The sequence below is a fragment of the Methanosarcina thermophila TM-1 genome (assembly GCF_000969885.1).
GTDB lineage: Archaea > Halobacteriota > Methanosarcinia > Methanosarcinales > Methanosarcinaceae > Methanosarcina > Methanosarcina thermophila.
Window position 1 is genome coordinate 403,701 of record NZ_CP009501.1, and the last position, 115,343, is coordinate 519,043.

The 115,343-nt window shown below is 42.0% G+C and carries 87 protein-coding genes and 2 pseudogenes (2 of these 89 cut by a window edge); 42 read left to right on the plus strand and 47 right to left on the minus strand.

Features of this window, described 5'->3' with window-relative positions:
- Positions 1-374, plus strand: the end of a protein-coding gene (locus MSTHT_RS01820; protein ID WP_048166316.1) for a right-handed parallel beta-helix repeat-containing protein. It extends 1,072 nt beyond the left edge of the window; only the last 374 of its 1,446 coding nucleotides appear in the window; its start codon lies beyond the left edge, outside the window; the stop codon is at positions 372-374.
- Positions 375-443: 69 nt separating this feature from the next.
- Here the strand turns inward: MSTHT_RS01820 and MSTHT_RS01825 are convergent, their stop codons facing one another.
- The 6 genes from MSTHT_RS01825 to MSTHT_RS01850 all read right to left on the minus strand — a co-directional run bounded on the left by MSTHT_RS01825 (position 444) and on the right by MSTHT_RS01850 (position 6,642).
- Entirely contained in the window at positions 444-650 is a 207-nt protein-coding gene (locus MSTHT_RS01825; RefSeq protein ID WP_052721797.1) for a heavy-metal-associated domain-containing protein, read from the minus strand.
- Between the two features lie 39 nt (positions 651-689).
- The gene (locus MSTHT_RS01830) at positions 690-3,086 is read right to left on the minus strand and encodes a heavy metal translocating P-type ATPase (RefSeq protein WP_197071757.1); all 2,397 of its coding nucleotides are present in this window, start codon (positions 3,084-3,086) and stop codon (positions 690-692) included.
- A gap of 23 nt (positions 3,087-3,109) precedes the next feature.
- Positions 3,110-3,466 (minus strand): ArsR/SmtB family transcription factor, encoded by a 357-nt coding sequence (locus MSTHT_RS01835; RefSeq protein ID WP_048166318.1) that lies wholly within the window; start codon positions 3,464-3,466, stop codon positions 3,110-3,112.
- Positions 3,467-3,869: 403 nt separating this feature from the next.
- Positions 3,870-4,814, minus strand: a complete 945-nt coding sequence (gene cysE, locus MSTHT_RS01840) for a serine O-acetyltransferase (protein ID WP_048166319.1) — start codon at positions 4,812-4,814, stop codon at positions 3,870-3,872.
- Between the two features lie 97 nt (positions 4,815-4,911).
- Entirely contained in the window at positions 4,912-5,838 is a 927-nt protein-coding gene (gene cysK, locus MSTHT_RS01845; protein WP_048166320.1) for a cysteine synthase A, read from the minus strand.
- A 390-nt stretch (positions 5,839-6,228) separates the two neighbouring features.
- Positions 6,229-6,642, minus strand: a complete 414-nt coding sequence (locus MSTHT_RS01850; protein WP_048166321.1) for a transcriptional regulator — start codon at positions 6,640-6,642, stop codon at positions 6,229-6,231.
- A 253-nt stretch (positions 6,643-6,895) separates the two neighbouring features.
- On the opposite strand from MSTHT_RS01850, the gene nifS reads away from it, so the two are divergent.
- The 5 genes from nifS (at position 6,896) to metX (ending at position 12,868) form a co-directional block, all read left to right on the plus strand.
- On the plus strand, positions 6,896-8,110 hold the full coding sequence (gene nifS / locus MSTHT_RS01855; protein WP_048166322.1) for a cysteine desulfurase NifS: 1,215 nt from the start codon (positions 6,896-6,898) through the stop codon (positions 8,108-8,110).
- Positions 8,111-8,257: 147 nt separating this feature from the next.
- Positions 8,258-8,647, plus strand: a complete 390-nt coding sequence (gene nifU, locus MSTHT_RS01860; protein WP_048166323.1) for a Fe-S cluster assembly scaffold protein NifU — start codon at positions 8,258-8,260, stop codon at positions 8,645-8,647.
- A gap of 56 nt (positions 8,648-8,703) precedes the next feature.
- Positions 8,704-9,618: a quinolinate synthase NadA gene (nadA, locus tag MSTHT_RS01865; RefSeq protein ID WP_048166324.1), complete on the plus strand. Its 915-nt coding sequence runs from the start codon at positions 8,704-8,706 to the stop codon at positions 9,616-9,618.
- A gap of 344 nt (positions 9,619-9,962) precedes the next feature.
- The gene (locus tag MSTHT_RS01870; RefSeq protein ID WP_082086719.1) at positions 9,963-11,306 is read left to right on the plus strand and encodes an O-acetylhomoserine aminocarboxypropyltransferase/cysteine synthase family protein; all 1,344 of its coding nucleotides are present in this window, start codon (positions 9,963-9,965) and stop codon (positions 11,304-11,306) included.
- A 2-nt stretch (positions 11,307-11,308) separates the two neighbouring features.
- Complete coding sequence (metX, locus tag MSTHT_RS01875; protein ID WP_048166325.1) at positions 11,309-12,868, plus strand: homoserine O-acetyltransferase MetX; 1,560 nt, start codon at positions 11,309-11,311, stop codon at positions 12,866-12,868.
- 57 nt (positions 12,869-12,925) lie between these two features.
- Here metX and MSTHT_RS01880 read toward each other — a convergent pair whose 3' ends face one another.
- The 4 genes from MSTHT_RS01880 to MSTHT_RS14255 form a co-directional block, all read right to left on the minus strand.
- The gene (locus MSTHT_RS01880) at positions 12,926-13,672 is read right to left on the minus strand and encodes an arsenite methyltransferase (protein ID WP_048166326.1); all 747 of its coding nucleotides are present in this window, start codon (positions 13,670-13,672) and stop codon (positions 12,926-12,928) included.
- Between the two features lie 137 nt (positions 13,673-13,809).
- Positions 13,810-14,874 (minus strand): ACR3 family arsenite efflux transporter, encoded by a 1,065-nt coding sequence (arsB, locus tag MSTHT_RS01885; RefSeq protein ID WP_148704315.1) that lies wholly within the window; start codon positions 14,872-14,874, stop codon positions 13,810-13,812.
- 43 nt (positions 14,875-14,917) lie between these two features.
- A complete protein-coding gene (locus tag MSTHT_RS01890) occupies positions 14,918-15,256 on the minus strand; it encodes an ArsR/SmtB family transcription factor (RefSeq protein ID WP_048166328.1) in 339 nt (112 codons plus the stop codon).
- Between the two features lie 214 nt (positions 15,257-15,470).
- Entirely contained in the window at positions 15,471-15,608 is a 138-nt protein-coding gene (locus tag MSTHT_RS14255; RefSeq protein WP_156149691.1) for a hypothetical protein, read from the minus strand.
- An 834-nt stretch (positions 15,609-16,442) separates the two neighbouring features.
- Here MSTHT_RS14255 and MSTHT_RS01895 point away from each other — a divergent pair.
- The gene (locus MSTHT_RS01895; protein WP_048166329.1) at positions 16,443-16,961 is read left to right on the plus strand and encodes a 4Fe-4S dicluster domain-containing protein; all 519 of its coding nucleotides are present in this window, start codon (positions 16,443-16,445) and stop codon (positions 16,959-16,961) included.
- A complete protein-coding gene (locus MSTHT_RS01900; RefSeq protein WP_048166330.1) occupies positions 16,958-18,721 on the plus strand; it encodes an aldehyde ferredoxin oxidoreductase family protein in 1,764 nt (587 codons plus the stop codon). Before MSTHT_RS01895 ends, MSTHT_RS01900 begins: the two co-directional genes overlap by 4 nt.
- Positions 18,722-18,825: 104 nt before the next feature.
- On the opposite strand, the gene MSTHT_RS01905 is transcribed toward MSTHT_RS01900, so the two are convergent.
- Positions 18,826-20,379 (minus strand): dicarboxylate/amino acid:cation symporter, encoded by a 1,554-nt coding sequence (locus MSTHT_RS01905; protein WP_082086722.1) that lies wholly within the window; start codon positions 20,377-20,379, stop codon positions 18,826-18,828.
- Positions 20,380-20,947: 568 nt separating this feature from the next.
- On the opposite strand from MSTHT_RS01905, the gene MSTHT_RS01910 reads away from it, so the two are divergent.
- Positions 20,948-21,466, plus strand: coding sequence for an NUDIX domain-containing protein (locus MSTHT_RS01910; RefSeq protein ID WP_048166331.1), 519 nt, complete (start codon positions 20,948-20,950; stop codon positions 21,464-21,466).
- 251 nt (positions 21,467-21,717) lie between these two features.
- On the opposite strand, the gene MSTHT_RS01915 is transcribed toward MSTHT_RS01910, so the two are convergent.
- The 6 genes from MSTHT_RS01915 to MSTHT_RS01940 form a co-directional block, all read right to left on the minus strand.
- Entirely contained in the window at positions 21,718-21,972 is a 255-nt protein-coding gene (locus MSTHT_RS01915) for a hypothetical protein (protein WP_048166332.1), read from the minus strand.
- 252 nt (positions 21,973-22,224) lie between these two features.
- Positions 22,225-23,043 carry a nitroreductase family protein gene (locus MSTHT_RS01920; RefSeq protein WP_048166333.1) on the minus strand — a complete coding sequence of 273 codons (819 nt, stop codon included), beginning with the start codon at positions 23,041-23,043 and terminating at the stop codon, positions 22,225-22,227.
- A gap of 66 nt (positions 23,044-23,109) precedes the next feature.
- Complete coding sequence (locus MSTHT_RS01925; RefSeq protein WP_048166334.1) at positions 23,110-25,290, minus strand: DEAD/DEAH box helicase; 2,181 nt, start codon at positions 25,288-25,290, stop codon at positions 23,110-23,112.
- Between the two features lie 390 nt (positions 25,291-25,680).
- Positions 25,681-27,588 (minus strand): threonine--tRNA ligase, encoded by a 1,908-nt coding sequence (locus MSTHT_RS01930; RefSeq protein ID WP_048166335.1) that lies wholly within the window; start codon positions 27,586-27,588, stop codon positions 25,681-25,683.
- Positions 27,589-27,873: 285 nt separating this feature from the next.
- On the minus strand, positions 27,874-28,980 hold the full coding sequence (locus MSTHT_RS01935; protein WP_048166336.1) for an AI-2E family transporter: 1,107 nt from the start codon (positions 28,978-28,980) through the stop codon (positions 27,874-27,876).
- Positions 28,981-29,171: 191 nt separating this feature from the next.
- Positions 29,172-31,472, minus strand: coding sequence for a phosphoadenosine phosphosulfate reductase domain-containing protein (locus tag MSTHT_RS01940; RefSeq protein ID WP_048166337.1), 2,301 nt, complete (start codon positions 31,470-31,472; stop codon positions 29,172-29,174).
- A gap of 402 nt (positions 31,473-31,874) precedes the next feature.
- On the opposite strand from MSTHT_RS01940, the gene MSTHT_RS01945 reads away from it, so the two are divergent.
- The 3 genes from MSTHT_RS01945 (at position 31,875) to MSTHT_RS01955 (ending at position 34,745) form a co-directional block, all read left to right on the plus strand.
- Entirely contained in the window at positions 31,875-33,125 is a 1,251-nt protein-coding gene (locus MSTHT_RS01945) for a geranylgeranyl reductase family protein (protein ID WP_048166338.1), read from the plus strand.
- 93 nt (positions 33,126-33,218) lie between these two features.
- Positions 33,219-34,472: a Glu/Leu/Phe/Val family dehydrogenase gene (locus tag MSTHT_RS01950; protein ID WP_048166339.1), complete on the plus strand. Its 1,254-nt coding sequence runs from the start codon at positions 33,219-33,221 to the stop codon at positions 34,470-34,472.
- 120 nt (positions 34,473-34,592) lie between these two features.
- Positions 34,593-34,745, plus strand: coding sequence for a rubredoxin (locus MSTHT_RS01955; protein ID WP_231588149.1), 153 nt, complete (start codon positions 34,593-34,595; stop codon positions 34,743-34,745).
- A 255-nt stretch (positions 34,746-35,000) separates the two neighbouring features.
- Here the strand turns inward: MSTHT_RS01955 and MSTHT_RS14730 are convergent, their stop codons facing one another.
- A complete protein-coding gene (locus tag MSTHT_RS14730; protein ID WP_181952206.1) occupies positions 35,001-35,177 on the minus strand; it encodes a hypothetical protein in 177 nt (58 codons plus the stop codon).
- 487 nt (positions 35,178-35,664) lie between these two features.
- Between MSTHT_RS14730 and MSTHT_RS01965 the strand changes: the two genes are divergently transcribed.
- From MSTHT_RS01965 to MSTHT_RS02000, 8 genes and pseudogenes are all read left to right on the plus strand, one after another.
- Positions 35,665-38,316 carry a PAS domain S-box protein gene (locus MSTHT_RS01965; RefSeq protein ID WP_231588150.1) on the plus strand — a complete coding sequence of 884 codons (2,652 nt, stop codon included), beginning with the start codon at positions 35,665-35,667 and terminating at the stop codon, positions 38,314-38,316.
- A gap of 408 nt (positions 38,317-38,724) precedes the next feature.
- Entirely contained in the window at positions 38,725-40,437 is a 1,713-nt protein-coding gene (locus tag MSTHT_RS01970) for a hydantoinase/oxoprolinase family protein (RefSeq protein WP_048166343.1), read from the plus strand.
- On the plus strand, positions 40,434-42,011 hold the full coding sequence (locus MSTHT_RS01975) for a histone deacetylase family protein (RefSeq protein WP_048166344.1): 1,578 nt from the start codon (positions 40,434-40,436) through the stop codon (positions 42,009-42,011). The genes MSTHT_RS01970 and MSTHT_RS01975 overlap by 4 nt, the downstream gene beginning before the upstream one ends.
- Before the next feature lie 969 nt (positions 42,012-42,980).
- Complete coding sequence (locus MSTHT_RS01980) at positions 42,981-45,998, plus strand: NosD domain-containing protein (protein ID WP_052721798.1); 3,018 nt, start codon at positions 42,981-42,983, stop codon at positions 45,996-45,998.
- Between the two features lie 796 nt (positions 45,999-46,794).
- On the plus strand, positions 46,795-48,894 hold the full coding sequence (locus tag MSTHT_RS01985; protein ID WP_082086724.1) for a NosD domain-containing protein: 2,100 nt from the start codon (positions 46,795-46,797) through the stop codon (positions 48,892-48,894).
- 436 nt (positions 48,895-49,330) lie between these two features.
- Positions 49,331-50,770 (plus strand): annotated as a pseudogene (locus tag MSTHT_RS15450) (NosD domain-containing protein); the annotation flags it as partial.
- Positions 50,771-50,866: 96 nt separating this feature from the next.
- Complete coding sequence (locus MSTHT_RS15455; RefSeq protein WP_231588233.1) at positions 50,867-52,876, plus strand: PGF-pre-PGF domain-containing protein; 2,010 nt, start codon at positions 50,867-50,869, stop codon at positions 52,874-52,876.
- A 45-nt stretch (positions 52,877-52,921) separates the two neighbouring features.
- Positions 52,922-53,566: a class I SAM-dependent methyltransferase gene (locus MSTHT_RS02000; RefSeq protein WP_048166346.1), complete on the plus strand. Its 645-nt coding sequence runs from the start codon at positions 52,922-52,924 to the stop codon at positions 53,564-53,566.
- A 32-nt stretch (positions 53,567-53,598) separates the two neighbouring features.
- On the opposite strand, the gene MSTHT_RS02005 is transcribed toward MSTHT_RS02000, so the two are convergent.
- The 5 genes from MSTHT_RS02005 to MSTHT_RS02025 all read right to left on the minus strand — a co-directional run bounded on the left by MSTHT_RS02005 (position 53,599) and on the right by MSTHT_RS02025 (position 56,822).
- On the minus strand, positions 53,599-53,886 hold the full coding sequence (locus MSTHT_RS02005) for a hypothetical protein (RefSeq protein WP_048166347.1): 288 nt from the start codon (positions 53,884-53,886) through the stop codon (positions 53,599-53,601).
- 153 nt (positions 53,887-54,039) lie between these two features.
- Positions 54,040-54,438 (minus strand): molybdopterin dinucleotide binding domain-containing protein, encoded by a 399-nt coding sequence (locus MSTHT_RS02010; RefSeq protein WP_048166348.1) that lies wholly within the window; start codon positions 54,436-54,438, stop codon positions 54,040-54,042.
- On the minus strand, positions 54,438-55,682 hold the full coding sequence (locus MSTHT_RS02015; protein ID WP_048166349.1) for a formylmethanofuran dehydrogenase subunit B: 1,245 nt from the start codon (positions 55,680-55,682) through the stop codon (positions 54,438-54,440). Before MSTHT_RS02015 ends, MSTHT_RS02010 begins: the two co-directional genes overlap by 1 nt.
- An 11-nt stretch (positions 55,683-55,693) precedes the next feature.
- Positions 55,694-56,158, minus strand: a complete 465-nt coding sequence (locus MSTHT_RS02020; RefSeq protein ID WP_048166350.1) for a (Fe-S)-binding protein — start codon at positions 56,156-56,158, stop codon at positions 55,694-55,696.
- Positions 56,159-56,540: 382 nt separating this feature from the next.
- Positions 56,541-56,822, minus strand: coding sequence for a ferredoxin-thioredoxin reductase catalytic domain-containing protein (locus MSTHT_RS02025; RefSeq protein ID WP_048166351.1), 282 nt, complete (start codon positions 56,820-56,822; stop codon positions 56,541-56,543).
- Between the two features lie 1,340 nt (positions 56,823-58,162).
- On the opposite strand from MSTHT_RS02025, the gene hdrA2 reads away from it, so the two are divergent.
- Together hdrA2 and MSTHT_RS02035 are read left to right on the plus strand one after the other, a co-directional pair.
- Entirely contained in the window at positions 58,163-60,559 is a 2,397-nt protein-coding gene (gene hdrA2, locus MSTHT_RS02030; protein ID WP_048166352.1) for a CoB-CoM heterodisulfide reductase HdrA2, read from the plus strand.
- Positions 60,556-62,007 (plus strand): 4Fe-4S binding protein, encoded by a 1,452-nt coding sequence (locus MSTHT_RS02035; RefSeq protein WP_048166353.1) that lies wholly within the window; start codon positions 60,556-60,558, stop codon positions 62,005-62,007. Before hdrA2 ends, MSTHT_RS02035 begins: the two co-directional genes overlap by 4 nt.
- A gap of 196 nt (positions 62,008-62,203) precedes the next feature.
- On the opposite strand, the gene MSTHT_RS02040 is transcribed toward MSTHT_RS02035, so the two are convergent.
- Positions 62,204-62,629 carry a universal stress protein gene (locus tag MSTHT_RS02040; RefSeq protein WP_082086725.1) on the minus strand — a complete coding sequence of 142 codons (426 nt, stop codon included), beginning with the start codon at positions 62,627-62,629 and terminating at the stop codon, positions 62,204-62,206.
- Positions 62,630-63,366: 737 nt separating this feature from the next.
- Positions 63,367-64,854, minus strand: coding sequence for a hypothetical protein (locus tag MSTHT_RS02045; RefSeq protein ID WP_048166355.1), 1,488 nt, complete (start codon positions 64,852-64,854; stop codon positions 63,367-63,369).
- Between the two features lie 911 nt (positions 64,855-65,765).
- On the opposite strand from MSTHT_RS02045, the gene gatE reads away from it, so the two are divergent.
- From gatE to MSTHT_RS02065, 4 genes are all read left to right on the plus strand, one after another.
- Positions 65,766-67,667 carry a Glu-tRNA(Gln) amidotransferase subunit GatE gene (gene gatE, locus MSTHT_RS02050; protein WP_048166356.1) on the plus strand — a complete coding sequence of 634 codons (1,902 nt, stop codon included), beginning with the start codon at positions 65,766-65,768 and terminating at the stop codon, positions 67,665-67,667.
- A 409-nt stretch (positions 67,668-68,076) separates the two neighbouring features.
- Positions 68,077-68,457 (plus strand): response regulator, encoded by a 381-nt coding sequence (locus MSTHT_RS02055; protein WP_048166357.1) that lies wholly within the window; start codon positions 68,077-68,079, stop codon positions 68,455-68,457.
- 246 nt (positions 68,458-68,703) lie between these two features.
- A complete protein-coding gene (locus MSTHT_RS02060; RefSeq protein WP_048166358.1) occupies positions 68,704-70,185 on the plus strand; it encodes an aldehyde dehydrogenase family protein in 1,482 nt (493 codons plus the stop codon).
- 36 nt (positions 70,186-70,221) lie between these two features.
- A complete protein-coding gene (locus tag MSTHT_RS02065) occupies positions 70,222-71,625 on the plus strand; it encodes an aspartate aminotransferase family protein (protein WP_052721904.1) in 1,404 nt (467 codons plus the stop codon).
- Between the two features lie 274 nt (positions 71,626-71,899).
- Here MSTHT_RS02065 and MSTHT_RS02070 read toward each other — a convergent pair whose 3' ends face one another.
- The 3 genes and pseudogenes from MSTHT_RS02070 to MSTHT_RS02080 all read right to left on the minus strand — a co-directional run bounded on the left by MSTHT_RS02070 (position 71,900) and on the right by MSTHT_RS02080 (position 74,487).
- Positions 71,900-72,400: a hypothetical protein gene (locus MSTHT_RS02070; protein ID WP_048166359.1), complete on the minus strand. Its 501-nt coding sequence runs from the start codon at positions 72,398-72,400 to the stop codon at positions 71,900-71,902.
- Positions 72,401-72,558: 158 nt separating this feature from the next.
- Positions 72,559-73,491, minus strand: a pseudogene (locus tag MSTHT_RS02075) (ankyrin repeat domain-containing protein); the annotation flags it as partial.
- Between the two features lie 141 nt (positions 73,492-73,632).
- Complete coding sequence (locus MSTHT_RS02080; protein ID WP_231588151.1) at positions 73,633-74,487, minus strand: tetratricopeptide repeat protein; 855 nt, start codon at positions 74,485-74,487, stop codon at positions 73,633-73,635.
- Positions 74,488-75,216: 729 nt separating this feature from the next.
- Here MSTHT_RS02080 and carA point away from each other — a divergent pair.
- From carA to MSTHT_RS02120, 8 genes are all read left to right on the plus strand, one after another.
- Positions 75,217-76,323, plus strand: coding sequence for a glutamine-hydrolyzing carbamoyl-phosphate synthase small subunit (gene carA, locus MSTHT_RS02085; RefSeq protein WP_048168307.1), 1,107 nt, complete (start codon positions 75,217-75,219; stop codon positions 76,321-76,323).
- The gene (gene carB, locus MSTHT_RS02090; protein WP_048166361.1) at positions 76,323-79,595 is read left to right on the plus strand and encodes a carbamoyl-phosphate synthase large subunit; all 3,273 of its coding nucleotides are present in this window, start codon (positions 76,323-76,325) and stop codon (positions 79,593-79,595) included. Before carA ends, carB begins: the two co-directional genes overlap by 1 nt.
- A 278-nt stretch (positions 79,596-79,873) precedes the next feature.
- Positions 79,874-81,058: an argininosuccinate synthase gene (locus MSTHT_RS02095; RefSeq protein ID WP_048166362.1), complete on the plus strand. Its 1,185-nt coding sequence runs from the start codon at positions 79,874-79,876 to the stop codon at positions 81,056-81,058.
- A gap of 321 nt (positions 81,059-81,379) precedes the next feature.
- Entirely contained in the window at positions 81,380-84,181 is a 2,802-nt protein-coding gene (locus MSTHT_RS13655) for a HEAT repeat domain-containing protein (RefSeq protein ID WP_052721801.1), read from the plus strand.
- A gap of 358 nt (positions 84,182-84,539) precedes the next feature.
- On the plus strand, positions 84,540-85,742 hold the full coding sequence (locus tag MSTHT_RS02105; protein ID WP_148704311.1) for an HD domain-containing protein: 1,203 nt from the start codon (positions 84,540-84,542) through the stop codon (positions 85,740-85,742).
- Positions 85,743-85,759: 17 nt separating this feature from the next.
- Entirely contained in the window at positions 85,760-86,389 is a 630-nt protein-coding gene (locus MSTHT_RS02110) for a hypothetical protein (protein WP_048166364.1), read from the plus strand.
- A 584-nt stretch (positions 86,390-86,973) separates the two neighbouring features.
- A complete protein-coding gene (locus tag MSTHT_RS02115) occupies positions 86,974-87,276 on the plus strand; it encodes a nucleotidyltransferase family protein (RefSeq protein ID WP_048166365.1) in 303 nt (100 codons plus the stop codon).
- Between the two features lie 54 nt (positions 87,277-87,330).
- Complete coding sequence (locus MSTHT_RS02120; RefSeq protein ID WP_048166366.1) at positions 87,331-87,624, plus strand: HepT-like ribonuclease domain-containing protein; 294 nt, start codon at positions 87,331-87,333, stop codon at positions 87,622-87,624.
- A 290-nt stretch (positions 87,625-87,914) separates the two neighbouring features.
- Here MSTHT_RS02120 and MSTHT_RS02125 read toward each other — a convergent pair whose 3' ends face one another.
- From MSTHT_RS02125 to MSTHT_RS02140, 4 genes are all read right to left on the minus strand, one after another.
- Positions 87,915-88,274, minus strand: a complete 360-nt coding sequence (locus MSTHT_RS02125; RefSeq protein ID WP_048166367.1) for a toxin-antitoxin system TumE family protein — start codon at positions 88,272-88,274, stop codon at positions 87,915-87,917.
- Positions 88,271-88,591: a hypothetical protein gene (locus tag MSTHT_RS02130; protein WP_231588152.1), complete on the minus strand. Its 321-nt coding sequence runs from the start codon at positions 88,589-88,591 to the stop codon at positions 88,271-88,273. The genes MSTHT_RS02125 and MSTHT_RS02130 overlap by 4 nt, the downstream gene beginning before the upstream one ends.
- 426 nt (positions 88,592-89,017) lie before the next feature.
- The gene (locus tag MSTHT_RS02135) at positions 89,018-90,151 is read right to left on the minus strand and encodes a hypothetical protein (RefSeq protein WP_048166369.1); all 1,134 of its coding nucleotides are present in this window, start codon (positions 90,149-90,151) and stop codon (positions 89,018-89,020) included.
- 350 nt (positions 90,152-90,501) lie between these two features.
- Positions 90,502-91,611: a hypothetical protein gene (locus tag MSTHT_RS02140; RefSeq protein ID WP_048166370.1), complete on the minus strand. Its 1,110-nt coding sequence runs from the start codon at positions 91,609-91,611 to the stop codon at positions 90,502-90,504.
- A 582-nt stretch (positions 91,612-92,193) separates the two neighbouring features.
- Between MSTHT_RS02140 and MSTHT_RS02145 the strand changes: the two genes are divergently transcribed.
- A complete protein-coding gene (locus MSTHT_RS02145; RefSeq protein ID WP_048168309.1) occupies positions 92,194-93,453 on the plus strand; it encodes a hypothetical protein in 1,260 nt (419 codons plus the stop codon).
- A 319-nt stretch (positions 93,454-93,772) separates the two neighbouring features.
- A complete protein-coding gene (locus MSTHT_RS02150) occupies positions 93,773-95,257 on the plus strand; it encodes a HEAT repeat domain-containing protein (RefSeq protein ID WP_052721802.1) in 1,485 nt (494 codons plus the stop codon).
- Positions 95,258-95,352: 95 nt separating this feature from the next.
- On the opposite strand, the gene MSTHT_RS02155 is transcribed toward MSTHT_RS02150, so the two are convergent.
- Complete coding sequence (locus MSTHT_RS02155; protein WP_048166371.1) at positions 95,353-95,715, minus strand: YbjQ family protein; 363 nt, start codon at positions 95,713-95,715, stop codon at positions 95,353-95,355.
- Positions 95,716-96,059: 344 nt separating this feature from the next.
- On the opposite strand from MSTHT_RS02155, the gene MSTHT_RS02160 reads away from it, so the two are divergent.
- Positions 96,060-97,583, plus strand: coding sequence for an aminoacyl-histidine dipeptidase (locus tag MSTHT_RS02160; RefSeq protein WP_048166372.1), 1,524 nt, complete (start codon positions 96,060-96,062; stop codon positions 97,581-97,583).
- A gap of 279 nt (positions 97,584-97,862) precedes the next feature.
- On the opposite strand, the gene MSTHT_RS02165 is transcribed toward MSTHT_RS02160, so the two are convergent.
- From MSTHT_RS02165 to MSTHT_RS15460, 13 genes are all read right to left on the minus strand, one after another.
- Positions 97,863-98,369 carry a YqhA family protein gene (locus MSTHT_RS02165; protein WP_048168311.1) on the minus strand — a complete coding sequence of 169 codons (507 nt, stop codon included), beginning with the start codon at positions 98,367-98,369 and terminating at the stop codon, positions 97,863-97,865.
- A 394-nt stretch (positions 98,370-98,763) separates the two neighbouring features.
- Positions 98,764-99,807, minus strand: coding sequence for an AI-2E family transporter (locus tag MSTHT_RS02170; RefSeq protein ID WP_048166373.1), 1,044 nt, complete (start codon positions 99,805-99,807; stop codon positions 98,764-98,766).
- Between the two features lie 117 nt (positions 99,808-99,924).
- The gene (locus MSTHT_RS13660) at positions 99,925-100,110 is read right to left on the minus strand and encodes a hypothetical protein (RefSeq protein ID WP_052721803.1); all 186 of its coding nucleotides are present in this window, start codon (positions 100,108-100,110) and stop codon (positions 99,925-99,927) included.
- Positions 100,098-100,637, minus strand: a complete 540-nt coding sequence (locus MSTHT_RS02175; RefSeq protein ID WP_197071758.1) for a bile acid:sodium symporter — start codon at positions 100,635-100,637, stop codon at positions 100,098-100,100. Before MSTHT_RS02175 ends, MSTHT_RS13660 begins: the two co-directional genes overlap by 13 nt.
- 105 nt (positions 100,638-100,742) lie before the next feature.
- Positions 100,743-101,270 carry an LURP-one-related/scramblase family protein gene (locus tag MSTHT_RS02180; protein WP_048166374.1) on the minus strand — a complete coding sequence of 176 codons (528 nt, stop codon included), beginning with the start codon at positions 101,268-101,270 and terminating at the stop codon, positions 100,743-100,745.
- A 150-nt stretch (positions 101,271-101,420) separates the two neighbouring features.
- Positions 101,421-102,389 carry an HAD family hydrolase gene (locus MSTHT_RS02185; RefSeq protein ID WP_231588153.1) on the minus strand — a complete coding sequence of 323 codons (969 nt, stop codon included), beginning with the start codon at positions 102,387-102,389 and terminating at the stop codon, positions 101,421-101,423.
- Positions 102,390-102,391: 2 nt separating this feature from the next.
- The gene (locus MSTHT_RS02190; protein WP_048168313.1) at positions 102,392-103,882 is read right to left on the minus strand and encodes an arylsulfatase; all 1,491 of its coding nucleotides are present in this window, start codon (positions 103,880-103,882) and stop codon (positions 102,392-102,394) included.
- 27 nt (positions 103,883-103,909) lie between these two features.
- Positions 103,910-105,202, minus strand: coding sequence for an anaerobic sulfatase maturase (locus MSTHT_RS02195; RefSeq protein WP_048166375.1), 1,293 nt, complete (start codon positions 105,200-105,202; stop codon positions 103,910-103,912).
- Positions 105,203-105,379: 177 nt separating this feature from the next.
- Positions 105,380-105,529, minus strand: coding sequence for a hypothetical protein (locus tag MSTHT_RS14260; protein ID WP_156149692.1), 150 nt, complete (start codon positions 105,527-105,529; stop codon positions 105,380-105,382).
- 317 nt (positions 105,530-105,846) lie between these two features.
- Complete coding sequence (locus tag MSTHT_RS02200) at positions 105,847-106,944, minus strand: AI-2E family transporter (protein WP_052721805.1); 1,098 nt, start codon at positions 106,942-106,944, stop codon at positions 105,847-105,849.
- A 62-nt stretch (positions 106,945-107,006) separates the two neighbouring features.
- Positions 107,007-107,429, minus strand: a complete 423-nt coding sequence (locus MSTHT_RS02205; protein ID WP_231588154.1) for a DUF1269 domain-containing protein — start codon at positions 107,427-107,429, stop codon at positions 107,007-107,009.
- 503 nt (positions 107,430-107,932) lie between these two features.
- Positions 107,933-109,009, minus strand: coding sequence for an AI-2E family transporter (locus MSTHT_RS02210; protein WP_048166376.1), 1,077 nt, complete (start codon positions 109,007-109,009; stop codon positions 107,933-107,935).
- Between the two features lie 517 nt (positions 109,010-109,526).
- A complete protein-coding gene (locus MSTHT_RS15460) occupies positions 109,527-109,619 on the minus strand; it encodes an SEC-C metal-binding domain-containing protein (protein WP_148704605.1) in 93 nt (30 codons plus the stop codon).
- Positions 109,620-109,853: 234 nt separating this feature from the next.
- Here MSTHT_RS15460 and MSTHT_RS02215 point away from each other — a divergent pair, with 234 nt between their 5' ends.
- The 3 genes from MSTHT_RS02215 (at position 109,854) to MSTHT_RS02225 (ending at position 113,594) form a co-directional block, all read left to right on the plus strand.
- Complete coding sequence (locus MSTHT_RS02215; protein WP_048166377.1) at positions 109,854-111,833, plus strand: amylo-alpha-1,6-glucosidase; 1,980 nt, start codon at positions 109,854-109,856, stop codon at positions 111,831-111,833.
- A 49-nt stretch (positions 111,834-111,882) separates the two neighbouring features.
- Positions 111,883-112,845, plus strand: a complete 963-nt coding sequence (locus tag MSTHT_RS02220) for a glycoside hydrolase family 130 protein (RefSeq protein WP_048166378.1) — start codon at positions 111,883-111,885, stop codon at positions 112,843-112,845.
- Positions 112,846-113,105: 260 nt separating this feature from the next.
- On the plus strand, positions 113,106-113,594 hold the full coding sequence (locus MSTHT_RS02225) for a hypothetical protein (protein WP_048166379.1): 489 nt from the start codon (positions 113,106-113,108) through the stop codon (positions 113,592-113,594).
- A gap of 97 nt (positions 113,595-113,691) precedes the next feature.
- Here the strand turns inward: MSTHT_RS02225 and MSTHT_RS15405 are convergent, their stop codons facing one another.
- Complete coding sequence (locus MSTHT_RS15405) at positions 113,692-114,384, minus strand: PKD domain-containing protein (protein WP_082086728.1); 693 nt, start codon at positions 114,382-114,384, stop codon at positions 113,692-113,694.
- Between the two features lie 372 nt (positions 114,385-114,756).
- On the opposite strand from MSTHT_RS15405, the gene MSTHT_RS14270 reads away from it, so the two are divergent.
- Positions 114,757-114,918, plus strand: coding sequence for a hypothetical protein (locus MSTHT_RS14270; RefSeq protein WP_156149693.1), 162 nt, complete (start codon positions 114,757-114,759; stop codon positions 114,916-114,918).
- 35 nt (positions 114,919-114,953) lie between these two features.
- Positions 114,954-115,343, plus strand: partial view of a hypothetical protein gene (locus MSTHT_RS02235; RefSeq protein ID WP_048166381.1) — the 5' portion only. The gene runs 96 nt beyond the window's last position; the window shows 390 of its 486 coding nt (coding positions 1-390); its start codon is at positions 114,954-114,956; its stop codon lies off the right edge, out of view.

Here is a 115,343-nt window from a genome sequence, read left to right on the forward strand (position 1 = left end):
ACATGTATCCTACCACCGCAGATGTAGACCATTCAGTTGATCTTTCACCTAAGGGAACAGGATATAAAACCATTGTCCGCAATAACATAATCCTTGCCACCCAGAAGCGCACGAAGGATCCTGATGGAACAGGATATGCAATAATTAATTATCTCCCTGAGACGCATACAATTGTGCTGGAGAATAACTGTTTATACAACAATTTGGGAGGAAATTATAAAAACGCAAGTTCAACTACAGACATCTATGAAGCCCCCCTCTTTGTAAACCGGAATAAACATGATTATCGTCTGAGACCAGAGTCTCCCTGCATTGGTGCAGGATATTCCCCAGCAGGTTCTTCTGAAAATGGTACTAATATAGGAAGATACTAATAAAAACAAATCCAATTTTTTTAATCAGTTGGAGGGTAAAAATGGGTATGTTAAAATACCAATTTTATATTATTTATCCTCTATGTCATAGCCGAAATCTTCTACTTTCTCAGTAATTTCCTGTTTACTGACCTTGTCTGGATCAAAGGTTATCACAGCGGCTTTTTCTGAAAGCCTTATGTCAAGTTTTTCTATACCATTAACACCCTCCAGGGCTTTACGCACATTCGCTGCACAGTTGCTGCAATCCACACCTAGAACCTTTAAGGTTTCCATCTCTATTACTCCTTTTTTCTTAAGTTGGTAGATTCAGGTCTAATCTTCGTGTTTCACCCTCAATAATCTCATTGCATTCAGGGTAACCAAAAGTGAGCTGCCCATATCCCCTATTACAGCCAGCCACATAGTTAGCCATCCTGGAATGACAAGCAGAAGAATTAATCCTTTTATTACCAGGGCAAAAATGATATTTTGTTTGATGATGCCCAGGGTTTTCCTGCTCAATCTAACTGTATCGGTTAGTTTTGTAAGGTCATCTGCCATCAAGGCGATATCTGCAGTTTCCAGTGCAGTATCCGTTCCTGCAGCTCCCATTGCAATACCGACTGTAGATATTGCCATAGCAGGGGCATCATTGACACCATCTCCCACCATAGCCACCTTTCCATGTTCGGCAAGTAGATCCTTAATCGCATCTACCTTGTCTTCAGGCAACAGGTCTGCCCGGAAATCGTCGACTCCTGATTTTGTAGCGATAGCACGAGCAGTGCTTTCATTGTCTCCTGTAAGCATAATGACCTTTTTAATACCGGCTTTTTTCAGCTTACTGACAGCCTGCCCTGAATTTTCTCGCAGGGTATCTGCAACAGCTATGAGCCCCAAAATGCGTTTATCGTCTCCCAGCATCATTACAGTTTTTCCTTCATTCTGGAGACGAGAAACCTCATTTTCTACAGCTTCTATATCGATTGCTTGTTCAGTAAATAATCTGGAATTCCCGATTTGATACGTCTTACCATTAACTGTTGCTTTAGCCCCTTTTCCGGGAATTGCCTCAAATGTTGATATACTGGCTAATACGCTGGATATCTCAGCCCCCTGTTCTTTTGAATATTTTACAATTGCCTCGGCAAGAGGATGTTCTGATCTACTTTCAATCGCGGATGCTATTGCCAGAAATTCTTTATCGGACAGCCCATTTATTGGGATAATATCCGTCACCTGAGGCTTTCCTTCAGTAAGAGTGCCTGTTTTATCAAAGGCAATTACTGATAAATTCCCGGCTTCTTCCAGATACATGCCACCTTTAATAAGTACGCCATTCTTCGCCGCATTACCGATTGCGGATACAATGGATACAGGTGTAGATATCACCAGAGCACAGGGACACGCTACCAGTAGTAAAGCCATGGCTTCGTAAAACCATTTTTCAAATGGCTGTTCAAAAGTCAGTGGAGGTACTGTAGCAACTAGAGCAGCCAGGATTATAACAGCAGGAGTATAATATTTCGCAAACCTATCGATAAATTGCTGAGATGGTGCACGCTGTCCCTGAGCTTCCTCTACCATGTTAATAATTCTGGATATTGTATTATCCCTGGCAAGCTTGGTGACCTCAACTTCAAGCGAACCGCGCCCATTTATGGTTCCAGCATATACCTCGTCCCCAGGCTGCTTCTCTACAGGAATAGATTCTCCTGTGATCGAAGATTCATTTACAGTAGAGTAACCAGCAGATACTTTGCCATCCATGGCAATTCTTTCTCCGGGGCGGACAATTATATGGTCGCCTGTTTTAATTTCCTCTACTGGTAACCTTATTTCGGTCTGCCCTCGCCTGACTAATGCTTCATCTGGGGTAATTTCCATTAAAGCCTGAATAGAATTCCTTGTTTTATCGAGAGTATAGCTCTGCAAAGCATTTCCAAAAGAGAATAAAAATATAACAGCTGCAGCCTCTTCAAACGAGCCGATAAAGGATGCACCGATGACTGCTATGGTCATGAGGAGATTCATGTCAAATTCCCATGCGTTAATAAGGACAGAAATGCCATTCTTGGCTGGTAGAAAACCCCCAAGAAGAATTCCGGTCAGAAATAGCCCATTAACTGCTAGTTCAGGTGCTCCAAGCTTTCCAGCAGTAAATCCCAAAATGAACATGATGAAGGAAATGATTGTGGGCTTAGCGTACTGGTTCGTTTTCCAAAAACTGACTGGCGCTTTTTTTGTCTTCAATCCAGTATCTACTTTTCCCGAATAACCCAATTTTTCAATTGTTGACAGAATTTCTGTCACTGATCCGCTATGAGTTACCGTCATTTTGGAGGAGCCGAAATTTACCTGCGTCTTTTTGACTCCAGGAATCTTCGATATGCGTTTTTCTAACTTAGCTGCACAATCGGCACAATCCATTCCTGTGATGCAAAAGTCAGTGGTTTGAAAAACTTCTGAAGTATTTTCTAATTTTTTCTCCTCTTCTCGTGCTTCATAACCTAATTTCTTAATTTTATCTATTACCTGAGTAATGCCGGTTTGTTGAGGGTCATAGTCTACGTTAAGTCTACCAGCAGGGAAAGTGATTGTAGCGTTAGTAACACCTGGTATACGTTTAACGGCTTTTTCTACTCTGGCTGCACAATCCGCACAATCCAAGCCTGTAACAAGAAATCTGGACGATATAATCGATTCCGTTATTTGTGCCTCCTGGATCACAACTTATTCTCCGTTTTTAGCTTTTATTCAGTAACATGCTCCAGCCCTTGAGCGAATAATTTCTCAATATGATCATCAGCCAGGGAATAAAACATGATTTTACCTTCTCGCCGAAACTTAACAAGGCGTAGAGTCCTGAGGGTTTTAAGCTGATGAGATACTGCTGATTCAGAAATACCAATAACAGCTGCAAGGTCGCAAACACAAAGTTCTCTGGTCATTAAGGAAAACAATATTTTCACTCTTGTAGGATCTCCCAGAGCCTTGAACAGTTCTGCCAGCGAAACAGCTATATCTTCGCTAAATAGAGCCTCTCTTACTGCTTTTACTGCTTCATCGTGTATACAATTGATTTCACACCTGTCTTCTAATTCGACCACGCTAACTCTCCAATATGGCTACTTTTAAATACTATTATATATGAACATCTGCTCAAATGTGCTTATGAATAAGTATTCAGATGTATTAATACCTTTCCTTCAATTGAAGAGTGTTCTTTAAAAGCACTTAACGTAACTCTGATAAGAATATGAAACTATCATGTTATACATTCAGAAAAAAAGCACTTAATGTAGCTCTGATACGCATATGAAATATTATGTTATACATTCAGAAAGTTAGACTTTAACATCTCAGAATAACTTAACAATTAAGAAATTAACAATTGAGAAAGAATATAACCTGAATGCTCAGTTGTTTACTCCAAACTGGCACTTTCCTGAAAACAGCCTTGATAATCATTCTGAGCTTTTAACTGACCTGCCAGAAAAATAAAGGTTTATCTTAACGTGCTGCCTGTTTTTTGAATTTATCCCAGCTCCAGGGCTCGTCGAGGATATTAACGTTAACTTTTTCTATCCCTTCAGCGCTCAGGACTTTTCGCCGGATCTGTTCCTTAAAGTACTCGATCATGGGGCAGGAGCTAGTCGTCAATACAAGGTTTACATCTACATTTGGACCATCTACGATAACTTCCTTGACCAGTCCCAGTTTTACGATATCCATGCCTACTCCAGGGTCAATCACTTCTTTTAGTAGGGAATAGATTTGCTCGTCCTTAAGTGCTGCTTCCTGTGTAGTTTTCTCCTCTCTGGAGATTGACTTCTCATGTGCTTTGAACTGGTCTTCTAATCTGCTCAACCGGTCGAGTATCTGTCCTATAACAATAAGTCCAGGATCAGGAAGCTTATCATGATCCAGCTGCCCTGCTGAAGGGGATGGACGCGGCTCCGCAATCCTTGCAGGTACTCCCACAACCGTAGCTCCGGGAGGGACTGGTCGGATAACAACCGAGCCAGCACCTATTTTTGCGCCTCTGCCAACAGTAATTGGTCCGAGCACGGTTGCTCCTGAACCGATAACCACGTCATTTTCAATAGTAGGGTGGCGTTTTTTCTTTTCCAGAGTTGTTCCGCCCAGCACAACCCCCATGTATATAAGAACATCATCTCCGACTTCAGCTGTTTCCCCGATGACTACCCCGGACCCATGATCTATAAAAACTCGCCTTCCAAGCTTTGCTCCGGGATGGATCTCAATACCTGTCAACATTCTGGAGATGTGAGAGAGCAAACGAGCCAGAAAATAGAAGTGTCTATTCCAGAGCGAGTGGGATACCCTGTGTATCCAGATAGCATGCAAGCCCGGATAACAGCAGATAACCTCAAGCGTAGACCTTGCTGCCGGGTCTTTTTTAAAAACAGTCTCTATATCTTCTCTGATTCTCATTAGTAGTCTTCCGATGTAAGTCCTCATATCAGTCAGCCAGCTGTCCGACGTATGAATAAACCCTTGCCGAGATTTCAGTTTCACAGTTGCCAGTAAATCAGTCAAACAGGTCAGTGCTCAAATAACGCTCTCCCGTATCCGGCAGAATTACAACAATCGTCTTTCCGCGCATTTCTTCTCTGGATGCGACCTGAAGTGCAGCCCAGGTAGCAGCCCCTGAAGATATCCCTGCAAGAATACCTTCTTCCTTTGCCAGCCTTCGGGCTGTGGCAGCGGCTTCATCTCCTGTAACTTTGATAATTTCATCAATCAGCTCAAGCTGGAGAACATCAGGAACAAAACCTGCACCGATTCCCTGGATCCTGTGCGGGCCAGGGCTTCCTCCGCTGAGTACAGGAGATTCGGCAGGCTCGACTGCAATCGCCTTAAAAGAAGGCTTCCGTTTTTTGATAACACTGGCAATCCCTGTAATAGTTCCGCCAGTTCCCACGCCCGCTACAATAACATCGGCTTTGCCGTCAGTATCTCTCCAGATCTCTTCGGCTGTTGTCCTTCTGTGAATCTCAGGGTTTGCGGGGTTCTGGAATTGCTGGGGTATGAAATAAAGTGCAGGATCGTCGGCAGCCATCTGTTCGGCTTTATTGACTGCCCCCCTCATTCCTTCCGCTCCCGAGGTCAGGACAAGTTCCGCTCCCAGAGCTTTAAGCAGTTTTCTTCGTTCTACAGTCATAGTTTCAGGCATAACCAGTATAAGATTGTAGCCGCGGGCAGCACAAACGCATGCAAGTGCGATGCCGGTATTGCCGCTGGTTGCTTCAATAATAGTGGTGCCTTCTTTGATTCTCCCTTCACGTTCGGCTTCTTCGATCATTGCCAGCCCTATTCTGTCCTTCACACTGCCCATGGGATTGAAGGATTCGACTTTTGCCAGCACATCCGCATGCAGTCCTTTGGTTATGCGGTTTAGCCTGACAAGAGGAGTATTGCCAATTGTCCAGGTTATATCAGAAAATATCCGACCCATACTTCTACTGTCTCCTTACCTGCCGTCTTCTGCAACTCATTTCTTCCAGATTCCATGCAGTTTTTATTCCCCTAAGGTTATATTATAAACTGCCAGTGATGTATGTTTTTTCACTCAAACCTTTTTCAGGCTTCATTACAGTCTACGCATTATACTTCATCCTGCCTGAAACTTCGAAGTTTTGAGTGCAGTGTTATTGCGGCAGCGGTTGATTCAGAATAAATTCACAATTGTGAATATATTTAATGTTAAATATAGTTATCGAGAAATTACCTTATTGAAAAGCACATTAAAAACTGGATAGAACTGGTGCCCGGATATAGAAACCGATAAAGAAACCGATGAAGAAAGCAGTGAAGAAACCAATGAAGAAACCGATAAAAACCGGCTTCATTCCTCTGAATTTTCTTTAGAATCTTCTTTATCATCTGTTTGGTTTTCTGCTTTATCGTCTGCTTTATCTTCTGCTTTATTATCTGTTTGCTCTTCGGCGCAGCCGGTATTGCACTTTTTTTCTATCCCACGGGCACTTACGCAGATTTCACAGATCCTTACTACAAAATCAGAAACCTTATTGTCGATCAGATCCTGAGCAAGCTTTTCAATTAACTCCTTCGTCTCGCCCTGAAATTCAATCCTGTATCCTCTTTTTCCTGAGATATACTGGGAAACTGCCGATGGAGCAATCCCAAGCAGCTTTGCTGCTGTTGCCTGTGATTGTCCTCTCTTTACAAGTTCGATTGCGAGACTGGCTCTTATTGCGGGAACCAGATCCCACACAATCTTCTGACACGGAGTTTCCATATTTATCATCCTTTTTTAATGTTTACAATTGAGAAGATATAGCTTAAGTACATATATTTATTATCATTATAAAAAATAATAATAAGATTACATAGATAGCGATATAGGAAGCAAAAATCCAGTCAGATGGCTCTGTTTCAAGAGTATCCAGATTACTTTCGGAAAACCTTTTAAAACCTATTAAAGGTTCTAAAACTTATTAAAGTGCCTTCTTCTCGGCATATATGATAAAACTTAAATAGTCACAATTGTTATGGCTATTCACAATTGTGAAGGTGAAAATGTGAGCACTGAAAATAAGGCAGTTTACATGGACAACTCGGCTACAACTCCTGTAAGAAAAGAGGTTGTCGAAGCGATGCTTCCTTATATGACCGAGAATTTTGGAAACCCTTCTTCAATTTATGAGATCGGAAAAACCTCAAAACATGCAATAAACTTGGCAAGGAAAAAGGTTGCTGATGCGCTCGGGGCTGAAGAAAACGAGATTTATTTCACATCCGGGGGCACGGAATCCGATAACTGGGCAATTAAGGGAATAGCCTTTGCAAACCGGGACAAAGGAAAACACATTATCACCTCTTCTATTGAACACCATGCAGTGCTGCATACCTGCGCCTGGCTGGAAGGGCAGGGCTTTGAGGTAACCTACCTGCCTGTGGACAAATACGGAATGGTGTCTCCTGACGAACTCAGAAAAGCAATTCGGGATGACACCATCCTTATTTCCATAATGTTTGCAAACAACGAAATCGGGACAATCCAGCCTATAAAGGAAATCGGAGAAATCGCTAAAGAGAATCAGATATATTTCCATACGGATGCGGTGCAGGCAATAGGTCATGTCCCTATAGATGTCAAAAAGCTCAATATTGATCTTCTTTCTCTTTCGGGACATAAGTTCGAAGGTCCAAAAGGTTGTGGAGCTCTCTACATCCGGAAAGGGGTGAAAATAGATCCTCTTCTACACGGCGGGGCACAGGAAAGAAAGCGTAGGGCAGGAACCGAAAATGTCCCTGGCATTGTTGGTCTTGGAAAAGCTATAGAGCTTGCAACGGCTGAAATCGAGGAATCAAACAGAACCCTGCTGAAACTTAGAGATCGCCTTATCGAAGGGCTTTTGAAAATCCCGAAAACCCATCTTAACGGGCATCCTACACAGAGGCTTGCAAACAACGTAAATGTCACATTCGAGTATATAGAGGGCGAATCGCTCCTGCTGCTGTTGAACGCGAAAGGAATCTATGCATCTACGGGAAGCGCATGTAATTCTTCTTCTCTTGAACCCTCGCATGTACTTACAGCCTGCGGAGTCCCGCACGAAATTATTCATGGCTCGCTAAGACTCAGTCTTGGAAGAATGAATACCAGCGAAGATGTGGACAGGGTACTTGAAGTTGTACCTGAGATTGTGCAAAAGCTCAGGAATATGTCTCCACTGACTCCGAAAGAGTACAGGACTCTTTGAGAGGCAACAGCAGCAATGCAGGTCGGCAATTGAAAAAGGAAGACCATTTTAAAGATGTTTAAATTGTTTTTTTGAACAGTCAGAAATTGAGAGAACAGAGTTGAAAAATTGAGAGAATAGAATTGAAATAACACTGGAGGACAGCAAATGGACTACAGCCTTAAAGTAATGGATCATTTCTCAAATCCGAGAAACATGGGAATCATTGAAGACAGTGATGGAGTAGGAGAGGTCGGAAACGCGAAGTGTGGAGACATAATGAAAATTTATCTCAAAGTTGAGGATAACCGGATTGTGGATGTGAAGTTCCAGACCTTCGGATGCGGAGCTGCGATTGCGTCAAGCAGTATGGCGACCGAACTTATTAAAGGAAAAACGCTGGAGGAAGCCTGGAAACTTTCAAACAAAGCTGTTGCCGAGGCTCTTGACGGACTTCCTCCAATAAAGATGCACTGTTCAATGCTTGCAGAAGAGGCGATCCACGCGGCTATTAACGATTATCTCAGGAAAAAGGGACTTGAGCCGTGGGATGACTGATTCCGGTTGTTCCTTCAGTACAGGAATGTGCTTGCAATATAGGGAATAAGATTGTTATGGAAAACGAGTTACTTATAGAAGAAATAAAAAAACTTAAAGCCGAAAGGAATGCTGTCATTCTTTCTCACTTTTACACCAGGCGTGAAGTTCAGGAAGTTGCGGACTTTGTCGGGGATTCTCTTTCCCTTTGCAAAGCCGCAGTTGATTCAAAAGCCGATATTATAGTCTTTGCAGGGGTTCACTTCATGGCAGAATCGGCATCAATAATTTCCCCTGACAAAGTGGTGCTCTTACCTGTACCCGATGCAGGCTGCCCTATGGCGGATATGATAACTGCGGAGGCTCTGCGGGATGCAAAAGAGAAACATCCCGATGCTGCAGTCGTGTGCTATGTGAACAGTTCGGCGGCAGTTAAAGCCGAATCTGATATCTGCTGCACTTCAGCAAATGCTATAAACGTGGTAAATTCACTTGAAAGCCAGGAGGTTCTTTTTGTTCCTGATAAAAACCTGGGTGTTTTCGTAGCTCTTCATACCGACAAGAAGATACATCTCTGGCCTGGATTTTGCCATGTTCACGAGAACATCAGTGATAAGGACATAGAAGAATTAAAAAAACTGCATCCAGATGCTGAATTCCTGGCACACCCTGAGTGTAGGCCTGAAGTCCTGAGCTATGCAAACGGGATTTTCAGTACTTCAGGAATTATAAAAGAGGTGGAAAGGTCAGGTTCCACGGAATTCATAATAGGAACCGAAAGGGAAATTGTTCGAAGCCTGAGAAGGAAATATCCGGATAAGAAATTCTATCCTGCATCCGAGAAAGCTTCTTGCTACAATATGAAGAAAATCACCCTCGAAACTGTCCTGAATAGTCTGCAAAACATGGAATATGTAATTCGCGTTCCGGAACACATAAGGGTGAAAGCAAGAAAAGCCCTGAACAGGATGCTTGAGATCAGCGGGAATTAAAACACTGGTAAGGGCTTACTAGCCCTCTTTCCTGACTCTATCGACGCTCTTTTCGCGAAAAGTTATTTCAACAAAATACTTCCCTCCATTCTCTAATTTGTGGTTTCTTTTTTACAGATAGCTTTTTATACTAGCATCACGATTGTGAAGATATAATCACAATTGTGAACATGTGCAAAAACCATAAGTGTCAGGATGGCAGAGTGGTTATGCTTCCGGCTGCAACCCGGAATTACGTGAGTTCGATTCTCACTCCTGACTTCTCAAAAGGCTGAAATAGAATCAAATCCAGAGACTCTGAGAATAGTCTGGCGGGATAAAGAAATATTTTGAGGTAAAATGAGATGAAGGATGAGAGCATAGACCGGATTGAAAAAGAGAGCAGGGGAAATAAGGAAAATTGGACAAAAGCCAGATCAGAAAGTCTGGGAATTTCTACCCTTGCTGTGCATGCAGGTGCAAAACCTGACCCTGTTACAGGAGCAAGAGCGGTTCCGATTTACCAGACTGTAGCATACGTATTTAAAGACACCGAGCATGCAGCCGACCTTTTCGGGCTCAGGGAAGAAGGAAATATTTATACCCGCATTATGAATCCTACAACCGATGTTTTTGAGAAAAGAATCGCTGCCCTTGAAGGAGGCATAGGGGCACTTGCGACCTCTTCAGGGATGGCTGCAATTACAACAGCACTTCTCACTTTTACAAAACCCGGAGACGAGATTGTATCAGGAGATAAGCTTTACGGGGGCACTTACGAGCTTTTCAACTATACTTTCCCAAAGCTTGGCAGAACCGTGAAATTCGTAGACGCAAATAAGCCAGAAGACTTCAAAGCCGCAATCTCCGAAAAGACAAAAGCTCTCTATGTGGAATCAATAGGAAACCCGGGGCTCGATATTCCTGATTTTGAAAAACTCGCAGAGATCGCTCATGCCGCAGGAATTCCATTTGTTGTGGACAATACGGTTTCTCCCCTGATTTTGAGACCAATTGAGCACGGAGCCGATATAGTAGTACTTTCGGCTACAAAATTCGTAGGCGGTCATGGGACATCTATAGGAGGAGTAATTGTTGATTCAGGAAATTTTGACTGGAGCCCTGAAAAGTTCCCTGAAATCTGCGAGCCCGATCCCGGATATCACGGCTTGAGATATAAGGAAGCCTTTGGAAAGGCAGCCTTTATTGCAAAAGCCAGGGTGCAGTTAATGAGAGATACCGGGGCATGCATTTCTCCTTTTAACTCATTCCTGCTAAGCCTGGGGCTTGAGACTCTACCTCTCAGGATGAAAAAACACTGTGACAACGCCCTTGAGGTTGCAAAATACCTGGAAAATCACCCTAAGGTTTCCTGGGTTTCATACCCCGGGCTAGAATCCCACAGCAGCCATGAGCTTGCAAAGAAATACTTTAAATCAGGCTATGGGGCACTGATAGGGTTTGGGGTTAAAGGCGGGATTAGTGCATGCAAAAAGTTTATTGAAAGGCTTGAGATCTTCTCCCACCTTGCAAATATCGGGGATGCAAAGAGCCTTGTAATCCATCCTGCTTCAACCACCCATGAACAGCTGTCAAAGGAAGAACAGCTTGCCTGCGGCGTAACTGAGGACTTTATCAGGCTTTCCATAGGAATTGAGGATGAAAAGGACTTGATTTTTGATATCGAGCAGGCACTCTCCGAGGTTTGATCATGGAGTTCTCAGCTCAGAATTCTTCTTATAATAACTATTTTTCTGGAAAAAAAGGCCAGAGCCTGGGAATAGTCCGTTCAATGAACTATGAAATTCCAGGGATTTTCAGGCTTGAGAGTGGAAAAACCCTGACCCATGTCAGGATTGAGTACGAGATGTACGGGAAGATGAACGAGGATAAGAGCAATGTCATCCTGATATGTCATGCCCTTACCGGGGACGCCCATGCTGCCGGATTTCATGAAGGCGACAAAAAGCCTGGCTGGTGGGATATCGTAATCGGTCCGAATAAAGCTTTTGATACTGAAAAATATTGTATTATCTGTTCAAATGTAATCGGGGGATGCAAAGGCTCTACAGGTCCTTCTTCCATTAACCCTGAGACTGGGAAACCCTACGGCATCTCTTTTCCCATAATCACCATAGCAGACATGGTAAACGCCCAGAAGAAACTTATCGAGCATCTTGGAGTAAAACAGCTTTATGCAGTTGCAGGCGGCTCAATGGGCGGCATGCAGGTGCTTCAATGGACTGTCAGCTACCCTGAAATGGTAAAGAAGGCAATAGCAATCGCAACAACCGCGTCCACGACTCCGCAGCAGATTGCGTTTGGGGCAATAGGTAGGAAAGCCATAACTGACGACCCAAAATGGAATGGGGGGGATTATTACGGAAAGGAAATTCCTGCACAGGGTCTTGCACTTGCCCGTATGATAGGCCACATCACATACTTAAGCGATGCTTCAATGCAAAAGAAGTTCGGGAGGGCTCAATTGGCTGAAACAGGTCAGGATCTATCAAAAATTTCTTCCGAAACTTCTTCTGAAACTTTCTCTGATAGCTTCTCGAATTTCCAAGTCGAGAGCTACCTGAATCATCAGGGTGATACTTTTACTAAGCGTTTTGATGCCAATTCTTATCTTTATATTACAAAAGCCGTGGATTTCTTTGACCTCTCAAAGAACGGATCCCTTATAGAGGGTCTTTCCGGGGTCAAAGCGAAATATCTCGTAATCGCCATAACCTCAGACTGGCTTTATCCCCCTTACCAGTCTCAGGAAATTGTTTCTGCTCTTACTGCAAACGGGGTTGATGCCAGATACGAGGAGATCAGGTCCCAGTACGGGCATGATGCTTTTCTGCTTGAGGAGGGGCAGCTCAACTACCTTATAAGGAGCTTTCTCTCACAGGTTCTTGTAAGTGACATTATGAGCCCGAATTTCTATTCCATTTCCAGAGATGAGACTCTGGAGAATGCCTCAATGCTCATGGTAAAAAAGAAAGTAAACCATCTGCCTGTCGTATCCGAAGACGGAAAGCTTGAAGGCATAGTAACCTCCTGGGATATCACAAAAGCCGTTGCCTGCAAGATCACGGAACTGGATGAGATAATCACTCGCGATGTAAAATATGTGTACGCAGGCGAAAAAATCGAGGTCGCCTCCTCAATAATGGAAGATTACTCGATTTCCGCGCTTCCGGTAATTGATTCAGAAAACCGGGTCATAGGCATGGTTACAAGTGAAAGCATAAGCGCCCTTATCGGAAGGTACAGTTAAACAGGAAAATTTTAATTATATTTAGTAAAGAGTATTGAAGCAAAACAAAGTTTAACCTTATTTACAGGCTTTAAATTGTAAGCTTTCTACAGGTAGCCCATTATATTTTCTTTTACTTATATCCAGATCTTCATTCAGGATTTCAACGGAAAATCCAACTTTTTTCAAAAGGGCTAGATACTCTTCTTTAAGCAAAGCACCTGCGACACAGCCTGCAAGTAAGTCTTTATTGTTTCTCAAATCCTCTGGAAGCTCAGCCAGCAGAACCGTGTCCGAAATATACATTGCACCTCCTGGCTTCAAAACCCTGAAGGCTTCCCTAAAAACTTTTTCTTTGTCTGGAGCCAGGTTAATTACACAATTGCTAATAATAACATCTACTGACTCACTCTCAACAGGCAGGTCTTCAATATCTCCAAGCCGAAACTCGACATTTGAATAACCATATTTCAGGGCATTTGCCTGCGCCTTTTCAATCATGGCCTGAGTCATATCAACTCCGATTACTTTTCCTGAGCTTCCTATTTTTTGTGCAGCAAGGAAGCAATCAAATCCTGCACCTGAGCCAAGGTCAAGAACAATATCTCCTGCTTTAAGTTCTGAAAAAGCTACGGGGTTACCACAACCAAGACCAAGATTAGCGTCCGGGACAGCTTTAAGATCATCTTCAGAATAACCAATAGATTTTGAGAGATCTATAACATCTGAATCCTCGCAGCATCTGCTAGAACAGCAGGATCCGCCTACCATTGCAATTTTCCCATATTTTTCTTTAATTACCTGCTTTTTTTCATTTGCATCCATAATTTGTCAACGCCTGAGAATTGAATATGCACCTATTGATTAGATTTGCAGTTCTTTTTAGATTGTTTATTCAGAAAATCACTCTCATCTCACTCCCATAATCAGGAGATTTGTTTCCACAGGTGGATGAGGTAAGGTTATTCTCCACACATTTTGAAGGAAACACAATATTTCTTTTTCCAGTAAAGTGCAACATTAACAAGCCCTATCATAACCGGCACTTCAATTAAAGGACCTACTACTGCTGCAAACGCCTGTCCGGAATCGATGCCGAAAACTGCTATTGCTACTGCAATTGCCAGTTCGAAATTATTGCTGGCTGCACTAAAAGAAAGAGATGTTGTCTGTCCATAATTTACCCCTATTCTCATAGCGATAAAGAAGGAGACAGTGAACATAATTATGAAATACATTAAGAGGGGAATAGCAATTCTTACTACGTCTAAAGGCAGGGTAACAATATATTCTCCTTTTAACGAGAACATAACAACAATTGTAAATAAAAGAGCGTAAAGGGAAATGGGACCTATTCTTGGAATGAATTTTTTGTCGTACCATTCAGCTCCTTTTGAGGGGCGTAAGAAATAACGAGTTAAAAAGCCAGCTGCAAAAGGAATTCCAAGATAGATAGCAACACTCTGAGCAACCTCTACTATTGATACATCTATTTCCATTCCACTTAATCCTATCCATTCAGGGAGTACAGTTATAAAAAAGTAAGCGTAAATTGAGAAAAAGACTAACTGAAAGATTGAATTGAAAGCAACAAGAGCAGCAGCGTATTCGTTGTCCCCATCTGCCAGAGTATTCCAAACAATTACCATAGCTATGCATCTGGCAAGACCAATTAGAATAACACCTACCATGTATTCAGGATAATCTCTCAAAAATACAATTGCAAGTATAAACATTAAAATAGGACCAATAATCCAATTTTGCAATAAGGACAGACCTAATACTTTGTGATTCCTGAATACCTTACCTAATTCTTCATATTTTACCCGTGCTAAAGGAGGATACATCATTACTATTAAACCAATAGCTATGGGAATCGAAGTTGCTCCTATGGATAAACTCTTCAAGAAAACTGCAAAATCAGGATAGACAAAACCAAGTCCTACACCAGCAAACATTGCAAGAAAAATCCATAAAGTCAAATAGCGATTTAAGAATGATAATCTCGATGAAACTGTGTTTTCCAAAACGATTACTCCTGTTATTTTTTAACAAACCGGTCTTTTTTATTCAATCACAGCATCTACAACTTTCCCTGAACTTTTCTAATAACTTTAAATCTTCTTTACAGATGTCGATTTTTTCTAACTCTTCATTGATAATGTTTAAAAGAAAGGGAAATTTTTGGAAAGTAGGTTCGTTAAGCCGATAATAAACCCACTGAGACTTTTTCTCAGAAGTAATGAGTCCTGCAACTTTCAGTTTATTTAAATGCCTGGATACGTTAGATTGCTTAGTACCTAAAACTGCTTCAATTTCACAGACGCATAATTCCCCGTTTCTAAGGAGATTTATCATTCTTATTCTATTTTCATCAGCAAGTGCCTTAAGTATATGAACGATATCCACTAATACCACGTCATATATGAGTATATTTGAATATACTCATATATCATTTAAATATTTAATTATCAAAAGATTGAAGGCGAAAATTTCATAAAAGCACTCTTTAGTGTTTATTTTAGATATTATACGCGATTGTGTTATAATGGAAAATTAAAGAAGAAAACATTCTGATTTAAAAAAGAAAAATAAGCCTGAAAAGCTCCTTCCAATCAAATAGTCAAATGCATGCGCTGAAATTCAGGCTGTCGGGATCAAGATCCTTTTGGGCTTTAACGGCACATTCGGTGCAGAGTTTTTGCCCTTTGACTATTAATAAATTATCAACTTCTTTTCTGCAGCTTTCACACTTTCCCATGTATCTAACCTCAAGTAGCAATATAAATTCACACAAATAGATGTTTTTAAAGGTATAACTTAATTCTGATAAAAAATAATTTTTGCCGCTGGAAGAAATAATAAAAGTAACATTCCGCAGAAAGCTCGCAGGAAAACATAAATTGCCGGTGAAAGATAACAACCCAGAAACAAACTATTAGCAAGAATAGTTAAACCTGCACTCTGGTTAAACCTGCACTCTGAGGCAAAAATTAGCTGTAAGCCAGGGAAAATCTGAGTTTTTTAAATTAAGGAGGATTTTAAAATAATTGAAGGAACCGCAAAGAAAACCTCGGTTCCGGTTGACACAACTTTCTTTGCATCTGTGCTTCACAAGAAGCCCGGTATATTCTGGAGGAAACTTTCCATTATTCGGAAAGTCAAATTGCCGCTTCCCGAAGAACCGCAATGAAGCCGGATCAGATCCAGAACAGGCTTATAAGCGTCAACAAAGTAAACAGTAAGCTGAAAGCACCAATTATCACTTTGTTTTGCTGCATCATCTTGTTTTGTTGTATAGTTTCGATCTGTTGCATACTGACCTTCCAGGCGAGAGTGTCTTAGATAGCTTTTATTTAGTTGTCTTACTGACCGGAATCCACTTTCCTATTACGCGAGTTGAGAATAAAAACATTTCGATTTACATTAAAGTAAAGCTTTCCTTAAATGTAACCCTGGATATCATATAGGAAAGCCTTGCTGCTTTTAGGAAAAGTATTCCGTAAGCCTGGGACTCGACTCGCTGTGGAATTTCAATACCAGATTATATAAATCGGAGACGCATACTTTCTAAAGGAAGAATCTGGGGGGAATTATGCCAAAAAGATTAAAGGTCGCAAATCCTGCCCGCTGCATAGGCTGCTACTCCTGTATGATGGCTTGCGCAAGAACCTGGTATGACACCATATCTTTGAAAAACAGCCGGATTGATATACAGACGCGCGGTGGTATCGAAACCCCTTATGTTCAAATCGTCTGTCATGCCTGTATAGACCCTCCGTGCATGAGGGCTTGCCCAATTGGTGCACTGTCCAAACGGAAAGGGGGCGGGGTAAACCTCAACAAAGATATTTGCGATGGCTGCGGAAACTGTATAGAAGCCTGCCTAATGGGAGCCATACATCTAGATGCGGAGAAAAAAGCCGTAATCTGCAAACACTGCGGGGTCTGCCCGAAATTCTGTCCCCATGATGTGCTGGAGATGATTGAGGTTGATGACAGCGGGGAAATAATAATTACTGATACAGGCCCGGCTCCGGATACAAGCCCGGTCAGCCCAACTGCATCCCATAAAGACCTTTACGGGGGAAAAGAGCTTGGGGAGGAAAAATGACAACTGAAAAGTACGCTATCGAGGGGCTTAGGAATATACTCTACATTGACCTGAGCAATCAGAGCTATCACGTTGAGGAAAGGCCGGACCTTTATGAGAAATATCTGGGAGGCATAGGAGTTGCCACAAACCTCATGCTTGAAGAGTATAAAGATGGTACGGAGCCGCTTGACCCGGAAATGCCGATTATCCTCAGTACAGGGCCGCTCTCGGGCGTATACCCTACCTGTACTAAAGCAGTTGCACTGTTCCGCTCCCCTCATAATGGAGAACTGGGAGAATCCTATGCAGGCGGTCATCTTGCCATGTCCATGCGCTATTCAGGGTACGAAACAATTGTTATCAAGGGAGCTTCAAAATATCCTGTCTATGTGGCAGTCCACGACGACAAAGTTTCCTTCAGGGATGCATCTTCCATATGGCACCTTTCCTCAGCAATTGATGTGGGGAAAATCTTGCGCGAGGTAGAACCCGGCGCAGGCAGGCGCAGCATTATCCGGATAGGACCTGCAGGAGAAATAGGGGTTACATATGCTGATGTTAATGTCGATACTTACCGCCACTTCGGGCGCCTCGGGCTTGGGGCAGTCTTTGGGGCAAAAAAACTTAAGGCTTTGCTCATCTCAGGAAACAGGGAACTGAAAAGCCCTAATCACAAAGCCTACCGGAAGACTTTCAGCCTGCTCTATGACTTAATTGTGAAAACCGAACTTACTGAGAAGTACCACAATCTGGGCACAAGCGAGAACATCCTGGTACTGAACGAGCTTAAAGGCCTGCCTACACGAAACCTGCAGGCAGCTTTCTTCGAAGGAGCTGAAACTATATCAGGAGAGCTTTTTGCCGAAAAGTATCTTTTGAGACGGGTTTCCTGCGCAGGCTGCCCAATCGGCTGCATCCATATAGCCATGCTAAAACGGGCTTTCTCAAAAGCTCATGAGTATGAAGCTTTAAACATTTCCTATGATTTCGAATTAATTTATGCTCTGGGCTCAAATCTAGGAATAGCCGATCCTGAAGCCGTGCTTGAGCTTATTGAAGCCTGTGAGAAGGCAGGTGTTGATATTATTAGCATGGGAGTCGTACTCGCCTGGGCTACGGAGATGCAGCAGCGTGGGAAAATTTCAACCGATGAGACTATGGGGCTTGAACTCTCCTGGGGGAATAAAGGGGCATATCTCAGGGCAATAGACCTTTTAGTCAAGGCTCCGAATGACTTTTACAGAGCTCTCGGGAAGGGAGTAGTCTATGCTTCAAAAAAGTATGGGGGAGAGGATTTTGCAGTCCAGCTCGGTGGTCTGGAAATTCCCGGCTACCATACAGGGCTTGGAAATGTATTGGGGCTTGCTGTAGGCTTCCGGCATTCCCATCTTGACAATGCGGGATACAGTGCAGATCAGAAAGCCTTTAACCATCCAATGTCGGATGAGGAAATTGTAGATGCCATAATTGAAGAAGAAGACCGCAGAAGTATCCTTAACTGTCTTATTCCCTGCCTTTTTGCGAGAAATGTTTACACATACGAAAACGTGATCCTGGCTCTTAAGTCTATAGGAATAGATCGAACCGAAGAAGAATTGAAAGCTCTGAGCAAGGACATTTTCAGGAAAAAATATGAACTCAAGAAGAAATTCGGTTTCAAATTCGAAAATCTTACCCTCCCGAAAAGGTTTTTTGAAACACCCTCGACTACAGGGATAATTGAGGAAGAAAGGATCAGGCAGGCATTAAAGATGTACAGGGAAAAGAGAGGGGTGTGAGTTAAGAAATCTTATAAAATGACTTTATTTAACCATTTATTAGGATGCCTTCGGTAAAGAAAACACAATTTATTGTGAATGGAGAGTGAGCACATGAACTGAATTCAAACGTTAGAACCTTCGGATGCTGCATGCTCACTGCTTACTGAAGCCTTTTCTTCTTTTTTGCCTTCTGAAGCCTTTTGTACCATAGCAGATGCTTCTTCTTGTGATTTTTCCGTTTTTCCTCCGAGCAGCCGGTCCATAACCTTACAGGCTACAAGGTCTCCAGCTACATTTACTGCAGTCCTGCTCATGTCAAGAATTCTGTCCACTCCAATTATGAGCGCTATCCCGCTTGCAGGGATTCCTACACTCTCAAGGATCATAGCAAGGACGACAATTCCTACGCCAGGGATAGAAGGAGTCCCTATGGAAGCCGCAACAGCCATAATAAGCACGATAAGGAGCTGGAAAGGTCTCAGGTCTATGCCGAAGACATCAGCCAGAAAAACCGTTGCTACGCCCTGATAAAGCGCAGTCCCGTTCATATTCACGGTTGCACCAAGAGGGATTACGAACTGGGAAACTGAAGGTCTTACTCCCAGCTTTTCCTCTGCGGTTTTTAGAGTGACGGGCATAACTGCTGCAGAACTTGAAGTCGAAAAGGCAAGAAGCAGGACATCACGGATAGCCTTGAGAAATTTGAGAGGATTGTACCTGGCAACAAGAGTGATGACTAGCAGATTAAGGCACATAAGGAGCAGCAGGCTTGCAAGCACTGTACCGATGTATATAGCCATCCCCATAAGGGCGTCTATTCCGAGCTTGATTGTGAACTTGGTAAGGAGCCCGAAAACGGCAATAGGAGCAAGCGACATACTCCATTTGACCACAGTCATGCAAATAGCCTGCACCGAATTCAGAAAGCTGACCATAGGGGTGGACTGGCTTTTCTCCAGAGAAACAAGGGCTATACCTATAATGGTTGCAATAATGACAACCTGAAGCATCTCTCCATTAACCATGGCTCCGAGAGGGTTTGCAGGAAGGAGCCCTCCAACAAGCGAAGAAGGGAGAGTAAGAATAGAAGCGTCAAAAGCCATATTGGTATATATCGCCTGAGTCTTTCCTCCAAGCGCACTTTCAATAAGATCTCCGCTTATGTATTTTCCGGGCTGGATGTAAAGCGCCACTCCAAGTCCTATTGCCGTTGCAATTGCTGTGGTCACTGCAAAGTAAACGGCTGTAAAGAGTCCTGTTTTTTTTAACTCGCTGAGGCTCTGGCTTGAGGCTACCCCGAGGATAATCGATGCAAAAACAAGAGGAACAACAATCATCTTCAGAAGCCCGAGAAAGATATAGCCGGGAAGAGCAATCCATTCTCCTATAATTTCCGCAGACACAGGATCGATATATCCTCCAAAGGGTCCCAAAAAAAGTCCGAAAAGCACCCCAAGTCCCATGCCTATCAGGATTTTCAGCCAGAGTCTCTTTTCAAGTAAATCAAGTAGGTTGCGGCTCAGGCTTTTAAGAGAATCATTTCTCCTCAAGTCCAGAGGATAATATATACGCGTGATCCCCTCAAGAATTTCCTGGCGGAGCTGCCTGGTTTCTTCTGTTATCTCGCTGGCAAACTCCCAGGGCTTAGGGATATAGCGGTTATTTTTATCTTTCATTGGATCACAGGGAAATGTATAATAAAGCAGTTTATACGGGGTATAAAGTTATAGATAATTTGGAATTGTCGCCTGTATTGAATTGTAGGAAATTTTAGATTGTAATGAGACTCAGGTATGCAGTTCTTTTTCGAGAATTTTAGTTACGTATATTACTTGTTCCCTGATTATATAAAAATTTAGGAGAATATATTAAAATGTTCTAACTGATCTCGTCCGGTTAATACACGGTCATCTTAATAGGTGTGGGTAAGTACCTCAAAAATCCATTCTCGTCCAGAGAAATTATTGCTAGGTCAACTGGTGGGAGAGCTGGAAACTTTATCATGACGTCAGACGCTGAATAGGAATTCAAAACGGTAAGAAGGTTTTGCTTTTTCTGAGTGAGGATACTGACCCGGTTATATAGGATATTGGTTCTGGACTAATTGTAAGATACAGATAAGCTATTTATAAGCTATTTATAGTGGTTTTATATGGTTACTGGCTGTTCTGCTTCATTTAAAACACACCATCTAGACTTATTATAAAACTGAAGACCAAAGCAGTCTGAAGAGGAAGTAGAAAATTGAGTGTTTATAGTTATGGCATTCTTTTGTTCAGGTTCAGGAATGAGAGACTCGAAGTAATGCTGGTTCATCCGGGTGGACCATTCTGGGCAAAAAAGGACGAAGGAGCGTGGTCAATACCTAAAGGGCTGCCTGAGGAGCATGAGACCCCCCTTGACACAGCAAAGAGAGAGTTTAAAGAAGAAACAGGTTTTGAGGTTGACGGCGAGTTCATTGATCTGGGAGAGTTAAAACAGCCCAGCAAGAAGATAGTGCATGTATGGGCTCTTGAAAAAGATCTGGATGTAAAAAGTGTTGTAAGTAATACATTTAAGCTTGAATGGCCAAAGAATTCCGGGAAAATACAGGAGTTTCCTGAAGTCGATAAAGCAGGCTGGTTTGATATCGAGCTGGCCAGGAAAAAAATCCGAAAAGGACAGATAGGTTTTATTGACAGACTTATGAATGCTATAGATTACTCTCCGAAGGAAGACCACCCGGACAGGAAAAAGAGATACAGGCAAACTACATTATTTTAAATATTGAGCGAATGAAACGCCATCAGTAATGTTTCCTACTAGTTTCAGTTTCCTACTAGTTTCAGTTTCCTACTAGTTTCAGTTTCCTACTAGTTTCAGTTTCCTACTAGTTTCAGTTTCATAATAGTTTCAACTTCATAATAGTTTCAACTTCATGATAGCTTCAAAATCTAATGTTAGTTTGCCGCATGTAAATTAAAATGGACTGTCGGTTGTGAATTAAAATATAGATTGAAGAGAATAAGAACAGTTTATCTACGCTTTACTGCTTTCCGTGCCGTTTTTTGTGCTGATTTCTGAGCGGCTTTCTGTGCTGCACGTTCGGCTTTGCCTTTTGGTGCCTTCTTTGCATTCTGTTCTTTTTGTGATTTAACTTTGTCAATGATTGAGGTTTTTGACGGTGAAGGTGTTTTTATTCTTTCTCTTCTTGCATCATCTCTAGCTTTTTTAGATTCCATTCTGGTTTCGGCTTCTTTTTTACCAAAGATCTTTTTCAATATGTCCATTATATGAACCTCTTTTATTTCTTTATAATATTATTTCATGTTAATTAACTCATTCCCTAAAACATAAGAAAGATAATAATAAGAAAGATAATAATAAGGAAGATAATAATAAGAAAGATAAATAATAAGAAAGATAATAAGAAAGACTAAATAGTTCCTAAAACGTTTAAAAACCCTTAAAAGCTCTTAAAAACTTTTGAAAAGCTTTTATAAATTTTTAAAACTGGTTAATTCCTCTCAAATCTAAGAATCTTACTGCCATGTAACCTTAAGAGGTTTCCTGCGTGGGATTCCATGTGTTTTGTACTTTGGGTAGCCGAACATCATTGCATAGGCAAATTTTCTTCCAGCGGGCAAGCCGAGTTCTTTCTGGAGAGGCTCATAAAAGGTGGCTGCCGCTGCGACAAAGCCAGCCCAGCACGTTCCAATTCCGAAAGCTGGCGCAGCTATATCAAAATGGGTAAGGGCGATAATGGCATCGACAGGTGCAATCGGGCTTTCCTCTGGGATATGGGCAAAAAGCAGGTGTGGGGCACCCCGGCAGATTACATCATGCCCCTGCTCCCATGCCGAAATAAGTACTGGCACGTAGCTACTCATGGGATTCGGGGTATTTTCCAGGCTCTTCATCCATTCAATGGTTAGTTCGGCGACCTTCCTGACCTTTTCCGGATCATGGATAACCAGCCATTCAACAGGCTGACTGTTGGTTCCTGATGCGGCGTAGCGGGCAATATCGAGCACCTCGAGGATTTTTTCCTTTGGCACGGGCTCTGTAGTATAATGCCGCACAGACCTGCGTTTTTTAAGATAAAATCCTATGTCTTCCGCGGAAATTATACCGGCATCGACTGGCAGGGAAACCTTCTCCTCAGGACGGAGATTCAAAGTGAGAGCCTGGGATGGGCAAAAAGCTTCACAATGCCCGCAGTACATACAGTGGGAAGCGTCTGTCTCCCGCACCTCTGGAAGATGTTCCTCATCAACCGGATCGATAATACCTGATGGGCAAATCTTTACACAAACACCGCATCGTGTGCAACTATTCTCATCTACGATAATTTGAGCCATAGATATCAAAACCTTTAAGAACGACTATTTAGACAGCCAGGACTTATTATTTTCTAAACCGTCCGATCATTTTTGCCTTATGATATTCTTGACCCGTCTGTCCCATTCCGTAGATTCGAAAAGATCCTTCAGTTCTGGAGAATCTTCGATAAAGCAGAAACCCCAGTAAACCGCAGGCAGAAGCTCCCGTTTCCACTGTTCTTTTTTCTTCTTGTCAAGGAACTGGTAAGTTTCCGAAGATGAGAGGCGGCTTACAAAACCTAGCACTTTTACAAGCTCAGGGATGGTTTTGTGAGCCGAACCGAGTTTCAGGCATTTGAGCCTGTGGCTGTCTATCTTCCGGAAGTCGGGCTCAAAGCCCAAAGTTTTTAAGATCCGGTTCTTCTCTTGCAATGAGAGGTGTTCTCCTTCATACTTAAGGGAGTTCAGAGCCTGGAGTTTAAGCAGCCATTCGACTTCACCAAAAACCTTGGGTTTGTGCTGCCTTGAAACGTCTCCAAGCCTGCGGTCTTCATAGGCTTCCCGCTTGAGCTTATTAACATTGGCAGCAAGCTTTGCTAATTCTTCTGCATCCCTGAGTTCTCTGACCCGGAATTTCAGAGCAGCCCGCATGAGTTCTCTTTTTTCTCGTTCAAAAGCCCCGACATCCTTCTCCTCTGTTAGTGCAAGCAAGCGTGAGAAATATTTTGCCCGAATGGAAGTTGGAGGAAGCTTTACAGGGACTTCTTTAATCTTAACACCTTTTCCCTTTCCACGGAGCCCGAGTTCCACCTTCTTAATCTCTATCTTCCCTTCCTCGATCGCCCTGGCTGCATCCCCTTCGGAGAAAAGTTCTTCAAGGCGGATTTCAGGCTGGAGCATCTGAACCTGGTCGACCTTTTCCCCGGAGAAAACACCTTCCCCAAAACGCTGGTAGAGAGAATCAATACTGTCCGAAATCTCAAAGATGCTGCCCTGCTGCTTTCCTGATATGGGGGAAAGCCTTGTCACCCTTCCTACCTGCTGTTCAAAGAGACGCATGCTCAGGGTGGGGCGCAGCAAAATAAGAGTTTCCAGTCCCGGGAAATCAAAACCTTCAATCAGCATGCCGACTGTACACAGTACATAAGGAGGCTTTCCCATCTCCCTGAAAGCTGCAAGAATAGCATTCTGTTCATCCTTGGGCAGCTCGGAACTTATAAAAACGGCGTCCCGGAACTTCCCTTCAGGAGTATAGTTCTTAAAATCTACAGGTAGAACAGGTTCTATATCTTTCTCGAGTTTCTTGGCTGAAATATCCCCATTGAAAATGGAGGAGGTAAGCTTTGCATGGAAAGCGTTAATTTCTTTATCGCCTCCCCCTACGCCATAGACGCGTTTCCTGACAGGGGCGCAAAAGACAAGCGTTTTTGCATGCCTTTGTTTTACCATGGAATCATACACATCTTTTGCAAGCTGGGTTCTTCGGATTACCTTTTTCAATCGGTCGGGAGTGCTGCAATCTAGGAACAGATCCTGTCTATCAAGCTCGCCAAGTCCTTTTTCAAAGTCAAATATCTCAAATATATCTTCCGAGCTCTCGGCAATCGTATATTTAAGGGGTGCAAGTTCATTGTCTAGGATGCACTCAGGAAGGGTTTTTGTGTATATTTCCCTCATGTCCCCTGCAATCTCATCTACGAATTTGACATTCCCGACAACACCCTGGAACGGGGTTGCAGTCATTCCCAGAATTTTTGTCCTTTCCCCAAACTCATTGAGAAAATCATTTCCCCGGTTATTTATGAAATTATGGATCTCATCTACAATAGCAAGATCAGTAAATTTAAGAATCAGGTCTTTGATCTCAGCACTCTGCTTCCCGAGTATAGTTTGCAGAGAGGCAAAAAGTACGAAACCTTCGCCCTTTTTCTGACCAAGGGCTCTCAAAGTAGCAGCAAGCTCTTTTCTGTCCACCCTGCGTTCGGAGTAAAGAAGGGCGCTGTTAGGAAAAAGAGGCTGATTTTTCTTTCTATTGTAATAAGCCTGGCTAAGAAGAGGGTTATTTTTCGAGACAAGGAAAAGCATAAGTTTACCCTCATCATAGTACTTTTTCATTATATGCTTCGAAAGAAAGGTCTTACCCCAGCCTGTAGGGACTTTGATATAGCCTCTCTGATTGGTTTCAAAATATCTCAGAATATCCTCGAAGATTTTCTTTTTATCTTCCCTCAGGGGTTCAAGCTCGACGCTTTCCGTACGTGCTGGAATTTCATTTAAACTTGTCATCAGTACGCTGTCCTTATACTTTTCAATGTAGAAACTTTTTAATGCTTATTCAAAACCAGAAAGTGCCTTACTAAAGGTTTCTGGGAAACTGGTATAGCCATGCAACAGGAAATGCTGCATGTATAAATAAGAAGTAACTCCCCGTAACTTACAAATATTTGGTAAAAATTTCAGTCCAGAAAACTTGAGTCAGAATCATTTTGTCCAGAAGCGAAGAAGAATAACCCTGGAACTGTTTTTATTCAAAAGGAATACCTGTTCACTAATAAGAATTACGCAAATATATATGTTATGCCGAAGAAGCCGGAAAGAAGAAGCAAATAAGGAATTTTGCTTCCTCAATGGTCTCCAGATAACTCTTTTTAGATAATTTATGGAGTTTTAAAGCATTTAGAAGAACTTCGGTCTTAAAGAGAGATACTTTGCAAGCGGCAGTTTCCGGTACGGTTTTCCTGCAATCTCGCCTCTGACCCTCATGTTGAGTTCTTCCGGAGTAATCTGCACTTTTTTCGGCTTATTCTGTTCAGACTCAGCCCGGATGGTTACATTAATGCTGCCTTCCTCGACTTCTTTATCTCCAATTACCACCACGTAAGGAATCCATTCCCTGCCTGCATCCCTGATTTTCTTGCCTACTGACAAGTCGCGGTCGTCAATATCAACCCTGCAGTCCAGTTTTTGTGAAACCTCTTCAGCAAAGGCAATGTGTTTTTCTGAAATTGGCAAAATTCTTACCTGGGTAGGAGAAAGCCAGACAGGCAACATGGGAACCTTTCCTTCTTCAGTTTCCATTGCAGCCTTTTCAAGAAGGGCGTAAATGCAGCGCTCGATTGCTCCGCTGGGGGAGCAGTGAAGCACGATGGGTCGTTCCAGCTTGCCATCCGGATTTACATAGGAAATATCGTACCTCTCTGCGTTTTCAACATCAATCTGAACCGTGGAAAGTGCACTTGCCTTTGCAAGGGCATCTACGAAGTTAAATTCGAACTTGAGCACGAAGTAGAAGAAGCGGGTATCCCACATCTCAACAAGCACGGGTTTATTGACTGTCTTTGCCATATTGACTACAAGCTCTTTATTCGACTCATAAAAGTCTCTGGTAAATCGGATAGCAACCTCGTAATCATTAATATGGATTCCAATGTTTTCAAGCACATCGATACAGAGGTCATACTGCTGCTTAAACTGGTCCACAGCCTGGTCCATATCTGCGCAGAGAGTATGCATATCAGGCATGGTGAAAGCTCGAAGCCTTCTCAAGCCCACAAGTTCTCCCCGCTGTTCCTTCCTGAAACTGTAGCGGGTCATTTCAATCATCCGAAGAGGCAGGTTCCTGTAGGAAATTGTCATGTCGTGACTCATAAGAAACTGCCCGAAACAGGCTGCAAAACGCAGAAACATTTGCCGTTTGTCGGACTCGATGGAATACTGTCTTGCGGGGAACCTGTCAAGATATTTTTTCAGGGTCGGATGGTTCATGTCGTACATGATAGGTGTTTCGACTTCCATTGCCCCGAAACAGGTTGAGACATCAAGCACATAGTTCTCAAGGAGGGATTTTACAAGCCTGCCTTTGGGATAGTAGCGCATATTTCCGGAGTCAGACCCAGGCTCGTAATCTGCAAGCTCAAGTCTCCGCATAAGCTCCACATGGGGAGGAGTACGCTCAACAGCCCTGCTCTTGGAAATTTCGTAGTTTACGAATTGCTGAAGTTTGGGGTAAGGCGTAAGGTCAAAGTTCTCAACTTCATGAAGTTCTCCATCAGGAGTGAGGATACGCCAGTAGGATTTTGCCGTACTTTCGGCTTTGAGAGCTTCGGAAACAACCTCTTCCTTTTCTCCAGTTGCTTCTACCTTGCCTGCCGGTTTTGCAGCCGCCTCAGGGCGGATACTTCTGGAAAGCTCGGAGAGCGGATGCCCTTTACAGCTTATACTGAAAGCCTTATACCAGCCGAAGGGAGCACGTTTAACCTCATACTTACCTGAGAGCGCAGCCTCGACTCCTTTAAGAACCTGTACTGCAGTCTTTGGAGAGGAAAGATCCGAGCTTAAGTGAGCATAAGGATAAAGCATTATACGGTTAGTTTTGACCTGGGCTGCTACCTTCTCGATTTCAGAAACTGTCTTTTCTATGGTCTCTTCAGGATTTGCCTCATCTACACTTTCCACAGCCATAAAAGCGGTAAGCGCTTCCTCAAGCCTGCCGGACTTTAAGGATTCTTCAATTTTTTCAGCAACTGGGGTTTGTTTTTTGGTTTCGTATTCAATATAATCAGAGTGAATGAGCAATAACTGCATTCTACCACCTGTTTTCACAATGAGATTTTATCCCGAATTAACTTCGGTCTGGAATTTTGTACCGAACTGCTTCGGCTCTGAATCAGACAATTAATTTATTCAAGACGGTTTGCAGGATGTACCCGTCAGTAGAGCTCGATACAATGGAGTAAAGAAGAATATATGACAGCCCTAATATCCTTCAACAATATAAAGCAATCCCTTTCGATCGATATTTTCATATCGTATAGACTCTTATGTCTCAGACCTTCTTCGAATTACTTACATAGTCTGATTTTCTGGAAATTACTTCTCTGAGCCAGCACTGCAATGGTGTCCAATGTTTTTAACTTCGAGGTTAGCCTCTACAAGTTCGGGATGGTTCTGTTCCTGATAAACCCTGTAAGCTGCAACCAGAGCTCCCAGAAGAATAGGAGCTGCAAAAAAACCAGCAATTCCTCCGACAAAAGCTCCGCCAAGGAAAGCAAGCATGAGCAGCATAGGATGAATCCGCGATTTCAGGCTGGTCAGGTAAGGCCTTAGGATGAGTTCCGGAGGACCGTAGATTATGATGGTGGAGACCAAAAAGAAAGTCGCTGCACTCTCAAATCCGAGCTCAAGGTACCTCATTAAAGCAAGAGGTATAAGTATCATATATCCGGCAAAAAGAGGAACTATCGAAGCTATGAAGACCAGGGTTGCAAGGGCAAGTACATGGGAAAACCCAAATGCGTAGAAAACAAAAACCGAGGTCACACTTACTATCAGGGCAGAGTAAGCATTGCCAACGAAAATTCCCTTAAGGATCATATCAAGATGACTTGCGTAACGGTTTACTATTTCCTTGTATTCTTTCGGTACCACGCCAAGAAAAGCGCAGTAAAGCCGATCTCCATCTGCAAGTATAAAATAGCAGAAAATGATCGAAATTATAAAATTGATGACAAAAAGTCCGATGCTCTGTGCATATGAAAGAAGCCCTATGCTGCCCACCGTAGGGAGCAGTGAGGTAAAGAGATCCCAGATAGTAGTATTAATTCTTATCAATATCTCTCTCGGAATATTCAGGGAATTTACAAAATTTAGGATTGCTGCCGCAACCGCTGTCTGATGCTCAATAACCCAGGAGATCTGGTTAAGAATCTCAACAATGCCTGCCCCAATAATGAATACTATAGGAATGAATATGCACAGGCTGGCTATGAGAGCCCCGACTTTTCTATGCTTTCTGAATTTTATCTGGATAGGTCTGGCAATGTAAGCAAAGACTATGCCCAATACGATTCCATCTGCGAGGGGCAGCAAGATTAGAATAGCAAAGTATAGAAGCAGGGCTACTGCCAGGGCTGCTCCAATTTTCCATTTACTGGCGATTAACTGGCTTACTCCATCCGGGGTTTGATTGAATCTCATTCTTCAATTCCTTATATAGATAAATAATAACAGTTTAGCAAATTTAAATTTAACTGGTAGAATCAAGTCAAATATATATCGCAAGTAATAAAAATATAAATACTTAAGCTAATTCGAGAATGTAATATCTAAATATAATTAGAAACTATTTAAAAATATCATAGCGATGGAAAATCCGAACTTTTAATTTTTCATATCTTTAACCTTTGATCCAGGTCAGGTACGAGTTTATCAAAGTATCGGGTAACCACACAGGATTCCGTACATTTTCCGCACCTGATACAGGCTTCGCTTACGTGTGGGATTTTTCCTTCGAGAGACACTGCTCCAACTGGACAGGCTTTTACACAGATTCCGCAGCCGGTACAGCGGGAAAGCCTTACAAACTGTCTTGCAGTTTCCTTAAAAAGCGAAACCGCCTTTTCCTTTGTTTCCGAACTTGCAAGCAGGTTTCCGTTCGAAAAAAATTTTACAGTTCCGGTTCTGGTTTTAATAAGCAGCATCCCCAGGTCTTCGGCATAAACCGTGTTCCCAAGCACGTTGACGAAACCTGCGGCTTCTTTTTCCCTTATGCCTTTTACTCCTGCTTCTATGGAATAACCGCCTGCACGACAGGGAGAAATTCCTCCCACGACTTCAATTTCAAAGTTTTCAGTGTTTTCTCCGGGCAGGACTGAGATTCCGAGCTCTTCAGCCAGCCTGAGCATTTTAGGCGGTAGTTCTTTCCAGCGCCAGAATCCATGTTCTACGAACTTTTCGGAAAGTCCCCGTTCTTTAGCCCATTTCAACAGGAAAGCGTTCCACTTTGCGTACATTTCAGGGTGCAGTTCTTTTACCATGGCATATTCCGCAGCAAGGGCAGATGGACAGAGCCAGCAGCCTACTCTTTCGAAGCCGAGGTCATAGAGAGGATTGTAGGAAAGCCCTCTCCAGTGGATATAGAGCCAAACCTCAATTGCCTTCCAGTCCCTGATAGGGAAAATATTGAGCTGGGCAGGGACAAAGGGATTGGTCTCGCTTGCTGCAATCCTTGCCCTTGAGAATGATTCGTGTTTTCGCTTACCGTCAATTGTCAGATAAGTCACATCACCGGAGCTTTTTAGAGAGAAATTCTCTTTCCCTGCATCAATAATGTCGCCTGCTGATGCCAGTTTGCAGACCTTGCAGCACCAGCGGAAGTCTTTTGCAGGTGGTCCGAATTTTCCTACCTGATCCCAGAAAGCGGAACCCGCGTTAGCTTCATTTAGAAGAATTCCTTTTTCCCGGCAAAAACTTCGTACAAATTCGACTGTTTCCGGAAATTCAATACCTGTGTTCAGGAAGAAAGCTTTAAGTTCTCTCTGCTTGAGAGATGCACGAGCTAGATCAAGTGCTACAAGGCTGTCTTTTCCGCCGCTGAAAGATACATAGACAGGCAGGTTTCGGTATTCTTTCCTGGAGATAATCCCGCGGATAGTGTTGATCGCATTTTTTCCAAGCACCTGGAGGTGCTTTTTATTGGCTTCTATGCATGCATCTAGATCCGGGGTTTCAGGATGAAGCGTGATCTCGCTGCCGTCAATCTTCTTTATCCTGAGAATTTTTGTCCCGGCTCCGGTTGAAGATTCCAGTTTATTCCTGTTCTTGGTTTCAGGCAGGGTTGTGTAATCCGAAAAGTCATTTCCATCGATTAAAGAAACCCCGTATCCTGTCAGGCTACCTGCGGTAATAAGGACGAAATCCCCTGCTTTTATATTGCTGTCAAAGGCTTCAATAGATTCCGAGGATACGCTTTTTCCACTAAGATGCCTGTTTGTTTTCTTAAGTTCTACTTTCCTGCCTTCAGCGTGTTTCAGGAGAATTTTTGTTCCCTGCAGGGTAGGTTCAAAGCTGTAATCCATTTTCGAGAGGTCAAACCTGAGAATTCCAAACACAAAGCCATCTACGATCACTTCATCGGTTTTATCCTCACCAGGGATCTTGTTAAGGAGAATTAGCCTCTTTCCCAGGGGATTGCAGCCAAAGGCTAAATAAAGCTCCCTATCCAGGACTTCCCTCTCATAAGGAGAACAAAAACGGACATCTGCAGGCTGTGAGAGCTGAAGGCTTTTCCCCCTACCTCCACATCTTCCACATTCCTCACCTATCAGGGGCAGGTTGCATTTTTTACACCAGAAAATCTGATCGTCTTCATACTCGAAACGATGGGAGCTCTTTTTCTGGTTAGCTATATCCGGACTTTTCTCAGAGCCACGGCTCTTGCTGAAAGCTTGCTTCCTCTCCGAAGCTCCTCTTTTAAAACCTGTTGACTTGTTTTCTGATTTGCCCTTCGGGGTTTGAGAACTCTTTTTATCAGGACTTCGAGAGGCTTTTTTGTCCGGATATCGAGAAACCTTATTACCTGAATTTCGAGATATTTTATTATCTGAAATCTGAAAACCTTTTCTATCCTGATTATTTCTCTCTGGTTCCAGCGAACCCGAAGCCTGGAATTTTTCTTTTTTCTGCTGCATAGAAACCCTGATTATTAGTTCGAGGAAATCGTTAAGTATTTGATTTTAGTTTATAGTTCAGTTTCACAAGGAATGCGTTTATCAATATATTAAAATTGTGAAGTTGAAAAACTCTATCTAAAATTTCGCCTGGAACATGTTGCGGTATAAAGGGACAAAGACAGGCGAACTTAAAAACTCAATAAAGAATCACCTGATTAATAATGAGAATCTCATCGAAAATCGTTATCTAAACGATAAAGGGTTATGCCGATAATTAAAATCCTGATCAGTAAAATTTACTTCTTCAGTACAAATATAACTTTATCTATATATTAAACTATTGATTTTAATTATACTTATGAATTATGGATATATTAAGCTTCCTGTTATGGCAAGGCTTACTCTCAAAGGTAATGTGTTATGAATTATGATGTTATTGTGGTCGGAGCCGGGCCTGTGGGATCCACTGCAGCTCGCTATGCAGCCCTGAACGGGGCAAAGGTTCTGCTGCTCGAAGAACATGCTTCCATAGGGTCGCCCGTTAGCTGTACCGGGCTTTTGAGCACCAGAGCGGTTGCAGAATGCGAACTCAAGCCTTCTGACGAGTTTGTGCTCAATTCCGTACGCGGGGCGATGGTGTACGCTCCTGACGGGCAGTGCCTGCCGATCGATGGAAAGCAAACAAAGGCATATGTGGTGTCGCGGAAAAACTTTGACCGCGCCCTTGCAGTGATGGCTGTGGAAGAAGGCGTAGAACTTTCACTCAGGACAAGGGCAGTGGGACTTGAGAAAACCAGTCCAGAGACCGGTAAGGGAGGAAATGAAGGCTCTCAGGTAAAACTAAGAGTAATCAGGAACGGAAAGCCAGAGACTATATGCACATCTGTCGTCATAGGGGCTGACGGCGTAAAAAGCCAGATAGCCAGCTATGTAGGGCTTAAAAAACCTGCCCGTGTGCTTCCGGGAATCCAGATTGAAGCTTCATATGTTTCTGACGACATCGATTTTGTGGAACTTTTCCCTGGCTCTTCTGCTCCCGGTTTTTTTGCCTGGACCGTACCTGTTAACGAAAAAATCTCAAGAATCGGGCTTGCCCTTGAACCCGGACTTGCCTGGAAAAACGGTCAGGAAGAAAATTCTCCCCTCGTTTACCTTGAGAAATTCCTCAGCTCCAATCCTCACGTAAAATCAAGATACTCAGGGGGCATGCTTGATTTTGTAGTCGGAGGAATCCCTATAGGTCCCCCAGAAAGAACAGTTACGGACGGGATTCTGCTTGCAGGTGATGCGGCAGGACAGACTAAACCGACTTCAGGAGGTGGAGTTTATACCGGAGCTTATGCAGCAAAAATCGCTGGAAAGGTTGCAGCTAAGGCTGCGCTTGAGGGGGATACATCGGCAGGGCGGCTCTCGGAATATGATGAGCTCTGGCGAAAGGCTCTTGGAAGAGAGCTTGAGATAGGCATGAAAATCCATGACTACATGGGAAAGCTGGAAGACAGACAGTTAAACGACCTTATAGGTTCGCTAAATACCCCTTCTATACTCAACACCATTACTGAATACGGCGATATGGATCATCCTTCTGTCCTTGTGAGAAAGCTAATGTTTTCAGGAAATTCCTTTAGACTTATGAAAGCTTTTGGGGCGTTCTTAAGAACCCTTTTTTAAATGCTGTTTTCTAATGGATTTAGTGAGTGTAAAGGGCAGGCTTCCAGCAGATATTTAAGCTCTGGAAACCCATTATTTAAAGGGGGAAGAACTATGGGTTCTCGTCGTTCCAAGCTTCTTGAAGATGTTAAGCAGCATCTGTGCACATGTGCAGAGGGTCTTAAGCTCACGCCTGAGATGGAAGCATTCCTGGAAATGCCTATGAGAGAACTCTATGTTTCCCTGCCAGTCCACATGGATGACGGTTCTATAAAGGTCTTTAGAGGCTTTCGGGTGCAGTACAATGAGGCTCTGGGTCCCACGAAAGGAGGCGTACGTTTTCATCCAGAGGATACCATAGAGACAACGAGAGCCCTTGCAGCCCTTATGACATGGAAATGTGCCCTTCATAAGCTGCCTCTGGGAGGGGCAAAAGGTGGGGTTATTTGCAACCCAAAAGAACTCTCACATAGGGAAATCGAGCGTCTGAGCAGGGCATATATCCGCGGAATTTACCAGATAATAGGTCCTGACAGGGATATTCCTGCCCCTGATGTTTATACAAATCCACAAGTCATGGCCTGGATGATGGATGAGTACTCAAAACTGGCAGGTAAGAACGTATTTGGTGCCATTACAGGCAAGCCGACAATCCTGGGAGGTTCGGCAGGCAGGTACGATGCCACAGCACGAGGCGGCTTATATACAGTCCGGGAAGCCGCAAAAAAACTTGGAATAAACCTGAAAACCGCAAGGGTTGCAGTCCATGGGTTCGGAAATGTGGGGTATCATGCTGCTTACCTGGCAAAGAAGATGTTCGGCTGTAAAGTCGTGGCTGTAAGCGACAGCAAAGGTGCGATCTTCTCAGCTGACGGGCTTGACCCTGAGGATGTTTCAGGGCATAAGCATTCAACTGGTTCGGTACTGAACTACCCGGGAGCAAAAACCCTTACCAATGAGGAATTGCTTGAGCTGGATGTCGAGATCTTGATTCCAGCTTCGCTTGAGAATGTTATAACCAAAGAGAATGCAGGAAAGGTCAAAGCCAGGATTCTTGCCGAGATGGCTAACGGCCCAACCACTATAGAAGGAGAAGCGATCCTCAATTCTAAAGGGGTTCACATCATCCCAGATATCCTCTGTAACGGAGGTGGAGTCATTGTTTCATATTTTGAGATGGTGCAGAACTATTCAGGCATGCAATGGGGAGAAGAAGAGATCAGGAGCCGTCTTGAGAGAAAGATGAAAGAAGCGTATCATTCTGTGTACAACTTTGCATCAAAAAACAATGTCACGATGCGGCAGGCTGCATATACCCTTGCTGTCGGTAGGGTGGTTGAAGCAATGCAGCTCAGGGGCTGGATATGAAAACTGAAAATATTAACAAAGAAGGTCCTAAATTAAGTGGATTTAACATGAATGGCAGAAACATAAAAATTTTGAAGCTAACTGAAGCCTATCAGTGATTTATCAAAAAGGGTGGTTCGAATGTACAGATGCAGCACCTGCGGATATCTCTACAATCCCAATCGCGGGGATTCCTCACAATCTATCCCTCCCAATACACCTTTTCAAAACCTCCCAAAATCATGGAAATGCCCCAGATGTGGAGCTCCCAAAGAAAAATTTAAAGAAGTCTGACAAAGGAAACCTGACACGATCTGTTAGATAAAATCATTGCGCTGCACCCTTTTACGAAAAGTCTTGACCGCAAACTTTTTAGAAAAAAGTTTGATCACAAGCCTTTTTAAAAAAGGCTTGAGCGAAAACAATGCTTTAACCAAAACAGCGTGGTCGGCGTAGTTAAGCGGCGCAACAGTTGTGCTTGAGCGTAAACTTTCTTCAAAAGGCTTGTGATCCAAACTTTATCCTAAGAAGTTTATAGGCTAGATTTTTTCAAGCTTCTTCTGCGTTTATCCTGTTTCTTTCAAGGTTCAGGATTCTTCTGATGATTAATTTTTTAGATCCGATCCCGATATCTTCATTTTCAGGGTAATTCTCCTTTACGTACTCATAAAGCTCATTTACGCTCATCTCATCAAGTTTTCTCTTGAGTAGATTAAGATCCTTCACAAAAAACACCTTCCTTGCATTTCAGGTTTTAATCCTGATCTCAATACTAGTTTTTATAATATTTGGATACACGTATGCCAATATTTTAATTTGAACATTTTTATTCAATTGTTTATATTGAACGTTTTATTTGTATACCCAAAAGTCGAAAATCCTTAAGAAGCAATCTTAGAATTCGCCGGAGTTGGCAAATTCCTCAATTTCAGGGTTTTTATTAATATATGCGGCTAATTATTCAGAAAGACAGAAATACACTGAAAAACTTATATAATTTATTTCGGATAAATTAACAGAATGTTAATATGTTAAAAGAATTTAATGATAACAGCTAACTAATGCTTAAAAAATTGACCTGAGTTCAGAACTCGAGCATAAATAATCTGTAAGCTTGAAAAGCAGCCTACTAAAAACGAAGAGGTAAGGATAGGATGGGGGCTCTGGAATAAATCGGAAAGATAGTATGGGTGCGGAAACTGAAGAAAACTGGATGAAATATTTTTTTATAAATAGCCCTGATCCTATTCTGAGAGTAGGAAAAGACGGAAGAATTCTTTATTCAAATAAGGCAGGAAAAATTTTACTTGAAACTCTTAAAAGCCAGGTTGGAGAAATAGCTCCTGCTGAAATTTTGAAGGCTGCCCGCCAGGTAGCACTTCGACAGACACCTGCACAAACTGAATTAAAAGCAGGCGAAAGAACTTATTCAATTACCCTTACTCCCATATTTCCCTGCGAAGGCACGATTATCTCAGCAACTGAGATTACTTCCCTTAAAAAAGCTGAAGAGGGAGCACTTTTAAGAAAAAGAGAACATGCAGTGCTTTCCAGAATTTACGAGCTTTCTCTCTCAATCCCCGATTTTCAAGCTCTGCTCAATCAGGTTCTGCCTCTAGTTTCAGATGCACTTGGCGTAGAATACTGCGGCGTCCTGAAACTCCTGCCTGATGGGAATTTTTTGTTTGAGGCAGGAGTTGGCTGGAACTCGAAAAATATAGGCAAGATAATTAAAAGAGACTCAGCCTCACGCGCAGGCTATACCGTACTCTCGAGCCAGCCTATCCTGCTAGAAGAACTGGATAGAAAAAATTCCATCAGGACAATGGGCCTTGAAGAAAACCAGGGCATAATTAGCGGGATAAGTGTGCTCATAGGAAGCATTGAAAAACCCTATGGGGTGTTGACAGCACACAGCATGAGGAAAGAGAAATTTACTGAAGAAGATGCTCGTTTCATAAAAGCGGTTGTAGTAATCCTCTCTTTTACAATTCAACAGAGAGAGACGGAAATCGCACTCAGAGACAAGGTATATTTCCTGGAAACATTGCTGGATACTATTCCGGCTCCTGTATTTTACAAGAACCGTGAGGGTGTTTATGAGGGCTGCAATGAGCTCTTTGCAAATATAATACTCGGGAGTTCAAAAGAAAAAGTGATCGGGCACACCATAGATGAGCTTTTTGATTCAATTCCTCCAGAATTCGGAGAGGTTTATAAGCAAATGGACAGACAGCTGTTCCAGAAAGGAGGAAGCCAGGTTTACGAGTCTAAAGTAATGTGCTCTGATGGGCTCAAAAGGGACTTTATTTTCAATAAAGCCGTGTACAAAAGCTCCTGCGGGAATATAGAAGGGATTATAGGAGTTATGCTTGATATCACAGGGCGAAAGAAAATGGAAGAGAGGCTGCGAAAAAGTGAAGAGCGATACCGCATTATTGCAGAACAAACAGGGCAGCTGATATATGATATTGACCTGAGAAACGGTCATGTTGAATGGGCAGGGGCAATAACTGAACTTACAGGCTACAGTAATAAAGAAATTCAGAACCTGGATTTTTACGGCTGGCTTGATCACATTCACCCTGAAGATTACAGAAGAGTTCAGCAATCATTGAAGAACTGCTGGAATACAGGCGGAAAAATTAATGAAGAATTCAGGTTCAAGCGGAAGGATGGAAGCTATTTTTATGTGAGAAATAAAGGGGTGTATTTGAGAGATGAAGATGGCTGTATATGCCGGGTTCTTGGGGTAATGGAAGACGTTACCGAGATTAAGAAGTCTTCAGAGAAATTGAAGGAAAGCGAAGAACTTTACAGGTCGTTCCTGCAAAATTTCAAAGGAATCTCTTTTAAGCTTGACAGGAACTTCAATCCTCTTTTTCTTGAGGGAGCTGTTGAAGAAATAACCGGGTATACGGAGAAAGATCTTTTTTCAGGCAAAATAGGATTCTTTGACCTTGTTGTCCAGGAAGACGTGCCGTTTCTCAAACGGAGTCGGGAAAAAATGATTTCTTCCCCGAACTCCATTATGGAGTACGAGTACAGGATCAGGCGGAAAGATGGAAACGTAAGATGGGTTCATGAGCTAATTCACAATGTCTGCGACGCCTCTGGAGAGACCATCTTTATCCAGGGGTATGCCTATGACATTACTCAGAGAAAAAAAGCCGAGGAAACCCTTGAAAAGGCAGAAAAAATAGGTATGAGAGAAATTCATCACCGGATCAAGAATAACCTTCAGATAGTTTCATCCCTTCTCAGTCTTCAGGCTGAAAAGTTCGAGGACAAAAAGGTTATTGAAGCCTTCAGGGAAAGTGAGAACCGTGTAGTTTCTATGTCCATAATCCATGAAGAGCTCTACAAATCAGAGGACGCGGCAAGCGTTGATTTTGCAGCATACCTCAGAAAATTGACTTCGGACATCCTTCACTCTTACAGGATAGGAAATGAAAAAATAAGGCTTATTCTCGAGGTTGAGAATACACCTCTTGGAATCGATACAGCAATTCCCCTGGGAATTGTGATTAATGAACTTTTCTCAAACTCTCTTAAATATGCATTTCCTAAAGGTACAGAAGGAAAGATCAGGATTTCCCTTTCCCGAGATGAACCTGAAAGGGGAAAGACAGGAGACGCTGAGGGAAAGAAACCTCCAGAGGAGCCTTCAAGGTTTACCCTCACCTATTCTGACAATGGAGCTCGTTTTCCGGAATATATCGATTTCAAGAAGCCCAAGACTTTGGGCTTGCAGCTTGTAAACGCCCTGGTTGATCAGATTAACGGAACAATAGAGCTCGAAAGAGGAAACGAGACAAAATTCACGATCAGGTTTGAAGATCGGGGATCAGCTTCAAAAATGTAAAAACGGCTGTATAAATGTAAAAGGAGCTGTATCTTCCCACCCGGTTAGCCCCACTTTCAAAACATGAAATATAGACAGTTTTCTTAACCAGACTGTCTTTCCACTTAATCCTGAGAGCAAATTTTTTGCATGAATGGGTCTTTTTAATTCAGAATCTTTTTGTCATATAAGCTTAAAAATACTGTCCTTGTACCCCAAAGGTACAGTAGAAGCAAATCACACAGGCTTCTATTAAGAACTCATCTGAAACTTGACATTTTAAATTTGATATAAATGGTATATACGATTGGTATATCAATGGTATATGACTGGCATATGACTGGTATACGAGCAGCATATGACCAATATTTATGACAATAAGAAAAAATAAAAGAATTGATACATAGAGCGAGGATAGGCGAATTGTGAATGCTAATAGGAATTGATGTCGGAGGCACTACTACGGATGCAGTGCTTATCCGGAATGGAGAAGTATGCAGTACTGCCAAGGTTCCCACTGAACCAGGGAGACTTCTGAATTCTCTGCTTGAAGCCTTTGATGCGGTCAGCAGAGGTGTTCCTCCTGAGCAGCTGGAAAGGGTTGTATTTAGTACGACGGTGATAACAAATCTAATTGCTGAAGGCAAAACTGATCGTGTAGCCCTGGTGCTGATTCCGGGACCGGGTGTTAATCCGAAAAGTTACAGCTTCCCTGACAGCTTTTATCTTAAAGGAGCTATGGATTACAGGGGAAGGGAAATCCAGCCTCTCGATGAGGCTGAAATCAGGAAAACCGTGGAATTGATCCGGGAATCAGGATTTACAAGAGCAGCCATTATAAGCAAATTTGGGCAAAGAAACCCTTCCCATGAACTGATGATAGAAAAAATCTTCAGGGAAATCTATCCCGGCTGCAAACTGGAACTCGGGCATAAGGTTTCAGGAAAACTGAATTTCCCGAGAAGGGTAGCTACTACCATGCTCACTTCTGCCACCAGGGAGTACTATCAGGAGTTTGTCGAGAAGATCATGAAAGCTCTTGAGGAGAGAAGAATTCGGGCTCCCGTATTTATCCTGAAAGCTGATGGAGGGACTCTCCCGGTTGAAAAATCAATAGAATTCCCTGTAGAAACTATATTTTCGGGTCCTGCAGCGAGTACGATTGGAGCTCTTGCCCTTACCCCGCAGGATCAGACTTCAGTTGTAGTGGACATAGGAGGGACTACGACAGATCTTGCACTAATTCTTTCAGGCAAGCCGCTTCTGGCTTCTAAAGGCGCAAAACTCGGAGGTTTCCTCACACACGTTCGGGCTTTTGCTGTCCGTTCAATAGCTGTAGGAGGAGACAGCGTCGTAAGGGTAAGGGAGTCGGATACAGGTGAAAAAATATTAACGATTGGTCCTGACAGGGCAGGTCCTGCTTGCTGCATGGGAGGAGAAGAGACCACCCCGACTGATGCTCTGAACGTACTTGGGCTTATCAATGTAGGAAACCCCGAACTTTCAAGCAAAGCTATTAAAGCCACAGCTTCTGAACTGGGAAAATCCGAAGCTGAAACTGCAGCTCTGATAGTGGATAAAGCTGCACAGATGATTGCTGATGCAGTCAATGAGATGTTTCTTGAGTGGGAACAGGAGCCTGCCTACAGGGTATGGGAAGTCCTGCAGGAGAAAAAGGCGAGACCTGAGAACGTGGTTGGAATAGGAGGAGGAGCAAAAGGTCTCATTGCCGGGATTGCGAAAAAACTCTCTGCCAAACCTGTCACCCCAGAGTATGCTGAAGTAGGAAATGCGATAGGGGCAGCTATTGCAAGGCCCACGCTTACCATAAACCTGCACATTGATACTGAGCAGCAGATATATTCAGTAGCTGAGGAAGGGGAGATAGTCAGTCTGAGTGCAGCAAACCTTGGGAATTTCAATAAAATACACCTCGAAGAAGCTGAAGCCTTTGCTGCACAGCTCCTTAGGAAACGTGCAGAAGAATTTGGAATTTCCGAGTATGCGGATGAAGCCGAGATTGTTAATAGTGAAGTTTTCAATGTCGTCAAGGGCTGGTATACCACAGGGCGGCTTTTTGACGTGAGTATGCAGATTCCTGCGGGCTTAATCCCGGGATGGAAAAGGAGGGAAAAAGCATGAAACTGGGGCTTGGAAAAATCAGGGATGTACTGAAAACTGGCTCTGGCGCAGGTATGCAGCAAGAGAAAAAAGAGCATGCAGAAGGAAGAAGCAAGGCAGAGAAAGAAGAAACCCGGATAATAGAGAGTGAAGAAAATAAGCCTGAGACAAATGAGGGAAATTTAATGGAATCCAAAAAGACAGGACAGGAGACAAAACAAGAATCTCTATCCCCGGCAGACCGTTCCAGAGCCAAAAAGACAGGTCTGGTTTTCTTCCCGGCTTTTGACTGGGCTATTTCGCCGACCCATCCGGAAAGAGAAGAACGCCTCCTCTATACCAGGGACCAGATCTTTGAAGAAGGCCTGATGGATCTGCCGGAAATAGCCGAATATAAACCCCGTCTTGCTGAGTACAGGGATATAGCCAGAGTCCACTTCTGTGTGCCTGACATAAAAACCCAGGCTACAGTTCCCCATCTTATCGCAGCAGGGAGCTGCCTTGTGCTCGGGGATGCCTTGATGAGAGGGGAAGTTAAGAATGCTTTTGCGCTTGTCCGCCCACCCGGTCACCATGCAATGACAGTAGCACACGGAAACAGAGGGTTCTGCAATATAAATAACGAAGCTATTCTTGTAGAATACCTGAGAAAAAAATATGGAATCCGCAAGATTGCAATCGTGGATACTGATGTGCATCACGGGGATGGAACTCAGGAAATCTTCTATAATGATCCGGATGTGCTTTTTATTTCTTTCCACCAGGACGGAAGGACTCTTTACCCCGGATCGGGCTTCATAAGCGAGCTTGGGGGTCCAAAAGCGCGTGGCATGACAATTAATATTCCCCTGCCGCCTGGAACCCCTGATGAGGGCATACTTTATGTGCTCGATTCTCTCGTACTTCCCATTATAAAAGATTTCAAGCCTGAACTGGTTCTGAACTCTGCTGGACAGGATAACCATTATACCGATCCACTTGCGAATATGCGCTTTTCCGCACAGGGATATGCAAAATTGAATGAGAAACTTGCCCCTGATATGGCTGTGCTTGAGGGCGGCTACGCAATCCAGACGGCACTGCCTTATGTAAACACAGGCATAATCCTTGCAATGGCAGGGCTTGATTATTCCTGCGTAAGGGAACCTGACTTCAAGCCAGGGATGTTTGTCCAGGCCTCAAGGGATAGAAAGATACTGGAAGAGACCGTTGCAGCCCAGCTCGAAAACTGGAAAAACCGGGACAGGCTTGTAGAAGCCGAAGTAGCAAAATACGGAGAATTCTACAGCCGGAGAAAGCAGATCTTTTACGACACAGATATGATTCAGGAGTTCCAGGAAGAAAGAATCCGGATGTGCCCTGACTGCCAGGGCTACAAGACCATAGATTCCCACGCTCACAGGAGCGTATACGATACCAGGATTTTTGGGGTCTCGGTTCCGATTTATGCCTGTGAGAACTGCCAGGCTGAAGCCAGGGAAGAGTACAGAAAAAGGCTTGATGATATGAAATATGACCAGATCTACCTGCAGGATAAAAAAGGGGATGAATACAGGGCATATAATACGAGAACAAAGCAAGAAACGGTTTATTGAGATGGGGAAAGAATTTGTTAAGCAGGAATAAATTTATTAAATGTTATAAGGTTTTTTCTTTTCATCCTGCTTATTTCCCTTTGTTTTTTCTAGCCCTTTAATTTTGTAATCTCTTATTTTTCTGTAATCTCTATTTTTCTGTAATCTCTATTTTTCTGTAATCTCTATTTTTCTGTAATCTCTATTTTTCTGTAATCTCTATTTTTCTGTAATCTCTATTTTTCTGTAATCTCCGAAATCTTTTTTGTTTTTCATCCAGCATATTATCGACCTGAAGCAAGTTTTTCCAGTTTCCTGCTATTTTAAAAGATTGTGGGACGTTGAGTGAACTATTTTCAGATTTTTATGTTCAAACTTTTTTATGTTCAAATTTTTTTATATTCAAATTTTTGATTCATTTTTATCAGTATCCTTTTTAAGAAGTATATGAAAAGCTGTGCATCTTCTTTAAGAAATAATTTGTGAAAAAAGCATCATTTTATAGGGAAACTTACTAAATATATTAATTTTATCCTTCAAAATCAAATAATCATGCTGTTCGCAGGTTTGTAGATAAATTAAAACCGGGATTGGATGACTGCGGGGAAGTTGAAATATTCTGATAAACGCTATCAACAGGCAGGTAAAGATAAAAAAAAGTTAAGATGTTGTCAGCGTTAACTTATTTTCAGTTTGTTATAATCGAAAAAGATGGTGGAGACTAAACGAGAAAGAAGTAGTAAGAGAATTCCAGCAAGCTGAGACGTTATTTTACGATTTTGTGTTTTTTAATAGTACCAGAAGTATATTGATAGAAACCGTTATGTTTATATTCTAGTCACGATTATTTTCTAATTAATTTAAGGGAGTGATATTTATAATTACTTTTATCTGTATGGAGGAATTAGCATAAATAGATTAAAGTTTTTACTACTAGCATCTTTTATTTTCACACTAAGTTCCTTTATCGGAGCAGCTGCGACATATACTGTGGCCGCTGACGGTACGGGAAACTATGCGACAATACAGGCTGCAGTGGATAATGCGAATTCTGGTGATACAATTATCGTATCCCCGGGAACCTATTATGAGAACATCATTATAAATAAAATCGGACTAAAGGATCTGGAGCTGAGGTCTGCATCCGGTGATCCTGCGAATACAATAATAGCCAACTCTACAGGCAGTCATGTAATCTCTATGAGTTATGGAGATAATTTAACAATTAAAGGATTTACGATCAGTGGAGCTGGAACCGGAAATGCAGGCATCAACATGGTTGGAAGTCACCATTGTACAATTGAAAATAATATATTTTCGAATAATGCCCTTGGAGTACAGCTGACTTCAAGCTCCACTTACAACACAATTCGCAACAACATATTTTCTAAAGAAACTGCTGCTGGCACAGCAATTAATATTGCGAGATCTGGATCTAACGAAATCTCGGGGAATACAATCTCAAACCACAGTTCTGGAATTCTTATTGGTGGATCTGATGGGAACAAGCTCTCAAGTAATATTGTAAGCCAGAGTATTGAAGACGGTATACTTTTGCAAGCAAATTCAAAAAATAATATTCTTGAAAACAATCTCGTAAGTACCAGCGGAAGATATGGAATCTATTGTGCAAATTCAGTCGATAATAAACTGATTAGCAATATGGTGTCCAATGGTACCAATGGGATTAATCTTGTATTTTCCCCTGGAAGCACAATCTCAGGCAATGACGTATCATTTGCCCGTGACCATGCTATCTTTCTGGATAACTCCAGTAATACTAACGTGGAAAACAATAGTGTTTCAAGCAGTCCCTACGGAATAGCTCTGAGATATTCTAACAATAGTAACGTAGTTAACAATTATGCTTACAACAATACCAGAGGCATTTATATTACCCTGTGGTCAAACAACAACATGCTTTCAGGCAATAAGGCATATTCAAATAATAACGGTATTGTTCTTGTATACAGTGCCAATAATAATATTATCGAAAACAATGAAGTAAATTCAAATAACAATTACGGCATCGTACTAGGGAATGTATTCGAAAATAAAGTGTTAAATAACAAAATATCGCAAAATGACAGGGGAATTTCCCTCGATGATTCATCCGTAAAAAATACACTCTCAGGCAATATTGTGAACTCAAATAGAGGTTATGGTATTCGTCTGGATAACTCTGACTACAATAATATTACCAGCAACATTGTCCAGTCAAATAAGAACGGAATTTACCTGGTGAATTCTAATAACAGTTACCTTATTAATAATACCGTGCCTGACAGTGAGAGAGCTATCCAACTGTGGAGCTCAAGTAATGACAAGCTTATTAACAATATTCTCTCAAATAACCGCAATTATGGAATTCTTCTGGATAATTCCAGCAATAATGAACTTTCCGGAAATACGGCTTTTAACAGCACTGTAGGCATTTCCCTGAGCTCGTCAGTAGATAACAATGTTTCAGGTAATACTATCAGTTGGAATAGCAATCATGGTATTTTCCTGTGTGCCAGAAGCCTCAATAACCTTATCTATAACAATAATTTTAACAACGCCGTAAACACCAACGTTAGAAATGATAAGTGCACCTGGAATGTAGCAAATACCAGTGGTAGAAACATTATGGGTGGTCCATACCTTGGCGGCAACTACTGGGCAAAACCTGATGGTACAGGCCATTCACAGATCACACCTGATGAAAACAATGACGGATTTGCAGATGAGCCATTTATTACGAGCAACGTTACAGACAACTTACCCCTTATAGATGTTCCTGACCCGATTGCTCCGATTGCAGATTTCAGTGCCAATCCAACTAAGGGAATTGTCCCGCTCACGGTTGAGTTTAAGGATCTCTCAAAATATGCAACCTCGATAAGCTGGGACGTTAATGGTGACGGAAAATCAGACGGTAATAATAGTACTCTTGTTTATGTGTACGATACCCCAGGGGACTATTCTGCCACTCTGACAGCGACAAATGAAAACGGCACGAGTACAAAATCTATAACAATAAATGCAGAGGAGTTTATAGTTTATCCTGTCGCCGACTTCAGTGCCAATCCCATGAGCGGTTATACTCCTCTTTCAGTCCAGTTCACTGACCTCTCACAGAATGCAATCTCAAGGAACTGGGATATTGGCATTGATGGAACTATTGAGTCTACAAATGCCAGCTTTACCTATGTGTTCTCAGTGCCTGGAAGTTATCCTGTCAGATTAACCGCCATTAATGAGAACGGCACTTCCTCAAAGGATTTGACAATAACTGCGACAAAGAAGAATTCAGGTGGTGGTGGCAGCCGTGGCGGCGGTGGCGGTGGGGGTGGTTCCCCAGAGCCTGCAAGAAATGTGGATGTAAAGGAACTTTCACAGGTACGCGTTGTAAGCGGAAATTCTGTGAAATTTGATTTCCCGAAGAATGCCACCTGTGTTGTTTATGTGAGTTTTGATGCAAAGAAGACCGCAGGCAAGACCACAACCATTGCCGAGCAGCTCAAAGCAAAATCAACCCTGACTTCAAATCTGTCCTCAGGTGAGGTTTATAAATACTTCAACCTCTGGGTCGGAAATGCAGGGTTTGCAACGGAAAAGAATATTGAAAACCCTGTAGTGTGCTTCAAGGTTGAAAAATCCTGGCTTGAGGATAAGAACATAGACCAGAATTCAATCACGCTTAACAGGTACAGCGATAAAAAATGGTCTGAACTGCCCGTAAAGCTGTTGAGAGAAGATAGCAAATATCTGTACTTCAAGGCAGACACCCCAGGCTTCACCCACTTTGCAATAACAGGGAATACCATAGAGAAACCCACGGCTGATACAAAGCCTGCGGCTGAAACTTCAGAGCCTGAGGAGAAAAACACAACAGTAAATGAAACCAAAAAGGAACAGAATTCTCAGCAGGGAACCGGGAAGGATAAAGTTACAAGCATACCCGGATTTGAAGGACTTTGTGTTGTAGCCTGCCTTATTACATTATTCCTGCATAAGAAAAAATAACAGCCAAAAAGAAAAAATAGAAACAAAGATGGGAGTAAAATCAGAAAGAGAAAGCGAAAATAAGGAAAAAATGATTAAAAAAGAAAATAGAAGACAAGAATTCGATAAGCAGAAAAGAAAATAAAATAAAAGATAAGAATTCGATAAACAGAAAATAAAATAAAAGATAGAAATTCAATAAAAAGGGCAGGATAAAGATATCAAATCTTTTCTTTATCTTGCCTTCTTTTTCTTTTTGATTTTTCTTATTTTTGTGACTTTTTATGATTCTCCCTCTTTATAATAACCTTTAATTGTTTCACCAGTTTTTTCCTGGATTTTCCGTTTTTATGAACTGCTCTCACGCTTTCCAGTATGTTATCCTTCCCAGAATATTTTATAGGAACGATATTGGGATGAACTTTTTAATGTGCAGCCGATTTTTATGCAGTCAGTTCTGGTTTATTTAGCCAGAATCCTCTTTTTCACGCTTGAGGGTTTTATTGAGCCAGAACAGTCTTTTTTACGTTTGAGGGTTAAGTTTTATTAGGACGCAGGCAGCCTGTCATGTTATAATGAAAGTTGATTCGGGACATAAGAAAAGAAGACTATCTGGTTATTTTGCTGAGTTTGCAATTGGTTGCTTCTTATCTGGATTTTTATCTCTTTATTTTGATATTATTCTGATTCAATAAATTTATATTATTTAATGTTTAAAATCTGATTTATCAATAGAAAATTAAATAATAATTTAAATAAAGCGTGGGGGATTTTAATAAACAGGTTTGTTACTCTAGCGATAGCTATATTCACTTTTATGTTTTGTTCGAGTATAGGTACAGCGGTTGAACTAACGGTCCAGCCAGGGGAGTCAATTCAGTCTGCAGTTGATAATGCAAGTTCCGGAGATGAAATAGTCATAAGTCCCGGAAACTATAGTGAGAATATCATTATAACAAAGGACAATATTGTATTAAGATCCAGCTCTGGAAATCCCGAAGACACCATAATTACAGCAAATAATAATGCTTCAAATGTATTGTCTATAGACGCGGATAATGTAACTATTATGGGACTAACCATTACAGGAGCTGGACTTGACAGGTCGGGAATCCAACTCTCCTCATCCAATTATTGTATTATAGAAAATAACAAGCTCGTTAACAATGCTCTCGGAATATACTTACAGTATTCAATGAACAACAGTATCATTAACAATACAGTGGAACAGGGCAAGAGAGCAGTTAACATTGAGAGGTCAAATTATAACACAATAATGAACAACAAGGTTTCAGGTCAGCGGTTTGGAATTTATCTCAGTGCTTCCGAAGGAAATAAACTCTCAGAAAACGAAGCAAATATGAACTCCAACCATGGTATTGTCCTGGAAAATTGTATAAATAACAGTCTCGAAAACAACACCGCGAATGCAAACGGCGGATATGGTATCCATATAGTGTTTTCAACCGGTAATGACCTGTTCGGAAACATTGCGGACTCAAACACGAATTATGGCATATCTTTTGTCGATTCCCTTAACAACAGGATTGTAAACAACACCGCGGTCAATAATGCCAGAGGTATTTTCCTGCAAAGATCCAGTGAGAGCGAGATCCTTGACAATCTGGCTTTGAACAACAATTACGGTATCCGTCTTTTCTCAGGGATGAACTGCAGTATCTCAGGAAACGAAGTCTCGAACTGTAATGCTTCAGGGATTTCTTTACTGAGCTCTGCTGACTGTTCCATCAGTGAGAATTCACTGTCAAATAACAGTCTCGGAATAGACCTGGAATTATCCAATAATACTGTAATTCTTAACAATACCATCCAGAAAGGCGGAAGGGGAATTAGCCTGCGGGATTCGAGTTATAACCTGGTGTCAAATAACATGGCTTTAAACAACAGATACGGATTTTATATATCTCGCTCTCACTGGACTACACTAATTAACAACACGGCAAGTACGAGCGTTAACCACGGAATTGTGCTGTTAAATTCCACCAATAATAACTTTACAGGCAATACTCTGAATTCAAATGGAGGGCATGGTGTTTATCTGACAAATTCGAGCACCAATACCCTGGATAGTAATACGGCTTCTGATAACAGTAGAGGCATTTACCTGATATCTTCCAGCGGGAACAATATCATAAACAATGCGGTGCTGGGTAACAGGGAATTCGGAATCCTGCTATCGTACTCCATAGACAATAACATCTCAGGAAATGAAGTTTCTAACGGCGGACGTGGAATCCACCTGAGCACCTCCCAGAGCAATACCATTTCAAGAAATATTATCGCTAGGAACAGTATCTCAGGCATTTTCATGAGCTCTACAAGCAATGATAATATCTTCTTTGATAATTATCTGAACAATGTCTTTAACTCAGACGTTAAGGACGGAAGCGCAGGAAATGTCTGGAATGTCACAAAAACTGCTGGAACCAATATTGTTGGCGGACCATTCATAGCAGGTAACTTCTGGGCAAAACCTGATGGTACCGGATTTTCCCAGACCGCAACCGATGGGGATGGAGACGGGATTGCTGATACAGCATATAAACTTCCGGGCAACAATTATTCGGACTTCCTGCCTCTGGTAGGGGGCTCTGAGCCTGAGCTATCTGTATCGCCTCCTGTAGATGTTACGATTCCCGCCTCCGGAGCAGGCATCGATGAAACGGAAATAACGACAAATGAAACTGCTGTCAACAGAACGGAAACAAATAAGATGGAAAGTGAAAATGAATTAAATAATACAGGTAATAAAACGATAGCAAATACAACAGATACAAACAAAACCAAAGTACCTGTCAACGGAAATGAAACGCAAACCAATAAAACAAAAACGGATGATGACAGCAAGGTAGAAATGGACATCGATGAGATGGAAGACGATATGAAACTTGATTGAAACAGCCTGAGCAGCCCAGAGGATTAAGCAACAGTCCAAAACTCAGGGATAAAGGTTTATCCTTTAACCCATTTTTCCTATTTTTGCTTTATCAGGCATACAGGTGTTTTTAGAGTCACCATTCTTTTTCAAAATTATATTACGGAGACAGGTAGTAATTGGGGCTGTATTTATGCTACTCAGATCTTAGTTTAAATAAGATAAACAGAATCAATAATAAAATAAAGCAATAATAAACTGAAGCAATAGTAAACTGAGGCAATAGTAAACTGAGGCAATAGTAAACTAAATCAATAATAATTGAAGCAATGCAAAATGAATCAATATATTTATATTGTTCGAACTGATTCCCTAATTTATTAAAAGAAGTTTTAATAGAATTTTACTTTTATATTGGGGAATCAAAATGAAGAAATTAATTGTCCTTCTAACAACCATGCTTATTTTTGCATTAGTCTCTGGAATCGGGGCGGCTAAGGAGATTCCTGTTAATGCGACGAATTCTATACAGGCTGCTATAAATAACGCAGCCTCAGGCGATGTAATAATTGTCAAACCCGGGATATATACCGAGAATATTAGAATCACTAAACCAGATCTCGTAATAAGGTCTGAGTCAGGGAACCCTGAAGACACTATAGTCAAAGCTAACTCAAACACAAGTGTTTTCAGCATGTCAGCAGTTAACACGACGATTAGCGGGTTTAAAATAGAATCCGCTGAGACCGGAATTTATATGGCTAACTGCATTAACTGCACGGTTACAAATAACTATCTTTCGGAAAATAAGGTGGGAATAACTCTATTTGGTTCGAATTATAATGAAATTTCGGAAAATAGAGTAAACTCAAACAGACAGCATGGGATTCAAATCTTATACTCTGAAGGAAACAAACTCTTAAATAACAGTGTAAATTGGAATGATAGAGGAATTAATCATTTATACTCAAACAAAAGCGTGATCTCAGGCAATAATGTCTCTAATAACATGAACTAAGGAATGTGGATTTCTCACTCTAACTTTAATACAATCTCCGGAAACATAGCTAACGAAACCAGCAGGGGTATCTCTCTGGATTCCTCTGCTGATAACAATTTTTCTGGAAATATTGTTGCTTTTAATAGCGTATCAGGCTTTTATGAATGTCGTGCCTGCCGCAGAAATCTCATTTTCAATAATTACGCCAATAATAGCCTTAATGCAGATATCAACACTGTGGACACCACCTGGAATATAGAAAAAACTCCAGGCACCAATATCGTCGGCGGACCTTTTTTAGGAGGCAATTTCTGGGCAAAACCTAGAGGCAATGGATTTTCACAGACTGCAACTGACAGAGACAAAGACGGGATTGCTGATTCTGCGTATACTGGCGACTTACAGAACGTTACAGATTATCTGCCTCTTGTATCAGTTTCCAACCCTGAAAAGCCAATCCCAATTCTACCTGTTGCAAACTTCAGTACCAATGTGACAGGTGGCTATGCTCCTCTTTCTGTCCAGTTCACTGATCTGTCGCAAAATGCAATTTCCTGGAGATGGGATTTTGAGAGTGACGGAAACATAGATTCAACTGACCAAAATCCGGTTCACACATATACGATCCAGGGAAACCATACCGTTAACCTAATCGCAGGCAATGAGAATGTCACAGACTCAAAAACTCAGGAGATTATCGTTCAGGAAGCACAGAACGAAGAAAAAATCCTTCCCTTTGTAGACTTCAGTGCCAATCCCATGAGTGGTTATGCTCCTCTTTCTGTCCAGTTCACTGATCTCTCAAAGAATGCAACCTCAAGGAACTGGGACTTTGGAGACGGAACAAATTCAACAGAGCAAAACCCGATGCATACTTATTCTGCACCAGGAACCTATACCGTTAACCTGACCGTCAGCAATGCAAATGACTCCACATCAAAACTGAGCACAATAAATGTTCTACAACCTTCTGTTTATGCTTATATTACTAACATGGGCAGCAACAGTGTCTCTGTAATTGACACATCTACAAACACTGTTACCGCTACTATAAATGCAGGACATTATCCATTGGGAGTTGTAATTGCCCCTGATGGAACAAAGGCATATGTGGCTAACGCGGAGGGAACCGTCTCTATAATTGATACATCCATAAACAATGTTATAGGGACGGTGGAAGTAGGAGGTTATCCTTATGGAATTGCAATAAGTCCGGATGGGAAAAAGGTATATGTGGCGTGTGACGAAGGAAGCAATAACGGATATATCTATGTAATTGACACCTCAACCAATACGGTTACAGCCGCTGTGCCTGTAGGAGATACTCATTTAGGAGTTGCAGTGACCCCTAATGGAACAAAGGTATATGTGACAAACTATTTCAGCGACAATATTTCTATAATTGACACTGCAACAAATAATGTTATAGGTACGGTAAATATAGGAGACTTTCCTGTTGCAGTTGCGGTGAATCCTGATGGGAAAAATGTATACGTGGCAAATACAAATTATCCACTCGAGGGAGGTGGAAGATTTACAGGCACCGTTTCTGTAATTGATACAACTACAAACAATGTTACAGCGGTAGTGGAGGTTGGAGCCTCTCCTTCAGGCATTGCGGTCAACCCGACAGGAACAAAAGTATACGTGGCGAACTATGTTAGCAATAACATCAGTGTAATTAACACAGCAACAAACAATGTTACAGCTTCTGTTAATTTAGGAATTCGCCCTTACGGAGTTGCAGTAAGTCCTGATGGATCAAAGGTATATGTAACTAATCAGGGCAGCAACAATGTCTCTGTAATTGATACTGCTACAAACAATGTTATAGATACAGTGAATGTAGGAAACAGTCCTGTAGCTTTTGGGCAATTTATAGGAGAAAAATCAGTAGCTCCGGTTTCAAACTTCAGCGGCAATATTATGCAGGTAGTACCAGAACTGACTGAAGCTGACAATGGGAGAAGAGTAAATTTCAAATATGGAGAGATTTTTTACCTGATTCTTCGGGAGAAACCGGGTACATCCTATGCTTTGCAACTCAAACTGAGCAATGGTCTCACCATTCTAAGTGAAAAATCAGTACTTATAAATCCTCCGGCATATTTTGAAGTTCCCGGAGGCGTTATGGGAGTGGATCATATATGGAAAATAAAAGCTAATTCGGAAGGCAACAAGCAGATTAAAGGAACTTACATACAACCTTTAACGAGAAATGTAGCAGAAACTTATACTGTTTACCTTAAGATAGGCGACGGTGGAAGTAGTGGTGGACGCGGTGGTGGTGGCAGTGGTGGCGGTTCTACTGAACCTGCAAGAAATGTGGATGTAAAGGAACTTTCACAAGTACGCGTTGTAAGCGGAAATCCAGTTAAATTTGATTTCCCGAAGAATGCCACCTGTGTTGTTTATGTGAGTTTTGATGCAAAGAAGACCGCAGGCAAGACCACAACCATTGCCGAGCAGCTCAAAGCAAAATCAACCCTGACTTCAAATCTGTCCTCAGGTGAGGTTTATAAATACTTCAACCTCTGGGTTGGAAATGCAGGTTTCGCAACAGAAAAGAACATTGAGAACCCTGTAGTGTGCTTCAAGGTCGAAAAATCCTGGCTTGAGGATAAGAACATAGACCAGAATTCAATCACGCTTAACAGGTACAGCGATAAAAAATGGTCTGAACTGCCCATAAAGCTGTTGAGAGAAGATAGCAAATATCTGTATTTTACGGCTGATACCCCAGGATTCACTTACTTTGCAATAACAGGGAAACCAGTTGAAAATGAAGCCGGAATTGAAATGAAACCTGAAACCAGCACTGCGGAGCTTGATCAGAATATAACGACATCAGAAATTGAGCAGAGCCAGAAACCTGAACAGGGGAATCTAACAGGCTCACACGAATCTAAAGAGGGGAACCTGACAAGCATGCCGGAATTCAAAACACTATATGCTATAATCTGTCTTTTTATTGCATACGCCGGCAGGAAGAGGAAAAATTAAATCAATCAGGAAAAACCAGAAGATAAGTACGGGAGTGGGGGTTCAATGGGGTCATGGAAGATTTTTGACAGGTATGCAGAGGAATATGACGCCTGGTATGAGAGTAATGAATTCGAATACAGGTCGGAACTGCTTGCCCTGAGAACTTTCCTCCCAGAAAATCTGAAGAAATTGAAAGCACTTGAAATCGGAGCCGGTACAGGCAGGTTCTCTTCAGTTCTGGGGGTCGGACTCGGGCTTGAACCATCAAGGGCTATGGCAAGACTTGCAAAGCAGCGAAGCTTGGAGGTCGTGCTTGGAGTTGCAGAGTTCCTGCCCTTTAAAAAAGAAAAATTTGATCTGGTTTTGATTATTACCTCACTTGCTTTTTTCGAGAATCCTGATCAAGCGTTCAGAGAGATCCTGAGAATTTTGAAGCCAGGTGGACAAATTATAGCCGGAATTCTTGACAGAGACAGCCCACAGGGGTGCTATATCGAATCAAAGAGCAAAAAAGGCAGGTTTTTTTCTGAGGCACACTTCTTTTCGGCAGAAGAGATCTCGGAATATCTTACAGCACTCGGGTTTGAAAGTCTTGAAACCTGCCAGACAATCTTTAAACAGCCTGAACAAATTAAAGAAATTGAGACTCCGGAAAAAGGGCATGGAAGGGGATGGTTTGCAGTACTTTCAGCCAGAAAGCCTCTTTAAAGAAGTCTTTTTAAGCTCTGTGGGCTAAAGGTTTAAAAAGAATTACGATTCCGAATTTCTCTGAGCCTTTTTTTTCCTGCATCAATAATGGACATGAGTTCGGAATAGGCACATTCTGAGAGTTCGTTTCCCTGAGCGAGTGAAAAGAGAGTTTTTCCATCCGAATAAAGAAGAATTCCGTTCCATTCTGCGAAGTGAATGCCTGAAAGATACTCACAGGGCAGTTCCCATCGGGAATCTACATTTTCAAAACCTTCAAAACGGTAGAAAACAGCCCCATTTTTCAAGACTTTTGTAAATCTTAGGAGTTTACTGACCATATTTTTTCATCCAGGTTGTGTTACCATAAAAAAGAAACAAAATGATTTCTACCATTTTTAAAGGAAATTATTAAGGGAATTTTAAAGGCTCAATGATCTTCTAAGGAAATCAGTCAGCTCTAACAAGAAAAAGAATTAAGTCAGTAGAAAAAATTAAACCATGAGCTCAGTTATTTTTTCCCCTTTTGCATTGGTAACGGTTACGGATATTTCTTTAAACTTCGGAACTCCTGTGCCGCCAGTTTCATCCGAAACAAGCATATTTGACCAGGGGCTTTTAGGCATATATGCAATGCCCCTGTGAGGAGTTTCATATCCAGATTCCTCAGCTCTGACAACAACCCGTCCAAATTCGTTTTTTAGGATGACAGTATCGCCTTTTTTTACGTTCAGCTGTTTCAAGTCTGCAGGATCCAGCTTTATGACGGCAGAAAGGTTTTTGTACTCTTCCCCAAAACGGTTTTCACGCATAGCCTTATCCTGAAAGATATCCCGATAAGTTATGATTTTAACTTTTATTTCAGGAGCCAAAAGAAAAGATCCGAAATCCATTACAGTGCCTCCATTATTTTCTTTAGGATTACTTCCTCAGATGGGTGATCTGTCTTAATTACAGGTTCAAAACTGACTTTAACCCCATCCATGCGTGTAGCACTTCCTCCTGACTCTACGCCACTTATTGTGGTATTGATGTAAACTTTTGCATGCTTTGAAGTAAGGGTTTCACAATGGTCTATTGAGATAACAGGAATCTCAAGCAGGTTTTTCACAATGGAGTGGGGAAGGATTGAAAACGGATCAGTGCCAATAATAAGGGCTGCATCCACTGTTTTCGCTTTAAGAGATTCAACAATTGAATACTCTGGCCCATGTTTTACAGTACCGTCCTCAAACTTCACGCTATTTACATACCCTGTTTCTGCAAAGAGCTTCTCGTTAAAGCCCACTATGTTACAGCTACTTACCATTGGGATCAGGTGGAAGTTGGCTTTTTCGTTAAGGACTTTCATAAGCTTGAAAAGCGGCTCAAGGTCATCAATCGAGTAGATTAGCCCGCGTCCTACGAAAATTACCCCGAACTTTGCCCCTTTAAGGATATTTGCAAGCTCAAGGATTCTCTTTGGAGGGAAATTGTAAGAGGTTTTGGGAATCTTTCCAGAAAGCCCTGCAATCAGGGCATCGATAAACTCTGCATCTCCTTTTGGAGGAATCTGGAAGAAATAATTCCCGCAGATCTTTGCAGTATGAGACTTCCGAACATCTATTGCAATTGCTGTTCTTTCTTCTTCCCAGCCCCGTTGCTTTTCGCTTCCTCTGGGGAAATAGGAATGCTTTGAAAGAAGGCGAGGATGAGAGTCCGATGGGTCTGTTCCCCAGTATATAATTACATCAGCTTTATTCCTCACGTCGTCAAGAGTGCAGGTCTTAAGCTTATTTTGAATGATAGCCTCTGACAGAGGACCCAGACAGAAGGAGGATGTATCATCAAGCGTTGCGTTGATTTTTTTTGCAAGCTCGATTGCCAGTTTCTGAGTTTCATCTGTAGAATTCCCGAGCCCGAAGATCAGGGGATTTTTTGCATTCTTGAGAATTGATACTGCCTCATTGATTGCAGTTGCCTCATCAACAGGTGTGTTATCAACACGGAAACCTACTTCGCCCCTGGTTTCCTTCATGTGGGCTACACCTACTCTGCAGGCTGTGTAAACTTTATTTACTACGTTTTTCTCGGATTCAACCTCTATATCATCGCAAAGGAGTCCACAGCCTGTGCACACATAATAGTTTTTCTCCATATCCACATTCCTCACACAAACTCAATTGCTTCTACAGGGCAGGTTACTATACAGCCATTACAGAGAATTTTATTTTTTCCGAAGCGGCGACATTCCCCTAAGTTCTGGGCTCTTACAATGCCGTCTTCTACGGTCAGAACCAGCTTATTAGCATTCCTGGGGGCGTTTCCTGAGCCAACTCCATAAGGATCATTTGCTACATTAGGAGGGCAGGCAACCACGCAATTTCCACAACCGAAGCACAAATCTTCATGCACAATGAGCCCGGTTTCGGTTGCTTCTTCGGATGGTTTGAAAATTTCACGTATTTTTTCATAGTTTTCTTTGTATTTTGGTTCTTCTTTAAGGGGCGGGCAGTCCTCGGGTGTGAGCTCGCGTGCCATAAGGGCTACTGCAAAAGCCATACATGAGGTTTTTCCGCACTTTTTGCAGTTGGTTTTTGGAAGCAGCTGATAGAGTTCCATTGCATTTGTCATTCCAGGTCACCCTTGAGTCAAGTTTTTAGAAGTAAATTTTTAATATAAGTTCTCCTTAGAGGGAATGAATAACAAAATTACGATTAAAAAGTAAAATTAAGCTTGCCACTGAAAACGCAGGTTAAAGAACCTTTAATTAAATATATGTAAGTACTCTTCCTTAAACTCTCGCTTTTTTATTTTCAGTGTTACTTTCAGCTTGAGGAGGGAATATCCGGCAAACTTCTGCGAATAAATTGAGATCTTCAAATTTTGATGCCCTTAGGTACGCAGGCTTCTATTTCTGGGATCTTTGAGGTCAAAGGCTTTTCAAATTAATTTTCCTGGTCACAGAAATAATTGATAAGCCTCTTTACAGGCAAATGAATCCAGTGAACCCAATTTAATTCGCTTTAAAGAAAAGTTCGCAGTGGCAGCTTCCATCCCTTTCGACTTCTTCTTTATGATATATGCAGGGACATACGATCTTTCTATCTTCTTTTTCATCTCCCGTAACTATTCTGCAGGGGCAGTAGCGCTTTCCGAATTTCTCAAGCTTTAATGTAAGCCCGTCAAGCACATAATCAAGAGCTTCTTTATCCGGGTTAAGCCTGTAACCTGCTTTCTCCGCATACTTCTGAGTCCATTCATACATTTTTTCCTTTAATTCATTGTGTTCAGTCATACAAAAAAACTCCTGACCCTTTAAACCGAAACAGTCCTGAACCTTTATGAGAAGAATATGTGAGTACAGTTTGAGTCATTTATAAAATGGTAGTATTAAGGTACTAATTATCCTTAATTGGTACCAAGATGTATGGCAACAATTCAGGATTTTAACATCAACTCCAGTTTGTAACGTTATAGCTCTATTTTTATTCAAGTTATTTATAGAAATACCTTATCCCTCAGGAATTATTTAATTCCTCCCATACTACCAGTTTCATCTCACTTATATCTGTATCCAATCCTGTCTCACTTATGCCCATATAACCATTTTCTGTTAAATTTTTATTGAGTCGCCCGTTTGAGACTGGTTCCTAAATTAGGAATTAAGTTCTCAAACTATAAATCAATTGGTAAGACTTTGGTGGTAAGGTAGAAGTAATGATGCTAAGGTTCTGTCCAATACTTTTCTCATATACCAGCCAAACTGCGTATCAGTCAAAGTGAATTGTCAGTCTGGAGTTCAGGTTTAAATATAAACCCGGTTAACTGGTTGGCTCAAGACAAATAAGAAAGTTAATATACCTAAAATATAAATTCTATTATATAAATAAATTCTGTTATATAAATAAACTGTTAAGCTGTATATAATAAATGGTCAAATCTGTTACAGAAGATAAACTATAGAAGAACATAGCAAAAAATAATAAAACTTAGAGTAAAAACTTAGAGTATTGGAACTTATCTAAAATAGTCTGAGATTTAAAATAATAAATTAACATTAAATAAATTTGGAAACACCATATAAAATAAAGGTTTTGATTTTATACAAAATCCTTATGCTTTTATTCAGTTTAAATGAAAAAGTATAGGGATATGTAAAGGCTACTATCTATCATTAGATTATCAGTTCAATACAAATAGCAAATTGTTAATTAAACAATAACACAATAAAAAATTGTAAATGTGAAAGAATAACAATTTCATATGAAGATGAACAATATAAAAGTAACAAATCCATGAATTTGGAATTTTAATTGTTCTCAACAAATTTGAAATCTAAAAATTCTTTAGTGAGCAGCTGTACCGGATCTGGTTTTTCTGTATGGCAAAATGCTCTTGCACGTGGTTCTGAATTATGGTCAGGAATCATAACTTTCAGTATGTAAACCTTTCAGGTTATATGCAAATCTTTCAGGTTATATGCAAATCTTTCAGATTATATACAAGTCTTTCAGGTTGTATGTAAATCTTTCAGCTTGTATGTAAATCTTTCAGGTTACATGTAAATATTAGAAGCTATAGCTTGACGAATCGTTAAGATTCGGCATTAAACACAGGTATATGGAGTCACCAATTATGCGAATCGGAGTCTATATTTGCCACTGCGGGTTGAATATTGCGGGAGTAATAGATGTACTGGCTCTGCAGGAAATGGCAGCTGAACTGGAAGATGTGGTGCTCGCCCGGGAAGTACAGTTTCTGTGTTCCGATTCCGGACAGGAAGGCATCATAAAGGATATAAAAGAAAATAAAATCGATAGGGTCGTAATAGCTGCATGCTCCCCGAGGCTGCACGAAAAGACCTTCAGGCACGTGATGGAAAAAGCCGGGCTAAACCCCTACCTAATGGAGATGGTAAATATAAGGGAGCAGTGCTCCTGGGTGCATGCCGATGACCCCCAGATGGCGACCCAGAAAGCTTTTGACCTTATAAGGATGGGAGTTGCAAAGGCAAAGTTCCTTAAGGAGCTGAGTGCAACAAATTCCAAAGCAAGCCGAAATGTGCTTATCATAGGAGGAGGAGTTGCCGGAATTGAGGCAGCCCTGAATCTTGCTGACGCCGGTTTTCCGGTCACGATGGTAGAAAAGGAATCCACTATAGGAGGCAAAATGGCTCTGATGAATGAGGTCTTCCCCACTAATGACTGCTCCATCTGTGTACTTGCCCCTAAAATGACAGAAGTCCAGAACCATCCTAATATTACTCTTTACACATATTCCGAAGTCACTGATATTTCAGGGTCAGTCGGCAAATTCCATGTAAAAGTCAAACGCAAACCGAGATTCATACTTGAAGATAAATGCAAAGGCTGTGTCGATCTCTGCGCAGAGGTCTGTCCTGTAGAAATCGAGAATCCCATGAATTACGGAATCGGAAAGACCAGAGCCATATATATGCCAATTCCTCAGGCTGTTCCGCAGGTGGTGCTTATAGATCCCGACCACTGTGTAGGCTGTGGATTATGTTCACAGGCATGCCCTGCCGATGCCGTAGACTACGAACAAAAACCTGAAGAGATTGAGTTTGAAGCCGGGGCAGTAATCGTTTCAACGGGGTACCAGCTCTTTGATGCATCTAGGAAAAAGGAGTACGGGTTCGGGAAATACCCTGATGTTATAACAAACATGCAGCTTGAGCGCATGCTTAACTCGGCAGGGCCTACAGGCGGACGGGTTATTGTGCCTTCCACAGGCAAGCCCCCGAAAAGCGTGGCTTTCATCCAGTGCGTCGGGTCAAGGGATAAAACCGTTGGGAATGAGTACTGCTCAAGGGTTTGCTGCATGGCTGCACTCAAAAATGCCCAGATGATTAAGGAACGCTACCCTGATACCGAGATCACGATCCATTACATTGACATCCGGGCTGCAGGGGAGATGTATGAAGAATACTACGCAAGGACGCAGGCTATGGGTGTTGATTTCATTCGGGGAAAGGTTGCGGAAATTTATGCAGGCGAAGACGGCAGGCCCGTACTCAGGTATGAAAACACCCTGGAGTGCCGGGTCGAAGAAGAAGCCTGCGACCTTGTAGTGCTCTCTACGGGTTACGAGCCCACCGAAGCGGCAGAAAATATAGGCAGAATGCTGAATCTTGCCCGACGGCCAGACAGGTTCTTTGCAAGCGCCCACCCAAAGATGCGCCCTGTAGATGCCCCTGTCAGCGGGGTTTTCCTTGCAGGCTGCGCCTCAGGACCCAAAGAAATTCAGGTCTCAATTGCCCAGGGCAGTGCATGTGCATCCAAGGTAATGCAGCTTCTCGGAACAGGCGAGCTTGAAGCCGATCCTATGGGAGCTCATGTTGATCCTGAAAAATGCATAGGATGCAGAACCTGTCTTGAGGTCTGCAAATTCGGGAAAATCACTATGGAAAATAAGAAAGCTTTAGTAGACGAGGTTTCATGTTATGGCTGTGGAGACTGCAGTGCAGCCTGCCCTGCTGGAGCAATCCAGATGAAGAATTTCGAAAACGAACAGATTCTAGCCCAGGTCCGGGCTGCAACTGCGTACAAATCCCAGAGTCCTTTCATAGTGGCTTTCCTCTGCAACTGGTGCAGTTATGCCTGTGCAGACCTTACCGGAATGTCGCGGCTTCATTATCCGACAAATATCCGAGTTGTGCGTACGATGTGCTCTGCAAGGGTAAGCCCCGAATTCGTACTTGAGGCTTTAAAAGGTGGAGCTGATGGAGTGCTTGTTGCAGGCTGCAGGATGGACGAGTGCCATTATATACATGGGAATTATGATGCAAAACGAAGAATGGACGTTTTAAAGGAAGTCATAAGCGATATTGGACTCGATCCCCGACGGCTGAGAACCCTGTGGATCTCTGCTGCTGAAGGAGAACGTTTCTCAAATACTATTACTGAGTTTGTAAAGGAGCTTGAAGAGATTGGCCCAATAGGCACCGAGCTCAAGATTAAGGAGACGGGAATTGGAGATACTGGAAACGAACTAGGGGAGGTGGCACAGTGAGCGAGGAGTACACAGAACGGGAAGTTCATTTATGCAGGGGATGCTGCGAAGCCGGAGAAAACGAAGTTATAGAGGCTGAAACTGAGGAGTTCGAAACCGAAGATCTCGAAGCTGAAGCACCCGAGACTGCTGAGGAAGAATCCCAGGAAAGGATTACGGTTACAACCAGCATGGATCTCCAGGGTTCCCATTTTATCTATACCCAGGCAACCGAGAAGTCTATCAAAACCCTGGATTATGACTACAAGCGCTGTAATGGCTGTGGGATCTGTGCTGAAATCTGCCCAACAAAAGCCCTTGAAATGGGTCCAATTCATGAGATTGCAACCGGGCTTGATGCACCTGCGGTAATCATGGATCTTGAGAAGTGTACTTTCTGCAGAATGTGCTCAAACCTTTGCCCTATGCATGCCATCACCTTTGAAGCTGTGGGAGAGGTTCCTGATGAGAATCAGTACCCCAAGTATGATACTTATGTTAAGATAAACGAGAAGTGCCTCCCCTGTGCGCTCTGTGAGGGAGCCTGCCCTCAGGATGCAATCGAAGTTGAGTTCACCTTCCCGAAAAAAGAAGAAATTGCGCCTTTTAAGGAAGGGGCAGAGGGAGAAATTGCAATTGACACTGAGAAATGCAATTTCTGTGGAATCTGCGCCCGGTTCTGTGACGCTTTCATCCTGCTCGAGCGCGAACCCACTCCTGAAAATCCCGTGCCTTTCGAGCAGTTGCTTGTAGATGAGGATAAATGCGATTACTGTGTGCTCTGCCAGGATATCTGCCCCGAGGAAGCAATAAAAGTTAAAGGAGAACGTCCCTGCGAGGCTCCAAAGGTCGAGGGGAAAGTCACGGTAGACGAACTGAAGTGTACGCAGTGTGCCCGCTGTAAAGCGGTCTGCCCGTATGAAGCCGTAGACCTGCAAAAGCCTATGGAAGGGCAGCTGAGCCTTATAGATAAGAATCTGAAGGAGTGTGATCCGCAGGGCTGCCGCGGCTGTTTCAACGTTTGTCCCTCGGAACTGTGGTATGTGCCTACCGATCCTGAAGACCCGCGGAAAATTGCTTTTAAAGAGGATTTCTGTATGTACTGTGGAGCCTGTGTGAAAGCCTGCCATCTTGACGCCATTAAAGTGGATAGGACAGAAATTCACCATACCGAGATTCCTGATACTCCCTGGGCTGCGCAGTGGAGGGATGCAATTGAGTCCCTGAAGACAGGAGTAAGGAAAGGCGTCGACCGTGCCGTTCCCAGGGAAACCGAGACCCTTAAAGCCCAGAAGTTCATGGGCGTTGAGCCTCCTGGAGTTGATGAAGAACTTCTTGCAGCCGTGCAGGCAAAGCTCGAAGCCCTTATGCCAGCTCTCAGGAGCGCTAAAATCAGGAAACTCTGGGAAACCGACTCTCCGAAAAATGTAGTCGCAGCCGTGAAAAAGAAAATCGAAATCGAAAGCTGAGGGCTATAAAAAGAGGAAATCGGACCTTAAATCCTCAAATTAGCTCTGAAGAAAACTGAGATAAGCTGAGAGTAAGCTGTGAAAATTCAGAGATGAGATTAAGATATAAGAATAAGATATAAAGCTCCATACATAGGGAAAGTTGCAAGCATGAAGAGAGCTTTAAGGCTTCGATTCATAGCCTGCCGTTCCCCTCTCAGGAGTCACATTTCTCTTTTACGACCATTACAGGAACTTTTGAGTGCCGTATCACTTTTTCTGCGACGCTGCCCAGGATCAGCCTGTCAAGACCTGTTCTTCCAATCATGCCCATAACAATGATATCCATTTTTTCTTCCTCTGCAAACCTGATCAGTTCATCGGCAGGATGACCTTCAAGCAGGACGGTCTCCACATTAACATTTTTCAGTTCTCCTATCTCATTTATGTAGCTTACAGCTTTGCATCCCTCCTTTCTCAGAGCTTCATACATCCGCTCGCGGTCAAAATCCACAGCCATGGAAGAAAAGTACTCTGTGGATACTACATAAACCGCGTAAACTGTTCCTCCGCTCAACCTGGCAAGTTCTATCCCTCTACTGGCAGCAATCCTTGAGCAGACCGAACCGTCAGTTGCAATCATTATTTTCTTAAAAGTAACGTCACTTATGAAAAATCACCATTTACCTATTAACCTGCACGAAATATAACAGCATCGGAGATCTAAAAGTGAAAAGCCAGGTTAACTTTTTCATGTTAGCCTGAGATGTCGATTTATACTACTGTATTATTTCCATAGTGGTTGCACCGGTTCAAAGCTATAATTCTATATATGGGAAAAAAATTATTGTATAAGCATGGCAGATCCTATTGGAAATTTTCTCTCAACTGTAAAGCAGAACATTCCATATCTAAAGGATCATGAGGTGACTCATGAGGTAGCTCTCGGAATAGTGATGCACTTATTTATTTTCATCTGTTTTATCACTCTGTTTTCCTTGTTAGTAATCAAGTTCATTTAACTCTAATAGATCGCGACTGATACTTAATAGACCGCGACTGATACAGCCCGGCTTTAGACTTACAGCATCCTGGTCAACTGGCAGCCGATCAGGAAGGCTGACACAATTCATAGATTTGTAAGATAATTTTCATGACTGAAAACTCTGAAATAAAAAAAAGAATGAAAGGGGTGAATATCAGGATATATCGTCGTTATTTAAACAATACAAATCCTGATTATCTCAGATGTATGTTATAAGCACATGACCCATGTCATAAGCACATAATGCGTGCTATAGGCGTGAGACATCTGTGATAAAATATATGCTATTATAAACACACTCAACGCTGCAAAGGCGTACATCACCCTCTAAAACTTCACGAACTTTCTATCATATCGAAAATTCTTTTGGCTTCGCTGATTATATAATGTGCATCTTCGCTTTCTATCCTGCCTTCTGCTTCCATGATTAAAACGCATTCAATGTAAAAGCCAAGCTTAACCATGGCTGTATCAGTGTCCCCGGCTTCAAGAGACTTGATCGTATACCTGAGCTTTGCATTGAGCAAATTCTTTGCAGAGGGCTCCATGTCAAGAGAATTCACATGTGCTTTGAGTTTTTTCAGCTCTTCTACGGAATTCATCTTAGACAGTTCTTTTTTATCAGTTTTTTCCTCTCCAGTTTCTTTTTTGTCAGTTTTCTCCTTTACAGCCTCTTTCTTAGCAGCTTTTTCTTCTACAGTCTCTTTCTTGACAGTTTTCTCCTCTACAGTTTCTTTTTTAGCAGCTTTTTCTTCTATAGTTTCTCCAGAAGCCCGGAGAGTGAACATGTAAATATCGTTATTTCCGTTGCGGTTATCGGTCCATACAATCCTGTCGCCGAAGATGTCATCCGCCCACTGCTCAGATTCGTTTGTCGTTATCTGCATTTCTTCGGAAGTGGAGAGGTTGTACATATAAATGTCAGGATTATCCCATCCGTTACCATTGCGATAATCCGTCCAGATTATCCTGTCTTCATAGAGAGCAGGGCGCCACTGTTCTGATTCATTGTCGGTTATCTGAACCTCGGTGGAGTTTACAAGGTCGTACATATAGATATCGGAGTTTCGATTGCGGTCATCTTCCCAGACTATTCTGTCCTTATAAATGTCAGGCCTGGCATCGGAAGAAACACCTGAGACGAGCCTGGTTTCCTGCGCTGTTGAGAGGTCATACATGTAGAGATCCCCATCAACGATCTGGTGCGAGTATAGAGGCTCGCCGTTCCGCCCGTCTACCCAGATGATTTTATCTTCATAGATTGCTGGGAAAGTCTTCCATGATTCGTTCTTGGTAATCCGGATTCCTGTGGAGGTGGAAAGGTTGTACATGAAAACATCCCAGTTTCCTTCAGGCCAGTGGTCAGCATCCAGACTTCCTCCTCCGTGGCGCCCATCCAGCCAGACCAGTTTGTCTTCATAGAGGGAAGGCGCATATTGGTCGAACTCATTTCGAGTGATCCGCGTCTCCGTGGATGTTGAAAGGTTGTAAACGTAAATATCCCAGTTCCCATTGCGGTTATCTTCCCATGCTATTATGTCTCCGTAAATGACAGGCGAGTACTTCAGGGATGTATTGTTGGTTATTCTCATTTCTTTACCAGTGGAAAGGTCGTAAGCATAGATATCTGTAGACTCGTAGCCGTCAGCATTGCGATAATCTTCCCAGACTATAATGTTCCCGAATGCCGCAGAGTTGCTCTGATCGGCTTCATTGGCGGTAATCCGAGTCTCATTTCCTTCGGCTACCGCTGCAGCTGCTATTCCTGTAAATATTAATAAAAAAATAAAAAGGCAAATTATTAACATATATTTTATTTTCATGTCATCCCCCCAAAAATAAAGATGTCTGGAAATTACTCTTCCAGACTTTAATATTTACTTTAGTATATATCAAGGAATATGAAATTCATATAAGAATTTAAGAAATTGTATTAGTAAACGTAAATTTTTGTTCTAAATCGTGTATTAAAATGAGAATTTGCCCGCTTAATTTTGTTAAATTAATATGTGTGAACGTTGCGGTGTCGAATTTACATCCGTAAGAGCTAAAATTTGAGCAGCTGGGACATGTTATATCTCCAGCTTATAGTTTCATCCAAAATGCAGTTAATAAGAATTTTTCATCTCTGAAACATAAGTTCTCGAAGGATTGCGTTTATGACTGGCTCTTGATGAAATCTACAGATCGAGATGTAAAAGAGTGAAGGCTAGAGAAATGTATGCTCCTAAATTAGATTCAAACAGAAGTTAAGATGGGGAATAAAGATCTTTACTCATTCTATTCTTTAGTAAGATATTATTTAACCTGTCAATAAGATAGCTTCACTCTTATATATAGAGATACCTTTATACCTTCTATCATACCTTTTACATTCAATTCCTTACCCAGTGATTATCAATAACAATTGACAATTAACAGTACAGCACCTAAAAGACTAAGAGAGGAATCGAGCGCAAAAAAGTTTAAAGATAAGAGAGGAAGTAACGAGCCAAGGATTTAATACTGAAGGAGAGCAAAAGGACGCAATTTAAAGGATAGGATTTAAAAGAAAATTAGAAAGGGCTGAAGGGAATATTAAAGAGAATTTAAAGAAAAACTAAAGAAATTCAGCTCGTATTCGAGGAAATTTAGTTAGTATTCAGGGAAATTCAGTAGTATTCAAAGAAATTGATAAGATTTTATGGGAGTTAAGGAGAATTAAGGCGCTTCCTGCTTAGATTCGGGTGAAAATATGGAAAAATACGATTACAGTGAACTTGGGCTGAAAGCCGGGCTTGAGATCCACCAGCAGCTGGACTCGAAGGAGAAGCTGTTCTGCAGGTGTCCAACCGTTTTAAGGGATGTAAGGGATTCAAACTTTGAGTTTTTCAGGTATCTCAGGGCTACGGAAAGTGAGATGGGAGAAATGGACAGGGCTGCGGTGGAGCAGACCAAGATCAGGAGGAAGTATATCTATAAGGCTTATGATACGACCTGCCTTGTAGAAAATGATGAGGAGCCTCCAAGAGAACTTAATAAGGAAGCCCTGGAAATTTCCCTCGAGATTGCAAAACTCTTCAACATGAAACCTGTGGATCAGATGCACGTTATGAGAAAAATCGTGGTAGATGGGTCGAATACAAGCGGGTTTCAGAGAACGGCTTTTCTTGCAAGCAACGGGTATATTGAAACCTCCGAGGGGCGTTGCGGAATTGACAGCCTCTGCGTGGAAGAAGAAGCTGCCCAGAAAATTGAGGAAATCGGAGACTCAATCGTTTATTCCCTTGACAGGCTGGGAATCCCGCTTGTAGAACTCGCCACTGCACCGGATATAAAGTCCCCTCGTCATGCCCGAGAGGTTGCCGAACAGATAGGAATGTTCCTCAGATCCACAGGGAAAGTAAAGCGCGGGCTTGGAACAATCAGGCAGGATGTGAATATCTCAATTTCCGAGGGCGCAAGAGTTGAAATAAAAGGTGTACAGGCGCTTGACCTCATAGAAGATATCGTTCGCAGGGAAGTAAAAAGGCAGTTGAATCTTCTTTTTATCCGACAGGAACTCATGGAAAGAAAAGCCTTCGTCTGCGAAGAGATTTACGACGTAACAGGGCTTTTCATAGATACAAAGTCCAAAGTCCTGCAAAAAGGCGTGAAAAAAGGCGCAGTTCTTGCCGCCCTTCTCAGGAAATTCGGCGGACTTGTAGGCAAAGAAGTGCAGCCAGGAAGAAGGCTCGGAACCGAGTTTTCGGACAGGGCAAAGACTGCTGGTGTAGGAGGGATTTTCCATACCGATGAACTTCCCAACTACGGGATTACCGATAAGGAAGTTCAGGCTGTCAGGGACGCCGTAGGTGCACATCCTGAGGATGCCGTAATAATGGTTGCAGACGAACCCGAAAAAGCCAGGCTTGCAATCGAAGCGGTTATTGCAAGGGCAAAAGAGGCAATTAAAGGAGTTCCTGAAGAAACCCGAAGAGCCCTTCCCGATGGAAATACTGCTTATATGCGCCCCCTTCCGGGAGCAGCAAGGATGTACCCTGAAACTGATGTGCCTCCGATAGAAATTTCACAGGAATACTTCGACTCAATCGAGATCCCTGAACTTCTGACCGAACGGGCGAAGCGTTTTATCTCCGAAAACGGCTTAAATAAAGAGCTTGCCGAAAAAATAGCCTATTCAAAGTATCTTCCTCTCTTTGAGAGCCTGGTCGGAACTTATAGAAAAGATGCAAACGTAAACCCAACCCTGATCGCCAGAACGCTTGTAGGAATTGTTCCGGAAATCAGGAGAAACGGGGTCGAGACCGAAAATCTTACGGATGAGCATTTCAAAGGGCTTTTTGCAGCCATCTCAAATCAGGAAATTGCAAAAGAAGCTATCCAGGATCTTCTGACAGCTCTTGCAAAAGAACCGGAGCTGAGTGTTCCTGAAGCGATTTCAAAGCTTGGGCTCAGTGCCTTTGACCCTCAGGAGGTCGAGAATTTCATCAAGAAAACAGTCAGGGAGAGAGGAGACTTTATCAAGGAAAAAGGTCCAGCAGCTCTTGGTCCCCTTATGGGCATTGTCATGAAGGAATACAGAGGCGTGGTTGATGGAAAAATCCTTAGCCAGATGCTGAAAAAAGAACTGGATGATTTTATTAACCAGGTTTAAATTACCCTTTTTCTTTTTTTATATTTTCTAATTTATTCATTTTTCTTCTTTATTACATTCTCTAATCTTTATTCATTTTTTTCATCCATTTTCCTTTCCATTTGTTTTCTTTTTCGTTCATTTTCTTTTTCACTCATTTTCATTTCTTACTCATTTTCATTTCTCATTCATTTTCATTTTTTCATTCATTCTTACTTTTCATTCTTATTTTTGGAGTACAAAGAATTTCATTTCTATGATACAAAAACTCCCGTTATATAGTACAGAAGTTAACTTTTTATATTAATTAAGACATTTATACTAATAATAAACGAGGTTGAGATTTTGTTACTTCTTACCAGAAGATGGTAAGTGGTAACTGATCCACAGGAAGGTTACAGAAAAAAATAACCTCAGGAGAAGACCCCCCGTGAAAGTACTGCTCGTAGACGATGACCCCCTATTTCTAGAGCTATCAAAGACATTTCTTGAGCTTTTCCATAATATAAAATCGGACACTGTAAACTCTGCACAGGAAGCCCTTGAGAGACTGGAAAATGAGTCTTATGATGTGGTAGTCTCCGACTATGACATGCCTATTATGGACGGCATTACATTTTTGAAAACTATCCGTGACAGAAGTATTGACATCCCCTTCATAATGTTCACTGGAGTGAGCAAGGAAGATGTCATACATAAGGCAATTGAAAATGGCGTGAATTCATTTATCCAGAAGATAGGGGATCCAAAGGCTCAGTATTCCGAATTGTCAAAAAAGATCTGGCAGGCTGTCAACAGCGGTGCAGGTTGATAATAAGAGCTGAAGACCTGAGACCTTGCAGAGGCTTTCAACCAGATCCAGAGTGTGTGGTTTAGAGTGTTCATACATCAATAGCTTTTGCTAATCCTGCTTCCGTACCTTTTTTCCTTAACAGGTTTTTACGAAACCTGATCGAATTTTTACTTGACCTGTGCAATAGAAAGTTGAGCTGCCCGTGGGCAAAAATTTATGGAATATATTTATCTTCTTTTATACTGATATTTTCGAAGGGATTGTATGGTTCAGGAATACAAGCTGTTTATTGGGGGAGAGTTTAAAGACTCGTCAACAGGAGAGGTTTTTGAAGATATAAACCCGGCTACTCTGGAAAGCGTTGCCATGATACAGGTAGCTGGAGCTGAAGATGTGGATAGGGCGGTTGAGGCTGCCGAGTCAGGTTTTAAAATATGGAGCAGAATTCCGGCTCCAAGAAGAGCTGAAATACTTTTCAGGGCAGTCCGGATTTTGCAGGAAAGAAAGGAAGAACTTGCTGTCCTTATGACACAAGAGATGGGAAAGATCCTGCCTGAAACAGGGGGGGACGTACAGGAAGCCATTGATATAACAAATTATGCTGCAGGAGAAGGGAGGCGGATGTTCGGGGAGACAACGCCCTCCGAACTCAAGCAAAAGTTTTGCATGACCGTACTGAGACCGATAGGAGTTGTTGGCGTGATTACGCCCTGGAACTTCCCTCTTGCGATTCCTGCCTGGAAGATTATGCCAGCCCTTATAGCTGGAAATGTAATCGTATTCAAACCTGCAAGTGATGCGCCCCTGCTTGCCTTCAAGCTGATAGAGGTGCTTATAGAAGCTGGTCTGCCTCCGGGAGTAATAAACCTTGTTACAGGGCCAGGAGGAACTGTCGGGAAAGCCATAGTCCAGCACCCTCGCATAAATGCCATTTCCTTTACAGGCAGCCTTGATACAGGAAAATGGATAATGGAAGAATGTTCAAAAACCATGAAACGGGTTTCTCTGGAGCTCGGAGGCAAAAACCCGGTAATTGTTATGGATGATGCTGACCTTGAACTTGCACTTGAAGGTGTGTTGTGGGGAGCTTTCGGGACGACGGGACAGCGCTGCACGGCTACGAGCAGATTGATTCTACATGAGAAAGTGAAGGATGAATTCACCAGACGGCTGATTGCGAAAGTTAAAGCTCTCAGGCTCGGCAACGGACTCCTGCCTGAAACGGATATTGGGCCTTTGATAAGTAAAGCCCAGCTTGAGAAAACGGAAAAGTATGTGAGCATAGGGATAGAAGAAGGCGCAACCCTGCTTACAGGGGGAAACCGAATAGACCCTGGGCTTCCAGGATATTTCTTCGAGCCCACAGTGTTTACGGATGTCAGGCCTGAGATGAGGATAGCACAGGAAGAGATCTTCGGGCCTGTACTCGGGATTATTACGGTTTCTGACCTGGAAGAGACAATTGAGGTTGCCAACAATACTAAGTACGGGCTTTCTTCGGCAATCTACACCGGAAATATAGGTAATGCTTTTAAAGCGATCGAGAGAATCGAAGCCGGAATTACATATATTAATGCCCCTACTATAGGAGCCGAAGTCCATCTTCCTTTCGGGGGTGTGAAAGGGACAGGGAACGGCTTCCGGGAAGCTGGGACAGATGCTATAAGGGAGTTCTCCGAGGTAAAAGCCGTATATATAGACTATAGCGGCAGGCTGCAAAAAGCTCAGATCGATCTGCCGGAATGAGATTCTGAAAGTATTGGGAAAATGGGAGGAATAATTTTGGATCAGGAGAAAATTGGGGATTTTGGAGAGGTACTGGGCATGGAAAAGCCTGAGAAGATTAAGGCGCAGGTTTCGAAGCAGGGTACTGATCTTGATGAGGAAAAAATCGGACTGCTTGATTTTGTTGGCCCAAAAGCCAGGGAGATTATCGAGCAGGACTGCAATATAATGTCAGCCTGTGCAGCTCGACCCTATCCTCTTGTTGTGGACAGTGCAAAGGGCTCAATAATAAGGGATATCGATGGAAATGAGTATATTGACCTGGTTGCCGGGATTGCTGTTATGAATGCAGGTCATTCCAATCCTGAGGTTGAGGCTGCAATCTCAGCCCAGCTTAAGAAAATGACTCACTGCGGATACGGGGACTTTTTTGCCGAGCCTCCGCTGAAGCTTGCAAAAAAGTTAGAAAAGCTTTCAGGTTATTCAAAGGTCTTCTTCTGCAATAGCGGAACTGAAGCCGTGGAAGCAGCAATCAAGCTTGCCTTCTGGAAAACAAAACGTCAGGGTCTTATCTCTTTTTATAATGCTTTTCATGGTCGCACTCTGGGTTCTCTCTCCCTGACATGCTCAAAAGTCAGGCAAAAGGAACATTTTCCTGCGTTTCGCACAGCCCATTCCCACTATGCCTATTGTTACCGCTGTCCGCTTAAACTCGAGTATCCCTCGTGCGGGATCGAATGTGCAAAAGAGCTAGAAAATCTTATTTTCAGGCGGGATTTGAGCCCGGAGGATACTGCTGCCGTTTTCGTGGAACCGGTCCAGGGAGAAGGCGGATATATCGTTCCTCCTCCTGAGTTTCATGAGGAAGTAAGGCAGATCTGTACTGACAATGATGTTCTTCTTGTATCTGACGAGGTTCAGACTGGCTGTTTCAGGACAGGTCCCTTCCTTGCCCTGGAAAACTTTGGGGTCAGAGCTGAGATTTCCTGCCTTGCAAAAGCTCTCGGAGCAGGTCTCCCTATGGGCGCAATGCTTGCAGATCGCGAGCTTATGGACTGGCCTCCAGGCGTCCATTCAAATACCTTCGGAGGAAATCTTCTTTCTTCAGCCGCATCTCTTGCTTCTCTTGAATTTCTGGAAAGGGAAAACATGGAAACTCGGGTAAAAGAACTTGGTTCCTATATGAAGCAACGCCTGTGGGAGCTTCAGGATAACTTCCCTTGCATAGGGGATGTACGCGGTCTCGGTCTTATGATCGGCTTAGAGATTGTAAAACCCGATAAATCCATAGACCCCTTGACACGGGATAAAATTATCAATGAAGCCTTTAAAGAGAAAATTCTGCTCCTTCCCTGTGGGGATTCGGTAATCCGCTTCTCTCCGCCTCTGGTAATTACAAACGAAGAGATTGACCTCGGGCTTGAGAGGTTTGAAAGGGCTTTGAAGAAAGCAACAGCTTGAGTTATTGAAGAAAATTCCAGAGATTTAATATAAAATTTAAATAGTCTTCAAATAAATTACATGAAAAACGATTTCTTTTGAAAAACGATTACTTTTTTCATTAAATAAGAACAATTTTTTTCGTTAAGTAAGAATATTTTTTTCATTAAGTAAGAGAGCTTTTCTCATCAAGTAAGATAATGTTTCCACTAAGCAAGAATAGCATTATCTGGAAACTAAGATGAAATAAAATAGTTAAATAGAGAATAGTTTCCCTATTCTCATAATTCTCTCCTTATTCCCTATCCTTCTCGTTTTCCTTCAGCCCGCCTTCGACCTGCCTGAGCGTTGCAAACCTGCTTACAAGAGGAGCAATAGGAAGATCTGCGCTGAGCGTACGAATTCCTGCTTCTATCAGCGTTTTTCCGGACAGGTCTGGCAGGATCTCAAGCCCTTTTCCTGCAGGTATCTTCAGAGTTTCGAATATGGACTCAGGAAGAGGAGCAGAACTGATTCCTGTACAGGAATTAGAAACAAGTCTCGGAAGAGGTTCAGGACTCAGACGGAGATGGCAGGAAGAAGAAAGTCCCAGATTCCTGTTAGGAGAGAGTCGATTATTGAGATCAGGCATAATGCCCATGAACTGGTCGAGCACCGGGCTTGAAAAAGCGACAGACTCGTAAATAGGAGTAATCTGTCGGACAAGACCTTTTTCATGGGCTACAAGGTCAGTTAGATAAGAAGGTAAAGCTGAGTTTTCGGATTTGCTGCTGTTCATAGCAATAAGGATTGTCACGCTGGTATATCAATTATACGAGGGCAAATAATTATATGAGGGTATATCAATTCATGCGAGGGCTTTTCCTGTTTTACTCATTGCAGTTAAAAACGTAGTAGAGAGGGCTCTTGGGCACGATCTATTAAATAATGCCATGAGATTTCCTTCCAAAGAAATCAGGGTCTGGAACCTTCATTGGCTTTAGCGAGCAAATCAACAATCTCGTTGAACCCCATTTCTGCTGCGATATCAAGAGCAGTATTGTTATTATGATCCTGAATGGTAAGGTCGGCACCAGCTTTAATAAGTAATTCAACTACATCCTTATACCCTGACTGTGCTGAAAGCATCAAAGCAGTAAGCCCGCTTTCATCCCGGATATTGAGATCGGTACCACCTTCAACAAGTATCTCTACAATATCCCTGTATCCTCGCTCTGCGGCATAAATCAGAGGCGTTTTACCGCTTTTGTCCTGAATATCAGGATCTGAGCCGGCACTAACAAGTAACTCAACAATACCCTTATGCCCGATTTTAGCTGCTGCATTCAAAGCTGTATTATGGTTTTTGTCCTGAATATTGAGGTCTGCACCGGCTTTAACGAGCTGTTCGACAAGGTCTTTATGTCCCCCGTTTGCAGCAGAAATCAAAGCAGTTTCGCCGTTCCTGTCTTGGATATTGAGATTGGCACCACTCTCGATAAGCTGCCCGGCAATCTGCCTGAACCCTACTTTTACTGCAAACTTCAGAGCAGTTTCACCGTTTCCATCCTGAATATCAAGATCGGCACCAGCTTTAATTAGCGGGTCAAGAATATCCCCTCGTTCTATCTTTGCCGCAGAAATTAGAGCAGTATCGCCATTCTCATCCTGGATATTAAGATCGGCACCGTTTTCAATAAAGAATTGTACAAGGTCTCGGTGTCCGTTGTTTGCCGCATAAATAAGCCCGGTTCTACCATATGCATCCTGGAAGTTAACCCCAATTTTTCCGCTCTTCAAGAGTTTCTCTACATTTTTTGTCTGCCCATGTTTGCAAGCTTCCAAAAAGCTCTGAGTCTTATCTTTGCCGAGTAAATTCGATATAAAGCCCATCAATGCTTTCTCCTGAATTAAAGACAATATTACTATAAAGGATCTTAAATATTTAAAGTCAGGTGAAATGAATAAAATGCAGGATTAAATTACGATTAAATTCTGATCGAATCTGAATCTTCGTAGCTTAAAACAGGCTGCTTGACAATTCTTCCTTTAACACCCATTAATTTTCGCTTCACAAAATTCTTTTCCCCTGCTGGCAGCTTCGTTTCCAGGGCTGAGCTTCAGGGCGCGTACATAGCATCTGAGAGCCTCATCGTATTCCTCAAATTTACAAAGCAAGTCTCCTCCTGTGAGGAGCGAGTCGAGGTGGTCAGGATCGCTCTCAAGAGCCATCTTGAAGGCGTTAAGGGCTTTTTCATTTTCTCCAAGTTCGAGAAATACCTTGCCTTTCCAGTACCAAGCTCCGGCATTATCAGGCTTCATAATGGGAGCTTTATTCCGGGAAAAGAAACTGAACCTGGGAATTTTGCAAGCCCAATCCGACGCTTTTTTGGGTTCGGCTGCAAGAGCACAATCGAAAGTATCAAGAGCCTTTTCCAATAGTCCCATCCTGAAATACACTATACCCATACTGGTAAGGATTTTAGGAGATTCGGGATCAAGTACAAGCGCCCTGTTAAAAGCTTCCAGGGCTTCTTCATTTCTGTTCAGGGCTGATAGCACAAAACCCCGATTGGACCACTCAACAGGGCTTTCAGGCTTAAGCTCAAGTGCAGCATCAACAATTCCCAGGGCTTCCTCGTACCTTTCAAGCTTGAAAAGCGCCATTCCGTAACACGACCTTGCATCCCAGGCTTTCTCAAGAAACGCTTTTCCGCTAGCTTTTTTCCCTATTTCGAATGATATGCTTGCTGCCCTGTTCCAGGCATCAGCCGCTTCGTTATAATCAGTAAGCGCCTCTTCAAACCTGCCTATTTGAAAAGAAATCCTGCCCTTTTTGTAAGCTTCCCCTGCCGACCTGTCGAGCTCTTTAAGTACATTTGCCATTTTTGCCATTTTTGCCATTTTTCTGCCTCAGATGTAGGTAAGTAATTAAAAACTATATTCTCAAAATTTAAACGCCATAATTCGCATTCTGGATTGGTTTATAAAAGTAGTCTGCTCTCAATCTGAAGAATTACTCTGATAAAAGATTGGCATTCTATTAATATTAAACTCCTGTGAGCATGCCTCCCGAGTACTAATTCAATAAAGAAAAAAGGTAAAAAAGTAAAGGAGGAGAATAAAAGTAAAGGAAAAACCAGGAAATAAAAGTAAAGGAAAAACCAGGAAAATAAAATCAAAAATAAAAATTCCGAGCCATAAATTTGGCATAAATGCACATGGTTTTATGATCTAAAAGTATGAAATTGGGCTTCAATTAACATAAGGAAATATTACAATTTAGTATCATTTTAAGAAATTATTGTGTTTCGGTGGTTCACTTAAGTAAACCAATATTTTTCATCAATTATTCGAGATTTTTACATTAAAAATTTTATTTTTCATTGCCCTACCCTAATAATTGTATCCCTAACAATTGTATTTCTCATGGCATGAACAAACTCTATTTTGTGTGCCTGATATGCTGGAGTAAAACCTTATTTTGCAGTATAAAGGGCGGTTTTCCGCGGGGGATATTTAATTGAAAAATTTATATATTAAAAAACTGAAAAAATATGGAAAATCCAGGAATGAGGAAATTCATCGTAACACTTATACATGTCTTATGACATTTACTCGCAGGTTCAGATGATGAAAGCAGTACTAGGCTTAGAAGACGGAACAGTTATTAAGGGCACCGGTTTTGGTGCCGAAGGCACAGCTTGCGGCGAACTTGTTTTTACCACTCAATTCACAGGATATGAGGAGGCTCTAACAGATCCTTCCTACAAGGGCCAGATTTTAATGTTTACTTATCCCCTTATCGGAAACTATGGTGTCAGCGGAGAGCGCGTCCAATCCGATAATATCCATGCAGAAGGGCTTGTTGTAAGGGAGGCCTGCAAAAAGCCTTATCATTACAAATCCACCCGTTCTATCCACAAATTTTTGGAGGATGAAGGAAAGCCAGGAATTGAAGGTGTGGATACCCGGATGCTCACCATTAAAATGAGAGAACGCGGAACCATGCGGGCAGCCCTTATTACTGGCAGTGACGATGGGGAAGAAGCTGTCAATATTGCAAGAAACCTTCCACAGATCACGGATGAGGAACTTATTTCCCTTGTGACCTGCAAAGAGCCTCGTTTCATACCCGGAGCTGAAGGCGCCTGGAAAGGCATAAGCAAACGTAAACATGCGGTTGTGGTTGACCTCGGGATAAAGCGCAGCATTATAAATAGCCTGCACAGCCGGGGAATTGACCTTACACTGGTTCCTGCAACTACAAAACCCGCAGAAATTGCAAGCTATGAACCAGATATCCTTATAATCTCAAACGGACCAGGCAACCCTGAAAAAGCAAAGGATGCGATTAACGCCGTAAAGGCTTTTGCAGGCACGATTCCGGTCTGCGGAATCTGTTTTGGGCACCAGATTATCTCGCTTGCTATGGGAGCGAGGACTTATAAATTGAAATTCGGGCACAGGGGAGGAAACCAGCCTGTAAAGGACCTTGTTGAAAACAGGATTTTCATAACTTCCCAGAACCACGGGTATGCAGTTGATGCAGATTCACTTGATGGGACAGGGCTCGATATAAAATACCTGAACGTAAACGACAAAACCGTAGAAGGGGTTACCCATAAAAACCTGGACATTTTCAGCGTGCAGTTCCACCCTGAAGCCCAGGCAGGACCATTGGATACTGAGGGAACGTTCTTTGGTAAGGTTGTGAAGGTTCTTGGAGGTGAAGTTTAATGCCTAAGCGCGAGGACATTAAGAAGGTTCTGCTTATAGGCTCAGGGCCAATTACTATAGGGCAGGCTGCAGAATTCGATTTCTCAGGCAGCCAGGCATGCAGATCCTTGAAAGAAGAAGGGATAAAGGTTGTACTTGTAAACTCAAACCCTGCAACCATAATGACCGACCCTGAAATGGCGGATTCGGTCTATATTGAGCCCCTTGATGCAAGGATAATAGAAAAGATTATAGAAAAAGAACGTCCTGACGGGATTATTGCAGGTATTGGAGGACAAACTGGCCTCAATATTACCAGTGAACTTGCAGAAATGGGTGTTCTTGAGAAATATGGAGTTAAAATTCTCGGAACCCCTATCGAAGCTATTAAAAACACGGAAGATAGGGAACTCTTCAAAGAGACCATGCTCAGGATAGGGGAAAAAGTACCCTTGAGCAGAGCAGTCCACTCCTTAAAAGAAGCTGAAGAAGTTGTTGAAGAACTCGGTCTTCCGCTCATTGTCCGCCCGGCTTATACCCTCGGCGGTGCAGGAGGCGGAATTGCCCGCACAAAAGAGGAACTGCTTGAGATTACGGAACGCGGGCTCAGACGCAGCCGGATTTCGCAGGTGCTTATTGAAGAAAGCGTGCTTGGCTGGGCAGAGATCGAGTACGAGGTCATGCGAGATGCGAACGATACCTGTATCGTAATCTGTAACATGGAAAACATTGACCCTATGGGTGTTCACACAGGCGAATCGGCAGTTGTTGCTCCTTCCCAAACCCTGAGCGATGCCGAGCACCAGATGCTCAGGAGCGCCTCAATCAAGATTATCCGTGCCCTCAAGATCGAAGGTGGGTGCAATATCCAGTATGCCTTAAAAAACGGCGATTACCGTGTTGTTGAGGTAAATCCCAGGGTGTCAAGGTCATCAGCCCTTGCATCAAAGGCAACAGGCTACCCGATTGCCCGCGTGACCGCAAAAATCGCAATCGGAATGACACTTGACGAAATCATAAATAACGTTACCAAGAGCACTCCTGCTTCTTTTGAGCCGGCTCTGGACTACGTAATCACAAAGATTCCCAGGTGGCCTTTTGATAAGTTCAAAACTGCAGACAAGACCCTGACAACAGCCATGAAAAGTACGGGTGAAGTCATGGCAATCGGCAGGACAATTGAGGAGTCCCTGCTGAAGGCTTTCAACTCTCTCGATATTGACTCTCAGTTGGGAACAAAACAATGGGAGGAGCCTGAGATCAAAACCCTTCTCAAGACCCCCACAAGCGAACGTCTTTTTGTTATCTACCATGCGCTTGAGCGGGGTATGTCGGTAAAGGAAATTGCCGAACTTTCGAGCATCAATCCTTTCTTCATCTCGAAAATGAAAGGGATCGTGGAAATGGAAAAGCGCATCAGGAAGGAAGAACTTACACCTGAACTCCTGCGCGAAGCAAAAAGAATGGGTTTCTCGGATACCCGTCTTGCTGAGCTGACCGGCAGAACAAGAGAGGAAATCAGTGACCTCAGGCATGAAGCAGGAATTCTGGCTACTTTCAAGATGGTGGATACCTGTGCAGCCGAATTCGAGGCAGCTACCCCATATTACTACTCTACTTATGAGGATACCTGCGAGGCAAACCCGACAGACAGGAAGAAAATTCTTATTCTCGGAGCAGGCCCTATCAGGATAGGACAGGGAATCGAATTCGACTACTGTACCGTCCATGCTGTCACTGCGCTTAGGGAAGAAGGCATAGAAACTCTTATCATCAACAACAATCCCGAAACTGTATCTACAGACTTCGATACCTCGGACAAGCTCTTTTTTGAGCCGCTGACTCTGGAACATGTAATGAACGTCATCGAGCGTGAAAGACCTGATGGAGTGCTTGTGCAGTTCGGAGGACAGACCTCGGTGAACCTTGCACTGCCCCTCAAGCAGGAGTTAAAGCGCAGGACAGACCTTAATACCGTAATTCTGGGCACTGATCCTGAGGACATGGATCTTGCCGAAGACAGGGAAAAGTTCTATCTCCTTATGCAGAAGCTCGGCATTCCGCAGCCTGAAGGCGGCTATGCAACTTCCCAGGAAGAGGCAATTGAGGTTGCAAAGCGGATCGGTTTCCCTGTGCTTGTGCGCCCATCTTACGTACTGGGTGGGCGGGCAATGGAAATCGTGTATGATGAGATAGACCTTGAACGCTATATGAGAGAGGCAGTAAGGGTCTCGCCCGAACACCCGATCCTTATTGACGATTTCCTTGAGGCAGCCAGCGAAATCGACGTCGATGCTGTCTGCGACCAGGAAGATGTACTTATTGGTGCAATCATGGAGCACATTGAAGAGGCAGGCGTACATTCCGGAGATTCTGCTTGTGTAATTCCTCCCCAGACCCTCTCTCCTGAGGTGCTTGCCCAGGTCAGGGATTATACACGCAAAATAGCTCTTGGTCTCAAGGTCAAAGGCCTGATCAATATCCAGATGGCAGAAAAAGACGGGAAGGTTTTTGTACTTGAAGCAAATCCCCGCTCAAGCAGGACAATTCCCTTTGTCTCAAAAGCCGTGGGAATTCCGCTTGCAAAGATCGCAGCCAAAGTTATTATAGGGCACAGCTTAAAGAGCCTGGGATACACTGACGAGCCAAAACCCAAACATGTCTCGATTAAAGAAGTCCTTCTTCCTTTCGATAAATTGCCAGGCGCAGACCCTATTCTCGGGCCAGAAATGAAAAGTACTGGCGAGGTCATGGGTATTGACTATGACTTCGGAAGGGCATACTATAAGGCTGAACTTGCAGCTGACAACCTGCTGCCCCTTACTGGAAAAGTTTTCCTATCCATAAGGAATGCTGATAAAACCGAACTCGTAGGTGTTGCAAGGAAACTGCAAGAAGCAGGGCTTGAACTTATGGGCACGGAAGGAACTGTTAATCATCTTGCAAAGCACGGGATCTTCATGGATGTGGTAAAAAAAGTCCACGACGGAAGCCCGAATGTTATAGATATGATGCGCAGGGACGAGGTTGACCTTATCATCAATACTCCGACAAGCAGACAGTCCCGGAAAGACGGCTCAAGAATCAGGCGGGCAGCTGTGGATTTCAAGGTTCCATACATCACCACAATGCAGGCAGCTATTGCTGCAGCCGATGCCATCGAGACCATGAAGAAAGGACGGGAGCTTACGATTAAATCCATTAACGAGTACCACAGCGAGATGGGACAGGCTAAAAAATCCGAACTAAATCTTGTTCAGGAAAAAGAAGCTGAATCGGCAAAGATCGAGTAAAACTGGTGAAAGCCAGAAAGAATAGTGTAAAAGCTGTCAAGAACAAAAATAATTAGGAAAATTTCCGAACCAAAGTTCTACGTAACTGCTCTGAACCAGAAAAGATGGCTGTCAGCCATCTTTATATATTTTGTTTTGACTACAGATTTATTGAATCATTGAATCTTATTCAATCTTATTAGCTCCTACTCAATTTCATTAGATCTGTTTCAGGTCGTTCATCACTCAAAGTCACTCATCACTCTTATTTGTCTAATCCATAAAGGGGTAGTAAAAGCATGGCAAAAAAAGTTGCACTTGCATATTCAGGAGGGCTTGACACCTCGGTGTGCATCCCCATCCTCAAGGAAAAGTACGGGTACGATGAAGTAATTACAGTCTCGGTAGATGTAGGGCAGCCTGAAGAGGAAATCAAAAGGGCGAATGCAAAAGCCGAGAAGATAAGCGACAAACATTACACAGTAGATGCAAAGGAAGAGTTCATAAGAGACTACATCTTCCCCTTAATCAAAGCCAACGGAAGCTACGAAGGCTATGTTATGGGCACATCGGTTGCCCGACCCCTGATTGCGAAAAAAGTAGTAGAAATTGCCAGAAAAGAAGGTGCAGTTGCCCTTGCGCATGGCTGCACGGGAAAAGGCAATGATCAGCTCCGCTTCGAAGCCGTTTTCCGCCAGACCGATATGGAAGTCATCGCCCCAATGCGGGATATGAACCTGACCCGCGAGTGGGAAATCGAGTACGCAAAAGAGCACGGAATCCCGGTGGAAGCCACAAAATCCAAACCCTGGAGCGTTGACGAAAATATCTGGAGCCGCAGCATCGAAGGCGGCAGGCTTGAAGACCCCTCCTTTGTCCCGCCAGAGGAAATCTACGAGTGGACAACCTCTCCTGAAAAAGCCCCTGACCAGCCCAGGATTATTGAGATCGGCTTTGAAGCCGGCGTTCCAGTCTCCCTTGACGGCGAAAAACTCAGCGGCTACGACCTTATAAAGAAACTGAACGCCATCGCAGGCGAAAACGGCGTCGGCAGAACCGATATGATTGAAGACCGCGTGCTGGGCTTAAAAGCCCGCGAAAACTACGAACACCCCGCTGCAACCGTCCTTCTCGCAGCCCACGCCGACCTCGAAAAACTCGTCCTGACCCGCAGCGAACTAAAATTCAAGAAGATCGTCGACGACCAGTGGTCCGAAATGGCATACGCCGGCCTTGTGGACGACCCCCTTTTTGCCGACCTCAACGCCTTTATCGACAAATCCCAGGAAAGGGTCACAGGCACAGTAAAAGTGAAGCTCTACAAAGGCGCCCTCACAATCCTTGCCCGCAGTTCGCCAAATGCCCTGTATTCCGAGGATCTGGTTTCGTTTGACAGCAAGACCATTGACCAGAAGGATGCAGAAGGGTTTGCGAAGTATCACGGGTTCCAGGCGAGGATGTACAGGAAAGTGATGGATAGGTAAATTTAGGTTTTGTCTGTTCCTTTTAGAGGAATGGACTACTCTTTTTTATTGAGTTTTTATTATCTCCAATCGTTGTTTCTTATCTTGACTGTTCGGAGAGCGCACAGTTTGATTTGCTTAATAGATAGATAACCTTTTTTTGAATCGGATTTTAGACCCCGAGTTCTCAACGGTCGACGAAGGAGACCGGCCTTTCCTGAAATAAGTTTTAAAGTTGCTAGTCTAAGGATGAAGAAACAAAAGAGAATGAACAATTTCAATAAGAATTTATATTTTTAAAAGAAAGAACATGTAAAATTCTCAAATTTCTGGTGTAAAACATTGAAAAACTTGAAAACTATTTATATACAAGCACAAGACAGAAGGCGGCGAGAGAAACTTATTAAAATTGTAGATAAGCTTAATAACAAAGATAAATCGGACAGTGATCTCCAAAACATTTGGAGGCAGTATATCGAATTAATAGCTGGTGGTAATGATACAGCTACATCATTTGCAATACTTATACTAAAGACAGTAATTTCACGTATTCCTGATAAATATCAAGCTTGGGAAGACCTTCTCAGAGTGGTCTCGAGAGCAAATAAATTTCCTATAGAATTGTCAGAACCCATTTTCTATCATATTTTTGAATATCTTCCAAATAAACAAATAGCCTGGGAAGATTTGTACAAGTTAACGAGTAATAATAAAATAAATGTGAGATTAATTGCAGCATTTGTATTAGGTGACTTATTTTCACTCGTTCCTGATAAGCAAAAAGCATGGAAAGATCTGCACAACTTAGCGTGTAGTGAAGATATTTATATTCGAAAAGGAATCGCTAAATCTATAGGTACTGTGTTCCCAAATATCTTGAATAAACAGGAAGCATGGACTGATCTTCAGAAATTGGTTTGTGATCAAAATGCTTCTGTGAGGATAAGTGCAATACATTCAGTTGATTCTGTATTTCCTTATGTTCCAGATAAACAGAAAGCGTGGGAAGATTTACAGGGATTCATAACTGATACAAATGTCCACATAAGATTTATTGCAATAGGTCTCTTAGATTCAAAGTTAATTGCTTCAAATTTTACTTATGCTCATAATAGTGAGCAAACGTGGAAAAATTTACTGAAAATAGCAACTGAAGAAGAAGAAAAAGATTGGCTAATAAAGTTTAGTGAGTCGAAAGCGCTTGCTACATTATATCTGTATATTCCAAATAAAGAACGTGCTTGGGAAGATTTACATAAGTTAGTGAACAACAAAAGTGAGCATTTAAGAGAATGTGCTGCAAAATGTACTGGTATTGCTTTTCAGTACCTTAAGGATAAAGCACAAGTTTGGGAAGATTTGTACAGATTAGTCAATGACGAAGATAGTTCTGTAAGAAGTGGTGCAGCGGCTTCTTTTGGAATTGCTTTTCAATATATTGAGAATAAGACACACGCTTGGGAAGAGCTACATAGATTAGCTAATGATGAAGATAGTTCTGTAAGAAGCAGTGCAGCAAATTCTATCGGGACTGCTTTTCAATATATTGAGAATAAAGTACAAGCGTGGGAAGATTTGCATAGATTAGTTGATGACGAAAATGATTCAGTAAGGAGTGCCGTGGCAAGTTCTTTAAGTTCTGTTTTCCGAAATATTGGAGATACGAGGCAGGCTTGGGAGGACTTACATAAGCTAGCAAACGATAAAAATGAATCTGTAAGAATAAATGCGGCAAATTCTATTGAAACTGCTTTAAAGTATATCGAAAATAAAAAACAAGCTTGTGAGACATTACATAATCTATTAGAAGATAAAAGTAAGAGGGTTAGGTTTGCTGCATTATTTACGACAGTTTTCTCTTTTTCCAATATCGCAGATCAAATTCAAGCTTGGAATGATTTGCTAAAACTCACAAATGATCAAGATTATCTTATTCGTGCTAGTGTAGCATCTTTACTTTACCTTGCTTATAATGATATGAAGGAAGATAAATCCAAGTGGGAAGACTTACACAGGTTAACATATCACCATGACATGCATGTTAGAGGAGGAACAACAAGATCAATTTGCTTTCTTTTTCCAAACCTTATCGATAAACAACAAGCTTGGGAAGATCTTCATAGACTTGTTAAAGATGAATCTAGTCTTGTTCGGGAATGGGTTGCTGAATCTTTAGAAGGTTCTTTCTCTTATTTGCCTGATCAGAAACTAGCATACGAGGATTTAATGAAACTTGCTAACGATGAAGATGCTGATGTAAGGATAAACGCAAATCATTCTCTTGGAAAAATATCTATCTTTAAGGCTTCAGAAGCAGAAACTGAAGAAAAGTATAGAGAAGAGCTAGAAAATGCGATTGAGTTCTTTGATAAATCGTCTAAAGAATCTGTTTTCCACAAAACATCACCATCTAAATTTTGTCTACCATTTTACCGCTCATTTCACACAATAATTTTTGAAAAATCAAGTGCCGACGAAGAAGTTGAGAGATATCTAACTGAGGCTAGGAAAGCAATAGAAAGATCTAAAATAAAGGAATTACTTTTTGAAGCTATTGAAAACCTCGCTAAAACTTTAAGAGAAGTTCAAGAATCTAAAAAACATGATCAAAAATTCAATAGAAGTGAAATTGATTATTATAGAAGATACTTTGATCGTGTAGAGAAGCTCATGAGAGATGCCGAAGAGTTAGCACCATTTGCTACAAAAACTGTAATAAAAGGTCTTCCCATTTTTGATCGAAAGTTAAACTCCCTTCTCGAAGAAATTCGGGAAAAAGCAAAAACTGCGTGTAGGGAATCAAAAGGTACTGATACAGAAGAAATTGCATGCGCTGTCAGTAGAGAGGTCCAGAAATGGGAAATTGGTAGTCAGGAAGAAATGAATTTGTATGTGGAAAACCTCGTTCTGGTTTTGAAATCTAAAATTCCTCATACTCCTGAAAACAGAGAAATTCTTGAGAGAATTGAGTTATTGAAAGATGAGAAAAACCTTACAAAACAATATAGTATTCTGCCTACTATTATTGGATTGATACCAACTGTAAATGTGATCCCAGAGGAAGCAGTTACTAACAGGTTTGATGACCTAAAAAGAGACATCAGTAATTTCAACGAGAAACTTGATCAAGTAATTATATCTTAAAAATCGGGAATTAGTCAGGAACTTGTTATTACTGCTGGAGGGCCGATTCCACACTTTAGTATCGATCATGTCGTTACCATTTCATTACAAGAAATATCATATCCTGAACTTGAAGAAGATCTGGAGAAAATAAAAGGAGAAACAATAGATAAACTGTCCAAACTTCCAAAAAGGTTAGGTGAAAAGATAGAAGAACATCTAATTCAAAACAGAATGTACGATGTTCTCAAAAAACTGATCTAAAATAACATATTATATTAATTATTAATGAATATATATAGAAATTACTTATAAAGTGCTACTAATTTATATACTATTTAGTGTACTTGTTTTTATGAAATTACTGTTGAATTATCACGTGCCTGGTTTGGGGAAATTAAGTGCACAATTATATGAAAATTCAAGCGCTACTTATTTGTTACTAAATTCTAATGATCACATTAAGAGAATGAGGAATATAGAACAACTCGGAGTGATCCATAATGTTTATGAAGGAGTTCATCACTCTCGTTGGGAGTATGTAATGACCCAATTGGGTCTTTTACACAGGTTATATCCTTCCGACAAAAAAGCGGGTGGGAGACCGCTAGAAGGTTGGGGTTTAAACTCAGACATCGAATTTTTAGATACAAGATTTTCAGGTACAGAAGTGATCCAAATATGGATACTTCTATCAAATGCAGGGCATCTACCAGGTACTTTTTCAAGTGAAAAAGCTCTTATGAAATACATAATTAAAGATTCTCGTATAAAGGAAATTTTAAGAAATTCATTAAAAGATGATAATGTAAAGTTGTATTTTGATTACATTTTGGAAACAGAAGATATTTATAATTTTAACAAAGTTTTATCTTTCTTTTTTTTAGAGCATTATCGAGATCAAGATCCAGAATTAGTCGATTTACTAATTGAGGTACTTAAATTCTATTGTATCGGATGTGATTCTCTTAAAAAAGAAGTAACTCCTGAAAAAATGATAAGTCTAGATAAAAAAAGATCTAATTTTTTGTTAATATTTAATAGACTGAGACAAATTTCTTATTTATATCTTGATTCTTTATATGGACCAGTGCCATTTGATTTTGATTTGCCTTCAATTTTAGTAAACTTACCAGATCATATAAACGATTTGTTTATTGGTGATGGAGATCTAGTTCAAACTCTTAACTCCTTTGATTCATTTCTTTCTAATACGATATATCAATCCGAAAAATCTTTACAGGCTCATGGCTATCATATAAAGAATGTCACGAGCAAAATAAAAAATAAATCAAAAAAAGTAAATACCGAAAAAGAATTGTATGAGTTTTTAATAGATAATTCAAACTTTGAGCCCCAATATACAAATTTACAAAAATACCAAACAATTAGATTTTTATTAGATATTATTCCAGGTTACTCAAAAATATATAAAAAGATATTTAATTTTGAGACAGAAGACTCTTTAAACAAAAAATACGGGAGTACTAAGTGTATATTTACATTAGAACCTAATATAAAAAAAGATACTTATATGATGTCTCTTTCTTTCTCTGAAAGTGTACAGATAATCAATCGTTAGTCGTTCTTGGTAAATTTATGAAGGATTTAATTGAACTAAAACAAACATTTACAAAAGAAAATCCTTTTGTTACTCTTAAACCTAATATATTTAATTTATATATAGAATCCATGTTTGATAAAATATTTTCACAGCTAATACTATTTTTCTTAAAGCAAATTATCGATAGTGATTATATATATAAATATGATAATTACGACTCGTCAAAGATATCTTGCATTGGTACTTTAGGATCGAAAAATGCAGCCATTCTATTGGAAAATTACTGCGAAAATCATGAGAATATTTCGGAATCTAGGCTTCATGAAATAAAGTCAATGGTACAAGTACTCAGTTCAATAGGCTATAAAGGGAATATCATTGTTACATGTGATAGAATAAAGATACTTGATATGGATAGAAAAATGGTAACTGATTTAGATGGATTAGCTGTAGGTTTCTCAAAGAATAAATTTTCAGTTTTATTGATAGAAGCAAAGAACCAACGAAAAAGAGGTCAGAGTGCTTCAATAAAGCAACTAAAAAGAAACATTGACAAATTAAATCTTAATACCACAATCGAGTCTAGTATCAGTTGTGTAGAAAACTATTGTGCATACTCATTTACGCAGATAGACGGGAACAAATACAGTAAAATACATAGATAATTATCTAGAGAAAGTCACCACTAAAGCGAAGTATATTTCCCATTAAGAGACTAATTATCAAATAGTCTACAAGGCTAAACTAAATATTGCGCAGCCCTGTAAAGTCCCCTTATAATGCTGCGAAAATCATGGGTTTTTGGTTCTCTTTTCTTAACATTCTCTTCACAAACGTGTTCGGGGAAAATTTCAGCAGACCGCCGGCAGGAAAAATATATTTCAACTGAACTGGAAACAGGAAGATTTCTCATTTCTTATTCGGCGGTCCAGTTTTGACAGCTTTTCTTGATCCATAATTCACTTGAAAAATATAACTTTAATCAGAAAAACCCTCCCCAAAGGAAAATATCACCTCGATCTAAAAAAGCCCTGCAAAGGGCTCCTTCTAAAGCTGCAAAATCACAGCTTTTTAATCTCACTTTGATTTAAGAACATATTCCGGGGAAATTCAAGCAGACTGCTGGCAGGAGAAATATATTAAACTGAATTGGACGTGAAAAAGATTTCACCTTTCCTTAGTAATTATAAATACTACAACCACAGAATACTATAACATATCAAAAAGAGATTAAACAGAGCCTGAAAAAATGCCGGAAAACCGAGAAGCTGAAATCTATATCCGGAAACTCCATGAAATGCTCCCTGAGCTTAAAGAAAAATATCATGTCAGTTACCTTGGGATTTTTGGGTCTTACATAAGAGGAGAACAGAAACCTGGAAGTGATCTGGATATACTTGTTGAGTTCAGCAAAACTCCTACAATTTTTAAATTTGTCAACCTTGAAAACTATCTTTCGGAAGCTCTGGGAATCAAAGTAGATCTGGTTATGAAAGACGCTTTAAAGCCGAACATAGGCAAACACATCCTGAGTGAAGTTGAAGCTGTTTGAAGAGGGATCGATATTCGCGAAGCAAAGGACTATATTCAGGATATTTATGACGCAATGGAAGCAGCAGAAGAATTTGTTAGTGGCTGGACATTTGAAGAGTTTACCGAAGACCGCAAAACACAGTTTGCAGTAATCAGAGCTCTGGAAATCATTGGCGAAGCGGCAAAGAATATCCCATATGATGTGCGTGAAAAATATCCTTTTGTTCCGTGGAAAGACCTGGCAGGGATACGAGACAAACTGATTCACGCTTATTTTGGAGTAAATCTGAAGGTAGTCTGGTTATCCGTTAAAGAGGGTATTCCAGAAGCAAAACCTTATATCAAACGCATATTGGATGAAATATGATTTAGAAAAATTCCTCTCAAGAGGAAAAAGAATCGCTTAATCTAAAGAAGCCCTGCAAAGTGCCCCTTATAAAGATACAAATCAGGGTTTTTCAATTTCTCTTTTCGTAACTTTATCTTAACAAGCGTATTCGAGGAAGATTTAAGCAGGCCGCTGGCAGGAAAATATATATTAAAACTGAACAGGTAAAATTAGTGGAATTGCTCACAAGGAAGATCAAAAAGAGGTAACTTAGACCTAGACTTTTCTAAAATAGATTTCAAATGTACACTAATGAAAAATGATGAGAATCATGGATTCGAACTCAGTAGTTTCTTCACCTCACGGAGAACATCTTCTATAAATACTTCGGGAGATTCTCTGGGTTCTGCTTCATTTCCTTTATGGATATGATAAGGGAACGTTTTTAAATTTTTCCAGTGTGGAGAATTATCCCAACGCTTTATCATTGCATCCTCTTTTTGCAGGTGATAAGAATATCGTCTGAAATCGGGTCCCACACTCTCACTAATCTCCAATAGGTAGCCATCTTTGAGAGTTGCTCTTGCTTTTAAAACCTGGACAGGAGGTTCAACTATTGCTTTGAGAACTTTTAATTCAAGTACAATCTCACTGGATGAAAGAGCAGAAACAATTTTGCTTATAGTCATAAGAACTTTTCCCAATATCGTAATGCTGTAACATAGCTTTCCCAGATTATGAAATCATCCCACTCTTCAAAGTTTTCTTCCTCTACTCTCGATTGGATTCTTTTTTCAAAAGCAGAAAAGTCCATACCGTACTTCTTCTCCATTTCAGCTACCTTTTTACCATAGTAATCGATCTTTTGTTCAGCTTGGTCATGCACAAGTTGCTTTAATGCCTCCTGTTCGTCTTTATATAGACCTACTTTCACCATGTCACTTATAGGTTCAAAGATTTTACGAGGAATTTTTACGTACTCAATAGCTTCTCCCAATAGTATCACCTAACTAGCATTTTGTCTCTCCAATCTTAAATGTATTTGTATACTCATAGAATTTGTCTTTTCCACCACATTTGCAAAAATAGTTTTAAGAGATTAAAGCAAACCTTCAGTTGGAGAAATATATTAAAACTTAGTTGAACGTGAAGAGAAATTCACTTCCAATCAGAAAAACCCTCCCCAAAGGAAAAGATCACTTCGAGCAAAAAAAAAGCCCTGCAAAGTGCCCCTTCTAAATCTGCAAAAATCACGGGTTTTCAATTTCACTTTTTTAACTTTATTTTAACAAACGTGTTCGGGGTAAATTCCAGCAGACCGCCGGCAAGAAAAAATACTTTGAGCTTTCCCAACACCAATCTTTATCCTCTGGACAATTGCGCCAAATCAGTATTTAACGTGGTTATTGTGCTGATTAACTTTGTTTTAATTTTAGTCTGCGGCTTTTATTTGTTTATTTTGATCCGCAAAAACATCCATTTCTGCCTGACTCCATATCTGCCACCGTCGGTATCTGTCATATAGAGTGACATTCAGGGTCAGGAGTAGGATGAAGAATGAAGCATCAAGAAGGTTGATCGAACCATCGAACCTTGTTATCAGGAAGTCATAGGCAAGCACGATCCCAAAGTTTACGACAGACATTACTATGAACTCCTGAATTATTGATTTCCAGTGAGTTCCTCGCCTGGCAAACCACTGACTGAGTTCGGTATTTATTATAATAAGAATCGATAAGCCGATTGCAACCTGAAAACTGCTTGCACGGACTTCTGGAAGGATCTGAGCAAAAATTGTGCTTAACAGGGAAACAAGTACAATTTTTTCGATCAACTCATAATGCAGGAAGTCATCGAAAAATCTTTGGCTTGTATAATTGTCCCTAATGTTCCTTGCATGCAGGCTGTAAAACGGGAAATGCTTGTAACTGGCTGCAATTATTAAGCCGGGCCGCATAGGGGGCAAGTCTCGTAAAAGCCACCAGCCCAGGAAGATAAGGAGAGCAGCCCAGGCGATCAGGACTATTACATTTGAGGGGTTTGCCCGAATCCAGTCAGTCGTGTCCATCTGAGCAATGTGAATCCAGTATTCCTGAGGCAATTTGGCGAAGACCCAGATAAAAGCCGTAGCGGTGATCAACCTGTCTTTTGTAAGTACCTTAGGGTCCCATTTCAGGCGGACAAGCTCATAGAAAATGAAGAAATATTCAAAGACATTGGAAAAAATAAGCAATAGCAGACGCAGGTGTGTTATCTCAAAAATGGCTACGCCTATCAGCCTGTAGTAAAAAAGGAAACGCCCTGCTTCAAAGGCAAAGAAGTTTGACCAGTTTCTAAGAGTTGAAAGATAGGTAATTGCAAGATAATAAATATCCAGAGCCTTGTCATATTCCTGGTAATCTACCAGAGGCAGGTTAGTAAACTCCTGAAACAATGTCTGGTCTACCATGTCAAGGACTAAGGAAAGTATAATGCCTGGAAGCGGATAGCTGGGAATGGTAAGCGGTATCAAAAAACGAGCCGCGACTACAGCCCAGAATATAAACAGATCCGATGTCTCCGGCATTATGAGTCTTCCTCCTTTCCCGGCACTCAACCGGATCAGATATAATCACATCTTATCCGGCTTGAAAACCTACTTTCAAAATATACCTGAGAACTGTTACCCAATTTATATCATTCGGTATCTGTAGGAAAAGCGTAAAATCCTGAATCTTTAGCTCAGTAATGCGGAGCTGGTAAATCTTAGCTTAGCGGTAGTTCACATTTCTCATTTCTGATAGCTCTCATTTCTGATAGCTCTCATTTCTATTTCTCACTCTATTTCTCACTCTATTTCTCACTCTATTTCTCACTCTATTTCTCACTCTATTTCTCACTCTATTTCTCACTCTATTTCTCACGAAACCTCTCAAATTATTTTACTTTTCCTGAATCAACTGCTTCCTGGCTCCTTACATGCATTGTTCGATACCTGTCATAGAGCGTCACATTAAGTGTCAGGAGGAGGACGAAAAAGAGTGTGCTAAAAAGGTTGATTGAACCGTCGTATCTGGGCAGCAGGAAATCGAATAAAAGAATTATGCCGAGGTTCACCATGGACATGACTACAAATTCCTGGATAATAGACTTCCAGTGAGTTCCATGCTTTGCAAGCCAGTGGCTTAGTGCCGTGTTTATTACTATCAGGATGGCCATACCTATCGCAAGCTGAAGATTTGTTGACCTCACCCCGGGAAGTATTTGGGCAAAAATTATGCTGAGGAGTGATACCAGCATTATTTTCTCAAACAGAGCATTATCAAAGAATTTTTTTGAGGAATTAACCGCTGGAAAACTGATTTTTATTCCCTGTTCAGACCTTTCCCTCTGGATTACAGGAACAGGATCGGCTGCAAATGAGAGCCCTGATTTCATGGGAGGCAGGTCTCGCAGCAGCCACCATGCCATGCCAAGCAAGAATAAAGCCCATCCAAGAAGAATTAATGCGTTTGAGGGGTTTGCCCGAATCCAGTCCGTCGTATCCAGCTGAGCGATATGGATCCAGTATTCCTGCGGCAGTTTGATAAAGATCCAGATAAGTGCCGTAGCAGTGATCAGTTTATTTTTTGTAAGCACCATCGGATTCCATTTCAGACGAATTGCCTCGTAGAAGATAAAGAAGTATTCGAAAGTGTTTGGGAAGATAAATAATAGCTCCCGCAAATGCGTCAGCTCGAAAAGAGCTGCACCAACCAGCCTGTAATAGAAAAGGAAACGGCTTATCTTAAAAGCGAAGAGATTTGACCAGTTTCGCAGGGTTGAAAGGTAGGTTATAGCCAGGTAATAATTGTCAAGAGCCTTATCATAGCTCTGGTAGCCTTCAAGGGGCAGGCTAGTGAAAAGCTGGAAGATCGTCTGGTCTACCATATCAAGAATAAGGCAAGATATTACTGCTGGAAGAGGGTATATTGGAATAAAGAGCGGAATAAAGAAACGCAGCATAACTACAGACCAGAAAATCAACATATCCGAAGTATCCGGCATCCTGAATTTACCCCCTGCCCCTCAGATTTATTTTGCCAGGTTTCCTACCTGAAAAAGCTTACGATTATAACTGCCAGGCTGGAATCATTTTTACAGGCTAAAACTAATACTTAACAGGCTAAAACTAATACTTAACAGGCTAAAACTAATACTTATATTATGTATTCTTAGTTAAGCTGAGATTAATGCTCAATATTATATGCCCTTCTTTATTGTATTGATGTTATTAATGTTAGAGTTTTCGACTGCTTCAACCCTTATTTTTATATTGAATCTAATTCTCTTATTTCAAACTTTATATATGATTAGTTTTTATATATGACAGGTTTATAAATACCTATTATTATAAATTAAAAAAGGAAATTAAAAATGAAAAATTAGCTGCAAGCCATCCGGTCTGCAGCCTGGTCATTAAAGCTTAAGGGGATACATTGCAGATACGTGGGGTATTCTGCTAAAAAGATATCTATTGCAAAAATGAACAGGCAGGCTCTTTGTATTATACTGCATTGGGCAGCCGGAATTGTTTTTGATTTTGAATATGTAAAGGGCAGAAACTGTTAAAACATGGGGGAAATAGTAATGGCACAATTTAGACCTTTTGAGATGGATAGTATTCCAATAGAAGAGCAGTTCATGAACTGGAAGGAAATAGTTCAACCTTCTTATGATAAGAAATCGGTCGATGCGTACACCCGAACCCGGGTAATTCTAATGAATGGGATTGAGAGTGCTTCAATCCTTATGTCTCATGCGATGGAGCGCATGATTGAAGAGCCGGAAATTAAACGCAAGATGGCAGCAATTAGGCGTGTTGACTCCATGCAGCAGCAGACGGTTGACTGGTTAAATCCGGCTAATCAGAGTGTTATAGAGACTACACTTGGCTATGAACAGGTAGCCGTTGATCTTACTGCAAACCTTGCTAAAAACGAGCCTGATCCATATGTAAAGCAAACTCTGGACTTCGCCCTGCTTGAAGACTTCGACCATCTTTACCGCTACAGCTGCCTTTATGATTATCTGGAAGGCGGCGACCCTGAGTTTATTGTTCAGGGCAAGACCGAGGTAAAACCTGGAAGACCGACAGTTGGTCACCACCGCCATCCTGACGACAACATGCGCAAGCATTATGACAAAGACACAGCCGACATTAAAACCAAAATGAATTATCTCACCATAGTTGCAGGCGAGCAGCAGACCGAGCTTTTCTATAAAACTCACGGGAACATGTATTCAGATGAACTCGCAAGGCAGCTTTACTCCGAGATTGCCGATGTTGAAGAAGAGCATGTGACCCAGTACGGGCTGCTTGGAGACCCACGAGAAACAATGCTCGAGAAAGCTGCACTCATGCAGCTCTGTGAAGCCTATATTTATTTCTCCTGCGCACAGACTGAAACCGATCCAAGGATAAAAGCTATCTGGGAAAATTTTGCAAAAATGGAAATTGCACACTTTGAAGGCTGCGCTCACCTCATTGAAAAGTACGAGGGCAGAGATATCAGGGATGTTGTAAAGGCTGATGTTATCGAACCTCTGGTCGTTTTCGAGCCGAATAAAGAATACGTAAACAAGGTAATTGATGAACAGCTTGACATCATGCCAGATGGCATGGAATACAAGCGGCTCAGCGAAATGGCTGATACCTGGTCCAGCTTTAAGTTCCAGTGGAAGGTGAACAGCGCTGGCGTACCGAGCGAAGAAGTAGTCGGCAAAGCAAGCAGCGAACTGGCTCAGCGGGATCAGGCAAAAAATATCCAGCAGTTTAAGAATCAGCTATCTGAGCGCACAGAGAGCATAATGTCTTCACAAAGAGGAAGGGCGATGCCACCTCTCTGATATAATCTTTCAGGGTGTTTTGTAAGACGTTTTTAATTTCAGATACAGGAAAGCCGTTTTTTCTGGAATAAAGGGCGTTATTCTACGCCCATTCTTTAATTTAAATTAATTAAAGCATATATTTTTCAATTTAAGTGATTATTTAACCTTTTATAACTTAGTTTACTTAATAAAATATTCTGAGACTATTTCTGCCTAATAACTTTCAAATTTATACATTCCTGTTTTAAAGCAAAATAATCTGCGTTATCTATTCTCGCAAAACAAAAAGAAAGTTTTTTAAATAGCGGTTTTTATAGAATTTTGTGGCGTTTGGCAGTTGGTCGACCAAGAGAAAATTCACAATCAATGTCTAAGCAAGGATCCAAAAGAGCGCATACATGCGTTAGAGCAGTTAGAGAATTTTTTCTCATTGATACCAGATAAGCAACAGGCATGGGATGATTTACATAGACTGACTAGCGATGAAGACAGTGATGTGAGATTCAGTGCTGCTAAAGCTCTTGGTTCTGCTTTTTCTCAAGTGCCAGATAAGCAACAGGCATGGGAGGATTTACATAGACTGACTAGTGATGAAGACACTCTTGTAAGGCGTTGGGCTGCTGAAGCTCTTGGTTCTGCCTTTTCTCATGTGCCAGATAAGCAGCAGGCATGGGATGATTTACATAGATTGACTAGTGATGAAGACAGTGATGTGAGATCCTACTCAAATTATTCTCTTGCGAGAGTTTCAATATTTATGGCATCACAGGCAGAAACAGATGAAGATTACAAGAAAGAATTAGAAAAGGCAATCGAATTTTTCGAAATTGCAGCAAAGGAAGCATATTACTTCTATAATCCTGCTCAATTTTGTCTTCCTTTTTATCGCTCATTTCATACAATAATTTTCAAAAAACAGGAAGCTAGAGAAGAAGTGAACAGATATCTGGAAGAAGCTAAATCTGCAATTAAAGGCTCAGAGAGCAAAAAACTACTCTTTGAAGCTGTTCAAAACCTTGCAGAAGCATTAAAAGAAGTTCACAATCTAGAAAACTTGGATTTAGAGGCAAAAAAAGGAGAGCTTAATTTTTATAGGAAATACTGTGATCGCGCTGCAGAACTAATGAGATACACTGACGATAAAGCGCCATTTGCGACAAAAGTTCTGAGAAAAGGGCTGCCCTTTTTGGACAGGAATCTAAAAAAGATCCTTGAAGGAATTCAAAAGAAAGCAAAGATTGCGTGCAAGGAATCGAAAGGTACTGCTACAGAAGAAATTGCATGCACTATTAATAGCGAAATCCAAAGATGGGAAATCAGCAGCCAAGAAGAACTGGCTTTTAATCTTGAAAACTTGATTTTCACTTTAGAGGCTAATACTCCACGTAGTCCTCAAAGTAACTTAATTCTAGATAGAATTAAACAAATTCCTAAGCAAAAAGATGTGGCAAAACAATATGGGATGTTAAATTCTGTATTTACACTTATCATCAAGTTATCCAAAGAACAAAAATTACAAGAGATAGAAGAGAAAGTTGACAAGATAAGCAGCAAACTTGAGGAAATGACAATTTCCCTTAAGCCTGGAATCAGTGAAGAACTTATTATACATTTTGGTCCTATTACTCAATGGGGGGGAATTGAATACACTATGAATATACCTTTACAGGATATTTCTTATCCTGAGCTAAAGGAGGATCTTCAAAAGGCAGTTGGGAAAAAAATAGACAAATTATCCAAGCTTCCTGAAAAATTAGCTCGAAAAGTAAAAGGTTACTTATTACTGAAAGGCAGAGAAGACATTATTAAGCAGTTAACTTAAAGTGGGTTATCTCTAGATCAGTTAATGATAATAAAATCTCTGTAGCTCGTACAATTAATAATCCAGATCAGAGCTGATATAACTACTATTTTCCTTCAACTGAGCCGCACCGGATTTGCTTGAGTTTCCTCCTTCTCAACCACGACCGCTGTACCATATGCGAGCAGCTCGGTCATTGCCTGACCCATCTCTGAAGAATCAAACTGTACGTTTATTACTGCGTTTGCCCCAAGGGCTTTTGCATGTTCCTTTAATCGTTCAAGTGCCTGTTCACGGGACTGGTTCAGGAGTTCCGTATACTCATGGATCTCTCCGCCGATAATTGACCTTAGTCCAGCAGTTATGTTTCGCCCGAGCCCACGGCTCCTCACGATTAAACCCCACGTAAATCCAATGGTTTTTGTGATTTTATAACCTGGCAAGTACGGCGTACTTACAATAATGATATCGCTGGTCATGGTATCCCCAGTATATTGGTTAATTTTGGATTTTTGCAAAGGACTTATTCAACTCTTCAATTAAGAAACTATCTGAAAAGTGTTAAGCTGGATAAAGATTCGGGCAGTTTCAGGTTTACGCCCCTCAACAGCCTCAAAATGAACAGAATAACCCAATAGAATTCTGAAAACCAGATAGATAATATAGCTCTGAGATATATAGCTCTGAAATATCGTTCAAACTTATTCAAGCTTCATGACAGATTTCAATAAATTATAAAAATATGTGATGCAGTAAACTAAACTGATAACTGCTTCTAACTACCGCTGAAAGACAACCCGAAAATGAAATAAAATTGATCCCTATGCACCCGAAAACTAAACAGATACTTGAAGTCTTTGAAGAAATCAATAAAATCCCGAGGTGTTCAAAGCACGAAGCACAGATTTCCCTCTGGCTGCAGGAATGGGGAAGGTCAAGAGGCTTTGAGGTAAAAGCCGATTCTTTAAACAATGTGCTTATAAAAGTCCCTGCAACGTCAGGATATGAGAATTCTCCCACAATCACTCTGCAGGGGCATATGGATATGGTCTGCGAAAAATTAAGGGATAGCAAGCACGACTTTTCAAAAGACCCTATCAAATGCGTTTACGATGGAGACTGGCTGCGAGGAGACGGGACTTCCATAGGCGCAGATAATGGGATTGCACTTGCTATCGGGCTGGTGCTGGCAGAGGCAGGGAAGAAAGGAGAAATTGGACATCCGCCGCTTGAGCTGCTTTTTACGGTAGACGAGGAGACGGGGTTGACTGGCGCGAAAGGGCTTGAGGCTTCTTTCTTTGAAGGAAAGATACTTCTGAACCTTGACTCCGATGGTGAAGGCGTTTTCGTAATCGGGTGTGCAGGAGGACAGAATTCATTGATTACACTCCCTGTAGAGTGGGAGCTTCTTGACTTTAAAGAGGAAAGTTCATTCGAGCTTTTCAGGCTCTTGGTTGAAGGGCTGGAAGGCGGGCATTCTGGGGTTGCGATCGATAAGCAGCGTGCAAATGGTATACAATTACTCTCTCAGGCACTGGCAGAGCTCAGGAACAGGCTGGGAACAGAAAATTTAAAGCTTATTCTGATAAACGGCGGCAGTGTCCATAACGCAATCCCCAGCACTGCCGAAGCTTTTATCGCACTCCGCAGAGATAAGCTCGAACAGGCAGAGGAAGTTGTTTCAGTTCTGAAAAAGGCATTCCAGGCTGAATATGCAAAGACCGATCCAAGACTTATCCTGAGCCTTGAAAAAATTGGCAGGGAAATAATTTTTGAAGTTGCATGGGGTAAGAGACCTGAAGAGGAAGCACCCCATATTTGGGTCCTGTCAGCAGGTACTGAAGAAAAGCTGATACAACTGCTCCTGGGATTGCCGCATGGGGTTTACAGGATGTCGGAGAATATCCCGGGGCTTGTCGAAACCTCAAACAACCTCGCAACGGTACGGACAGCTGGAAATAAAATAACGATAGTATCAAGCCAGCGAAGTTCCAGCAATTTCAGGCTGGCTGAAATTACCGGAAAGGTGGAAGCTGTGGCAAAGCTCGCAGGCGCCAGGATTGAACATGAGCCCGGATATCCCCCATGGGAGCCCGATTTTGAATCCGAACTGCTCATGAAATGCAAACAGGTTTATAGCAGAGTTTTTGGGAAAGAACCTGAAGTTAAAGTGATTCATGCAGGGCTTGAGTGTGGAATAATTGGTTCGATACATGAAGGGATAGAGATGGTTTCTTTCGGACCAACGATTAAAGACCCTCATTGCCCTTCAGAAAGAATCTTCATCCCTTCTATAGAAAATGTCTGGATTTTCCTGGAGAACCTTCTAAGCAGTTACCGTTGTTAAATCCTCATTCAGTTCTAAGCTGTTCTCTCACCCTCAACTCGGTTTCACGACCAACATTTGCTATTCTCTGATCATTTAAAAAAGCCATACTGAAAGCTATACTGAAAAAGAGAATCGAACTGTTTTTCTGCAAAAGAAGGCTTACACTCCTTTAATTAGAAAGGTTATTTGTAAGTAATTTATATGTAAGAAATTTATTAAAGTTTACTGAAAATTTACCCGCCAGAGAAATAAGCAGCAAAAATAGAAGCAAATTATAGTTTTCAGGCATTCCTCTTCTTAGCTAGTCTGCTCAGCTGCGTCTGAACGCACTTTCATGAAATAAGCCAGAGCTGCAATGAGCAGGGCATAGCCTAGCCCGTATACAGCAAGGTTACTATCATTTTTATCAAACATAACACTTAAGAAATTTACTGCGATCGCGGCAATGGTGAGCCCTACAAGGTTTAACTCCAGTTCTTCAATGTTATGCGTTTGCAGCCATGGAGATAAAGCAAGAGGCTGAATAAGTAATTCATAAAACCCAAGTGATGTGATAAAAAGCACTGTACCTACCAGAAAGAGATGAACAATCTCCACAATTTCAACAATGATACTTCCCTCTATTTCTGTTCTCTCTATTCCGTAAATCAATTCGTTTATGAAATAGAAGAGTTCTATGCTGCCTTTAACAAACAGCACAACAGCCGCGATAGCCAGTCCGATTATCGGAACAAGTACGAAGAACCGCATCCCAGCAATAAATTTACCTATTTTTTCTGCAGCACGCTTAATTGGTTTGACCATAATCCCTCACTCCTTATTTTTACTTAATAAGTAAATCTATTGCTTACGGATCGCAGTCGGAAATGTGAATCCGATTGCTTTATTCAGTCCTTCGTTTCTATCTTTATATCAAGAATCATTGTTTTCCTGTTTGACTGACAGTTTTGTGACTGCCAGTTTATGACTACTTTATTATAATTATCTTGTTTATACAATTAACCATTTTATTATAATTATATTGTTTATATATTTTACTATTACAACGCCGTCTCACGGCGATTAACTTTGAAAAAATTAAGTTGTGCTCGGAGAGCGGACTCTCTGGTAAACCTGATTTTATCATTATCAGGATCTACAGCTCTTTAAGGTCGCTTCCCATAATTTAAAAAGCGCTCCTGTCTGTTTTTTCCTGGTTTTATTCCTTACTTTCACCCGATTCCATCAGTTCTGCCATCCAGAGTGTATTATCGTAACTTTCAAGGATCATTTTAACAACCATGGTAAGAGGTACGGCTATAAGTGCACCTGGAGGACCCAGCACAAAAGACCAGTACAGTAAAGAGAGAAACACGATCGATGTAGATAAATTAAGGCTCTTTCCTGCAAATGATGGAAACACTACACTTTCTACGAGCTCGTTTATAAGCCAGATTCCTGCGAGGATTATAAGCGCCCCAAGAAGCCCGTATTTGAATAGCGCAAGCAGTACAGGAGGAAAAGCCGCCAGAATAAAACCAAGAAATGGAATATAACCAAACAGGAAGGTCAGAAAACCCCAGAGAACTGCAAAATCAATTCTTCCAATAAGGAGAAGTATGGTCGTTCCAATGCCTGCAATAAGATTGATTTCAGTTCTGATAAGAATATAATTTACTACTTCTTTGCCAAGTTTGATAACCCGTAAAATCAGGATTTGTTGAGTTACAGCTCTCCTCTGTATCCTTCTCAGAGCGCCTGCAGCATCCAGAAGTAAAAATGTTGTGGTAATGATAATGAGAGATGTTGTTGTGCCAGCATTCAGAGCACCCGTAAGAATTCCTGCACTCAGACCAAGCAAAAATACTGCTATATCACGCAGAATTTCTTCAAAGGATGACTGATCGGATACAGGCATATAGGGTTCAAAACCCTGAATGAAATTCAGAAATTGGGTTTGATAGTCTGGAAACTGCTCGCTGAGCTGAAGCAGGGACCCTGCAACAAGAAGAACTGTGCTTGTAGCAATAATAATAAAGAATGCAATCACCAGACCTATACTTATTGGGCCAGGCACATTCCTTCTCTCGAACCAGTTGACAAGAGGAGCAAAGATCAGAAAGGCAAAAATTGAGAAAAAAATAGGCACAAGTATACCTGAAATCTCCCTCATCCCGATTGTCAGGATAACCACTGCTGTGCTATAAAGCAGAATTCTGGCAGGCAATGGGTAATTATCCATACTGGTTTTATCCGTATTCATTTACGCCCCCGAATATTTTCATATCCATTAATAGCATTCGGTTAATACTATAAAAAATATTCCAAAAGTTTGAATTTTCTTATTCCATCCAAGTTAGGTGATCGGTTTTTTAGCTTTCTACATCTCCTCCAGGATCATGACCATTACGTTCGGGTCTGTGAAATTGAGCGTGGCAATTGCCAGGGCTGCCGAAAGGTTGCGCTGGGCAGTCCCGAGGGCGAGCACTCTCCTTATAGGCTTTCTGGATCTTCCGAGGAAGTAGCCTATAACAAATGAAACAAGCACAAAAACTACCGCCGCCATAATGCAGTGCTGCCGATAACACCTATAAGTTCAGAGAAGTAGACCACGAAAAAAGCCACGAAAAGGACAAGCAGGGAAAGGTTGGTAGCCTGGGTCATCAGGGGTAGAAGTCCGTTAGCCACCTCTTCATACCTTGTCCTGATGAACAGGGCAGTTGCAAGTGGGAGCAGCATCAGCAGGATAAGGGACTTTGCTATATCCCAGGGATTGATTGTAACCCCTGAGAGCAAAAGTGGCAGGACTATCGGAACGTAAATAATAGTCACTACCATCAGGAGTACCATCAGTCCAACTGCAAAAGAGGCGTCACCCTGTGCCACCTGTGCAAGTTTCGGAAGGAATGGGGCTCCAGCGGAAGTGCCAAGAAGGAAAAGTCCGATGGAAAGCCCTTCGGAAAGCGGGAAAATAAAGAGTACTCCAAGAGCGAGCAGCGGGACGAGTAAAAAATTGGCTGCCAGCGGGAAGATAACCAGCTTCCTGTTTTTCAATGGGACGAGTATCTGCTGAACTGTAAGGGAGAATCTCATGCCAAGCATGCTGGAGAGAACAAAGATCAGAGTCGCAAGGACACCAAGAGTTTGAAGGAAGTTAAAAAGGAAACGGTCTCAACCATTCTTCTCTCCCATCTCTTTTCAGTCATGCACCATCTGGTCAAGTGCCGCAGTAATTGCCAGGATCAGAGCAGCGTCCTGTCCAGGAGAAACCTCAACTCCATAAGTATCTCTTATCCGGAACCATTTTTTCGAAATCTCTGCAACTTTTTCCCTCCCTTCCTTGATCTCATACTCGTGATCTAGGATATTTCCCTGAATATCCAATTCAGGTCCATTTGAGACTTCAACTTTAAATCGGTCTCGGAGAGGCGAAATCAGGGCTTTTTTAATTGTTGCGACTGTTTTTCCATCCCTATCCTCTATCTCCATCGTATCCTTTATCCTGAGAAGCTTCTCCTTGAGTTTATACACTTCATTTCCCTGCACATCTTTGAGGATCAGAGTGTCGCGAATCCTGAGAGCTTTACCATCAACATAAAATACCCGCTCTCCAGCTTCATTTTCTATCCAGTAGTCGTCTCCGATGGTAACAAGTTTTTCGTGCATTTTGTAGCGTTGTATGCTTTCTTCCCCACGGTCCCTGAGACCGCCCATGATTCTCCTCATCAAAATCACTCCCTTTGTTTACTAAATTCACTTACCTACCTTGCAGTTCTATTTATTTCGTTATAGACCAGAGAAGGACTGTAGTCCCTTTCATCCTGTTTCCTGTGATTTTCATGCCTTGCGCCTTCTTGAGCATTGAAATGAAATATCTCAGAACACAGTCTTCCAATCATCCTTCATGCTGACCACAACCCAGCCCCGTTCCTTTGCCATCTGTAGCGTCTTCTCGCTTCCCTCATCGTAGGCGTACTCTCGCTTTGCATCGTCATGGCGGAGCAGCAAAGATAGAGAGCGAAAACCGCTTTTCTGTGCCAGCCACAGCATGTGCAGATCTCCATCCGAATTGCCGGCAGCCAGGATGGGCTTGCGACCAATATGCAGTTCGATATTGACCGGCTTTCCTGCTCCGTCGTCGATGGGATCAACCAGACCTCTCCTGCGGAAAATCACTGGTCCCTCATCAGTCATTCGGGTCTCAAATGAGATGTTGCTGCCGATAACTCGCTCTCTTGGGATATTGTAGATCTCCTCCGAGATCACACGCATAAAGCTCATGCCGCCACCAGATGCTAGGTAAACTTTAAAGCCGCTATCGCCCAGGTAGTGCACAAGTTCAACCATAGGCTTGTACGTCAGATCTTTGTACAGCATGCCAAAACGGGGATGTTTGGCAGTCTCCAGGAACTCTTTAGCCATAAGCATGAAATCGTCCTGAGACATGCCGGCGTGAGAATCAAAGACCATCTGCATCAGCAACTTAACATCGCCGCCAGCATGGGGATCAAGCCTGAAAAAGTAAGTCAAGTCGCCCGTTGCCGCTGCCTTAAAATGTGGCTGATCCAGAAGCGCAGGGTCTGCCTCAGCCAGCTGTTTCAGCCGGTCTATGACAAAGAAAACCTGAACATAGACAGGCTTCTCCACCCACATGGTTCCATCGTTGTCCAGAATGGCAATTCTCTCGGTTTCTGGCACAAAATCAGTGCTCTCAGGATTTGTGGTGGCGTTTACATAACTGATGATTGCTTTCTTAGCTGGTGTTTCGTTCCATAATGAGAGAATTCCGGACATTATCAATTCCTCTTCTCGCTGGTAAAAGCTGAGGCTTAACCTGTCCTTCAACCTCAGGTGCTCCCGATTCCATGCAAGAGTTTTTCCATTACCCGATCAACGGTAAAGCTAGCTGCTTTCTGGCGCGGAGGGAATTCTTTAAACGTTGCCAGAAAATCACCAACGACACTCTGGGCAGGCACCAGCAGGAAGGCATGATCGAGAAGCCAGTCATAATAGGTATTTGAAGTCTGATCCGCCCTTTCATAAGGATCGGTGCGCAGGTTGAATATTTTTGGTATGCGCAGCGGGACAAAAGGTTCAGCCCAGACCTGGAGCGTGCCGATGGCGCGCTGCTCCATAAAGACCATTTTCCAGTTATCGTACCTGAGAGCTACCAGGTCTCCATCGTCGGAGAAGTAAAAGAATTCAGTCCGTGGAGATTTTTCTTCCTTCCCAGTCAGGTAGGGAAGAAGATTATAACCGTCAAGATGCACCTTGAAAGTTTTATCTCCTGCTTTGTAGCCTTTTTTGAGTTTTTCCTTAATATCCGGCTCTCCTGCTGCTGCAAGTAAAGTGGGCAGCCAATCAAGGTGGCTCACAATCTCGTTAGAAATTGTGCCTGCAGGGATCTTGCCATGCCAGCGCATTACCTCAGGAACACGGAAAGCTCCCTCCCAGCAGGAGTTTTTCTCGTTACGGAATGGGGTCATGGCTGCATCGGGCCATGAGTTCATATGTGGTCCGTTGTCCGTGCTGTAGATAACAATAGTATCATCCGCAATGCCTATTTCGTCCAGCAGGTCGAGAAGCACGCCTACCTGCCGATCGTGCTCAATCATGGCGTCATGGTACGCGGATTGCCAGCGCCCCGACTGTCCCCGTATTCTTTCCGGGATGTGAGTCCTGAAATGCATTCTTGTGGTATTGAACCATAGAAAGAACGGCTTTTCCGCTTCATGCTGACGTTTGATAAAATCGATGGCTGCATCCAGAAATTCTTGGTCTACTTCTTCCATTCTTTTTCTGGTCAATGGGCCAGTATCCTCGATGCGACCATCGGCATAGCTATGGATTACACCCCTTGGACCAAAATTCTTCCGGAAATTAGGAAAGTCTTTTTCAGGTGGATAATCGCGTAATTCAGGTTCCTCTTCAGCATTCAAATGGTAAAGGTTGCCGAAGAATTCGTCAAAACCGTGGTTGGTAGGCAAATATTCGTCCCGATCCCCGAGATGGTTCTTTCCAAACTGACCTGTGGCATAACCCAGGGGTTTCAGCAGTTCGGCGATTGTAGGGTCTTCAGGCTGAATTCCTACTTTGGCTCCTGGCATTCCCACCTTGCTCAACCCTGTACGGAAGACGCTCTGTCCTGTGATGAAAGCAGCTCTCCCGGCAGTACAGCTCTGCTCCCCGTAAGAGTCCGTAAACCTGATACCTTCGTTAGCTATCCGGTCAATATTCGGTGTTCCGTAGCCCATCAGACCGTCGCTGTAGCAACTGAGGTTGCTAATGCCAATATCATCTCCCCAGATGACCAGTATGTTTGGTTTCTTTTCTGTCATTTTCCTATTCCCCATTAAGTCTTATTTCTATCCACTTTTCCCCTGACCGTGACAGCGTTTGAACTTTTTCCCGCTTCCGCAGGGGCAGGGCTCATTGCGTCCGGTCTGCGCAAAGGCTTCTTCTAGGGCTATAACTCTCATAACTTCGGAAGCCGGATACCCCCTGCGTATCAGACCTGCCATGAGCTTCATAGGAAAATCGATATGATGGAAGAAAGCTTTCCAGCCCTTACAAAGGTAGTTCAGACCAGATTCCCCGGTAGAGGTGACAAGAAAGCGATTCTTTGGACATTCTCCCATACAGGCGAAAAGCACATCACATTCACAGCATACCTTTGGTAGGGTGTTACGTTTATTCTTTCCAAACCTGTACTGCTTTTCCGAAGCAGCAAGTTCAGAGATCTCTTTCTCCATAATATTGCCAAGCAGGTATTCAGGCTCTACAAAATGGTCGCATGAGTAAAGATCCCCATTGTGCTCCAGAACAAGCCCAGCTCCACATGTTTCTTCAAAAACACACATGCCTGAAGGCAGCCCTAGCCATCTTCGTACAGAAGCCTCAAAAGTCTGCACAAAGAGTTTTCCCACGTCATTTCTTACCCACTCGTCAAAAATGCGGCTAAGGAAGCTCCCAAACTGTTCTGGTTGCACCGAACGGTCTGAGACAGTATTCCCTTTCTGGTAAAGGGTGTATCCTTCCTCATTGATTCTCTCTACAACTGGAATAAATTGAATCCAGTCTGCTCCTGCTTCATCTCGCAGGAAGCGGTAGACCTCAAGCGGATGATCGGCATTTATCCTGTTTACTGTTGTAAGGACGTTGTATTCCACTCCGTGTTTTTGTAGGAGACGCAGCCCTCGCATGACCCGGTCAAAGCTCCCCTCCCCTTTTTTATCCACCCTGTAAATATTATGCAGTTCACGCGGACCATCTATGCTGATCCCTATGAGAAAATTGTTTTCCTTAAAAAACTGGCACCATTCATCGTCCAGCAGAGTGCCGTTGGTCTGCATTGTGTTTTCAAAATTCATGCCCGGTTTTCTGTACTTTTCCTGCAGTTCGATGGCACGCCGGTAAAAGTCTATTCCCATCAGAGTTGGCTCACCTCCCTGCCAAGCAACGGTTACCTGCGGGCTGCGGTGGGCTGTGATGAGCTGCCGGATGTAATTCTCCAGCACTTCGTCTGACATGCAGAACTTGCTACCTGGATAAAGAGCCTCTTTATCCAAAAAATAACAATAAGCACACGCCAGGTTGCAGATTGAACCGGTCGGTTTTGCCAGCACATGGATTCGAGGAGGTAGATAGTTTTGTGTCATTCCCACTCCCTTATAGGATTGTCCGCAAGCCATGTGACTATGGTTGCATCATGCAGATTAATCAAATTCTGCTTGCTCAGCTCTTGAATCATGCTCACTGCCCTTTTTAAAATCCTGAAAAACCCGGGTTATCGTGCTCTATTCTTCAACAGACTGCGCTATTCAGAGGTATGTAAATTAATCAAGCTTGTTTTTCTGGGTACTATCAGTCTCAACCTGTGTGCCGGGATTTATTAAGTGTCTTATCACAGAACCGCTTACCAGGCATCTACCGTTATATTTCTCTGTCAACCCCCAGCTGTCCTCGAGATTTCCCAGGCTTGGCATTCAATAATCCCCCTTTATATAATTATTCTTTTATATATCACCCTATTCATATTGATTAATTTTGTCGGGTCTGTTGAGGAGGATTATTCTTTTGGATTATCCATTAAAAAATCAAGAATACTTTCCTTCTCCAGTCAACCCTATTTTTCTTTCAAGACTTAACCATAAGAAAACTGCCAGTCATTGCCCTGATCAGAAAATGTAATGCGAAATCAGGAGAAGGCATTGCTTTATTTGAATTCCTCAATTATAACTGGGGATAGATCCGGCTGTAAATGCTGCTAACGGTATTTTTGGCATCGGAGGGCTTTAAAAATTCAGGGCGAACCTTCAATCCTCTCCTCATCCTGTCTCCTGTCCTCGCTTGATTCCATCAGTTTAGCCATCGGGCGTGTGCCTTCAGAACTTTCAAGAACTATCTTTACAACTATTGTAAGAGGTACAGCAATCAGAGCACCTGCTGTCCCGAGTACGTAAGACCAGTAAAATAAAGAAAGAAACACAAGCGTCGGAGATAATTTAAGGCTTTTTCCTGCAATAGACGGGAAAACGACATCTTCTACAAGCGCATTGATAATGGTGACGCCGACAAGGACACCCAGTGCTCCTATAAATCCATACTCGAACAGGGCAAGGAGCATAGGTGGAATAGTTGCCAGATAAAAGCCCAGGAAAGGGATATAACCGAACAGGAAGAACAGGAGACCCCATAGAACAGCAAAATCTATGCCTCCAAGAAGGAAAAGTATGGCAACTCCAATGCCCCCGACCAGATTGGTCTCAGTCCTCAGGAGCATATAGTTCACGACGGTCTTGCTCAGTTCGGTAAATCGCAAAATATGTGCTGGCTGATCTTCATTTTCTCCATGCACTCTTTTTGGAGCACCTGCAGCATCCAGAAGTAAAAATGTTGTTGTGATAAAGATGAGCATAAGTGTTGATCCGGCGCTTAGAGCTCCTGAAATAATGTCCGTAGAAACGCTGAAAGCAAATGCTGCAATATCCTGGAGGGCTGATTCTACCGTCACTCCCGCTTCAGGCAAGTATCTTGAGACCCTGTCCAGAATACTCTGCAGCTGACTCTCATAGCTTGGAATCCTGCTGCTTAGCTGGAGTAAAGAGTTTGCAAAGAGGATTGCAGTTCCAAAAAAAACAAAAATGAAAAGCAGGATCACAAGAAAAACACTGATCTTTCCCGGGACTCCTCTCCTCATAAGCCAGTGGACAAGGGGAGAAAAGATTAGAAAGGCAAAAAGAGAGAAAAAAACCGGCACCAATATATCTGAGATTGCCTTCATACCCAGTGTAAGGATAACTGCAGCAGTGCTGTAAATCAGAATTTTAGCCGGCGTTGAAATAGTATTTGTATTCATGTTTACATCCCCAGATCTTTCCCTGGTGCTATTTTCTTCCATAATAATTCTGAGCAAAGGTTCCTGTATCAGGTTTTTATACAGGGTTTAGAGTGGACAACTATTCAGGTTGTAGCTTTTGCTCTGGATCCCGGTCTTCTTTTCTCTTCAAACTTCACTACTTCCGCCAGTTCTTCTCCAGCTGCAGCAAGCAATTCAGGTGTGAGCATACCCTGTGCTACAAGCACTCCACCTGCATCCCTGAGCTCCTGCTTCAGGCTCTTTGCCCAGAGGTGTTCGATAATAAGAATACAGGCAGCAGTACCTTCAGGGACAGCTTTGATCATGTCCAGAATTTCTTTCCTAGTGATTCCGTAATTTTCCTGGGCTACAGCCAGGATTCCTTCTTCGGTGCCTGTTCTGGCTCCCTCTCCGCCTTCGATCGCAAACCCGATAAGCCCCCATATGACAGCTCCAAAGCGCATTCTTTCCTCTTCATCGAGCTGAGTGGCTTTAATAGATTCATGTTCCCTTCTTCGTCTTTCCATATGAACAGCAGGTCAATTAGCCTGATCAGCCCTTTATCCATTACTGATTCAAGCTCACGCCGGATCTGACCGTGAAAGTCAGGGTTCTCGAATGCGATGACAAGTAGCTGCATCGGTCCATAAGTTACATCATTCAGTTAATCTCCCCCACTAACAATTCTGCCTGCTATCCGGTTCTCATTATGCTGTCCCAGGGCGGCAGGTGTCATACAAACAATCTGCACTTTCTCAAATATCCCTGAGTTCTTCCCCTCCTAGCGAGAACCCTGCAGTTAAAGAAAACAATCTAGCATTATGCTGTAAATGATATATAAAATTAAAACACATATAAATTAACATGTGTAATATTATAATTAAGATTTTTTAAAGGAATAAAATGCATTTAACTGGCTTATTATTTGGGGGATATATCAAAGACAGGATTTATAGCTTTAAAGTTGGAAGGCAAGATTCTAAATGACTTCAAAGTGTTTCTTTTTCCTCCAACTTCCATTTTCTTATCCTCATCTGATGCTGTTTATTTCCCTATTGCCCATATATTCCACGGGTCCCATTAGTCTGGCCAGCCATTTTGTTTCCTCGAAACTCTCAAGTAAAATCTTCAAAACTAATGTAAGAGGTATAGAAAGCAGCACACCTCCGAGTCCGAATACGAAATTCCAGTAAAGAAGAGCAATGAATAAAAAAGCAGGAGATAACTGCATGCTTTTTCCCATCATTGAAGGAAAAAGGATGTTCTCCGCAAGCGCATCGACAACAAAGATGATGACAATAACCACAAGAGCTCCTAAAGGCCCATACTTGAAAAGTGCAAGCATTATAGGTGGAATAGAAGCTATGACCAGACCGATGTAAGGAATATAACTCAGCAGGAATATGAGAACTCCCCAGAGCACAGCATAATCAATGCCTACTATAAAGAGAAGGAGAGAAATTGTGAAGGCTATGACAATATTTACTTCTGCTCTTATGACAATAAATTTTACCAGTTTCTTATTAAAATTGCTGAGTCTCAACTGGAGTTCGGATTGTTTTCCAATCTCCGGATCCGTTTTTTCAGGAGCATTAGTGGCATCTATTATAAGAAACGCTGCTGTAACTGTAATGATTCCGACTGTTGTTCCGGCGTTCACAATCCCATTAATGACGCTTGTCATTAGAGAAACTGCAATTGACACTATACTGCGAGCAACTGATCGTACAGAAAAACCTTCATATGAGGGAATATAATTTGCAAGACTATTCACAAATGCAGTTAACTGGGCCTGATAGTTCGGGATCTGGGTTCCAAAGTCCTGTGCCGCTTTGATAGCTATAATCCCAAAAAACAGGATAACTACAATTAATAACAAAATTACCAGAATAACACTCAGTTCACCTGGAACTCCTTTTCTTTTTAGCCAGCGAGCAAGCGGGGTAAAAAGTACAGCGATGAATATAGAATAAATAATGGTTGTAAGTATAGGAGCTATTTCCTTCATTCCTATTGTCAGGACAACGGCAAAAGTGCTGTAGATTAAAACTTTAGCTGGAAACGAACGGTTTCTCACGTTCACGATTTTAACTCCTTTGGTTGTCATTTGCACACTGTGCAGTGAGGGGAGTTACTGTGAACTGAAGGGAGAAATAATATGCAAATATGAAATTACATTCTATCCTCCTCATAATAAGAAAATCAGTCTTAACCGCCTCTCCTCACTTTTCTATCAATCATGTGCCATCTGGTCAAGTGCAGCCGCAATCGCCAGGATGAGTGCATTATCCTGTCCGGGCTCAATTATCTTATATAAGTCATTACCTCGCAGATCTTTAAGAATCAGGATGCTTTCCGTTAAAACGGTTGTTTAGGAATTCTATTTTAGAATACAGGAAGATGGTAACATTTTGACTTCCAGCATGAGAAAGTGTAGCATTCCAGGCACTGTAATTTGTTCTCTATCACGCCAGACTGATAACTCCCCTTATCGATTCGCGCACATCCCCCTTGCAAGTATCCCTTTGCAAGAGCATCGATGCTTGATAGTATTTAATTATAATTATTCTTTTATGTATTTATCATTATAAAAGAAATGGTGCAGTAAACTGTCTGGCTGTAACTCATCTGATTTTTATCCTTTTTTCACAGCATTTCCTGTACTTCAACCCACTTCCACGGGGACAGAGCTTATTCCTGTTCCCTGATTTTTCTATTCCCCGATTTTCCTATGCTCCCATAAGTCCTTTTCTCGGCTATACTGACCTATCGGTAACACTGTTTCCTTCTTGAAATTCGGTTTCGTTATTTCTCTCTAATATAAGAATAAATTGAATAAGCTTTGCATACAGCACCATGCATAGATGAAAATAGGTGAATAACTTAAGTAGTGATCGCTTTTTTTCTAAACGTACAGGTATTTAATAAATCAACACTAATCAAATATATATATGAATGGAGGCAGGTTTGGAATAGATTTTCTCTCAACATACGAAGAGGGAACAAAAAGAGAATGGATCATAGGAAATGGGCTTGGAGGATACGCTTCCTCCACAATCATCGGAGCAGGGACAAGAACTTACCACGGGTTGCTTGTAGCAGCTCCAGAGAATTCTCCTGGGAGACTTTTAATACTTTCTTCCCTTGATGAGGAAATTTCCATTGATGGAGAACTCTATCATCTCGCGGTCCATCAGTATCCCGATAAAATTTTCCCTGAAGGTTTCAAACACCTGGTTGAGTTTAATCGTAACCCATTTCCTCTCTGGATTTACCAGGCCGGAGATTTTACTGTAAAGAAAAAAGTTTTCATGGTCCATAATAGTAATACCACTTTTGTTGTCTATGATATTACATCTCAAAGAGAAGAAGCTTTACTCAGAATTTTTCCTCTCGTAAGCTCAAGAGATTTTAACCTTACTGCCCGTTCAGGATACCTTTCTTTCTTCCAGAGACCCGGATCTACAGGGGTATATCTTGCAAGCTCTACTGGTTTCACTTTCACGATTTCGTCCAATCTCCAGTATCATCCCGAGCCAGTATGGTACTATAACCTGGAGTATGACACTGAGAAAAGACGCGGACTTAATTTCCAGGAGGATATTTTCAATCCTGGTTATTTTGAGAGCAAGCTCGAAAAGGGAACTTCCCGTTTTTTTGTAGCAGCTTCGACAGAAGATATCTCTTCTCTAACACTTGAACAGGTTGATAAACTCTACTTAAGGGAAGCAAATCGGCAGAACCTTCTGTTACTCGACTCGAAGCTTAAAGATCCCTTCGCTCTCAAGCTTCTCAAGGCAACCGACTCTTTTGTGGTAAAAAACCGTGTTACAGGTGAGAATACCGTGATTGCAGGGTATCACTGGTATTCGGACTGGGGCAGAGATGCTATGATTTCCCTGCCAGGCTTGCTTTTAATTCCTTATCGTTTCGAGGAGGCAAGGTCTACTCTTATCAATTTTGCCAAATACTGTAGGAGAGGCTTGATCCCCAATACCTTCCCGGCTTTCGGAGGGGATCCGGTTTATAATACAGTGGATGCTTCTCTCTGGTTTATTCATGCCCTTGACCGGTATTTTGCTTATACGCAGGATTTCCTTTTCCTCTCGGATGTCTGGGATACCGTAGAGGAAATTATAACCTGTTACTCTAGTGGCACAGATTTTGAAATAGGTATGGATTCTGATTACCTTATTAAGCAGGGACCTCAACTGACCTGGATGGATGCAAAAATCGGGGAATGGGCAGTGACCCCAAGAGCAGGTAAAGCCTGTGAAATCAATGCTCTCTGGTACAATGCCCTGAAGACTGCCTCCAATCTGGGCACCTTCCTCGGTGAGGATGTCTCCGAATACGAGAATCTCGCAGCCGGGGTAGCCTCAAACTATGAGAATGCTTTCTGGAACCCTGAGACTAACTGCCTCTTTGACCTTATATACTGGGACGAAGCAGGAAATGAGGTTAAAGACCCTGCAATCCGACCGAATCAAATTTTTGCTGTGTCACTTCCCTATACCATGCTTCCCCCTGAAAAAGAAAGAGCCATAGTGGACAGGGTTGAGAAGGATCTACTTACACCCTTCGGGCTAAGAACCCTTTCACGCGACCACCCCTTATATAAAGGTCAATACCGCGGGGATGCCCTTAACAGGGATACGGCTTATCATAATGGGACGGTCTGGCCCTGGCTCCTTGGAGCCTATGTGAAAGCCTATCTGAAGGTTCACGGCTATTCGAAAGACCATATCAAATCCATGAAGACCCTCCTTGAGGGTTTTGACGAGCACCTTGAAACCGCAGGCATTGGCACCATCTCTGAGGTGTTTGATGGAGATTACCCGCACTCTCCCGGAGGTACAATTTCTCAGGCATGGAGCGTTGCAGAGATTCTAAGGGCGTATGTAGAAGATGTACTTGGAATTAAGCCCTGAAAAAAAATTATGATCGGAATAACGGTCAGTAAGCGGAATGAGGAATAATATGACCTGGAAAGATCATGGGGAACTATTTATACGGCACAGGAGGAATCCTATACTTACAGTTGCAGATTGGCCTTATCGAGCCAATTCGGTATTTAATCCTGCAGCCGCGATAGTTGATGGTAAAGTCCTGCTGCTGGTCAGGGTTGAGGATCACAGAGGATTTTCTCACTTTACAGTCGCCACGAGTGAGAACGGGATTGATGGATGGGAAATCGATAGTAAGCCAACCTTCTTTCCGGATCCTGTAAATTATCCTGAGGAAATATACGGTGTTGAGGATCCGCGCATAACTTACATAGATGAACTGAAAAAGTGGGCAATAGTATATGTGGCTTTTTCAGATTCTGGTCCTTTACCCGCGATTGCATTTACCGAAGATTTCCATAATTTTGAACGAATAGGACCTGTAATGCCGCCTGATAATAAGGACGCTGCTCTTTTTCCTGTAAGATTTAATGGCAAATGGGCGATGCTGCACAGACCTGCGCCTACCATTCACACTATGAAAGCAAATATCTGGATTTCCTTTTCCCCGGATATGAAATCATGGGAAAGGCATGATGTGCTTCTTTATGCCAGAGAAGGCGGATGGTGGGATGCTTATAAGATCGGTTTGTCGCCTCCGCCCCTCTATACGCCTGAGGGCTGGTTAATCATGTACCATGGGGTACGCCAGACGACCCCGAAATTAAGCTACCGGCTCGGACTGGCTCTCCTCGATCTTGAGGATCCCACCAAAGTGCTTCGCAGGTCGGAAGGCTGGGTTTTTGGACCCAAGGAGCCGTATGAACGCAGTGGAGATGTCAACGATGTTGTTTTCCCCTGCGGATGGGTTGTGGTAGGCGACGAGCTCCGTATTTATTACGGAGCTGCCGATACTTCGGTATCAGTGGCTAGTGCAAAATTGAAAGATATAATGGAGTATATCCTCGGATGTCCTGAGGAACAGTGTCCTGATTAATATTGCAAAATGGTTTGAAGTAAATAGTGGGAAGTCTAAGGGCATGAGAAAGAAAAGCGAGTAATCAGACGAGGTGTGTAATCAGACACTCAAATAATTTTTGAAGATCTTGAAAAAGTTACTTACAGGATCTTTGACCGGGAAGTTAGTTTACTTATCGGATATGTTACTCTGAAAATAAGCTTGCAAACGCCTGATAACAGCAAGATAAGTAATTTTCTAAGAGGAGTAAATCTATCACCAGGGGAAGTAATGATACAATGGATGGGAGGAGAGCAGGAAGAGGACCTCTTCAATTGGACATTGGCATAGTTGTATCAGGTCTTGGGGGGAACTCCAGTCAGGAAAGGGATCAATTCAATGGCCTTGTTTCCGTTTTTGGTGTTGATCTAGGACTCTATATTGGACCATCGTATAATCCTTTTCAGACTATTGGGCCAAGTATAGGCATTGGCGTAGTCATAGGATCTAATGGTTTCCTGGCTGCAAAATTAGGCATACATTTCAGAAGAACATTAGGCTTGGGCATGCTATTTCCTATAGTGCCTCTTTATGGGGCTACCGGAGCGAGTCTTATAGCCGCGCTTCCTGTTCCGGAAGGGGTTAAAACTGTGGCAGCTGTGCCGTTACTCTTGATGCCGGCAGCTTTCGTATACCAGGAAAATCTCAAAGCACTATATAGGCGTGGAGCAGAAACTTTAGTGAAATTGAGATCATGCCTGCAAAGGAAAAAGAAAAATTCATATTAACTTAAATGTTAGCCTGTGCTGAAATATTTTCTGTGAACATGGTTCAGTGATGGGCGAGGCAAAATCAGATTAAAAATAGGAAAGGATTTTTCCCTTATTATTTAACAACTACTTTATTACAGACAAGTTTGTAATTGTTATTATTAGCGTATACAGTCAAGCAAACTGTATAAGTTCCTGCTTTTTTATATGTATGAGTCGGGTTCTGTGCATTTGATCGGTAGCCGTCACCGAAGTTCCAGTCCCATCTTACAGGTTTAACACCTGATGTCGTATCTTTAAAGGTTACTTTCTTTCCAGAGACTACGGATTTGAAACCTGGAACGAATTTTGCAGGGTCATTTGAAGGTGCTTTTGCAGGGTCATTTGCAGGTGCGTTTGCAGACCCTACCGTTATGGCTGCTTTTTTAACCATACTCACACAACAGTTCCCAGAACCGTATGCAGTTATCTTTACATCAAAGGTTCCAGCCTGTTTTATTATACACGAGCAGGAGCAGATCCCTTTAGTCGTGCATTTCGAACAGTAGGCGCTTGTTGAACCGACGACCTTTCCAGTTTTCGGATCGATTACCGTATACTGGACAAGTCTAACAGGACCTGATACATAGCCTGTGAACCCAATCTTAGCTGGTACGGTTTTGCTTACTGCAGAGCTTATTGTGACCTTGGTAATCTTCAGATTGCTACATGTCCCTCCTTTACATGATACACTTGGAGCGCTTGCCATTGCAGAAAATGGCATCAATACCAGTAAAGCTAGTACTAAGAAAATGGCTATTCGTCTCATCAGTTTCTATATTTAGACAAACTTGATTATATATCTTAGTAATTGGACCAAATAAGTTTAGTATGTGTATAAATATATTTAGAATCTTAGCCTGATAATATAACATTAACTTTGCGAATTAACCTGAAAAGCGGAGTATTCCGCTGCTTTTTGATTTCCTGCTTATGGAATATTTATTAAAAAGGAGAAACTTATCAGGCATGCAAGCCCTACTTTTAAGTTCTCTCAGGTTTGAGGAAAGGGTTGCTCTGATAGGAGAACCGCATTCAGACATATCAGAGAATAATAGATATGGAAAGGTTTTAATCGGAGAAATATGAGTACTAATATGTGGGTTATATATTTACAGGAAGCCCTTGATGAGATCATGAGGTGACAATCATGTGTAGTATTGGAGACTCATTTGATATCGATATGGAAGGAAAGCTGCCGGTTAAAAGTTATGAATGCAAGAGCTGTGGGAATAAGTTCAAAGGTATTGGCAAGAATGTGAAGTGTCCTTCCTGCCAGTCCAGTGATGTAGCAGAATCCTGATCATCAGTCTCATTTTTTAACTGCTAATTTTTAACATGGAAGAATCGGCATCTTCTAAAGACATTTCACTCAAGGAAAGTGAGATGCTTCTCCTGCGCGGCACGGCAGGAATAGTGGCTATTGTGAAAGCAGGTCCGAACGGACAGTTCTTTCTGGAAACCGAGAATGAAGAGATTGTACTTGGACTGGAGCCCCATGACCTGATTGTTGCCTCTGCGCTGTCTGTGGGCGAGAAGACCGAGAAAGGGCTTAAATGCGTGCTCTTCATGGTCCGGGAAATCCGGTCCCCATTAATAGTCCTTCCAAAAAACCACCCTGCATCCCCGAGGCTTCCAATCGTGGTATCAGCCGGTGGAAAGACTGTTTTGAGCTGCAATATCACACCAGGTACGCATCCCAATCAGGATGTGTTATGCGGTTCAAAT

Bases quoted from the DNA above. Each gene is read 5' to 3' on its own strand.
- MSTHT_RS02045 (WP_048166355.1), bottom strand. From the start codon at position 64,854: ATGAAAATAAAATATATGTTAATAATTTGCCTTTTTATTTTTTTATTA.
- MSTHT_RS02040 (WP_082086725.1), bottom strand. From the start codon at position 62,629: ATGATTGCAACTGACGGTTCGGTCTGCTCAAGGATTGCTGCCAGTAGA.
- MSTHT_RS01930 (WP_048166335.1), bottom strand. From the start codon at position 27,588: ATGCAGTTATTGCTCATTCACTCTGATTATATTGAATACGAAACCAAA.
- MSTHT_RS15405 (WP_082086728.1), bottom strand. From the start codon at position 114,384: ATGAGACGAATAGCCATTTTCTTAGTACTAGCTTTACTGGTATTGATG.
- metX (WP_048166325.1), top strand. From the start codon at position 11,309: ATGGAGTTCTCAGCTCAGAATTCTTCTTATAATAACTATTTTTCTGGA.
- MSTHT_RS02080 (WP_231588151.1), bottom strand. From the start codon at position 74,487: ATGGCAAAAATGGCAAAAATGGCAAATGTACTTAAAGAGCTCGACAGG.
- MSTHT_RS02125 (WP_048166367.1), bottom strand. From the start codon at position 88,274: ATGACTATAAGCAAAATTGTTTCTGCTCTTTCATCCAGTGAGATTGTA.
- MSTHT_RS02010 (WP_048166348.1), bottom strand. From the start codon at position 54,438: ATGGATTTCGGATCTTTTCTTTTGGCTCCTGAAATAAAAGTTAAAATC.
- MSTHT_RS01965 (WP_231588150.1), top strand. From the start codon at position 35,665: ATGAAATATTTTTTTATAAATAGCCCTGATCCTATTCTGAGAGTAGGA.
- MSTHT_RS02120 (WP_048166366.1), top strand. From the start codon at position 87,331: ATGGAAGCAGCAGAAGAATTTGTTAGTGGCTGGACATTTGAAGAGTTT.
- MSTHT_RS01970 (WP_048166343.1), top strand. From the start codon at position 38,725: ATGCTAATAGGAATTGATGTCGGAGGCACTACTACGGATGCAGTGCTT.
- MSTHT_RS02095 (WP_048166362.1), top strand. From the start codon at position 79,874: ATGGCAAAAAAAGTTGCACTTGCATATTCAGGAGGGCTTGACACCTCG.
- MSTHT_RS01850 (WP_048166321.1), bottom strand. From the start codon at position 6,642: ATGGAAACTCCGTGTCAGAAGATTGTGTGGGATCTGGTTCCCGCAATA.
- cysK (WP_048166320.1), bottom strand. From the start codon at position 5,838: ATGGGTCGGATATTTTCTGATATAACCTGGACAATTGGCAATACTCCT.
- MSTHT_RS02160 (WP_048166372.1), top strand. From the start codon at position 96,060: ATGCACCCGAAAACTAAACAGATACTTGAAGTCTTTGAAGAAATCAAT.
- hdrA2 (WP_048166352.1), top strand. From the start codon at position 58,163: ATGCGAATCGGAGTCTATATTTGCCACTGCGGGTTGAATATTGCGGGA.
- nadA (WP_048166324.1), top strand. From the start codon at position 8,704: ATGGAAAACGAGTTACTTATAGAAGAAATAAAAAAACTTAAAGCCGAA.
- MSTHT_RS01895 (WP_048166329.1), top strand. From the start codon at position 16,443: ATGCCAAAAAGATTAAAGGTCGCAAATCCTGCCCGCTGCATAGGCTGC.
- MSTHT_RS01950 (WP_048166339.1), top strand. From the start codon at position 33,219: ATGGGTTCTCGTCGTTCCAAGCTTCTTGAAGATGTTAAGCAGCATCTG.
- MSTHT_RS02180 (WP_048166374.1), bottom strand. From the start codon at position 101,270: ATGAGGAGAATCATGGGCGGTCTCAGGGACCGTGGGGAAGAAAGCATA.
- MSTHT_RS01935 (WP_048166336.1), bottom strand. From the start codon at position 28,980: ATGAGATTCAATCAAACCCCGGATGGAGTAAGCCAGTTAATCGCCAGT.
- MSTHT_RS01945 (WP_048166338.1), top strand. From the start codon at position 31,875: ATGAATTATGATGTTATTGTGGTCGGAGCCGGGCCTGTGGGATCCACT.
- nifS (WP_048166322.1), top strand. From the start codon at position 6,896: ATGGCTATTCACAATTGTGAAGGTGAAAATGTGAGCACTGAAAATAAG.
- carB (WP_048166361.1), top strand. From the start codon at position 76,323: ATGCCTAAGCGCGAGGACATTAAGAAGGTTCTGCTTATAGGCTCAGGG.
- MSTHT_RS02145 (WP_048168309.1), top strand. From the start codon at position 92,194: ATGGCACAATTTAGACCTTTTGAGATGGATAGTATTCCAATAGAAGAG.
- MSTHT_RS02140 (WP_048166370.1), bottom strand. From the start codon at position 91,611: ATGCCGGATACTTCGGATATGTTGATTTTCTGGTCTGTAGTTATGCTG.
- MSTHT_RS14255 (WP_156149691.1), bottom strand. From the start codon at position 15,608: ATGGGAAAGTGTGAAAGCTGCAGAAAAGAAGTTGATAATTTATTAATA.
- MSTHT_RS02165 (WP_048168311.1), bottom strand. From the start codon at position 98,369: ATGGTCAAACCAATTAAGCGTGCTGCAGAAAAAATAGGTAAATTTATT.
- MSTHT_RS02060 (WP_048166358.1), top strand. From the start codon at position 68,704: ATGGTTCAGGAATACAAGCTGTTTATTGGGGGAGAGTTTAAAGACTCG.
- MSTHT_RS14260 (WP_156149692.1), bottom strand. From the start codon at position 105,529: ATGCCAAGCCTGGGAAATCTCGAGGACAGCTGGGGGTTGACAGAGAAA.
- MSTHT_RS02155 (WP_048166371.1), bottom strand. From the start codon at position 95,715: ATGACCAGCGATATCATTATTGTAAGTACGCCGTACTTGCCAGGTTAT.
- MSTHT_RS01915 (WP_048166332.1), bottom strand. From the start codon at position 21,972: ATGGACATATTGAAAAAGATCTTTGGTAAAAAAGAAGCCGAAACCAGA.
- MSTHT_RS02000 (WP_048166346.1), top strand. From the start codon at position 52,922: ATGGGGTCATGGAAGATTTTTGACAGGTATGCAGAGGAATATGACGCC.
- MSTHT_RS02015 (WP_048166349.1), bottom strand. From the start codon at position 55,682: ATGGAGAAAAACTATTATGTGTGCACAGGCTGTGGACTCCTTTGCGAT.
- MSTHT_RS01920 (WP_048166333.1), bottom strand. From the start codon at position 23,043: ATGGCTCAAATTATCGTAGATGAGAATAGTTGCACACGATGCGGTGTT.
- MSTHT_RS01880 (WP_048166326.1), bottom strand. From the start codon at position 13,672: ATGGATGCAAATGAAAAAAAGCAGGTAATTAAAGAAAAATATGGGAAA.
- MSTHT_RS01985 (WP_082086724.1), top strand. From the start codon at position 46,795: ATGTTTTGTTCGAGTATAGGTACAGCGGTTGAACTAACGGTCCAGCCA.
- MSTHT_RS01940 (WP_048166337.1), bottom strand. From the start codon at position 31,472: ATGCAGCAGAAAAAAGAAAAATTCCAGGCTTCGGGTTCGCTGGAACCA.
- MSTHT_RS01870 (WP_082086719.1), top strand. From the start codon at position 9,963: ATGAAGGATGAGAGCATAGACCGGATTGAAAAAGAGAGCAGGGGAAAT.
- MSTHT_RS15455 (WP_231588233.1), top strand. From the start codon at position 50,867: ATGGGCAGCAACAGTGTCTCTGTAATTGACACATCTACAAACACTGTT.
- MSTHT_RS01900 (WP_048166330.1), top strand. From the start codon at position 16,958: ATGACAACTGAAAAGTACGCTATCGAGGGGCTTAGGAATATACTCTAC.
- MSTHT_RS02005 (WP_048166347.1), bottom strand. From the start codon at position 53,886: ATGGTCAGTAAACTCCTAAGATTTACAAAAGTCTTGAAAAATGGGGCT.
- MSTHT_RS01925 (WP_048166334.1), bottom strand. From the start codon at position 25,290: ATGACAAGTTTAAATGAAATTCCAGCACGTACGGAAAGCGTCGAGCTT.
- MSTHT_RS02170 (WP_048166373.1), bottom strand. From the start codon at position 99,807: ATGAATACGGATAAAACCAGTATGGATAATTACCCATTGCCTGCCAGA.
- MSTHT_RS02195 (WP_048166375.1), bottom strand. From the start codon at position 105,202: ATGACACAAAACTATCTACCTCCTCGAATCCATGTGCTGGCAAAACCG.
- gatE (WP_048166356.1), top strand. From the start codon at position 65,766: ATGGAAAAATACGATTACAGTGAACTTGGGCTGAAAGCCGGGCTTGAG.
- MSTHT_RS02215 (WP_048166377.1), top strand. From the start codon at position 109,854: ATGAATGGAGGCAGGTTTGGAATAGATTTTCTCTCAACATACGAAGAG.
- MSTHT_RS02110 (WP_048166364.1), top strand. From the start codon at position 85,760: ATGAAGGATTTAATTGAACTAAAACAAACATTTACAAAAGAAAATCCT.
- MSTHT_RS02190 (WP_048168313.1), bottom strand. From the start codon at position 103,882: ATGACAGAAAAGAAACCAAACATACTGGTCATCTGGGGAGATGATATT.
- MSTHT_RS02175 (WP_197071758.1), bottom strand. From the start codon at position 100,637: ATGAGATTCTCCCTTACAGTTCAGCAGATACTCGTCCCATTGAAAAAC.
- carA (WP_048168307.1), top strand. From the start codon at position 75,217: ATGAAAGCAGTACTAGGCTTAGAAGACGGAACAGTTATTAAGGGCACC.
- MSTHT_RS01825 (WP_052721797.1), bottom strand. From the start codon at position 650: ATGGAAACCTTAAAGGTTCTAGGTGTGGATTGCAGCAACTGTGCAGCG.
- MSTHT_RS01975 (WP_048166344.1), top strand. From the start codon at position 40,434: ATGAAACTGGGGCTTGGAAAAATCAGGGATGTACTGAAAACTGGCTCT.
- MSTHT_RS01905 (WP_082086722.1), bottom strand. From the start codon at position 20,379: ATGAAAGATAAAAATAACCGCTATATCCCTAAGCCCTGGGAGTTTGCC.
- nifU (WP_048166323.1), top strand. From the start codon at position 8,258: ATGGACTACAGCCTTAAAGTAATGGATCATTTCTCAAATCCGAGAAAC.
- MSTHT_RS02205 (WP_231588154.1), bottom strand. From the start codon at position 107,429: ATGGAAAGACGAAGAAGGGAACATGAATCTATTAAAGCCACTCAGCTC.
- MSTHT_RS02220 (WP_048166378.1), top strand. From the start codon at position 111,883: ATGACCTGGAAAGATCATGGGGAACTATTTATACGGCACAGGAGGAAT.
- MSTHT_RS02225 (WP_048166379.1), top strand. From the start codon at position 113,106: ATGGATGGGAGGAGAGCAGGAAGAGGACCTCTTCAATTGGACATTGGC.
- cysE (WP_048166319.1), bottom strand. From the start codon at position 4,814: ATGAGAATCAGAGAAGATATAGAGACTGTTTTTAAAAAAGACCCGGCA.
- MSTHT_RS02020 (WP_048166350.1), bottom strand. From the start codon at position 56,158: ATGACAAATGCAATGGAACTCTATCAGCTGCTTCCAAAAACCAACTGC.
- MSTHT_RS13660 (WP_052721803.1), bottom strand. From the start codon at position 100,110: ATGGCGGCGGTAGTTTTTGTGCTTGTTTCATTTGTTATAGGCTACTTC.
- MSTHT_RS02200 (WP_052721805.1), bottom strand. From the start codon at position 106,944: ATGGAAGAAAATAGCACCAGGGAAAGATCTGGGGATGTAAACATGAAT.
- MSTHT_RS02025 (WP_048166351.1), bottom strand. From the start codon at position 56,822: ATGACTGAACACAATGAATTAAAGGAAAAAATGTATGAATGGACTCAG.
- MSTHT_RS02210 (WP_048166376.1), bottom strand. From the start codon at position 109,009: ATGACAACCAAAGGAGTTAAAATCGTGAACGTGAGAAACCGTTCGTTT.
- MSTHT_RS02135 (WP_048166369.1), bottom strand. From the start codon at position 90,151: ATGCCGGAGACATCGGATCTGTTTATATTCTGGGCTGTAGTCGCGGCT.
- MSTHT_RS01955 (WP_231588149.1), top strand. From the start codon at position 34,593: ATGTACAGATGCAGCACCTGCGGATATCTCTACAATCCCAATCGCGGG.
- MSTHT_RS02115 (WP_048166365.1), top strand. From the start codon at position 86,974: ATGCCGGAAAACCGAGAAGCTGAAATCTATATCCGGAAACTCCATGAA.